At 46.5% G+C, this 99,294-nt stretch carries 86 protein-coding genes, 1 tRNA gene, 1 pseudogene and 3 riboswitches; of the genes and pseudogenes, 63 read left to right on the forward strand and 25 right to left on the reverse strand.

The genetic code is table 11. From position 1 onward, the window contains the following. A pseudogene (locus AAKU61_RS08905) lies at positions 1–95 on the forward strand (biopolymer transporter ExbD); the annotation flags it as partial. 159 nt (positions 96–254) lie between these two features. Next, a complete protein-coding gene (locus tag AAKU61_RS08910) occupies positions 255–1,508 on the forward strand; it encodes a tetratricopeptide repeat protein (RefSeq protein ID WP_354331472.1) in 1,254 nt (417 codons plus the stop codon). 150 nt (positions 1,509–1,658) lie between these two features. Here AAKU61_RS08910 and AAKU61_RS08915 read toward each other — a convergent pair whose 3' ends face one another. After that, the gene (locus AAKU61_RS08915) at positions 1,659–3,239 is read right to left on the reverse strand and encodes a transglycosylase SLT domain-containing protein (protein ID WP_354331474.1); all 1,581 of its coding nucleotides are present in this window, start codon (positions 3,237–3,239) and stop codon (positions 1,659–1,661) included. Between the two features lie 246 nt (positions 3,240–3,485). Next, positions 3,486–5,279 carry an ABC transporter transmembrane domain-containing protein gene (locus tag AAKU61_RS08920; RefSeq protein WP_354331476.1) on the reverse strand — a complete coding sequence of 598 codons (1,794 nt, stop codon included), beginning with the start codon at positions 5,277–5,279 and terminating at the stop codon, positions 3,486–3,488. Positions 5,280–5,698: 419 nt separating this feature from the next. Here AAKU61_RS08920 and AAKU61_RS08925 point away from each other — a divergent pair, with 419 nt between their 5' ends. Further along, positions 5,699–6,475, forward strand: coding sequence for a glutaminyl-peptide cyclotransferase (locus tag AAKU61_RS08925; protein ID WP_354331477.1), 777 nt, complete (start codon positions 5,699–5,701; stop codon positions 6,473–6,475). Between the two features lie 160 nt (positions 6,476–6,635). Here the strand turns inward: AAKU61_RS08925 and AAKU61_RS08930 are convergent, their stop codons facing one another. Then, entirely contained in the window at positions 6,636–8,456 is a 1,821-nt protein-coding gene (locus AAKU61_RS08930) for a DUF885 domain-containing protein (RefSeq protein WP_354331479.1), read from the reverse strand. A 434-nt stretch (positions 8,457–8,890) separates the two neighbouring features. Here AAKU61_RS08930 and AAKU61_RS08935 point away from each other — a divergent pair, with 434 nt between their 5' ends. Both AAKU61_RS08935 and AAKU61_RS08940 read left to right on the forward strand, forming a co-directional pair. Further along, on the forward strand, positions 8,891–9,487 hold the full coding sequence (locus tag AAKU61_RS08935; protein ID WP_354331481.1) for a hypothetical protein: 597 nt from the start codon (positions 8,891–8,893) through the stop codon (positions 9,485–9,487). 135 nt (positions 9,488–9,622) lie between these two features. Further along, entirely contained in the window at positions 9,623–10,276 is a 654-nt protein-coding gene (locus AAKU61_RS08940; RefSeq protein ID WP_354331483.1) for a DUF2799 domain-containing protein, read from the forward strand. Positions 10,277–10,380: 104 nt separating this feature from the next. On the opposite strand, the gene AAKU61_RS08945 is transcribed toward AAKU61_RS08940, so the two are convergent. Continuing rightward, complete coding sequence (locus AAKU61_RS08945; protein ID WP_354331485.1) at positions 10,381–13,758, reverse strand: EAL domain-containing protein; 3,378 nt, start codon at positions 13,756–13,758, stop codon at positions 10,381–10,383. 295 nt (positions 13,759–14,053) lie between these two features. Then, positions 14,054–14,163, forward strand: a riboswitch (glycine riboswitch). Positions 14,164–14,172: 9 nt separating this feature from the next. Continuing rightward, positions 14,173–14,311: riboswitch (glycine riboswitch) on the forward strand. A gap of 72 nt (positions 14,312–14,383) precedes the next feature. Here AAKU61_RS08945 and gcvT point away from each other — a divergent pair. The 3 genes from gcvT (at position 14,384) to gcvP (ending at position 19,038) form a co-directional block, all read left to right on the forward strand. Continuing rightward, a complete protein-coding gene (gcvT, locus tag AAKU61_RS08950; RefSeq protein WP_354331486.1) occupies positions 14,384–15,514 on the forward strand; it encodes a glycine cleavage system aminomethyltransferase GcvT in 1,131 nt (376 codons plus the stop codon). A gap of 135 nt (positions 15,515–15,649) precedes the next feature. Beyond that, positions 15,650–16,027 (forward strand): glycine cleavage system protein GcvH, encoded by a 378-nt coding sequence (gcvH, locus tag AAKU61_RS08955; RefSeq protein ID WP_354331488.1) that lies wholly within the window; start codon positions 15,650–15,652, stop codon positions 16,025–16,027. Between the two features lie 131 nt (positions 16,028–16,158). Beyond that, entirely contained in the window at positions 16,159–19,038 is a 2,880-nt protein-coding gene (gcvP, locus tag AAKU61_RS08960; RefSeq protein WP_354331490.1) for an aminomethyl-transferring glycine dehydrogenase, read from the forward strand. Positions 19,039–19,217: 179 nt separating this feature from the next. Here gcvP and cphA read toward each other — a convergent pair whose 3' ends face one another. Continuing rightward, on the reverse strand, positions 19,218–21,788 hold the full coding sequence (gene cphA, locus AAKU61_RS08965; RefSeq protein ID WP_354331492.1) for a cyanophycin synthetase: 2,571 nt from the start codon (positions 21,786–21,788) through the stop codon (positions 19,218–19,220). A gap of 132 nt (positions 21,789–21,920) precedes the next feature. After that, on the reverse strand, positions 21,921–24,098 hold the full coding sequence (locus AAKU61_RS08970) for a cyanophycin synthetase (protein WP_354331597.1): 2,178 nt from the start codon (positions 24,096–24,098) through the stop codon (positions 21,921–21,923). A 552-nt stretch (positions 24,099–24,650) separates the two neighbouring features. Here AAKU61_RS08970 and AAKU61_RS08975 point away from each other — a divergent pair. Both AAKU61_RS08975 and AAKU61_RS08980 read left to right on the forward strand, forming a co-directional pair. After that, positions 24,651–26,909 carry a cyanophycin metabolism-associated ABC transporter gene (locus AAKU61_RS08975; protein ID WP_416200094.1) on the forward strand — a complete coding sequence of 753 codons (2,259 nt, stop codon included), beginning with the start codon at positions 24,651–24,653 and terminating at the stop codon, positions 26,907–26,909. Between the two features lies 1 nt (position 26,910). Beyond that, complete coding sequence (locus AAKU61_RS08980; protein ID WP_354331494.1) at positions 26,911–27,390, forward strand: cyanophycin metabolism-associated DUF1854 family protein; 480 nt, start codon at positions 26,911–26,913, stop codon at positions 27,388–27,390. A gap of 84 nt (positions 27,391–27,474) precedes the next feature. On the opposite strand, the gene AAKU61_RS08985 is transcribed toward AAKU61_RS08980, so the two are convergent. Further along, entirely contained in the window at positions 27,475–27,993 is a 519-nt protein-coding gene (locus tag AAKU61_RS08985; protein ID WP_354331496.1) for a GNAT family N-acetyltransferase, read from the reverse strand. Positions 27,994–28,205: 212 nt separating this feature from the next. After that, positions 28,206–29,030: an IclR family transcriptional regulator domain-containing protein gene (locus tag AAKU61_RS08990; protein WP_322118113.1), complete on the reverse strand. Its 825-nt coding sequence runs from the start codon at positions 29,028–29,030 to the stop codon at positions 28,206–28,208. Between the two features lie 338 nt (positions 29,031–29,368). On the opposite strand from AAKU61_RS08990, the gene AAKU61_RS08995 reads away from it, so the two are divergent. The 7 genes from AAKU61_RS08995 to AAKU61_RS09025 all read left to right on the forward strand — a co-directional run bounded on the left by AAKU61_RS08995 (position 29,369) and on the right by AAKU61_RS09025 (position 35,839). Continuing rightward, the gene (locus AAKU61_RS08995; RefSeq protein ID WP_354331498.1) at positions 29,369–30,097 is read left to right on the forward strand and encodes a 3-oxoacid CoA-transferase subunit A; all 729 of its coding nucleotides are present in this window, start codon (positions 29,369–29,371) and stop codon (positions 30,095–30,097) included. After that, on the forward strand, positions 30,094–30,783 hold the full coding sequence (locus AAKU61_RS09000) for a 3-oxoacid CoA-transferase subunit B (protein ID WP_354331500.1): 690 nt from the start codon (positions 30,094–30,096) through the stop codon (positions 30,781–30,783). Before AAKU61_RS08995 ends, AAKU61_RS09000 begins: the two co-directional genes overlap by 4 nt. 100 nt (positions 30,784–30,883) lie before the next feature. Continuing rightward, the gene (pcaF, locus tag AAKU61_RS09005) at positions 30,884–32,083 is read left to right on the forward strand and encodes a 3-oxoadipyl-CoA thiolase (RefSeq protein ID WP_354331502.1); all 1,200 of its coding nucleotides are present in this window, start codon (positions 30,884–30,886) and stop codon (positions 32,081–32,083) included. Between the two features lie 355 nt (positions 32,084–32,438). After that, complete coding sequence (locus AAKU61_RS09010) at positions 32,439–33,305, forward strand: branched-chain amino acid ABC transporter permease (protein WP_354331504.1); 867 nt, start codon at positions 32,439–32,441, stop codon at positions 33,303–33,305. Next, on the forward strand, positions 33,302–34,318 hold the full coding sequence (locus tag AAKU61_RS09015) for a branched-chain amino acid ABC transporter permease (protein WP_354331506.1): 1,017 nt from the start codon (positions 33,302–33,304) through the stop codon (positions 34,316–34,318). Before AAKU61_RS09010 ends, AAKU61_RS09015 begins: the two co-directional genes overlap by 4 nt. A 41-nt stretch (positions 34,319–34,359) precedes the next feature. Beyond that, positions 34,360–35,145: an ABC transporter ATP-binding protein gene (locus AAKU61_RS09020; protein ID WP_354331599.1), complete on the forward strand. Its 786-nt coding sequence runs from the start codon at positions 34,360–34,362 to the stop codon at positions 35,143–35,145. Then, positions 35,138–35,839: an ABC transporter ATP-binding protein gene (locus AAKU61_RS09025; protein WP_354331508.1), complete on the forward strand. Its 702-nt coding sequence runs from the start codon at positions 35,138–35,140 to the stop codon at positions 35,837–35,839. The genes AAKU61_RS09020 and AAKU61_RS09025 overlap by 8 nt, the downstream gene beginning before the upstream one ends. Before the next feature lie 39 nt (positions 35,840–35,878). Here the strand turns inward: AAKU61_RS09025 and AAKU61_RS09030 are convergent, their stop codons facing one another. After that, the gene (locus AAKU61_RS09030; RefSeq protein WP_354331510.1) at positions 35,879–36,058 is read right to left on the reverse strand and encodes a hypothetical protein; all 180 of its coding nucleotides are present in this window, start codon (positions 36,056–36,058) and stop codon (positions 35,879–35,881) included. A gap of 60 nt (positions 36,059–36,118) precedes the next feature. Between AAKU61_RS09030 and AAKU61_RS09035 the strand changes: the two genes are divergently transcribed. From AAKU61_RS09035 to AAKU61_RS09045, 3 genes are all read left to right on the forward strand, one after another. After that, positions 36,119–37,105, forward strand: coding sequence for a cobalamin-binding protein (locus tag AAKU61_RS09035; protein WP_354331512.1), 987 nt, complete (start codon positions 36,119–36,121; stop codon positions 37,103–37,105). Continuing rightward, positions 37,102–37,914 (forward strand): cobalamin-binding protein, encoded by an 813-nt coding sequence (locus AAKU61_RS09040; protein WP_354331514.1) that lies wholly within the window; start codon positions 37,102–37,104, stop codon positions 37,912–37,914. Before AAKU61_RS09035 ends, AAKU61_RS09040 begins: the two co-directional genes overlap by 4 nt. Positions 37,915–38,153: 239 nt before the next feature. Continuing rightward, positions 38,154–39,560 (forward strand): hypothetical protein, encoded by a 1,407-nt coding sequence (locus AAKU61_RS09045; protein ID WP_354331515.1) that lies wholly within the window; start codon positions 38,154–38,156, stop codon positions 39,558–39,560. A gap of 24 nt (positions 39,561–39,584) precedes the next feature. Here AAKU61_RS09045 and AAKU61_RS09050 read toward each other — a convergent pair whose 3' ends face one another. Next, a complete protein-coding gene (locus AAKU61_RS09050; RefSeq protein WP_354331517.1) occupies positions 39,585–40,037 on the reverse strand; it encodes a GNAT family N-acetyltransferase in 453 nt (150 codons plus the stop codon). Positions 40,038–40,231: 194 nt separating this feature from the next. Here AAKU61_RS09050 and AAKU61_RS09055 point away from each other — a divergent pair, with 194 nt between their 5' ends. Both AAKU61_RS09055 and AAKU61_RS09060 read left to right on the forward strand, forming a co-directional pair. Continuing rightward, a complete protein-coding gene (locus AAKU61_RS09055; protein WP_354331601.1) occupies positions 40,232–41,707 on the forward strand; it encodes a cobyric acid synthase in 1,476 nt (491 codons plus the stop codon). A 263-nt stretch (positions 41,708–41,970) separates the two neighbouring features. Beyond that, positions 41,971–44,238, forward strand: coding sequence for a TonB-dependent receptor plug domain-containing protein (locus tag AAKU61_RS09060; protein WP_354331519.1), 2,268 nt, complete (start codon positions 41,971–41,973; stop codon positions 44,236–44,238). Positions 44,239–44,576: 338 nt separating this feature from the next. On the opposite strand, the gene AAKU61_RS09065 is transcribed toward AAKU61_RS09060, so the two are convergent. Then, positions 44,577–44,954 (reverse strand): nuclear transport factor 2 family protein, encoded by a 378-nt coding sequence (locus tag AAKU61_RS09065; protein ID WP_354331521.1) that lies wholly within the window; start codon positions 44,952–44,954, stop codon positions 44,577–44,579. 187 nt (positions 44,955–45,141) lie between these two features. Here AAKU61_RS09065 and pnuC point away from each other — a divergent pair, with 187 nt between their 5' ends. Both pnuC and AAKU61_RS09075 read left to right on the forward strand, forming a co-directional pair. After that, the gene (gene pnuC, locus AAKU61_RS09070) at positions 45,142–45,732 is read left to right on the forward strand and encodes a nicotinamide riboside transporter PnuC (protein ID WP_354331523.1); all 591 of its coding nucleotides are present in this window, start codon (positions 45,142–45,144) and stop codon (positions 45,730–45,732) included. Further along, positions 45,732–46,274 (forward strand): AAA family ATPase, encoded by a 543-nt coding sequence (locus AAKU61_RS09075; RefSeq protein ID WP_354331525.1) that lies wholly within the window; start codon positions 45,732–45,734, stop codon positions 46,272–46,274. The genes pnuC and AAKU61_RS09075 overlap by 1 nt, the downstream gene beginning before the upstream one ends. A 132-nt stretch (positions 46,275–46,406) precedes the next feature. Here the strand turns inward: AAKU61_RS09075 and AAKU61_RS09080 are convergent, their stop codons facing one another. Continuing rightward, positions 46,407–48,617 carry a TonB-dependent siderophore receptor gene (locus AAKU61_RS09080; protein WP_354331527.1) on the reverse strand — a complete coding sequence of 737 codons (2,211 nt, stop codon included), beginning with the start codon at positions 48,615–48,617 and terminating at the stop codon, positions 46,407–46,409. Between the two features lie 46 nt (positions 48,618–48,663). Further along, a riboswitch (TPP riboswitch) is annotated at positions 48,664–48,783 on the reverse strand. Positions 48,784–48,868: 85 nt separating this feature from the next. Beyond that, on the reverse strand, positions 48,869–49,741 hold the full coding sequence (gene rarD, locus AAKU61_RS09085) for an EamA family transporter RarD (protein WP_354331529.1): 873 nt from the start codon (positions 49,739–49,741) through the stop codon (positions 48,869–48,871). 311 nt (positions 49,742–50,052) lie between these two features. On the opposite strand from rarD, the gene AAKU61_RS09090 reads away from it, so the two are divergent. Continuing rightward, the gene (locus AAKU61_RS09090) at positions 50,053–50,877 is read left to right on the forward strand and encodes a M90 family metallopeptidase (RefSeq protein ID WP_354331531.1); all 825 of its coding nucleotides are present in this window, start codon (positions 50,053–50,055) and stop codon (positions 50,875–50,877) included. A 231-nt stretch (positions 50,878–51,108) separates the two neighbouring features. Here the strand turns inward: AAKU61_RS09090 and AAKU61_RS09095 are convergent, their stop codons facing one another. The 10 genes from AAKU61_RS09095 to AAKU61_RS09140 all read right to left on the reverse strand — a co-directional run bounded on the left by AAKU61_RS09095 (position 51,109) and on the right by AAKU61_RS09140 (position 58,116). Further along, complete coding sequence (locus tag AAKU61_RS09095; RefSeq protein ID WP_354331533.1) at positions 51,109–52,089, reverse strand: cobalamin-binding protein; 981 nt, start codon at positions 52,087–52,089, stop codon at positions 51,109–51,111. Beyond that, positions 52,089–52,928: a pantoate--beta-alanine ligase gene (gene panC, locus AAKU61_RS09100; protein ID WP_354331535.1), complete on the reverse strand. Its 840-nt coding sequence runs from the start codon at positions 52,926–52,928 to the stop codon at positions 52,089–52,091. Before panC ends, AAKU61_RS09095 begins: the two co-directional genes overlap by 1 nt. A 67-nt stretch (positions 52,929–52,995) precedes the next feature. Then, positions 52,996–53,883 (reverse strand): segregation and condensation protein A, encoded by an 888-nt coding sequence (locus tag AAKU61_RS09105; protein WP_354331603.1) that lies wholly within the window; start codon positions 53,881–53,883, stop codon positions 52,996–52,998. A gap of 21 nt (positions 53,884–53,904) precedes the next feature. After that, positions 53,905–54,114, reverse strand: a complete 210-nt coding sequence (locus AAKU61_RS09110; protein WP_322118126.1) for a DUF3460 family protein — start codon at positions 54,112–54,114, stop codon at positions 53,905–53,907. Between the two features lie 326 nt (positions 54,115–54,440). Continuing rightward, positions 54,441–55,022, reverse strand: coding sequence for an LOG family protein (locus AAKU61_RS09115; RefSeq protein WP_354331605.1), 582 nt, complete (start codon positions 55,020–55,022; stop codon positions 54,441–54,443). 49 nt (positions 55,023–55,071) lie between these two features. After that, entirely contained in the window at positions 55,072–55,740 is a 669-nt protein-coding gene (locus AAKU61_RS09120) for a TetR/AcrR family transcriptional regulator (RefSeq protein WP_322119461.1), read from the reverse strand. Positions 55,741–55,907: 167 nt separating this feature from the next. After that, positions 55,908–56,444, reverse strand: a complete 537-nt coding sequence (locus AAKU61_RS09125; protein WP_354331537.1) for an RDD family protein — start codon at positions 56,442–56,444, stop codon at positions 55,908–55,910. Positions 56,445–56,447: 3 nt separating this feature from the next. After that, positions 56,448–57,128, reverse strand: coding sequence for a DUF3106 domain-containing protein (locus AAKU61_RS09130; protein ID WP_354331539.1), 681 nt, complete (start codon positions 57,126–57,128; stop codon positions 56,448–56,450). Between the two features lie 2 nt (positions 57,129–57,130). Then, complete coding sequence (locus tag AAKU61_RS09135; RefSeq protein ID WP_322119458.1) at positions 57,131–57,547, reverse strand: DUF3619 family protein; 417 nt, start codon at positions 57,545–57,547, stop codon at positions 57,131–57,133. After that, the gene (locus AAKU61_RS09140) at positions 57,544–58,116 is read right to left on the reverse strand and encodes an RNA polymerase sigma factor (protein WP_322119457.1); all 573 of its coding nucleotides are present in this window, start codon (positions 58,114–58,116) and stop codon (positions 57,544–57,546) included. Before AAKU61_RS09140 ends, AAKU61_RS09135 begins: the two co-directional genes overlap by 4 nt. Before the next feature lie 559 nt (positions 58,117–58,675). Here AAKU61_RS09140 and AAKU61_RS09145 point away from each other — a divergent pair. The 34 genes from AAKU61_RS09145 (at position 58,676) to AAKU61_RS09310 (ending at position 93,243) form a co-directional block, all read left to right on the forward strand. Beyond that, positions 58,676–60,403 carry an acetolactate synthase 3 catalytic subunit gene (locus AAKU61_RS09145; RefSeq protein WP_354331541.1) on the forward strand — a complete coding sequence of 576 codons (1,728 nt, stop codon included), beginning with the start codon at positions 58,676–58,678 and terminating at the stop codon, positions 60,401–60,403. A gap of 1 nt (position 60,404) precedes the next feature. Continuing rightward, positions 60,405–60,896 (forward strand): acetolactate synthase small subunit, encoded by a 492-nt coding sequence (gene ilvN, locus AAKU61_RS09150; RefSeq protein ID WP_188565843.1) that lies wholly within the window; start codon positions 60,405–60,407, stop codon positions 60,894–60,896. Between the two features lie 126 nt (positions 60,897–61,022). Beyond that, positions 61,023–62,039, forward strand: a complete 1,017-nt coding sequence (ilvC, locus tag AAKU61_RS09155) for a ketol-acid reductoisomerase (protein WP_322119455.1) — start codon at positions 61,023–61,025, stop codon at positions 62,037–62,039. A 503-nt stretch (positions 62,040–62,542) separates the two neighbouring features. Further along, on the forward strand, positions 62,543–63,403 hold the full coding sequence (gene pssA / locus AAKU61_RS09160; RefSeq protein ID WP_354331544.1) for a CDP-diacylglycerol--serine O-phosphatidyltransferase: 861 nt from the start codon (positions 62,543–62,545) through the stop codon (positions 63,401–63,403). Between the two features lie 436 nt (positions 63,404–63,839). Beyond that, positions 63,840–65,378 carry a 2-isopropylmalate synthase gene (locus AAKU61_RS09165; RefSeq protein WP_322119453.1) on the forward strand — a complete coding sequence of 513 codons (1,539 nt, stop codon included), beginning with the start codon at positions 63,840–63,842 and terminating at the stop codon, positions 65,376–65,378. Between the two features lie 161 nt (positions 65,379–65,539). Next, positions 65,540–65,809 carry a 30S ribosomal protein S15 gene (gene rpsO / locus AAKU61_RS09170; protein ID WP_322119452.1) on the forward strand — a complete coding sequence of 90 codons (270 nt, stop codon included), beginning with the start codon at positions 65,540–65,542 and terminating at the stop codon, positions 65,807–65,809. Positions 65,810–66,037: 228 nt separating this feature from the next. Further along, positions 66,038–68,158 (forward strand): polyribonucleotide nucleotidyltransferase, encoded by a 2,121-nt coding sequence (gene pnp / locus AAKU61_RS09175; protein ID WP_354331547.1) that lies wholly within the window; start codon positions 66,038–66,040, stop codon positions 68,156–68,158. A 126-nt stretch (positions 68,159–68,284) separates the two neighbouring features. Continuing rightward, a complete protein-coding gene (locus AAKU61_RS09180; RefSeq protein ID WP_354331549.1) occupies positions 68,285–69,268 on the forward strand; it encodes an NAD(P)H-quinone oxidoreductase in 984 nt (327 codons plus the stop codon). Positions 69,269–69,541: 273 nt separating this feature from the next. Further along, a complete protein-coding gene (tpiA, locus tag AAKU61_RS09185; RefSeq protein ID WP_354331551.1) occupies positions 69,542–70,291 on the forward strand; it encodes a triose-phosphate isomerase in 750 nt (249 codons plus the stop codon). A 60-nt stretch (positions 70,292–70,351) separates the two neighbouring features. Further along, entirely contained in the window at positions 70,352–70,732 is a 381-nt protein-coding gene (secG, locus tag AAKU61_RS09190) for a preprotein translocase subunit SecG (RefSeq protein WP_354331553.1), read from the forward strand. An 85-nt stretch (positions 70,733–70,817) separates the two neighbouring features. Beyond that, positions 70,818–70,902, forward strand: a tRNA-Leu gene (locus tag AAKU61_RS09195). Positions 70,903–71,016: 114 nt separating this feature from the next. Further along, positions 71,017–71,376, forward strand: coding sequence for an NADH-quinone oxidoreductase subunit A (locus AAKU61_RS09200; protein WP_322119447.1), 360 nt, complete (start codon positions 71,017–71,019; stop codon positions 71,374–71,376). A gap of 6 nt (positions 71,377–71,382) precedes the next feature. Beyond that, positions 71,383–71,859, forward strand: coding sequence for a NuoB/complex I 20 kDa subunit family protein (locus AAKU61_RS09205; RefSeq protein ID WP_262835880.1), 477 nt, complete (start codon positions 71,383–71,385; stop codon positions 71,857–71,859). A 45-nt stretch (positions 71,860–71,904) separates the two neighbouring features. After that, positions 71,905–72,501, forward strand: a complete 597-nt coding sequence (locus tag AAKU61_RS09210; protein WP_354331555.1) for an NADH-quinone oxidoreductase subunit C — start codon at positions 71,905–71,907, stop codon at positions 72,499–72,501. Further along, a complete protein-coding gene (locus AAKU61_RS09215; protein WP_322119445.1) occupies positions 72,501–73,754 on the forward strand; it encodes an NADH-quinone oxidoreductase subunit D in 1,254 nt (417 codons plus the stop codon). The genes AAKU61_RS09210 and AAKU61_RS09215 overlap by 1 nt, the downstream gene beginning before the upstream one ends. A gap of 40 nt (positions 73,755–73,794) precedes the next feature. Continuing rightward, entirely contained in the window at positions 73,795–74,283 is a 489-nt protein-coding gene (gene nuoE / locus AAKU61_RS09220; protein WP_354331606.1) for an NADH-quinone oxidoreductase subunit NuoE, read from the forward strand. After that, entirely contained in the window at positions 74,283–75,578 is a 1,296-nt protein-coding gene (nuoF, locus tag AAKU61_RS09225) for an NADH-quinone oxidoreductase subunit NuoF (RefSeq protein ID WP_354331557.1), read from the forward strand. Before nuoE ends, nuoF begins: the two co-directional genes overlap by 1 nt. Before the next feature lie 32 nt (positions 75,579–75,610). Further along, positions 75,611–77,932: an NADH-quinone oxidoreductase subunit NuoG gene (gene nuoG, locus AAKU61_RS09230; protein WP_354331559.1), complete on the forward strand. Its 2,322-nt coding sequence runs from the start codon at positions 75,611–75,613 to the stop codon at positions 77,930–77,932. Continuing rightward, on the forward strand, positions 77,932–79,002 hold the full coding sequence (gene nuoH, locus AAKU61_RS09235; RefSeq protein WP_354331561.1) for an NADH-quinone oxidoreductase subunit NuoH: 1,071 nt from the start codon (positions 77,932–77,934) through the stop codon (positions 79,000–79,002). Before nuoG ends, nuoH begins: the two co-directional genes overlap by 1 nt. A 13-nt stretch (positions 79,003–79,015) precedes the next feature. Further along, positions 79,016–79,504 carry an NADH-quinone oxidoreductase subunit NuoI gene (gene nuoI, locus AAKU61_RS09240; RefSeq protein ID WP_322119441.1) on the forward strand — a complete coding sequence of 163 codons (489 nt, stop codon included), beginning with the start codon at positions 79,016–79,018 and terminating at the stop codon, positions 79,502–79,504. Positions 79,505–79,531: 27 nt separating this feature from the next. Continuing rightward, positions 79,532–80,194 carry an NADH-quinone oxidoreductase subunit J gene (locus tag AAKU61_RS09245; protein ID WP_354331563.1) on the forward strand — a complete coding sequence of 221 codons (663 nt, stop codon included), beginning with the start codon at positions 79,532–79,534 and terminating at the stop codon, positions 80,192–80,194. Next, a complete protein-coding gene (gene nuoK, locus AAKU61_RS09250) occupies positions 80,191–80,499 on the forward strand; it encodes an NADH-quinone oxidoreductase subunit NuoK (protein ID WP_354331565.1) in 309 nt (102 codons plus the stop codon). The genes AAKU61_RS09245 and nuoK overlap by 4 nt, the downstream gene beginning before the upstream one ends. 92 nt (positions 80,500–80,591) lie before the next feature. Then, on the forward strand, positions 80,592–82,658 hold the full coding sequence (gene nuoL, locus AAKU61_RS09255; protein ID WP_354331567.1) for an NADH-quinone oxidoreductase subunit L: 2,067 nt from the start codon (positions 80,592–80,594) through the stop codon (positions 82,656–82,658). A gap of 22 nt (positions 82,659–82,680) precedes the next feature. Continuing rightward, on the forward strand, positions 82,681–84,174 hold the full coding sequence (locus AAKU61_RS09260) for an NADH-quinone oxidoreductase subunit M (protein ID WP_354331569.1): 1,494 nt from the start codon (positions 82,681–82,683) through the stop codon (positions 84,172–84,174). Between the two features lie 100 nt (positions 84,175–84,274). After that, entirely contained in the window at positions 84,275–85,750 is a 1,476-nt protein-coding gene (nuoN, locus tag AAKU61_RS09265) for an NADH-quinone oxidoreductase subunit NuoN (protein WP_354331571.1), read from the forward strand. A 21-nt stretch (positions 85,751–85,771) separates the two neighbouring features. Beyond that, the gene (locus tag AAKU61_RS09270) at positions 85,772–86,080 is read left to right on the forward strand and encodes a DUF2818 family protein (RefSeq protein ID WP_354331573.1); all 309 of its coding nucleotides are present in this window, start codon (positions 85,772–85,774) and stop codon (positions 86,078–86,080) included. Then, the gene (locus AAKU61_RS09275) at positions 86,073–86,648 is read left to right on the forward strand and encodes an NUDIX domain-containing protein (protein WP_354331575.1); all 576 of its coding nucleotides are present in this window, start codon (positions 86,073–86,075) and stop codon (positions 86,646–86,648) included. The genes AAKU61_RS09270 and AAKU61_RS09275 overlap by 8 nt, the downstream gene beginning before the upstream one ends. Positions 86,649–86,924: 276 nt before the next feature. After that, a complete protein-coding gene (locus AAKU61_RS09280) occupies positions 86,925–87,362 on the forward strand; it encodes a hypothetical protein (protein WP_354331577.1) in 438 nt (145 codons plus the stop codon). 98 nt (positions 87,363–87,460) lie between these two features. Beyond that, positions 87,461–88,468, forward strand: a complete 1,008-nt coding sequence (gene dapA / locus AAKU61_RS09285) for a 4-hydroxy-tetrahydrodipicolinate synthase (protein ID WP_354331579.1) — start codon at positions 87,461–87,463, stop codon at positions 88,466–88,468. 145 nt (positions 88,469–88,613) lie between these two features. Continuing rightward, the gene (locus AAKU61_RS09290; RefSeq protein ID WP_354331581.1) at positions 88,614–89,282 is read left to right on the forward strand and encodes a nucleotide-binding protein; all 669 of its coding nucleotides are present in this window, start codon (positions 88,614–88,616) and stop codon (positions 89,280–89,282) included. A gap of 70 nt (positions 89,283–89,352) precedes the next feature. Next, positions 89,353–90,000, forward strand: coding sequence for a hypothetical protein (locus tag AAKU61_RS09295; protein ID WP_354331583.1), 648 nt, complete (start codon positions 89,353–89,355; stop codon positions 89,998–90,000). A gap of 7 nt (positions 90,001–90,007) precedes the next feature. Continuing rightward, complete coding sequence (locus tag AAKU61_RS09300) at positions 90,008–90,580, forward strand: hypothetical protein (protein WP_354331585.1); 573 nt, start codon at positions 90,008–90,010, stop codon at positions 90,578–90,580. 495 nt (positions 90,581–91,075) lie between these two features. Then, entirely contained in the window at positions 91,076–91,756 is a 681-nt protein-coding gene (locus AAKU61_RS09305) for a response regulator transcription factor (protein ID WP_354331587.1), read from the forward strand. Between the two features lie 77 nt (positions 91,757–91,833). After that, positions 91,834–93,243 (forward strand): sensor histidine kinase, encoded by a 1,410-nt coding sequence (locus tag AAKU61_RS09310; protein WP_503012596.1) that lies wholly within the window; start codon positions 91,834–91,836, stop codon positions 93,241–93,243. 66 nt (positions 93,244–93,309) lie between these two features. Here the strand turns inward: AAKU61_RS09310 and AAKU61_RS09315 are convergent, their stop codons facing one another. Next, positions 93,310–94,932 (reverse strand): electron transfer flavoprotein-ubiquinone oxidoreductase, encoded by a 1,623-nt coding sequence (locus AAKU61_RS09315; RefSeq protein WP_503012597.1) that lies wholly within the window; start codon positions 94,930–94,932, stop codon positions 93,310–93,312. A 537-nt stretch (positions 94,933–95,469) separates the two neighbouring features. Here AAKU61_RS09315 and AAKU61_RS09320 point away from each other — a divergent pair. Beyond that, positions 95,470–96,246 (forward strand): SDR family oxidoreductase, encoded by a 777-nt coding sequence (locus AAKU61_RS09320; RefSeq protein WP_322119425.1) that lies wholly within the window; start codon positions 95,470–95,472, stop codon positions 96,244–96,246. Continuing rightward, positions 96,243–96,719 (forward strand): acyl-CoA thioesterase, encoded by a 477-nt coding sequence (locus tag AAKU61_RS09325; protein ID WP_322119424.1) that lies wholly within the window; start codon positions 96,243–96,245, stop codon positions 96,717–96,719. Before AAKU61_RS09320 ends, AAKU61_RS09325 begins: the two co-directional genes overlap by 4 nt. A gap of 91 nt (positions 96,720–96,810) precedes the next feature. On the opposite strand, the gene AAKU61_RS09330 is transcribed toward AAKU61_RS09325, so the two are convergent. After that, positions 96,811–97,371: a LuxR C-terminal-related transcriptional regulator gene (locus AAKU61_RS09330; protein ID WP_354331594.1), complete on the reverse strand. Its 561-nt coding sequence runs from the start codon at positions 97,369–97,371 to the stop codon at positions 96,811–96,813. 233 nt (positions 97,372–97,604) lie between these two features. On the opposite strand from AAKU61_RS09330, the gene AAKU61_RS09335 reads away from it, so the two are divergent. Together AAKU61_RS09335 and AAKU61_RS09340 are read left to right on the forward strand one after the other, a co-directional pair. Next, positions 97,605–98,306, forward strand: a complete 702-nt coding sequence (locus tag AAKU61_RS09335) for a CoA transferase subunit A (RefSeq protein ID WP_322119422.1) — start codon at positions 97,605–97,607, stop codon at positions 98,304–98,306. A gap of 10 nt (positions 98,307–98,316) precedes the next feature. Beyond that, complete coding sequence (locus AAKU61_RS09340; RefSeq protein WP_322119421.1) at positions 98,317–98,958, forward strand: CoA transferase subunit B; 642 nt, start codon at positions 98,317–98,319, stop codon at positions 98,956–98,958. Positions 98,959–99,294: the final 336 nt, after the last annotated feature.

Consider the following 99,294-nt stretch of genomic DNA (forward strand, 5'->3'; position numbering starts at 1 on the left):
TACCGTATAAAGCGGTGGCGCATGTGATGGCGGAGGCGCAACGACTGGGCGTCAATAAGATCGGTATGGTTGGTAATGAGCAGTTCTTGAAGTGAGTTAGATACGTGAAATTCAGTATTTACTCCGCTTCTCACTGCGTGAACCAGAAAATCTAAGGTATTATTCAAAATTGGCAGGGTTACTCCTGCCTTTTTTCATTTTGATAAAGCTGCAATTTTAAAATTCATTAAATTTATTGATTGAGAGATCAAAACATGAAGCAACTTCGATTGTCACGCCTCGCTGTTTTACTTGCTGCGATTGGTTTTTGTGCTGTTCCAGAACTGACGAATATTGCCGGTAACGTAGTCTATGCTCAAGAGGCCATGCGCCCTGAAATCGGCAAAGCAGTACAAGCTGCTGGTGATTTGTTTAAGGCCAAGAAATACAAAGAAGCACTCGCTAAACTTCACGATACGGATAGCGTGAGCGGTAAAACAATGAATGAAAGTTTTACGATTGAGCGTATGCGTGCTGCGATTGCAAGTGCTGCTGGTGATAATGACACTGTGATTCGTTCTTACGAAACAATTATCGCTGCGAACAAATTGCCTGCTGGCGAACAAATTAAATACATACAAGGTCTGGCATCAGCTTATTACAAAGCAGGGAATTACGCTAAGACCGTGCAATGGGTTACTCGTTATTTTTCCGATGGCGGTAACGATCCGGCAATGCGTCCATTCCTGATCCAATCTCTATACATGAGCGGTGATTATGCCCGCACTATGAAAGAGGTTAAGGCTGATCTTGCATCCGAAGAAAAATCAGGTCGTACTCCAAGTGAAACTAGTCTGCAACTTTATGCTAATGCTGCTCTGAAGCAAAACGACAAAGCCACTTATGTTGCTGCAATTGAAAAGTTATTAGTTTTCTATCCAAAGAAAGATTACTGGCTTGATTTGCTTGGCCGTATTCAAAGTAAGCCCGGTTATTCTGAGCGTTTATCCTTGGATTTAGATCGCTTGAAACTAGCTTTGGGACAAATTACTCGTACCGGCGATTTTATGGAAATGTCTCAATTATCTTTGCAAGCAGGTTATCCTGCAGAAGCGATCAAGATTATTGATCAGGGCTACAAAGCAGGCGCACTTGGCACAGGTACTGATGCCGCACGTCATCAACGTCTGCGCGATCTGGCCAACAAAAATTTAGCAGCAAGCAAAGCAAATGCCGCAGCCAATGAGGCTGAAGCCAATCAAAGTAAGGATGGTAATGCATCGGTTACGCTTGGTTATGCATACGTTACCGCAGGCCAGTTTGATAAAGGTTTAAGCTTGATCGACCAGGGTATGACTAAAGGTAGTTTGAAGCGTCCTGATGACGCCAAACTCTTGCAAGGTATATCTTTACTGCAAGCTGGTAAAAAAGCGAATGCAATCAAGGTTTTGAAGACAGTGCAAGGTACTGACGGCACTGCTGATCTGGCGCGTTACTGGATTATCTACGCCAATCAATCTGGTAAGTAATTGATTGAACCGACCTTGTAAAATATTAAGGAATTTTCATCTAGTGATTTAGATTCCTTGGTATAAAAAAGCCCCGAGTTCAACCGGGGCTTTTTTATTTTGAACGATGTACTTTGACTGAGGTATTTTGAGTAATATCGCCAGTGAAAATTAGCTATGCTTTTTACCTGACTTTGCATGCGCAAGTATCGTTTTGGCCGCGCGTGGAGCCGCTGTCTTTGCGGTTCTGCTGTTGGTTTTAGTGTTGCGATTATTATGTGCTGATGCTACGTGGTTTGATTTTGTTCTCGCTTGCAGAACTGGCACTTGTATTTGTAGTGTCTGACCTGCACTGACGCTATCCCGCTTCAAATTGTTCCAGCTCTTGATGTCCGCCACACTAACTTTATAGCGCTTAGCAATTGAGTTCAAATTATCTGCTTTGCCGACTTTAAAATGCATCTGCCTGGTCGACGGAGTCTTTTCAATGATCAACTGCGCCTTTTCAGCAATCTCCATAGAGATATCCTGATCCGGTGTTTTGCTTGATCTCGGAATGAGCAAAGTTGATCCTGCTTTGACTAACATTTTTGGTGGAATGAAATTAACTTCACGCAGTGTTTCAGCTTTCATCCCCAAACGATTAGCCAAAGATTCTACTCGTTCAGTTTTGCCTACAGTATGAGTAGCCCAGGTAGATAGCGGACCATTCCACTTACTTAAATTTTCTCTGAACAACATCGCATTGTCAGTCGGGAGCAGAATTTTAGTTTTGCTATCGCCAGTAATGACGGGGCGATTGAATTGCGGATTTAACGCTGTAAAATCAACTACAGACATCTCTGCTAATTGTGCGGCTACCCGTACATCAATATCACGAGTTTTTTCTACTGTAACGAAGTAGGGTTGATTTTCTAACTTGGGTAGTTCTATGCCAAATTGTTCTGGATGCCCGATGATATTTTTAACTGCCTGCAATTTTGGCAGATAGTTTTTTGTCTCATTCGGCATCAACGCAGACAAACTTTCAAAGTCAATTGGCAAGCCCATTGCCTGCTGTTTTTTGATCGCCCGTTGAACCGAACCTTCGCCCCAGTTATAGGCGGCCAAGGCTAATTGCCAATCACCAAACATACCGTATAAGCGTTCCAGGTACGTCAGGGCAGCGTCAGTAGAATCTAGTACGCCGCGTCGGTCATCCTTAAACATGCTCTGTTTTAGATTGAAATCACGGCCGGTTGCCGCCATAAATTGCCACATGCCAGATGCTTTGGCAGTAGAAATTGCCTGAGGATTAAAGGCTGATTCAATAAATGGAAGTAATGCTAGTTCAGTTGGCATACCGCGCTTTTCCAGCTCCTCTACAACGTGATACAAGTAGCGTGAACCGCGCTGCACGGTTCGCTGTATGTATTCAGTACGAGTGCTGTACCAATTAAGCTGATTACTAACTAATTGATTATCCAGATCCGGGATTGCATAACCATTGCGAATCCGATTCCATAAATTGGCTTCTGGCGCTGTCAGTTCAACAGGATTCTCTGCAGCAATTTTATCGGCACTATCTTCTATCGCAACATTAATTGTCGGTGCCACCTCATTGGTACGCAAGACGCCAATCGGCTGAGTGCTTGACTCAGGTACGCTAGTTAATGCGAGTAAATCATTTTCTGCGGCGGAGCTTGAAGGCGTAAAGCAAAGCAAGATTGCTGAAGCGAGAATAGAGGAGATGCTGTGTCGGAAACGTTTCATAGGCGGTGTATTGTCTAATCGATCATGATCGACGATGTTGATGGGATCGGGAGAGTGTACGCAAGTGCCAATTCCGACGTCAAGAAAAATGTCACTCTTGTTACAAGATAATTCTGCGATAAAAGGCTTACTTTGTAGTCAGTTGCAGTTACTTAATGCAGCTGATTTATGCAGTGACTAACAATAGCTTCTTGAGCCTTAACCAAGCTCATAGAAGCTATTTAAGCTTAATAATTAAGCCAATATTTAAGTCGATGTATTGAATTGTAAAGACGCTAGGTTGGCGTAAATACCGCCTTGCGCTACCAAGCTATTATGGGTGCCAGTTTCAACAATATGTCCGTGCTCCATGACGATAATACGATCAGCTCTCTGTACGGTTGCTAGCCGATGCGCGATGATCAGGGTAGTGCGACCTTGCATTGCTGCTTCCAGCGCACCTTGAACCAGGCGCTCTGATTCTGCATCAAGCGCGCTAGTGGCCTCATCTAACAAGAGCAACGGTGGATTTTTAAGTAGCGCCCGTGCAATCGCGATGCGTTGACGTTGACCACCAGACAGGCGCACACCACGCTCACCAAGGAAGGAGTTATAGCCTTCTGGCAGACGTTCAATAAACTCATGCGCCGCCGCCATTTTAGCTGCAGCGATCACTTCTGCATCGCTGGCATCCGCTTTGCCATAGCGTATATTTTCTAATGCATTGGCAGAAAAAATCACCGTATCTTGTGGCACGATACCGATTGCATTGCGTAAATCATGTAGATCTAACTGACGTATATCCACGCCATCTAATGTGATCTTGCCTTGTTGCGGGTCATAAAAACGCAGCAACAACTGAAATAAGGTGGTTTTGCCTGCACCAGACGAGCCGACCACGGCGACTGTTTCACCCGGTTTGATATCTAAGGACATATGTCCTATCGACGCCATATTGGGCCGTGACGGATAATGAAACACGATGTCAGTCAACGATAAAGCAGCCCCATTGGCAGCGCGCGGAGGCAGCTTTAATGGATTCGGTGCAGATTGGATTGGTGATTGTGCTGCCATAAGCTCTAGCAAGCGTTCGGTAGCACCGGCGGCGCGTTGTGCTTCGCCCATTACTTCAGACAAAGCGCCGACTGCGCCAGCAACGATGGATGCATACAAGATAAATTGCCCTAGCATGCCACCGCTCATTTCACCTCGCATTACCGAGTGCGCTCCCAGCCACAGGACAAATACGATGGCACCGAAGATCAATAAAATTGCGACCATCGTCAGTAACGAACGGGCACGTATTCGACGCATTGCTGTACTAAAAGCATCTTCTACCGAGCTGGAGAAACGCCGCGCCTCAATGGGTTCGTGTGTGAATGCTTGTACAGTCGGCATCGCATTTAAAATTTCACCCGCGACAGCAGAGGCATCCGCAATCCGATCTTGAGAATCGCGGGATAATTTGCGTACTCGCCGGCCAAACAGCACGATCGGGAGCACCGTCGCTGCCAATGTGACGATGATAATGGAGGACAGTTTTGGGCTAGTAATAAATAACATTACCAGACCGCCCATAAACAATAATGCGTTGCGCAGTGCCATAGAAATACTGGTGCCAACAACTGCCTGAATCAATGTTGTGTCGGTCGTCAGGCGGGATAAAACTTCACCTGTCTGAGTTGTCTCAAAAAACTCGGGACTTTGCGTAACTACATGCGAATACACCGCATTGCGGATGTCAGCGGTAACCCGCTCCCCCAACCAGGACACCATATAAAATCGTGCTGCGGTAGCTACACCCAAGACGCAGGCGACCCCAAACAGCGCCAGAAAAGTCGCGTCCACATGTTGGATGCCACGCGTGCCAGTACCGCCAAATCCCAGATCGATCATTTGCCGGAAGGCATAAGGAATCGCCAACGTTGCACAAGCGGCAATGATTAAAGCAATACCCGCCAAAAAAAATTGACGACGATAAGGAGTTAAAAATGGCACTAAGCCTTTGAGTGTCGCAAGACTACTTTTGGATGCAGCGTCGTTACTGGCGGGAGCGGTCATAGGAGCTTTATGGTGACGAATTGGCGATATTGTGTCAGCTTTCAAGCTGGACTGTACGAATTGTTTGATCTAATTGTCTGCTCGGATTATCTGAGCAATAACCGCCATCATAGATGGGGCTGACATGCTTCTAAACAAGATTGTCGCGTAGTAAATTCTCATGCGGTAAATTAATTAGTGACCATGTTGAGCGCCGCACGCGATCGTTTAATGATGTTTATGTTTCAATCGGAGGTTTTGATATTGCAGCTTGCTCATTTATTGGCAATATTTGTAACACTTACACAAAATCGCATCAACAATCTTGCGTCCCGTCACCGCACCCGTGTATTGTTCTCGTCGACGCTTTTCAGTGCAATCCTCTGAAGCATTCGCATATAGTTAATGGCAAGCTCCAAGCCATCATATTAAAGGACTCAATGTTGAAGAATTTCGCAAAATGGCTATTAGTCAGCGCGTTTTTAACGGGAAATATGGCGCACGCTGCCATCCCTGTGTATGGCTACATCGTCAAAAATACTTACCCGCACGATCCATCCGCTTTTACTGAAGGCTTGTTTTATAAAGACGATTTTTTGTATGAAAGTACCGGATTAGCTGGACACTCATCGCTAAGAAAAGTTGATCTTGTCAGCGGTAAAATCGTACAGCAGAAAGATTTGAGTCCAGAATTTTTTGGCGAGGGATCAACCGAAATCGATGGGAAAATTATTAGTTTGACCTGGAAGTCGCAAGTCGGCTTTATCTTCGACGCTAAAACCTTTAACTTAAAAAAACGCTTTACTTACATGGGCGAGGGATGGGGGCTAACTAGCGATACGCGTCATGTGTATATGAGCGACGGCACACCTTTTATCCGCATCCTTAATCCAGTCACATTAAAAGAGGAACGCAGGATTTATGTGATGGCCGATGGTATCGCCGTAGATAGACTAAACGAGCTTGAGTGGGTGGAAGGCGAGCTATTCGCCAATATCTGGGGCACCGATGTGATTGCCCGAATTGATCCGGCAACAGGCCATGTCGTCGGCTGGATCAATCTGAAAGGCTTGCTGCCACCTGGCGAACGCGTTAGCAATTCCGCTGATGCAGTACTCAATGGTATTGCTTATGACAGTAAGCGCCATCGCCTGTTTGTCACTGGAAAATTGTGGCCGAAATTATTTGAAATCGATCTGCTGAAAATTCAAAATTAAGCGATGCGACAGACCATTAGCGGCCATCATTTGTATTAATGAATCTGTCATTAATACAATATACTCCCCCAATATTTTTTTAAATATGCCTCATTGTCCAGTGATTATATGGACAACTTAAATATACATAGGGGGAGTAATTTTTCTATCTAGTCCAGACTTAAGCTTTTTGTCGCTTGGCAATCCAATCATCAATCACCCGCTCCAGCACGACCAAAGGCAAAGCGCCGTGGGTAAGCACCTCGTTATGGAATTGCTTTAAATCGAATTTATCGCCGAGCGCCAACTTGGCCTTTTCACGCAGGGCAAGGATTTTTAGCATGCCGACTTTGTAGGCCAATGCCTGTCCCGGATCAACCATATAGCGTTCGATCTCGGTGGTGACATCGGTCAAGGCCATGCCAGTATTGTCAGCCATGTAGTCTATGGCTTGTTCGCGTGTCCAGTGTTTGTAGTGGATGCCGCTGTCAACGACCAGACGTACGGCACGCATCATTTCGTCGCGCAGGCGACCCAGGTTATCCATAGGATCTTTTTCAAATCCCATTTCCCAAGCCAGGCGTTCTGAATACAATGCCCAGCCTTCTGCATAGGCAGTAAAAGGTAAGACTTGCCGGAAAAACGGTACGTCTTTTAACTCCTGTGCAATTGATATCTGGAAGTGGTGACCAGGTATGCCCTCGTGATAAGCCAGGGTGCGCATCGTGAACTTAGGATTTTCTTTGGTATCGCGCATATTGGCGTAAAAAATCCCAGGACGAGACCCATCAAACGCACCTTCGCTGTAATACGCGCCAGGCGCGGTTGCCTCGGCAAATTGCGGTACTGCTTTGACTTCTACCCCTAACTTTGGACGGACATCAAACGCGCTACCGAGCCCTTTATTCACCTCGTCTAAAATCGCCTGATAGCCTTTGAGCATGGCTTGCTTGCCCTCTGGCGTATTGGGATACAACTGCTCAGGGTCTTGCGATAATTTTAAAACACGTACACCGATGCTACCTTCTGCCAAGCCTTTGCTTTTTAAGATGGCGTCCATTTCTTGGGTGATCCGGGCGACTTCTGCCAGACCTAAGTCATGCACCTGTTGCGGCGTCATGTCAGTCGTTGTATGCATGCGCACACACCAGGCGTAGTAGGCATCGCCATCAGGCATATGCCATGCACCAAAATTGCCTTGTGCTTTTGGTTGCAGCGCGGTGAAATAGCTGATTAATTTTTGATAAGAGGGATATACCTGCTGTGTAATCGACGTATCGACTTGCGCTAGCAAATCACTACGTGAGCTGGCATCGATTTTATCTGCGGAGATTTTATCCAGCTTCTCTTTAAAGTTGATGTACAGCGGATTTTGTTTGGCTGGTTTGGCGATAAAGCCTTGCATTTGTGCCAGTACTTTTTCCACCATAAATTGAGGTGGAATAATATTTTTACTGTCCCTGAGTCGTAAATCTTCCAGCACCTGATCAAATTTAATGGGAAATTTTTTCAGACGAGCGATATAACTTTTAGCTTCTGCTACTGAGTTGACCTGATGTACCTCGGTCATAAAGTTAGGCAAGTTCGATTGCACGCCAAACATCTGGTTTACGGGGAAACTCAGATCACGATAGCGATCACCCTCATCTTGCATGCGCAAAAAATAGTCCATCGTGTCATAAGACAATTGGCCGTCGCGATCAAATGAGTCGCGCTGATAACGGTGCAAAGTCTCTAGATCGGCTTTCACCATATCGGCCATTTTTTGCTCAGCGGCTGGCGAAGCATCGCTTAACTTGTCGCTATAAAAATCCATCCAGTCCGGCAAAATCCGCATACTCGATAACATCTCCGGCTGCTGCAATGCGAAGCTCGCCATCACGCGTCCATAAAACCAATCGATTTTTAACGGCTTGAAATACCAGACGTGTACAAAGCCAATCACGAGCAGTAATAGCAAGAATAAGACCCCTCGTCCTAACCACTTAAATAAGCGTGCCATATCGTTTTGTCCAAGAAAAATGAAAATGGATTATAGGCAGAATACTTTCTATAAAACAAACTTTTATTTTGATAGGATGATTTTTACAACAGAGCGCGAAGGGGGGGGCTGCCCAGGTTTTTCTGCGCAAATATCTCTGACCGGACTTCGCTTGGCTTGCTGATGAGGGAAAGGTGTTTCTAGTAAATTACTGAGCGATCTAATGTTGGTCACGCCACAAAGATTGATATTGTTAAAATTGATACTGGTGATAAGTATATTTTAGTTGTCCATAGATTATTTGGATAACCGACTGTTTTATAAAAAAATAATGGGGAGTATATTGAATCTGTGTTCATTCGCCCTGTCAGCAGTAGATGATTTTGACAGCACGGTCAACAAAATAGGTGTTACAAGCGTTGAAGTCACATTCTTACAATTAATTACAAATTTCTATGCTCATACTTTGTCGCAAGGCTGTCCTCTCACTCCTCCTGATTTTGCCGCTGGCGGCGTGCCAGACGACGATCAGCCAAATGCATGATTGCAAAACCGGCGATTGGAATTTCATCGGTAACAAAGATGGTGCGCAAGGATTTGATCCGCGCTTTGAAGAGCGCCGCAAATTCTGCTCTGTCGTCGATAGCGACAAAATCAAGGCAGAATCTGCCAGCAATTATCAGCTTGGCTGGGAGCAGGGCAATCAGCATTTTTGGACTGAGTTGGGTAGTAACGATGGTCGCAGCGGGCAGGCGATAAATTATTTCGACACCCAAGTAGGTTCAGAAAAAATCACCAGCAATAAAACACCATTAAATAAAACTGCTTACCAGCAAGGCTGGATCAAAGGTAACGCCGACTATTGGTATGGCCTGGGAGATCTGGATGGTAAAGCCGGTCGTACCGCCAAAGAAGAGCAAAACCGTGCCGCCAGCGGTCAGCAGATTGGCTTCAATCAAAGCAGCTATCAGCAAGGTTGGGCTAATGGTAATTATGCGTATTGGACGCAGATTGGTTTTCAAGATGCGCATGACGGAGTACCCGATACTTAGTTAAAAAGACACTCGCAGGCGGCATTAGTAAGCGGATTATTTGTCCGCGAAGACGCTTATAAAGAAGCCTGGAATAAAGAGATTATTGAGTACTGGCGCAGATTAGGCTGGAGCGATGCGACCGAAGGACGTGATGTGCATACGCGTCGTGCTGACGCCAAAACCCGTGGCTTGAAGTTTTCTGAGGCAGAGTATGTGCAGCAGTGGGAGCAAAGACTGATTCAATATTGGCGCGATGCCGGCAGCACCGATGGCTTTGGCAAGCCGAATCAAATCGAAGAACGCATGAGTAGCGCCAGAGCCAATAATGTCTTTGTGATTGCCCAAACCCGTGACACTTATAATCAGGCATGGACTACTCAAAACGTGAATTACTGTAGCCCTGACAATGCCTTCAATTTCGGCCGTGGCAATAACCGTATGGCATTTGAAGTTTGTCAGGCAAGTATGCAAAATCGAGTACGCCGCGCCTGGACCAGCGGACAAGATTATGAAGACCTCGCCAGAAAACTTGCCATTGTGGACAATGATTTGGCATCTTTGAACGACGGCAGAGTAGATGCTGCACGCAGACTGGATCGCATCGAACGAGACATTCGCCGCGACCAAGACGACAAAAATCGGGTTGTGAATAACGACACTGCCAACAACGATCGCAAACGTGAGCGTGAACGACAAGAGTTACGCGACTTTTTACAAAAATCAGCGTTTAGAATGGAGGAGTTGCGTAGCTGGAACTTTAGATATACCCAGCAGATGCAGCAGATCAAGCGGGATATTTATTTGTAAGACTTGTGCTAAACCGTTCCATCTGAGTGACAGCTCCCGCTCGTATTAATTTAGTTTGTAAAATCAAAAAATAGTCTGCAAATTAGCCGGCTATTTTTTGACTTTTAAATGATATTGATAAATTCCAGTTCATCAATTGGCGCAGGCTTATGAAGCAAATAACCCTGCGCAAAATCAATACCAATTTCCCGTAATCGCGCAAGTACATCGGGATGATCAACAAATTCAGCGACGGTTTTGACACCAATGACCTTCGCAACATCGGCAAAACATTTCACCGCTGCTTCGTCCAGAGGATCGGTCACAATATCCATCACAAATTGACCGTCGATTTTTAAATAATCGACAGGCATTTTCTTCAGATAGCCAAATGATGAGGCTCCAGCGCCAAAATCATCTAATGCAACCCGCACTCCAATGTCATGAATTTGTTCAATAAATAAAGCGGCATCAGCCAGATTGGTAACCGCTGCGGTCTCTGTAATTTCTAAACATAATCGTGCGCAAATCGCCGACCCGGCATTGGCAAGTACATCAATAGCCCATCGATGAAATGCCCTGTCACCGACTGATTGTCCTGAGAGATTAACGCTGATTTTTGCGATATGGTCGATAGAGTCTAAGCTTCTCATCCATGTAATGGTTTGTTTAAGAACCCACTTGTCGATACGAGATGCCAGATTGAAACGCTCTGCAGCAGGTAGAAAAGCACCTGGACCTATCAATGAACCATCAAAATCACGCATTCTCAGCAACACCTCTGCATACAAACCGGGTGATTGATCGTTCAGTGCAATAATTTTTTGGGCATAGAGTACAAAACGATCTTCATCAAGCGCTTGTTCAATACGTGTAGTCCATTGCATCTCACCATGACGGGCACGCATGGCAAGATCAGTGTCAAACCAAGCATGCACTCTGTTGCGACCAGCTTCTTTTGCGGCATAACAAGAGGTATCGGCCGCTTGCATAATGGCTTCGGTCAATGACCAGCGATCGTCCACCGGCACCAGTCCGATACTCGCACCGATACGGAAACGCCTGCCATCATGCATAAAACGGAAATCGTCCATCCGGTCACATATTTGCTGCGCTACTCGTTGCGCCTGATCGGTTGAGCATTGTTCTAGCAGGATCGCAAATTCGTCCCCTCCTAGTCTGGCAAGGGTATCTCGGGTGCGCGCTGTTTCTGACAATAGTTTGGAGACTTGTTGTAACAACTGATCTCCTACAGCATGGCCGCAAGCATCATTGACTAACTTGAACTGATCAAGGTCAATGTATAGCAAAGCATGCTGGCTATGATCTGCACGTGCTGAGTCTAATAATTTTTGTAATCTGACCTCAAACTCTATCCGGTTGACCAAGCCTGTAAGCACGTCATGGCTAGCTCTAAAACTCATTTCACCCGATAAGCGGCGTTGCTCTGTCACGTCGTGGAATACCAGCACAACACCGAGAATTTCGCCTAGTTCATTACGGATAGGGGCAGCAGAATCTTCGATGCCAAATTCTGAACCATTACGTGAAATCAGAACAGTTTTGTGAGCTAAGCCGACAATTTTTTCCTGCGTTAAACAGGTAGTGATAGGATTTGCCGCTGGCTTGCGAGTTTCTTCGTTGACGATATGAAAGACTTGCGTTAGCGGTCGGTTTTGTGCCTCGCTGGCGAGCCACCCCGTCATTCGTTCTGCTGCTGGATTGAGCCAGTTAATATAGCCTTCTGCGTCGGTAGTAATTACAGCGTCACCAATGGATTTTAGAGTGACGTGCAGTAACGCATGTTGCTCCGCCAATTCCATTTCCAGTTTTTTTGAGACAGATATATCTATCGCCGTACCGACCATGCGCAAGGCATTACCTTGTTCATCGTATTTAACTAGCGCAGTACTTTTGAGGTGATGCAAGCTGGAGTCTGGCCAGATTACTCTGTATTCCAGCTGAAATGGTTTTGTTCCACTAATAGCTAATTGAGTTGTCAGCGCTATTTTTTCCAGATCATCTGGATGGATTTGATTTTTCCAAAAATCAAATCTATTTATTTCAAATGTACCTGTTTCAAATGTACCTGTCTGAACGCGAGGCAGCATTCCAAATAAACGATACATCCATGCATCCCATAATACGGTGCCATTGGTGAGATCGTATTCCCAGATGCCGATCGCTCCGCTATCGGTTGCTAGCTCTATACGGTCATTCGCAATTTGTAATGCTAAGCGTTCTTCCATCCTCTCAGTAATATCTTGGAATGCACCCACTAATCGTATCGGTTTTTTGTCTGCGAATTCGACGGTACCTACGGCACGTACCCAGATCGGACGTTGATAAGCCTGGATGAAAGGTAGCTCAAGATCCCAGCCTTTACCCGTCAATATTCCACTTTGTACTGCTTCCAAAATAATCGGCTGAGCAGCAGGTGCATAAAACTGGATAGCCTGATCCATTGTCGGTTTAAAACCAACTGGAACGCCATGAATACGGCAAGTTTCGTCTGACCAGTAAATCTCGTTGGTAATAAGATCGACTTCCCAACCACCGACGCCTGCTAACTTACCTGTCCGATCTAAAAATAGCTGGCTTTTACGAAGGTTTTCCTCTTGACGTTTGCGATCAGTAATGTCGAGTAAAGTACCCAACATCCATTCTGGTTTGCCATCGGAAGTCCAGCTGATAACTTTACCGCTATCGAGTACCCATCTCCAATCGCCATTTTTATGTCGTAAGCGAATTTCAGACTCATAACGGGAACTAAGATTTGCCAAATGGATGTCTAATTCTGATTGGCATGCCATCAGGTCGCTAGGATGTATAAGATCAAGCCAGATCTGTGGGGTCAATGGTTCCAATTCCAGCAATGTTCTGCCGGTAATTTCAGCCCATCGTTCGTTATATCGTACTGCTCCGGTTTGGAAATTCCTTTCCCATGTACCCACGTGAGTACTTTCAATAAGATTAGTGATTCGCTGGCTCTTTGCAATCAAAGCACGTTTGTCGTGTTGTCCCTCAAGTATTGCAGCGGCTGCATCTGCCAGACAACGCAGAACCTCAACCTGTTTTTCATCTAGACGATTTGGACGCCGGTCGATGACACATAAGGTGCCTACACGACTCCCGTCACTTATCGTAATTGGTGCGCCTGCATAAAATCGGATATCGGGATGGTCGGTGACGAGAGGATTATTGGCGAAACGCTGATCTTGTAGTGCATCATGAATTTCGAAAATATCGTTTTCGAGAATAGCATGCGAGCAAAAAGCAATGTCTCTTGGAGTTTCAGATACGCCTGGCAACCCCAAGTTCGCTTTGAACCATTGTCTTTCTGTATCGATTAAACTGATTAGAGATATCGGTACGCCGCAGACTAAAGACGCTGCCTTCACCAAGGCATCTAGCTCTGCTTTCGGTTCAGTATCGAGAACGTCGAGAGAACGCAATGATGCTATACGTTGAGTTTCGTTGTTTGGAAAAGGCGCCGCATTCATTCTAATTCTCCCACCGAACAATTGAATTCATCGTTAAGCAATAACGATACTTGATCTCAGTGTAGTCAGATGAATAGTCGCTTGTATGAGTTTTTACGCACTTACAGCTATTTGTGACAATTGTTTTCAATCAATAATCCTGATTAATAAATTAGCATCCATATGTCGCTATCAAGAAAAATAAAACGTAAATGATCTCCAACATTGTAGAAATAGAAATTTTGAGACAATAATACAAGCTCACAAATATTTACATGTCAACGCTCTCAAGCGCTTTCCAAGCCCTTATAATCGCTAAACTTGATTAGGAGAGCGCGGCCAGCTAGATCGATGCACATAGCTGCAAGCCGCCGCCGAAGGGGCTAACACCCAAAAACTCTCAGGCAAATGGACTGATCAAGGGGCTGGGTTTTCAGCCCAAACTCTGGAGAGCGGTAGCGGCATAAGTAATATTAAATAGATTCAAGCCGAACTACCCACCGAAGGTGCGCGCGGATTGCTGTTGTTAAAACGCAGTCCGTAATCTCTCAGGTATCAGGACAGAGGGGTCTGCGATGTTGTCGCATGGATGAGCTTGCTCGCCTGTGTGATGGATCGTCCCTTCTATTTTGGTAATGAGGCTCTCATGACGCAAGCAGTGACATCTCTCAAGGCAACTCCTCTCAACGCCGCACATCGTGCTGCTGGCGCAAAAATGGTTGATTTCGGCGGCTGGGATATGCCAGTCAATTACGGCTCACAAATCGAAGAACATCACGCTGTCCGCACTGATTGCGGCATGTTTGATGTGTCGCACATGTGTGTGGTCGATCTCAAAGGCGACAACGTTCGTTCCTTTTTGCGCAGCCTGGTCGCCAACAATGTCGATAAATTACAAGTTCCTGGCAAAGCGCTGTACTCAGCGATGCTGACGCCACAAGGCACGGTCGTCGATGATCTGATTATCTATTTCTTTAGCGAGAACTGGTTCCGCCTCGTCGTCAATGCGGGTACTGCTGAAAAAGATCTCGCATGGATGTCCGCGCACAATCTTGCTACTGATAGCGGCATTACCATTACCCAGCGCCGCGATGGTGCTAACGCCTTCGCACTCGTTGCGGTACAAGGTCCCAACGCCCGCGCTAAAGCATGGGAAGTTTTGCCAGAAACCAAAGCTGCCAGTGCTGAGATCAAACCGTTTAACGCCGTTATTGTTGCTGACACCGCGTTTGGTGAGGTCATGGTGGCTCGCACGGGTTACACCGGAGAGGACGGATTTGAAATCGCAGTCGCTGCAGATAAAGTCGTCGCATTTTGGGATGCTTTGATCGCCGCAGGTGTTAAGCCAGCTGGCCTGGGAGCGCGTGACACGTTGCGTCTGGAAGCCGGTATGAATTTATACGGACAAGATATGGACGATACTGTAAATCCCTTGAATGCCGGATTAGCATGGACGATCGATCTGGTGAGCGAGCGCGATTTTGTCGGTAAAAAAGCATTGCAAGAGCAGGGACAAACAGCGCAATTCCTCGGCCTGATTTTGCGTGAAAAAGGCGGTATCTTGCGCGCACATCAAAAAGTCATCACCGCCAATGGCGAGGGTGAAATCACCAGCGGTACCTTCAGTCCTTCAATGCAGCAAGCCATTGCCTTGGCACGCCTACCGATGGATATGGCGATTGGTGATACGGTACAAGTCCTAATCCGTGACAAGCAATTGGCAGCGACCGTCGTCAAATTGCCGTTTGTTCGCAATGGCAAAATATTGGTCGCATAATAGCTAATTACACTTAAATTATGATCAGATATTTATCTGAGTCTTAAAGATCAAAGATCAAAGATCAAAGATCAAAGATCAAAAATTAATTTCAATTTTCAAATCAATCATCATCATTTCTTTTTGGAGCATGCCATGACAATTCCAGCTAATCTCAAATATACCGCCTCCCACGAATGGGTGCGTGTTGAAGCCGACGGTACGATCGCCGTAGGGATCTCTGATTTTGCACAAGATGCTTTGGGCGATATCGTGTTTGTTGACTTGCCAAAAGTCGGCAAGGCATTGACTGCGGGTAAGGATTGCGCCGTGGTCGAATCCGTTAAAGCAGCAAGCGATATTTACGCGCCGGTGTCAGGCGAAGTAGTTGAAGTAAACCAGGCAGTCGCCGATGCGCCAGAAGCAATCAACACCGATGCATTCGGTTCATGGATGTTCAAAATGAAGCCAAGTAATTCTGCTGATGTCGATGCTTTGATGGATGCTGACGCATACGCAAAAAACATCGGTTAATTTGAATTCTCTCCCTCGGTTTAGTCCTGACGGGAGAGTATTTGCCAGCCATTTGATGCTCTTGTCTTTATCGCTTTTACAGCACATCTGACGGTTTTTATTTCACGTTTTTTGAATCCTAGAATTCTATTATGACCAGAACCAGCTTAACCCAACTTGAAGCGCATGACGCCTTCATCGCCAGACATATTGGCCCCTCTGAGGCAGAACAAGCCGCCATGCTCAAAACTTTGGGTTATGCCACGCGTACTGCCTTGATCGATGCGATCGTGCCTGCCAATATCCGTCGCCATGATGTACTGCCACTGGCGCAATTTACCGAAGCCAAGTCCGAGCAAGAAGCGCTGGCGACCTTAAAGTCCTTAGCAAGCAAAAATAAAGTATTGAAATCTCTGATTGGTCAGGGTTATTACAACACGCATACACCTGGCGTTATTCTGCGTAATATTTTTGAAAATCCAGCCTGGTACACTGCCTACACGCCATATCAGCCAGAGATTTCTCAGGGACGTTTAGAAGCGATTATCAACTTCCAGCAAGTCATCACAGATATGACAGGCATGGACATCGCCAATGCATCGATGCTGGACGAAGGTACTGCTGCGGCTGAGGCGATGACCCTGATCCAGCGAGTAGGAAAATCAAATTCCAACGTGTTTTACGTCGCCCATGACGTACTGCCACAAACCCGCGAAATCATCGAAACCCGTGCCAAGCCATTGGGGATAGAGATTCGCACCTTCACTGCCAACGAGGCACTTGAAAACGACTGCTTCGGCGTACTCTTGCAGTACCCGAGTGTCGATGGTGCCATCCGTGATTACCGCGAGTTTGCTGCTGCGGTGCATGCCAAAGGTGCGATGGTGATCGCTGCTGCTGACTTGCTGGCTCTGACGCTGATCACGCCACCAGGTGAGTGGGGCGCAGACGTCGTGGTCGGTAACAGTCAGCGCTTTGGTGTTCCGCTTGGTTTCGGTGGTCCGCATGCAGGTTATATGGGCACACGCGACGCATTCAAACGTAGCATGCCAGGCCGTTTGGTTGGCGTGACGATTGATGCGCAAGGTAATCAGGCATATCGCCTGGCATTGCAGACACGGGAACAGCATATCCGTCGTGAAAAAGCCACCTCGAACATCTGTACTGCCCAAGTATTGCTGGCAGTGATTGCTTCGATGTATGCGGTTTATCATGGCCCGGCCGGACTGCGTCAGATTGCGCAACGGGTACATCGTTTCACGGGCGTACTTGCATCAGGTCTGCAACAAGTCGGTTTGACGATCGCTAATGCGACTTATTTTGATACCTTAACGATCAAAGTCAGTGATGCAGATGCCGTGCATCAGGCAGCGCAAGCAGCAGGTTATAACCTGCGTAAAATAAGCGCTACTCAAGTTGGTATCTCTTTAGATGAGACAACTACACGCGCTGATATCGATGCGTTGTGGGGTATTTTTGCTAATGGCAAAGTGATCCCTGATTTTGATGCAACTGAAGCAGCGGTGTCGGATGCCTTACCAGCCGCCTTGATTCGTACCAGCACCTACTTGACGCATCCCACTTTTAATCGCTATCACGCAGAGCATGAAATGCTGCGTTATCTGCGTAGTCTGGCGGACAAAGATCTGGCATTAGATCGCACTATGATACCGCTGGGTTCTTGCACCATGAAGTTGAATGCAACTTCAGAAATGATTCCGGTGACATGGCCAGAATTCTCTAACATTCATCCTTTTGCACCAGATGACCAGACCATTGGCTATCGCGAAATGATTGATCAGCTAGAGGCCATGCTGTGCGCTGCGACTGGCTACGATGCTGTCTCGTTACAGCCAAACGCTGGCTCACAAGGTGAGTACGCAGGTCTGCTGGTAATTCAGGCCTACCACGCCTCACGTGGCGAAGCGCATCGGAATATTTGCCTTATCCCATCCTCTGCACATGGCACCAATCCGGCATCCGCCAGCATGGTCGGGATGGAAGTGGTCGTCGTCGCCTGCGATGACAACGGTAACGTTGATCTGGTGGATCTTAAAGCCAAGGCAGAAAAACACAGCGCTAATCTGGCTGCGGCGATGGTGACTTATCCATCCACGCATGGTGTGTTTGAAGAAGGCATTCAACAACTATGCGACATTGTCCACACACACGGCGGTCAAGTGTATGTCGATGGTGCGAATATGAATGCGCTGGTTGGTGTTGCTGCACCGGGCAAGTTTGGCGGTGATGTCAGTCATCTCAATTTGCATAAAACCTTCTGTATTCCTCATGGTGGTGGTGGTCCAGGTGTTGGTCCGGTTGCCGTAGGTGCTCATCTGGCGAAGTTTTTGCCGAATCAAAAATCGACTGGCTATGTTCGCGGTGCAGATGGTATTTCCGCTGTCAGTGCAGCACCCTTTGGCTCTGCGAGTATTCTTCCAATCTCATGGATGTACATCGCTATGATGGGATCAGAAGGCCTCAAAGCGGCAACGGAAACCGCAATTCTGGCGGCCAACTATATTGCTAAACGTCTGGCGCCACATTATCCAGTTTTATATTCTGGCCATGACGGTTTGATCGCGCATGAGTGTATTTTGGATTTGCGTCCGTTGACAGATGCAACCGGCATCAGTAATGAAGATGTGGCAAAACGCTTGATCGATTTTGGTTTCCACGCACCGACTATGAGCTTCCCAGTACCTGGTACGCTGATGATTGAGCCAACCGAGAGTGAATCACAAGCAGAACTGGATCGCTTCATCGACGCCATGATTACGATCCGTGAAGAGATCGCCAAAGTTGCGAGCGGCGAATATGATGCCAAAGACAATCCACTCAAAAATGCACCACATACCGCACAGGTATTGGTTGCCAATGATTGGACGCATGCTTATGGTCGTGAAGTCGCAGCCTTCCCAGTTGCATCGTTACGCAAACAAAAATACTGGCCACCGGTAGGGCGTGCAGATAACGTCTACGGCGATCGTAATTTGTTTTGCTCTTGCGTGCCTGTGAGTGATTACGAGTAGTTGTGACAGTTGCTTGAATTAGCAAACAAAAAAGCGGATACGATGAAGGTCGTATCCGCTTTTTAATAATCTTCTATCAAATTAAAAAATATCAGAATAGAGTATCCATATAAACAAAGGCTCTTAGAAGAAAAATGGCCTGCGAGGCTTGTTTATATTGGACTCTTCTATTTTAATTTTTATCCCTCTGCGATCCGTTTAGCAATGTGTGCTAAAGCTTCTTCAACCTGATCAATTAAAATCAGACATAAATCGCCTTCTGATAAACGTGCCATCGCTGTGTCGATTGCTAGAAATTCACCGTTGATTTCGTCGATGACTTTGGTGCGGTTGGCATTGGCTAATCCTGTACGTAGCAGAGCAACGACTTCACCATCTGCGCGACCACGTTGGCATTGATCCTGATATAGCACGACGTCGTCGAAGGCATCACCCAAAATCTCGGTTTGCTGGCGAATGTCCTGATCGCGTCTGTCACCTGCGCCGCTGATGACGACCGAGCGGCGTTTAGCCGGGATGCTTTCTACTGCACGGACCAGCGCCAGAATTGCATCTGGATTGTGGCCATAATCGGCAATCAAGGTTGCACCGCGATAGTTGAACATGTTGAAGCGCCCCGGTGCATTGTCGCTCTCATTGGCGAAGGATTTTAAGCCTGCGCGAATTGCATCCCAACTAATTCCAACGCCCCATGCTGCAGCGACCGACGCCATCACGTTTTCTACCTGGAAGCCGATAGCGCCGTTGCGGGTGATAGGAATATCCGCTAACAGAACTTCGTGTTTAGTTTTGCCTTCGGCAGCGATTAGCTTATTGCCATCAACGTACACGACGCGATGCCCTTGCGCTTTATGCGTAGCCATCACTGGATGTTGGTTGTCGGCTGCAAAAAACGTGACAGAGCCAGTGCAATTGACAGCCATACTGACGACGATAGGGTCGGCTGCGTTTAACACCGCAACACCACTGTCTGCGACGTTTTGTACGATCACTCGTTTTAAAACAGCCAGATCTTCTACGGTGGTGATGTAGTTCAAACCCAGATGATCACCAGAGCCAACATTGGTGACGACAGCCACCTGGCAGCGATCAAAGGCGAGCCCCTCACGTAAGATGCCGCCACGTGCTGTTTCAAACACGGCGGCATCGACATCCGGATGCAGCAACACATTACGGGCGCTACGTGGTCCGCTGCAATCGCCGCTGTCGATACGACGGCCTTCAATATAGACGCCATCGGTATTGGTCATGCCAGTCCGCAAGCCGCTAGTAGTTAGCAAATGCGCTATGAGCCGCACGGTAGTTGTCTTGCCGTTGGTGCCAGTCACCGCGACGACAGGAATACGTCCATCATCGCCATCTTCAAACATGGCAGAAATAATCGCTTCGCCAACAGGACGACCTTTGCCGAAGGACGGGGACAGATGCATACGCAAACCCGGGGCTGCGTTGACTTCTACAATGCCACCATTTTGCTCTTCGATCGGTTTTAAGACGCTATCGCAGACTAGATCGACACCGCAGATATCCAGGCCAACCATTTGGGCTGCGACGATAGCGCGTGCTGCAACTTCTGGGTGGACATCATCAGTGACATCAGTTGCTGAGCCACCGGTCGACAAGTTCGCGTTATTACGTAAGATCACGCGCTGACCTTTAGCGGGTATGGAGTCCGCTACCAAATCCTGTTTTGCCAGACTTGCCAGTGCGATATCGTCAAAGCGTATTTTGGTCAGCGAGGTTGCGTGACCACTGCCGCGACGCGGATCTTTATTCACTTGTTCGACTAATTCACGCACTGAATGCGTACCGTCGCCGACGACATGCGGCGGATCACGGCGCGCTGCAGCGATGAGTTTGTCGCCGATCACCAACAAGCGGAAATCATGGCCCGGTAAATAACGCTCAACTAAAATATCGTCGCGGAATTCAGCCGCTGCCTGATAGCCTGCCTCTAATTGCGCACGGGTAGTGACGTTGACGGTAACGCCTTTGCCCTGATTGCCATCTTTGGGTTTAACGACGACGGGCAAGCCGATCTCGCAGGCAATTGCCCAGGCATCGTCCACATCCAGTGCTGTACGTCCTAGTGGAACCGGCACGCCTGCTGCATCAAGAAGTTTTTTAGTCAGTTCTTTATCTTGTGCAATCGCCTCTGCAATCGCGCTGGTGCCATCCATTTCGGCGGCTTGAATTTTACGCTGGCGGCTACCCCAGCCGAATAAAACCAGACTGCCGTTAGTCAGGCGACGGTAGGGAATATTCCTATCTACGGCCGCTTGCACGATCGAACCAGTGGACGGACCTAGCCTGACATCTTCATCTAAATCTCTTAGTTGTAGCAGTGCGCTACCCAGGTCGAACGGTGTATCTTCTTGCGCTGCTTTGCATAATTGTTCGGCTAATTCTAATGCCAGGCGGCCGACGGCTTCTTCCGAATATTCCACAACAACTTGAAAAATTCCGGCTTCCAGCGTCTGTGTGGTACGGCTAAAAGTGACCGGACAACCTGCTTGTGCTTGTAAGCCCAGCGCGGCCAGTTCCAGCACATGCGCCATCGGGATAGTGTCATTGTGGCCGGTCGGTTGTAGTGGACTGATTTCTGGGAAACGGGCGCGCAGTCGTACTTCAAATCCATTCAGTTCATCAATCGAGAGTTCAGCAGTGCTGCAACCCACTATGGCCTCAACCGCAGTGTGGTGGCTCCAGAGATTGGGGCCGCGTAGCGCTCGTATGCGTGATACTTCCATAAACCTTCGTCCTATCTTGATGGCGGTGCCAATATGTAATTACAGCGATTTTATTTTTTAATCTTGCGCTAATTTAGCTGCGTACTTAGTTTCTTACTTGGTTTGCACTTAGCAGCGTACTTAGTAGCCTGCTCAATAGCGTGCTTTCTTGGGACTGGAATCAAAGGTACGTAATCCCGCGACGATTAAATCTGGCGAAATTTCTAAAGCCCAGGCAGCCGCTACGGCTGCCATCACGACTTCTGGCTGGGCTGCTTTAATCGGTTTTAAAGTGCTCAATGAGAGCAAGCTAGTTTCTTCTGTACCTTCCGCCAAAATGATGTGGTTGTCACGTAAGAAAACTGCGCGTTCGTTTTTAGCACGATGCTGTACGATGGCCTCAAGCGCGTCATTCAGACCATAAAAAATCACTTTGCCATCACATAATTCAGCCAGTTCTACCACTTGCGAATCTGCTGCATTTAATACAGCCACACCATCCGGCAATACCACATCTACTTGGGTACGCATTACCTTAAACATCTGGTCTGCTTCATCGATATAAAATTCACCAAGTTCTGCATGACCATCCATATCAGTCACCACAGCGACCTGACATTTATCGTAGGCTAGGCCTTCAGCCAAAATCATACGGGCATTAGTTTCAAAGACAGCGGTTTCCAGAGAACGATTTAGCAATAGCCGCTGACTGGCTTCCCACTTAATACAATCAGTGCTAACAACTTGTCGCTGATCCAGGTACAAGCCCTGAGAGCAGGCTACACCAGTGTGCTTGCCGCTGACATGCACGACGCTGGCAATTAAGCGCGCGATCAAACTCGTGCCGCGAGTGCCTGCCACACCGATAACGGGGATACGGCCGCTTTCTTCTGCAGCAAATAAATTAGCGATAATCGCGGTCCCGACCGGACGTGCTTTGCCTTCAGCAGGTTTCAGATGTGCCAGCAATCCCGGGCTGGCATTGACTTCAATAATTGCACCGCGTTGTTCTTCCAGAGGGCGGGAAATATCTTCTGCAACCAGATCAACACCTGCAATATCCAGACCGACAATCCGGGTCGCGAGTGCGGCGGCTTCTGCGATAGAGGGATGGACTTCATCAGTCACATCAAAAGCAACATTACCGTTCGGCTGGATTAAAACTTTTTGGCCATCGAGTGGAATGGAATATGCCGTTAAACCCTGGCGTTCCAATTCCAAAATAATTTCAGCACCTTTTTCTGGTGCTAAAGCATTGAGAGGAGAGTCTTCGCCCGTGCCACGACGGGGATCGGTATTGATCTGATCATCAACCAATTGAATAATATTCGAAGTGCCATTACCAACTACCCATAAGGCTTCACCTTTGGCGGCAGCCACCAGGCGCTTACCAACGATTAACAAACGATGCTCATTCCCGGTGACGAAGCGCTCTACGATCACGCTCTCGCTGTCGCCTTTGCGTGCGGCTAAGTGATATGCCGCATGAACATCGGCCTCCGTCATTAGATTGAGTGAAACACCGCGACCATGATTGCCATCATAAGGCTTGACCACGACTGGTACACCGATATCTTCAGCAGCTTCCCATGCCTCTTCGGCACTTTTTACCAAGCTACCTTCAGGTACTGGTACACCACAAGATTGCAATAATGTTTTGGTCAAATCTTTATCGCTGGCGATGCTCTCAGCAATTGCGCTGGTACGGTCTGTTTCGGCAGTCCAGATGCGACGTTGCGCTGCGCCATAACCCAATTGCACCAAATTGCCATCGGTCAGACGTATCGATGGAATCCTGCGATCTGTTGCGGCATCTACGATATGTGCGGTGGAGGGACCTAAACACAGATCGTCCACCATTTCACGCAAGGGCACTAATTTTGCCTCAAGATCAAATTGCGTGTCTTCAATGGCAGCCATCAACAAATCCCGACCTAGTGCTAAAGCCGCACGGCCAACTTGTTCCTGGCGGGTGCGGAATGCCATTTTGTAAACACCAACTTGATTAGTCGACCGGGTTTGACCGAAACCAGTTCGCATGCCAGCCAGATTTTGCAATTCAAGCACAACGTGTTCCAGAATATGACCAGACCATGTGCCTTCGCGCAGACGCTCCAAAAAGCCACCGGTCTCACCGACGCTGCAACGATGCACAGTAAGGCCAGGCAACCAGGTTGTCAGACGCTCGTATAAGCCGGGTAAAGTATTGGAGGGGAAATCTTCTAGCGCACCAATATCTAACCACGCTTCAATTACAGGGCGATAGGTCCAGATATTAGGTCCGCGTAAATGAGTTACACGGAGAATTTCAATGTCTTTCTTCTTCGTTATCATGTATTTAATTTCTTGATAGCAGAGCTAAGTCTGCTTTTAAATCTTTCGGACGCTTTTTTTACGACGTCTTACGGTGGATAAACAGTGTTAGCGTGTATTTTTTAGTCTATTAGGACTTACGCAAAACATTCCCAACTACGTTGCAGCTTCCGTTCACACCAGGCAAGGTGTTAGGGACTAAAGTTAAAGTGCTGTCTTCGTCGCTATAACTTGCTGGCACAATCTGCCAGTAAAATTTGCCGGGATAGTTTTGCGTAAGTCCTAGGTCACTAAATTAGATGACTAAATGAAATTACAAATTAAGAACTTATCTCAAACCTTCTTGGTCTGTTTTTTTTCTTCCGATAGAATACCGTAAATTAATGCTGTAGTGATATGTTGACTTAGTCACTATTGCTACCATTTCAGGCTTCTCACCTTATTTATTCAAAGTTTTATTGAACCGTATCGAAATTTGCAGATTATCTGCATCCCGGTGGTTCAATGATCACTCAAATAATTTATCTTTTTTATATTTATTCCTGACGATAAATCGGGACCGGTCAAACGATGACAACACAACAATTAAGCTTCGACCATGTTTTTAGTGCACTGCCAGAGCATTGGCGCTCTGAAATCGCAAAACAGTTATCCACTGGGGAAAACGTTTTAAGTGCAGTCGAGGTTGACCTAGATGCCGGACTTCGCTTTGTAAAAGGTATGTTGGTCGTTACCGACCGCCGGCTACTTGCGCGGGCGCCGGGAGAAACGACGTGGCAAGAATGGTTTTATGCCAAAAATCTACGGCTCCAGCACCACGACCATGCTGGTGTCGGACATCTGGAATTATTTGATGATAACGCCCGGCTGGCTAGCTGGCGTTTTACCTTGGGTCAGAATTTATTGATGATCCGTTTGCTGGATCACTTTAAAGAGCAATTGCAAAGTCATGTGACTGGTTTGCCAGTCCAACATGAAGAAAAAAATACCTGTCCAAGCTGCAAAGCACCGCTAGAAGCAGATCAGGAAGAATGTCCGATCTGTACCAAAGTAATTTATACCCCGCCATCAACCTGGACCTTGTTCCGTCTATGGCGTTTTGCACAACCATATCGCTGGCAATTGTTAGCGGGCTTTAGCTTAATGCTGATGGGCACGGCAGCGCATATGATTCCGCGTTACCTGACAAAGCCGCTGACAGATGAAGTGTTGATTCCCTACCAGAACGGACAACATGTTGATCCCCATCTGGTGACTTTGTATATCGGTGGTTTGTTAGGTTCTGCGGTCATTGCCTGGCTACTTAGCTGGGGTAAAACCTATATTCTCGCCTTGGTATCTGAGCGTATCGGTGCGGACTTGCGCACCACGACATATCAACATTTATTGAAATTATCATTGGAGTATTTCGGCGGAAAACGTACCGGCGATCTGATGTCGCGTGTTGGTAGTGAGAGTGATCGTATTTGCGTTTACTTATCTTTACACTTACTTGATTTTGCTACAGACGTATTGATGTTTTTAATGACCGTAGTCGCCTTATTGCAAATCAATACCAAGCTGGCTTTAGTCACCTTGCTACCGTTGCCTATCATTGCCTGGATGATTCATCTGGTACGCGATAAATTACGTACCGGTTTTGAAAAAATTGACCGTGTCTGGGGCGAAGTAACTAATGTCCTGGCCGACACAATTCCGGGTATCCGTGTGGTCAAGGCCTTTGCGCAAGAGACCCGCGAGGCAACACGTTTCCGCGAGGCGAATAAACATAATTTAGCAGTCAACGATAAGCTGAATAAAGTATGGTCGCTGTTCTCTCCGACGGTCTCTTTTTTGACCGATCTGGGGATTCTTGTGGTGTGGGCTTTTGGTATCTGGCAGGTATCGCATAACGAAATTACGGTAGGCTCTCTGGTTGCCGCAGTCGCGTTTATCGGTAATTTTTATGGTCGTATTGATTCTATGAGCCGCATCGTTTCAGTGACCCAAAAATCAGCGTCGGCCGCAAAACGTATTTTCGATATTCTGGATCATGTGTCCAGCGTACCCGATCCGCAGCATCCGGTAAAAGTGAACGAAGTCAAAGGTCAGATTGAATTGCGTGAAGTCGGTTTCCGCTACGGTAACCGTGCTGTTAACCGTGGGATTAATTTAACCATCAAACCGGGCGAAATGATCGGCCTGGTTGGTCACAGCGGCTCTGGTAAGAGTACTTTGGTCAATCTGATCTGTCGTTTCTATGATGTGTCCGAAGGGGCGATTTTGCTCGATGGCGTTGATATCCGTTCTTTTGCCGTGTCCGATTACCGTCAGAATATTGGTTTGGTTTTGCAAGAACCATTCTTGTTTTTCGGCACGATTGCGGACAATATTGCTTACGGTAAGCCGGATGCTAGTCGTGCCGATATCATTGCCGCAGCTCGTGCTGCCCACGCGCATGAGTTTATTTTGCGCTTGCCTCAGGGCTATGATTCGATGGTCGGCGAGCGTGGACAAGGATTGTCCGGCGGTGAACGTCAGCGGATTTCTATCGCGCGTGCACTGTTGATTGACCCACGTATTCTGATCATGGATGAGGCCACCTCATCAGTCGATTCTGAGACAGAAAAAGAGATTCAGAAAGCCCTGGATAATCTGGTCAAAGGTCGTACCACGATTGCGATTGCCCATCGCTTATCGACCTTACATAAGGCTGACAGGCTGGTGGTGCTGGATCGCGGGCAAGTAGTAGAGGTTGGTAGTCACGACGATCTGATGGCACGCGAGGGAGCCTACTTCCGTTTGTATGAGGCGCAGGCGCGCAATGCTAATTTGGGTGGGGGAGAATAAGATGACCGCTACATTAAACCCGAGATTTCAACTGAGTCGCAATAGTTTCGGCCATCTGGTGTTGATCAATGCCAGCGGCGAGGTACACGAGCATGTCAGTCCGGTACGTGCTTTCCCTATTCAGACACCGGACGAAGGGATCTCTCTGGTACTGCAAGATGGCCAGGAGGTGGCATGGATCGATAAGCTCAGCGACCTGGCAGAGAATGAGCGCAAGCTGGTCAGTGATGAGCTGCAGGGGCGCGAATTTATGCCTGAGATAAAACGTATCGTTGGCATCACTAGCTATGCTACACCTTGCACTTGGGAAGTAAAAACAGATCGTGGCGACACCTCATTTGTCTTAAAAGGTGAAGAGGATATCCGTCGCATTGGACGCACTTCCTTGCTGATTTCAGATAATCACGGTATACATTTTTTGATCCGCGACATGTTTGAGATTGATAAACACAGCCGCAAAATTCTGGATCGGTTTTTATAAGACGAGATTGATTGTAGAGGTAAAAGCGAGTAAGAAAACGGCACATCAGTCACTAAAACTGATGTGCCGTTTTTTTTATATAGTTTACGCAAAGTCGTAAGTAAAAAATTTACTTTCTTCCGTCTTGCCATTGCGCGTCAAGGTAATGATTTTTTCATAGGTAAAGCCGATCTTTTCTAACACGCGTGAAGAGATCGCATTCTCCGGTGCAGTGATCGCCACTAGCCGAGGTAATCCTATCGTTGCGCGCGCATAGTTGACGACTGCGGTTGCGGCTTCGCTTGCTAAACCTTGGCCTGTGTAAGCAGACAAAAATCCATACCCAATATCCACATCATCCAGGCCATCGCGTTTGATTAATCCGCACATGCCGATAGCGATGTTGTCTTGTTTGGATTCCACGATATACAAGCTAAAGCCTAAGCGTTCTTGCATATCGATAGGACCTTTTTTGATCGAATCAATCGCGTCTTCTATCGTGCGTATTCCCTTATCGCCGATGTTGGCAAGGTAAGCAGGCTCGTTGACCAGTTGCAGATAAAACGCGGCGTCATCCAAAGTAATTGTCCGTAATCGTAGTCGTGTCGTATCAAGAATATGCATGATGAATAATTAGTTGAGTGGATGCTATTGAGACAGCAGATTGCACGAGGTGACTATCATAGGACTTGCATAAAAAAGAATCACGATTACTCGGCTTTCCTTAGATTTAATTCCATATACTCCCCATTTATTTTTATAAAAACCCCAAATTGTCCAGGTAATATATGGACGACTAAAATATACTCGTTATGAGTATATTTTAGTCGTTAAAGTCATGGCAGCATTGCCGACAATTCTATTGCGCCGCTTTGTAGCGTTGTTAAAAAATCTTCCCGCATGCGCTTGCTGCTGACGCGAGTGGCTTGTGCGCTGATGTTGAGCGCCGCTGTGATGTTGCCCGATGCGCCTCTGACTGGCACCGCAATTGATCGTAAGCCGACTTCCAGTTCTTCTTCCACCACCGCATAACCAGATTCGCGGATACCCGCAAAAATATCCATCAATCCGTTCTGCGATACCACCGTGTTGTCGGTAAAAGCACGCAGCGTAACGTTTTTAAAATACTGTTCCAGCGCTGCCTCTGGCATATGCGCCAGTATCACCCGACCCAAGGATGTGCAATAGGCGGGCAGGCGGCTGCCGACGTTTAGCGCCACCGACATAATGCGTGAAGTCGCGGAGCGGCAGACGTATAAAACTTCATTACTATCAAGGACCGCAAGTGAACATGACTCATTGAATTGACGGCTGATCTGATTCAGGCAAGGTTGTGCCGACGTGGCTAAAGGTGTTGACGATAAATAAGAATATCCCAGCGTCAGCGCCTTGGGTGTCAGCCGAAAATTATTACCCTCCGCATCGGCATAACCTAACATTTTTAATGTGTACAAACAACGTCTGACTGCCGCACGCGAAATACCCGTCTTGTGGCTGATTTGAGAAATCGTCAACGTCCGGTGCTGGTTGCTAAATGCGCGTAGTACCGCAATTCCGCGTGCCAGCGAAGACATAAAATTAGGGTCGCCCGTCATTTCGTCGATCTCATCCGAGATGCTGATGGTATGAGGTAGCGGGGCAGATTGCGATAGAGATGACATAGCTTTTCTACGATCGGAGTGAGTGTGGCTAAGGGCTTTTTGTGCGGCGATCGCACAGAATCAATCACGCTATGTTGACGGTCGCATAGCGCGCTGTCTACACTAAAACGGTTCTATCAACAGCCATATGTGCGATAGGCGAACAATAATCTATTTGACGCTACTGTAATTTCTAATGCGTCAGGCGTCAAATTTATTGATTTAGCTTAAATATCGTTACAGATATCGTCATGGACCTGAGTCTTAGATTCTGGCAGTTGATATAGTCGTCACACGAAAAAATATTATTCCCATAAGCGGCGATCCAACGTGGATCAAACGCAGAGAAGGAGACGTAATTGATTAACAAAATAGTCGATTCGAGCGCGCATGCCCTGGCTGGTGTCAGCGACGGCGCGACGATCATGATCGGTGGATTTGGTAATGCAGGATTGCCGGCCATTCTGGTAGACGCCTTGATCGAGCAAGGTGCACGCGACCTGACCATCGTCAGCAACAACGCAGGTAGCGGCGATCAGGGACTGGCGGCACTGTTAAAAGCGAAGCGGGTACGCAAAATTATTTGCTCTTTTCCACGTCAAGCAGATTCCTATGTCTTTGATGCCTTATACCGAGCTGGTGAAGTGGAGCTGGAACTGACGCCGCAAGGCAATCTGGCTGAGCGCATCCGTGCCGCCGGTGCCGGTATTGGCGGATTTTTTTCTCCGACGGGTTACGGCACCTTGCTGGCAGAGGGTAAAGAAACTCGCCTCATCAATGGCAAACACTATGTGCTAGAAAGTCCCATCCATGCCGACTTCGCATTGATCAAGGCCTTACGTGCGGATCGTTGGGGCAATCTGGTGTATCGCAAAACTGGCCGTAATTTTGGCCCAATCATGGCGACTGCCGCCAAATGTACCGTGGTGCAAGTGGATGAGATTGTCGCATTGGGCGAGCTTGATCCGGAGCACATCATCACGCCGGGTATTTTTGTTCAGCGGGTACTGGCAGTGAGGAAAACTACGGAATCTGCAACTAAGGAAGCTGCAATAACGGACGCTGTAAATACTGGAGCACGCGCATGAGTAGCGACATCAATCCGACAGCCGGGACTAGCGAGGCTCCGTTTAAGCCGCTGACACGTCAGCAAATCGCAGCGCGTGTCGCGCAGGATATTCCTGAAGGCGCTTATGTGAATTTGGGAATAGGTTTGCCGACCATGGTTAGCAATTATTTACCCAAAGAGCGCGAAATTATTTTACACAGCGAGAACGGTTTGCTCGGCATGGGACCTACGCCACCAGCCGGCGAAGAAGACGAGGATTTAATCAATGCCGGAAAACAGCCCGTCACTTTACTTGACGGAGGCGCTTTTTTTCATCATGCAGATTCCTTCGGGATGATGCGTGGTGGTCATCTGGATATTTGTGTCCTCGGTGGTTTTCAAGTTTCAGCAAAAGGGGATTTAGCGAACTGGCATACCGGCGCGCCTGATGCGATTCCGGCGGTGGGCGGTGCGATGGATTTAGCTGTCGGTGCCAAGCAAGTGTTTGTGATGATGGAGCATCAAACCAAAACCGGTGAGAGCAAGGTCGTTGCTGAATGTTCTTATCCGCTAACGGGCATTGCCTGCGTGGCCAGAATTTACACTGATCTGGCGGTAATGGAGGTGAGTCCGCAAGGATTATTAATTAGGGAGATGGTGCCTGGTTTATCGTTTGAGGCGTTGCAAGCCAGAACGGGTGCAACGTTGACGCTGGCATTGCTGTAGTTTCAATTGAGTTTCAATCGAGTTTCAATCGAGTTTGAGTTGAGAAAATCCGCATTAAACAAATTCTACAAAATTTAAAAAAAACGAAGAGACGAATACTATGACTGCTTACATCTGCGATGCAATCCGTACACCAATCGGTCGTTATGCCGGTGATTTAAAAGATGTCCGTGCTGATGATCTGGGCGCGATCCCGCTACGCGCACTCATGCAGCGGCAGCCGCAAGTCGATTGGGCTGCCGTGCAAGAAGTGATCTTTGGTTGCGCCAATCAGGCAGGGGAAGATAACCGCAACGTCGCACGCATGTCTGCATTATTAGCGGGTTTGCCGCTGACGGTGCCAGGCGCCACCATTAACCGCTTATGCGGTTCTGGCATGGACGCGGTGGGCACTGCAGCGCGTGGCATTAAGTCGGGCGAACTTGATCTGGTGATCGCCGGTGGTGTGGAATCGATGACCCGCGCACCGTTTGTCATGGGCAAGTCGGATAGCGCTTTCGGACGTGGCGCGACCATCTTTGATACCACGATAGGCTGGCGCTTTATCAATCCGCAAATGAAAGCGCAATACGGCGTTGATGCCATGCCAGAGACTGCAGAAAACGTTGCGACCGATTACAACATCAGCCGTGCCGATCAGGATTTATTTGCCCTAGCCAGCCAGGTAAAAGCAGCTGCAGCACAAGCCAATGGCTTGTTGGCAGAAGAAATTACGCCAGTAACAATCGCCCAGAAAAAAGGTGAGCCCGTCATCATTAGCAAGGACGAACATCCGCGCGTCACCAGCATAGAGTCGCTCAGCAAACTCAAAGGCGTCGTGCGTGCCGATGGCACCGTCACCGCAGGCAATGCTTCGGGTGTCAATGATGGTGCATGTGCTTTGCTGCTGGCATCAGCAGATGCTGCACAACGCCATGGACTTAGCCCCAAAGCTCGCATCGTCGGGATGGCGACTGCGGGCGTGGCACCGCGTGTGATGGGCATAGGACCTTTTCCCGCGGTAGAAAAACTGCTGGCTCAAACTGGATTGACCCTGGCGCAGATGGATGTGATTGAACTCAATGAGGCTTTTGCAGCGCAAGGTCTGGCTGTGATGCGGCAACTGGGTTTGCAAGACGACGACCCGCGCGTCAACCCCAACGGCGGTGCAATTGCGCTTGGTCATCCACTTGGCATGAGTGGTGCTCGTCTGGTCACTACTGCCATGTACCAACTCCATCGTACCCGTGGTCGCTATGCACTTTGTACGATGTGTATTGGTGTAGGGCAGGGTATTGCCATCATTATCGAGCGGGTTTGATCTATGCCTCTGATTATAAAAAAATGGGGAGTATAAGTAAAAATAGGTAGTATTGTCTAAGTAATGATTGGACAATAAAAAATACTTATGGGTAGTATATTAATTTTACTGAATCGAACCTTGCTTCCGTGAGCGGGAAAATCGCTGGAACTGAGCAACCGGGCGTGAGTGATTTAGGATGTTCAGTTATCTCAATCACCCTCTCCACTTAGCGGCAAAGGCGGGGGAGTTGAAGTGCAGTATTTGTAAAGTTGCCTAGGCTGTTCGTAAGAACGAGCACATAAAAAATAATTGAAAAAATTCAAGGAGACAAAATGACGCATTCCCATTTGCGCACCGGACTACGGCGGTGCCCATGCTAGGCAATCTTGCGGGTGTTTTATTTGACGGCATCGCTTACGGCGCTTTGCTATTTTTAATCAGCGTCGGTTTGTCTGTGACGATGGGATTGATGAACTTTATCAATCTCGCACATGGGGCGTTTGCGATGCTGGGCGGCTATGTCTGCGTGGTCGTGATGAACCGTCTGGGACTGCCTTTTTTATTATCGCTGCCGATTGCTTTTTTTCTCAGTGCTCTTGCCGGATTAGTGCTGGAGCGAGTTTTGTACCGTCGTCTATATAAATCCAGTCATCTGGATCAGGTCTTGTTTTCGATTGGATTAACGTTCGTGGCAGTGGCTGGTGCGACCTATATCTGGGGGCCGACGCAGCAGCCTGTGCTGTTGCCAGAGTGGCTGCGCGGGCAAATCAATTTGATGGGATTGGATGTCGGCGCCTACCGTGTATTTTTGATAGCGGTCGTGATTGTAGTTACGTCAGCCTTGGCATATTTGATAGAGCGTACTCGCTTCGGTGCACAAATCCGCGCCTCGGTAGATAACAGTCTGGCGTCGGCGGGTTTGGGGATTCATGTCAGTCGGGTATTTTCGCTGACCTTTGCACTGGGCTCTGGCTTAGCGGGTTTGGGTGGTGGTTTAGGGATCGATTTGCTGGGATTAGATCCTACTTTTCCGATCAAATATATGGTGTATTTTTTACTCGTAGTCGCGGTCGGTGGTGCAGGAAGCATCAAGGGCACTTTGATTGCTGCATTGATACTCGGCATTTTTGATGTCGCTGGAAAATATTATGTGCCTTCGGTTGGCGCATTTGTGATTTACGGTTTGATGGTCGTATTACTGATTGCGTACCCATCCGGTTTGATGGGGAAAAAGTCATGACTACGCCACGATATCAAACCAGTAAGCTCGCTAGCTTGCCCACGGGACGTTGGACTAAATTGGAAATAGTTTTTTGGATTTTGCCCGTTGCCGCATTTTTCCTTTTTCCAAATTATCTGGTATTGGGCAGCCAGATTTTGATCGTCGGTTTGTTTGCTGTTTCGCTCGATCTGATGCTGGGTTATGCGGGTATCGTCTCGCTCGGTCACGCCGCTTTTTTTGGTCTGGGTGCTTACACTGCCGGACTGTTATCTGTGCATGGTTGGTACGAACCTTTAAGTGGCTTATTGATTGCCGCCATGGTGGCTGCCGTGTTTGGTTTTTGTGCGAGCTTTTTGGTTGTGCGCGGTCAGGATTTAACGCGCTTAATGGTCACGCTGGGCATTGGTCTGATGCTGTTCGAGGCGGCGAATAAAATGGCTTTTATTACCGGCGGTGTAGATGGTTTGTCCGGCATGATGGTCGGCAATGTGTTTGGTTTTGAATTTGATTTGTATGGAAAAACGGCGTACTGGTATAGCTTGATTATCCTGTTTATTTTATTTGTGATTTTGCGTCGGCTGGTGAATTCTCCGTTTGGTCTGAGCTTGCGTGGTATCCGGGAAGGTGGCAAGCGTATGCCTGCAATCGGTGCCAATGTGCAACGTCAACTGATCACTATTTTCACCATTAGCGCAGCTGTCGCCGGTGTTGCTGGCGCCTTGCTGGCGCAGACGACGCAGTTTGTCGGACTGGATAGTTTGGGTTTTCCGCGCTCGGCAGAGATTTTAATTTTGCTGGTATTGGGCGGGACAGGGCGCTTGTATGGCGGCTTGATCGGTGCAGCGGTGTACATGCTGGCGCAAGATTTTATCTCTGCACAAAATCCGGCTTATTGGCAATTCTGGATAGGATTATTGCTGATATTTATTGTTCTGTTTGCGCGTGGTGGATTGCTCGGCGGGCTCGATAAAATGCGAGATTATCTGATGTCAAAATTGAGATCAGCCAAATCAAAAGGGGAGAGCTTATGAGCGCTACTCATTTGATGGTTGATCGCAACAGCGCTGATGCTATGCCTGATCCAAAGTCTAATATTAAGCCAGAAAGTAATCAGATTGCATTGCGTACCCAAGGCTTGTCCAAGGCCTGGGGCGCTTTTAAAGCGAACACCGATATTTCGCTATCATTTACTAAAGGTAGCAGGCACGCCTTAATTGGTCCGAATGGCGCTGGCAAAACAACCTTCATCAATTTGCTCACGGGGAGTATCGCGCCCTCTGGTGGACAAGTATTTTTAGACGGACAAGATATCACTAGCTTGCCGCAACATCAGCGCGTCAAGCGCGGTATGACACGGACTTTTCAGATCAATACCTTGTTTGCGGGATTGACCGTGCTGGAATCCGTCGTGCTTGTCATTTGCGAGCGTCAGGGGAATAGTCGGGTCTGGTATAAAACCGTTTCGCAACAAACCTTGGCGATAGAAGAGGCGATGGCGTTACTCAGTTCGCTCAAACTGGAGCAAGAGGCGCAGCGATTGACGGGCAGTTTGCCCTACGGGAAACAACGTTTAGTCGAGATCGCTTTAGCACTGGCCACCCAACCCAAAGTATTGTTACTGGATGAGCCGGCAGCTGGCATCCCTTCCGCAGAAAGTGCAGAGCTATTTGAAGTAATCGCTGGTTTGCCGCGCGAGGTGACGATACTTTTTATTGAGCACGATATGGGCCTTGTATTTCAATTTGCAGAACGGATTACCGTCCTGGTTGGCGGCAAAGTATTGGTTGAAGGCACTCCAGCCGAGATCGCCTCAGACCTAAGGGTAAAAGAAGTCTATCTGGGAGAAGCGCATGACTGACTTACTCACCGTAGATAAACTCACCGCTGGTTATGGCGAGTCAGTCGTGCTGGAAGATATTTCTTTCAGCCTGAAACAAGGCGATAGCCTGGCACTGCTTGGGCGTAATGGTGCAGGTAAAACCACCTTGCTTGTCAGCCTGATGGGGATCACACAACGACACGGCGGCAGCATACGGTGGCGCGGCAACGATATCAATCCTATGGCGACGCATAAGCGTGCTAATGCAGGTCTGGGCTGGGTGCCACAAGAGCGGTATATGTTTCCGTCCTTGACGGTAGAAGAGCACTTAAGTGTTGTTGCTCGTCCGGGGCCATGGAATATCAAAAAAATTTATGACATCTTTCCGCGATTGGAAGAGCGCCGTAGCAATATGGGCAATCAACTCTCTGGCGGCGAGCAGCAAATGGTCGCCATTGCCCGTGCGCTGATGACGAATCCCAGCCTGTTATTGCTGGATGAGCCGATGGAGGGATTAGCGCCGATCATCGTGCAAGATCTGGCACAAGTGATCCGCAAGCTGATCAGCGAAGAAGGCATGGCAGTCATCGTGGTAGAGCAACACGCCAAACTGGCTTTATCAATGACACAAAATGCGATGGTGTTGGAGCGTGGACGTATCGTGCATCAATCGGCTAGTGTGAGTTTGATGGCTGATACGGCTACCCTGAGTCGCTTGGTCGCGGTGTCATAAAGTAGTCGCATAAAGTAAGGGAAGATGAGGACACGAAGTCTAGATATCTGGACTTGCAAAAGATGACCTAACAGCTTGTTCAGCAGCTTGTTCAGCAGCTTGTTCAGCAGCTTGTTCAGCAGCTTGTTCAGCATCTTCTCCAATAGCGTATTCTATCGCGCTAATTTGATAGCCAAATAACCTCGGAGTGGCGGGACAGCATAGAATGCGGGTTGGCATGCTTACATCAGATTAGTGATGCCGCCAATTCGTCTATTTTATTTATATCCTGACCATTCCGTGAAAAAAAACACTACTCTGTCTTCTCTGTCGATTGCCGCATGCTTATGCGGCGCATTGATATCCATACTGGCAACGCCCATCGCGCGAGCCGCAATTAGTGTGACGGACGATCTGGGGACGACGATTACTCTGGCGCGTCCGGCGCAAAAAATCATCAGTTTGTCGCCGCATGTGACCGAGTTAGTGTTTGCTGCCGGTGCAGGTGATCATCTGATCGGCACCGTTAAATACAGCGACTATCCTGAAGCGGCAAAAGCCATCCCGCGAGTTGGCGATAATCGTCAACTCGACATCGAGCGCATCATTGCGATGAAGCCCGATTTACTCGTGGTCTGGATGCATGGTGCGTTTGAGCGTCAGTTAGAGCCGTTACGTAAATCAGGCATACCGTATTATTTTAGTGATCCGCATAAGCTGGAAGATGTTCCCGCTACCTTGCTCAAGTTGGGGACTTTATTTGGTACGGAAAAACAGGCTCAAATAGCGGCAGCGGAGTTTAGCCAGCAACTCAACCAGCTTATTGCCCACTACCAGAATAAACCGAAAGTCAGAACGTTTTACCAGGTCTGGAGTAAACCTATCTACACTCTCAATGACAAGAATATCGTCAGTGATGCGATCAGGATTTGTGGTGGCGAGAATATTTTTGGACACCTATCTGCTGCTGCCCCAGTGGTGGGATTAGAGTCAGTGATACAAGAAAACCCCGAGGTGATTTTGACGGGTGACAGCAAACTACAAGCCACTAGCGGACTGGAGCAATGGAAGGATATCAAGAACTTACTGGCAGTCAAAAACAATAATCTGATCGTGGTGGATGGCGATTTATTAAACCGTGCCGGACCAAGAATTATTGAGGGTGCCAAAGCGGTATGTGCAGCATTAGATCAGGCACGCAATCGACGCGGTACTAAGCTTGACAACAAGATTGACGATAAAGCTGACAGTAAGACAGCCCTAGTCAAGTCATCCTCCACACCATGACCGTGATGACTATGACTAAATCCTCCTACCAACGTATCGCCTGTTTATCCACCGAGGCGGTAGAAACCTTATACGCACTTGGCGCAGAAGAGTTGATCGTCGGGATTTCTGGCTATACCACCCGTCCTGCCAAAGCCAGACAAGAGAAGCCAAAAATTAGCGGATTCTCTTCTGCCAAAATAGATCGTATTCTAGCCGTGCAGCCAGATCTGGTGATTGCGTATTCCAATATGCAGGCGGATATTTGTCGGGACCTGATCGCTGCCGGGATTGAGGTACACGTCTTTAATCAACATACGGTTGCTGGGATTTTGCGCATGATTGCGGCACTTGCCAGCTTGGTTGGTAAGCAACAGCAAGGTGCAGAATTGATCGCTGATTTGCAAACACAGCTAGCGCATATTCAACAGCAAGCCGCGCACTGGACGCGCCGGCCCAAAGTGTATTTTGAAGAATGGAATGAGCCTTTAATGTCCGGTATAGGCTGGGTTTCAGAACTGATTCAGATCGCTGGTGGCGAAGATATTTTTTCTGAGTTTGCGCAACATCACAGCGCCAAACAACGCATCATTGCTGACCCCAGCGAGGTAGTGCGACGCGCGCCTGATATCATCATCGGATCGTGGTGCGGTAAAAAATTCATAGCAAAAAGTGTGACAGAGCGCGATGGCTGGCAGCAGATTCCAGCGGTACAAAATGATTTAGTAGCCGAGATAAAATCGGCCGATATCTTGTCACCGGGACCATCCGCGATTTTGTATGGCTTGCCACAGTTGCATGCGTTAATCTCTCGCTGGCAAGAAATTTGATCCATAAAAATTGAGAGTTGAGAGTTGAGAGTTGAGAGTTGAGAGTTGCGAGTTGCGAGTTGCGAGTTGAGAGTTGCGCAAAATTACGCTCATGAATCGGCTGAGAATTTACCCAAAGGTTTGACTAAAAATTTTGCTAAGCAAGCAGAAATCTAAGCTTGTACATTGTTAACTACCAAAAACGCGTATGTGTGAGTTAGCGTACAGAGCAGGCCGTATGCTTAGCGCATGATTCAGATATGGACACCAATATCATTAATCCAGTAGCGGCTTTAGCGACGACGCCAGTTGTTGCGTTGCCAATAGCGATTCAGCCTATAGACAGCACGCCCGTAAGTGCTGCGAATGTAAGCGAGGTGAATCCAGTAAAGTCGCCTGATGCTATTAGTAGCACTCAAACTGTCATTGCCCCGACGACTAATGTAGTGTCGCAGGCTGACGCTGCCGTTATTGTTGACATTTCTCCACCTGCACAATTACTGGCAGCAGCATCAACTTTGCAGCAATTAGCCGATGTGCCAGGCAATCCTAGTTTTACTGATTTACTCGCTGGTACCCAGAATTTTGTGGATAGCTTCAACAATTTGCAAATCACTGCGCCAGATGCCGGGCTAAATGCTGCCTTAGATGTACTAACAAATGCAGCAACAAATACAGCAACAAATACAGCAATAAATGCAACCCTAAACATAGCGCCCAGCACCACATCAAATGCAATTATCAACGGTGGAAATGCTCTGTCGGATTTGGCGCAGCTGGGGGTTAATTTTTCTGCCACCACGACCTCCAACACCAATGAATCACTGACCATCAATCCAGACACGCTACAAACTGCATACAACGCCAATCCTGCGGTGACATCGGATTTAGTCGCCCAGACGGCACAATCTCTGGCTAGTGCATTAACTGCTGCTACAGCAACTGCTGCTAGCGATCCCGGTACTTTTGCTGCTGGAATCAGTGCGACTCAAGTCGACACAAATACAAGTATCAATTTAAATGCCAATACAAACACGCAAAATCTTTCTAACCTTAGCCTGAATACAGGCTTGGATGCTCAATCGCTGAGTAGTTTGGCAGACGCTGCATTAAGCGCCGCCTTGCTGGAAACATCCTCTGCGGTTATCTCGACTCAGCTTACTTCGCTAGCAGAGCAGGCTGGTTTAGCGACAAATCAAACTTTGAACCCAACTTTAAATCCATCACAATCACAACTTCAATTGCAGTTTAATGCAGATATTGAGTCGCTTACCGTTCCGCCAAATTCGGCCACTGCTAACCCTGCGAATCTAACCTCGGCGAGCAGTAGTTCTGTTACTAATCCAATCGCTACTCCAATTACTAATCCAGTAGTTTTGCTGCAGCAAGCACCGTTAGCAAGCACGACTAATGCTGCTTTGACTGAGGATGTGAATGCCACGCCCTTGACTACTCAATCGCAATTAAATCTGTTGTTTCAAAATCCAGCGCTACTACCGCAAAACAATCCCGCATTAGCTGCGGCAATTGCTGCTTACCATGTCAAAGATAGCGTCACCGGATCTATCATCGACATTGATACGGCGAAAGAAGAAGATATCGTCAACGATGTAGAGCCAGTCACAAAGGTAGATCCCATCACGGATGATTTACACCGACGCACTTAAACTTCTTCATTTCATTTAAATTCACTAAGCTTCTTTTTTAGTTCGCTTCAACGCCATACCCACAGAACGCGGTGCGGTCTGTACAAAGCCAAATTGCGCATACAACTCTTGTGCTTTGCCGTCAGCAATTAAGCTGATGTAAGCACTGTCAGGCGCGTTCATTTCTAAATAGGCGACAATCCCCTGCATGATGCGCTTACCTAAACCTTTGCCTTGATGCGAGGGCAGCACGGCGATATCAACTATCTGATAAAAACAACCGCCATCACCAATGACACGTCCCATGCCAACCGCTTGATCGTTAAACATAATTTGAACCGCAAATAAGCTATTCGGCAAACCTCTGCTGGCGGCCTCGGTCGTTTTTCCGCTTAATCCTGCACCTGATCGCAAGGCTTGATAGACCTCAATCGAAGGGATCAGATTGCTGATCGTGTACGCGCTTGCGTGCTGATCAAGCTGATTTGTTTTGTTCATGACGTTAAATACTTTCTCAAAATGAAGGGCAATAAACTATACAGACAAGCCTAAAGCATATAAAAAATCAATATACTCCCCGATATATTTTAAGTTTTACGCTCATTGACCAGTGAATGATTGGACGTCTAATATATACTAATCCCAGTATATTATTATCTCTCATAACACATTCTATGAAAATCACCACCTTAATGGTGCAAGGCACCACCTCGGACGCGGGTAAAAGCACCGTAGTCGCCGCCTTATGTCGTCTGCTGAAAAGACAAGGTGTAGCAGTCGTACCGATGAAGCCGCAGAACATGGCCTTAAATAGTGCTGTGACAATTGACGGTGGCGAGATCGGTCGGGCGCAGGCATTGCAAGCGATCGCCGCGGGCTTGCCGGCACACACAGACATGAACCCTGTTTTGCTCAAGCCGTCTTCCGATACCGGAGCACAAATTATCATCCACGGCAAAGTACGCGCCGACATGAATGCACGTGATTACGATCAGTATAAAACTATCGCCATGCAAGCCGTGCTGCAATCCTATGGCCGGCTGCAACAGCAATACGACAACATCATTGTGGAAGGCGCAGGCAGTCCGGCGGAAATCAATTTACGTGCGCGTGACATCGCCAATATGGGGTTTGCTGAAGCAGTTGACTGTCCTGTGATTTTGGTGGCTGACATTGATCGTGGCGGCGTGTTTGCCCACTTCCTCGGCACGCTGGCCTGTTTGTCAGAGTCAGAGCAAAACCGTATCGTTGGCTTTGTGATTAATCGTTTTCGCGGCGATATCAGTCTGTTGGAACCGGGCTTGACATGGCTGGAAGAAAAAACCGGCAAGCCTGTGCTGGCAGTGCTGCCGTATTTGCACGGACTAATGCTGGATGCAGAAGATGCGATCCAGTCTAGCCAGCAAGGTGCAGGCAAATTCCGCATTATCGTACCGGCGATACCGCGTATTTCTAACCATACCGATTTTGATGCACTGCGCGCGCATCCCGAGGTTGATTTGCAATTTATCGGCCCCGGCATGGCGATCCCGCCTGCCGATCTGATTATTCTGCCAGGCAGTAAAAATACCCGCGCTGATCTGGCTTTTTTGCTAGAGCAAGGCTGGCAGCCTGTGTTGGAAAAACACTTGCGCTATGGCGGCAAAATTATCGGCATTTGCGGCGGTTATCAAATGTTAGGTCATGTCGTCAGCGATCCGCATGGGGTAGAAGGCATCGCTGGGGATTCTGACGGTTTAGGCCTGCTCGATATCAGCACCGAACTGACCAAAGACAAACGTCTGCAACAAGTTACTGGTCGCTGCTTGTTTGGTAACCAGAATGGAAATTCGATTGAAAACCAGGCAGCCAAAGTCAGCGGTTATGAAATCCATATGGGCATCACCTACGCCAGCAATGATACCCAGCCGGTGTTCGTATTAGATAACGACAGCGCAGAATTAGAGGGCAGCCGCTCACCAGATGATCAGATTCTGGGTTCTTATCTGCACGGCTTATTCGATCACCCAGAAGCTTGCGCTGCATTACTTGCGTGGGCAGGATTAAAGACCGAAGTCACGGTCGATCTGGCCGCATTGCGCGAACAAAGCATCGACCGCGTCGCTGATGCTTGCGTGCCGTTGTTGGCGGCTTTGCAAGCGTTACCAACACGCCTTAGCCAAAACTAAGAAAAGCTATCCATATCGATTGGAACTTCATTGGCCTGGTGCGGTCATATCGCAGTTATATTCGCTTACAAGTTTTAAGATGAAATTTTCTTGTTATATTTGGCTGATATAGTCCAGCCGCTTGATTGAGACTTCATTTTGTCTCTTTTAGCCGGTATCTGATTTTGTGCTCGTTGCCCATTATTGGTTGAACTTGCTTCGACAGAGAACGCATTACCAGCTTAAATCAGCCCTATCAAAAATTACATTCACTACTAACCACTATGTCCTTTAATCTGCTGCCGTTCCGCCTCGCCTTACTTCCTTTCGCGATTTTGCTTGCCTATAATTCTGGCGCTCAAGCGCAGCAATTAACGCCGCTGCAATCAGCTCCGCTACAAGCTGACCCGCAAAAGCCGTCAAGTCCGCCATCGGTATCACCTGCGCCAGCAGTCGTACCAACCACCCCCGGCAAAGAACAAATCCAAAAAGTCGAAGTCAGCGGTGCCAAAGGTTACGACGAGCGTCGCCAGGATACTGCAACCAAAATCGTGGTCACACAGGAGGACATTATTCGCTACGGTGATTCAACCGTGGCTGATGTGCTGAAGCGTCTGCCCGGTATTACGATCGGTGGTGTGCAGGGACGTGGAGGCGAGATACGCATGCGTGGTCTGGGTTCTGGCTACAACCAAATTTTGCTGAATGGTGAACCTAGCCCGCCGGGATTTTCTTTAGATTCAATCTCACCTGACCTGATCGAACGGATAGAAATAATCCGTGCCGCCACTGCCGAGTACAGCACGCAAGCCATTGCTGGTGCGATCAATATCGTATTGAAGCGCAGCGTACAAACTGCACAGAGTGAACTCAAAATAGGCGGGCAGGAAGATGGGGGTAAGTACGGTGTCAACGCCAACTGGCAAGTGTCGGACAAAGCGGGAAAAATGTCGTACTCGATTTCAGGATCGTTCAATCACGGCCAATATGACAGGCCATCCTGGATGGATGAACTTGGTACAGACGCGAGCGGAAATATCAATTTACGGCGTCGCACGTATAGCGACAATTCGGGTACCTACAACGGTATAGGCTTGTCACCACGGGTTAATTTTAATCTGGAGAATGGCGATACCGTGACGACACAAAGTTTCGTCAACGCTAACCGTTTTTCTGGAAATAGCACCGACAGTTCGGTAACGAGTTTGGGCGTTTTGCCGAATTACGTCAGTGATCGAACTCAGATCCAATCTGAGTTCGCGATGCTTAGAACCAATCTGAACTGGATACACAAAATGGCGGATAGCGCCAAGCTGGATTTTAAGCTTGGCTTTAACTATAACAAGCGTAGTTCGGATGTGAACACGCAAGGCTATGACATCAATCAGTCAGAAATACTAGATAGAAAAAATCAAACTAGCGCAAGCGACAAAGGTTTGACTTGGGGCGGTAAATATACCGCGCCTTTTATGACTGATCATGCCTTAGCTATTGGTTGGGATGGCGCCTATAGCAAGCGAAACGAAGCTCGGACGATACATGACATCACTACCAATGGAGTGACGCCACTTAACTTGAATGAAGTGTTTGATGCCAGCGTTAACCGCATCGCCGTATTTGCGCAAGATGAGTGGAATGTCACCAAACGCTGGTCAGTCTATGCAGGCCTGCGCTGGGAAGGGATCGATACCAAGAGCACGGGCAACACCTATGCCGAAGTCAATAATCGTTCCAGCGTTTTTAGCCCGATTCTGCAAACATTATGGAAACTGCCTGACAGCAAAAATGACCAGGTACGCCTTGGTCTGACACGCACTTACAAAGCGCAGGATACCAGCAGTCTGATTCCGCGCCGTTATATTTCAGAAAACAATAGTCCAACCAGTCCTGACAGCATCGGCAACCCTAATCTAAAACCAGAATTGGCGTGGGGACTGGATGCTGCGTTTGAGCATTATCTGACCGACGGTGGCTTGATGAGTGTGAGTGTATTTATGCGCAGAATTGACGACATCACCCGCACCCAACTATCTAACGTCAACGGTATCTGGACCAATATGCCTATCAATGATGGGCAAGCCACTACCCGTGGCATTGAGATGGAAGCCAAGTTCCCATTACGTTCAGTGATGAAGGACGCGCCTGCAATCGACTTTCGTTCCAACCTATCGTTTAACTGGTCTAATCTGGAAACAGTGCCCGGTCCAAACAATCGTCTCGATTCGCAAACACCGATCAGCGCCAACGTCGGCTTAGATTACAAGCTGGATAAAATACCGTTGACCATCGGCGGCAATCTAAGTTTTCAAGACGGCGGCCCAGTACGTTTGTCTGCCAACAAAACCAGCTACTCAGTACCAAAGCGCGGTTTAGATTTATACGGATTATGGAAATTTAATCCAAAAACCAATCTGCGCGTCTCGCTAGCAAATGCGCTACATCAAGACAATATTAATGCTTCAAGTTACGCAGACACCTTTGGTTCTTTGACACAAACTACGACGACACCGACAACGGTAGCAGTGCGTGCTTTGTTGGAAATGAAGATGTGAGATTGATATGGGCTACACATTTTAATAACTTAGCGCAGGCAAGATATTTCGATAGGATGTCTTGCCATTTAGTCAGCGTAGGGTGCATTCCACGCACCACATTGAAAAAATACTCCTAATGGGTATATATTAGATGTCCATGTATTACTTGATTCAGAGCGCAATTTCAATCATTAATATGGGGAGTATATGCATAAGTGCAAGTATTCTGAGGTGAGCATACTTGGGTTTTGTCGCTGTTGCGGTGCGTTAAACGTACCCTGCATGTATTGAAAATGCGAAAATCACACTGCCTTTTTCGCACATTTATTTTGCTGACCCCAGTCCGCTAAGTCTATTTAAGACCCAGTTACATCCAGTCGTTTCTCGCCAAACACAAACGAGCCAGATTGGATTTTCCCGTTCTTTACTTCATAAATAGCGACCAGCCTGATCGTGCCTGTGCCCTCTGGAAAAGTACGTGTCACTTCTTCATGGTCGATCACTATATTTTCCATCACCGTGCGGTTTAGCAGTTTGGCGTGCAAATTGGGTTCTTGAAATCGGATGGTGGCGCGCGCTTTGATTTCTGCTTTGCCACTGGCGACCAAGGTCGCAGGATGTTCAAACTGTTTGCCGTCATCTGCATAGGTTGCTACCCAGGCATCCAGGTCGCGGGCGTTATAGGCATCTAATTGTTGCTGTACTACGGCTTCGGGCGAGAGGATATTTGTCATTACTTTTCCTTATCGGTTTTTTGCTGCATTAGCTTGTTGCGAAAATACCTGGCTTGTCGAATAAATTTGATTTGATTTGTTCCGTCAATTTCCAGGCTATCTGGATTAGTGCTTTATGTCACCGCTACGATCATAGATAATGCTGTGCAATGACGCAATTCGCCTTTTGAGAAATGTCCCTATGAACATGAACGACCCTATCCCGTTATTGGGTTTTAGTACCACCGCATTGGAGTTGATTTCCTTTGCGTTGTCGGTGCTGACTGTTGCATTGAATATCAAGCAAATTCATTGGGCATGGTTGTTTTCTATTCTGGCTTCTGGATTATATGGCCTAGTCTTTTTTGACGCTAAATTGTATGGCGATATGGGTTTGCAGCTGGTATTTATTCTTGTGTCTTTGTGGGGGTGGTGGCTATGGTTACGCGGTAGTTCGGCAGGCGATACGTCGACGACTTTGGTCGTATCTGGGCTATCGTCAATGCAGCGTATGTGGTCGATCTTGGCGTGGCTGATCGGCTTCGGTGTATTAGCGTGGTTTTTAAAATCATTTACTGATACCGATGTGCCGTATGCCGATGGCTTTTTGACGGCGGGTAGTCTATTGGGACAATTGTTGTTATCGCGTAAAAAACGCGAAAACTGGCACGTCTGGATCATCGTCGATATTTTGTATGTCGGCCTTTACGTGCATAAGGGGTTGATGTTGACTGCGATTTTGTATTCTATTTTTGTAGTGATGGCGGTCGCTGGCTTACGCGCCTGGAGTAAAAAATAATGACGAGTCAGACGGACAAAAATTCAATCAATCGAGTTGCGATATTAGGCGCCGAGTCTTCGGGTAAATCAGCGCTTGCTGAGGCATTGGCGGCGCATTACAAAACGGTATGGGTTCCAGAATATTTACGCGAGTTTGTCGAGACGCAGCAACGCGTGCCGAAAGAAGCAGAACAAATTCTGATCGCTCGTACTCAGGTCGAGCGCGAGAATAAACTCGCTCAACAAGCCCATCAGTGGTTATTTTGCGATACCTCGCCGCTGATGACCGCTTTGTATAGTCGCCATTATTTTGGTGAAGCTGACGCTGATCTGGCCGCTTTAGAAGCGCAGCATCAATATGATTTTACGATAGTGACTGCACCGGATTTTCCGTGGACTGCCGATGGCTTGCAGCGCGAATCAGCGGCAGTAAGGCAGCGAGTGCATGAAGAATTGCTGGACTTATTGGATGAGCGGGAAATGCCGTTCTTGCTGGTAGGCGGGAGTTTGAAAGAACGGGTAGAACAAGTCAGTTTCGCGTTGTCATTCCTGATGAGTTGATAGTTGAAAAGTGTATCCGTCATCAATTCAAATCTAAATGGAAAATATCGGTTGAAAAAAGAGCGACTCATTTAAAAATGAGCCGCTCTTTTTTATTTTAAACAGCTTGTATGCTGTATTTAAAATCAAATTTTAAAAATCAAATTGTGCAGATACTTTATACGTTCTTGGTGCGCCTGGCAGTAAGTAGCCACCTAAGGATTGCGTCACGTCACGCCAGTAAAATTTATCGCCGACGTTGTCGACATTGAACCGTAAAGTCGTCACGACAGTAGCCACTTTGGTGACATAACGTGCACCCAGATTAAAGACTTGATAGCCTGGAACGATGACGCTGTTATCCGGTTGAAACACCTTGTTACCAGAATAATCCCAACTGCCGTTGATGTTGAGTCCAGGTATGCTGGCAATCGCATAGTCTGCATACACCACAGATTTTAACTCTGGTACATTGGTGACACGCTTATCATCTAATCCTGCAATGCCGGTATCGTATTGGTGCGCCGCCAATGCAGTGACGCTGGCACCTAACATCAAGGCTGGAGTGATACGACCTTGGGCGGATACTTCCAGTCCATTATGGATTGCGTGGCCGTTACTGACGTAGACATTATCCGAGTTGGTATATTCCAGCGATTTAGTGATGTGGAAGACGGCGGCAGTGATACTAATATCTTGTGCCACATCTGCTTTAAGACCAAATTCAACTTGCTTAGATTTACTCGGATTAAGCATCTGGTTGACGTTGTTGGTACCGAACGGGGCGATGCCGCCATGCTCTAAACCTTCTGTGTACGATCCGTACAGCGTCCAGGATTTTTGTGGTTTAAAAAGTAGCGCAACGCTTGGCAATTCGTAGTTACGATCGTAACCCGGCGCATCGATTTGCTGACGCTTGATCGCTACGTGACGTATACCGATATCCAATTTGACGGTATCGGTCAGATCAATAATATCCTGCGCAAACAGGGACCATTCTTTATCCGTTCTGCGCAACAGAACCGGGCCGGTTGTGTTGGTCGTTTGCGGTACGACGATAGGTTGAAACACATTGCTAGTGCCCACTAAATCGTAGACATAGTCACCAAAGCGATCACGGCGCTGGAAGGTCGAAAATCCCACTGCGACTGTGTTTTGCAAACCGCCTAACCGGAATTTGCCATTTAAAATTCCCTGCGTTGCCACTGGCGATTTTGATTCTCCTACGCTTTGATAGTCATAGACATCGTAGTCACCATTCGCGCAATAACCTGGGAATAAGTTTGCGGACGAACAGCCGTAAGGGAATGCGGTGTAATCATCGCGTTTGAATTCATGACGGTTGGCTGAGAACGAGGCGCGCCAGTCGTCATTGAATTGATATTCGAACCGTAAGCCGATATTGCTATCACGGGTACTGACCGGCTTTGCCCATGGTTGATTGTTCAGCATTGTGTCTGCGCTGACATTGCGAGGCAGATCTGTTCCATTAAATAGTTGAAATCCTGGGACAGTTAACTGGGATTTTTTCTGATAATCCATATCCAGCTGCAATAATGCTTTTGGTGTGATGTGCCAGTCAAAAGCACCGGAGATAAATTGTCTGTCTCCATCTGCACCTTTTACATAGGAGCGTAATTTTTCTGTCGCAGCATTAATGCGATAACCAAATTGCTGATCATCGGATTGACCGCCTAAATCTAGCGAACCGTATAGCGTGCCGCGCTCACTGGCGGCGACCGTCACTGAACGTAATGGCGTAGTGGTTGGGCGCTTTGTGACATAGTTCACGATACCGCCGGGGGTAGCAAAGCCTGCCTGAAATCCGGCTAATCCTTTGAGTATTTCTATGCGCTCTTTATTTTCCAAAGGGATAGATGCATCGCCTGGTATGGCTAATCCATCTTTGCGGTAACTGCTGGTGTTATCCAGCGCAAAACCACGGATAGAAAATTGTTCAGAGTAGCCAACCGCGTTATAAGCGTCGTTGACACTGGCATCAAATTTCATCGCATCGCTACTGGTACGGATGCTTAAATCTTGTAATTGTTGTTGAGTGAAGACGGTAATCGATGCTGGCGTATCTGATAATTTTGCATCGGCAAAGCCGCCGATTTTTGCCACATCATTTTTATTGCTATCCGTTTTATTAGCGCGAATGACGACTTCTGGCAGCGCTTTATCTGCGCTCTGCGCGTGGGCAGCAGAGATCGTAAAAGCCTGAGCAATTGCCAAGACCATCGTCAGCGGAATCAAGCGGCTTTGAACACCTGATAACGAATGAGCTGATGACTTGCGTGAAGTCGCTTGTGAAGTAACTTTTGAAACACGTTGTGTAATACAGATGGGTGGTGCGATTGTCATAGTTTGCTCTTTTTTTATCGCAAGCGCGGGAGCAAACAAAGAGACTGATAGAGACTTTGCGCTTCCCTACGCTGGCATTATCCAGATCAGGTTCAAGGGTATTTCTCACCTGCAGACAAGAATAAAAACAAACTTTATCTTTGACGCAGGACCCCTAGCGAAGCGCGTACTTTACCATAAACTACGATTGGCCTATTTCTTTGGGCTCCTTTAGCCTTCTTTAGCAACTCTATTGGTAATTAAAACCTGGATTATTGGCGTCTGAAGGAGTGACGTATTCCCTCTGCAGAATACACCGCTAGCGCAGCCCAGATCGCCATAAATCCGATTAGTCTTTCGCCGCTAAATGGCTCATGATACAAAATGACGCCTAATATCAGTTGGATTGATGGCGCAATATATTGCAGCAATCCCAGCGTCGCCATAGGGATCAGGCGAGCACCGGCAGCAAACATTAGTAAGGGAATTGCAGTGATCGGGCCAGCTGCCAGCAGTAATAATTGGGTTGTGCCAGATCCGCTGATGAAGGCATTATGACCTTGCACTGTTAAGTAAGTCAGATAAGCAAAAGCAAACGGGAACAGCAAAAAGGTTTCTAGCGACAAGCCCTCTAGCGCGCCAAGCGCGGCTGTTTTACGCAATAAACCATACACGCCAAAGCTGATGGCGAGAGACAATCCAATGATGGGAGGATGACCGGTTTGCCAGGTCAGCCAGATCACACCGCAGGCTGCCAGGCCTATGGCAAACCATTGTGCTGACCGCAAGCGCTCACGCAAGATAGCGTAACCGAGCAGGACATTGACCAGCGGCGTCATAAAATATCCCAAACTGGCATCGACGATATGATCGTTATTGATCGCCCAGATGTAGATCAGCCAATTGACTGACAACAGGGTCGCGCTGGCGACAAATCCGACGATCAGCTTTGGTTGACGCAGCACATCGCGTACCCAAGACCATTGACTACGCCATGCCAGTACCACCATCAAAAATAGCAGTGACCACAACATGCGATGTAACAAAATTTCTAGTGCAGGTATCCCGTGCAGAGCTTTGAAATAAATTGGAAATAAGCCCCAGACGATATAAGCGGAAGCTGCGTAGAGTATGCCTTTGCGCATGGGAGGACAATCAAAAAATAGAATACGGGATTGGATGCCTTATTTTTAGAATGATATTGATGGCATCGGTGAGGGCGCATTATCGCAGCAATCGATTATTCGTGTTGCCTTGCGGGCACTTCATTCAATAGCTATGGTTAATAGCTATTGTTTTTTCTGAAGACTGTCCCATCTGAAGGTATGAGTTGATTCCAGCTCGTACTTATGTTTGCTATCAAGCTGCATAGATTTTATCAAGATGGCAACGGTCTAAATAACCAGAGATAACACGGTATCGTTACTGTGTTTTCATTCAGAATTGCAGGTAATCAATGTCCTCCGCTTTACCACTAATGCTTGTATTATCCAGCATCGTAATCACGGTCGGACTGATTGTGTGGTTGCCTGATGTGCTGTTGAAGCGCGCTTTGCAAAAGCCATTCCCTGGTCACTACTCCAAAATACTGCGTAAAAATATCCCGGTGTATTCCAGAATGCCAGCGGAGCTGCAATTACAGTTAAAGCGATTGATCAAACAGTTTTTATATCAAAAGAAATTTATTGCTTGCGATGATTTACAGATGACGGATGAGATCAAAGTCACGATCGCTGCCAGAGCGTGCATGTTGCTCCTTAATCGTCCAAGCACAGTTTACCCAGCCTTAAAAACCATCCTGGTTTATCCCAGTGCTTTTATGAAGCCGCATATCCAAACTAGCCTAGGTGGTGTAGTCACTCATGCTAACCAAACTTTGTCGGGAGAATCCTGGAGTGATGGCAGGGTGATCCTGGCATGGGATCATGTGCAGCGCAGCGATGGTACGCAAATCGCAGGGCACGATGTAGTCTTGCATGAGTTTGCGCATCAGCTCGATAGCGAAACCGGCAGCACCAACGGTGCACCGGCCTTGATGAGTAAGGCGCGTTATCAACGTTGGTCTAGTATCTTGTCCCAAGAGTTTGATGTATTGCAGCGCGCAGCGGAGCTAGGTGAAGAAACGGTGATGGATCATTATGGCGCGACCAATCCGGCAGAATTTTTTGCGGTCGGGACAGAGACGTTTTTTGAGAAAACCTGGGAGATGGCGAGATATCATCCCGCGCTATTTGAGCAATTCCGCGCGTATTATCAGGTTGATCCACGCGACTGGAATTAATAGCTTAATTTTATGCTGAGTGTTGTAATCCGTTCTAGCTTCTGATTCGATCAAAAGGGCGTATTTTTATATACTCCCCTTCATTTTTAATTAAAAATCCGAATTGTCCAGACATTATATGGACGACTAAAATATACACTACCTGAGTATATTTATTTGAATGTGACGTGAGGTAGCAGCAATATCCACTTTCAACTCGCAAAGCTAGCAAAATGAGATCAGATTTGAATCTTATTTCAGTGTTGCTCTGGCAGTCGCCAGATGTTTGCAGAGCATCTCAGTGCCATCTAAAATTCTCGGCCCTGCACGATTCATCCAGTCACCTTTTACGGTAAATAAATTACCTTTGCTGACGGCATTGAGCGTAGTGAATTGCCGCCAGTCGGCGAAGACATCTTGCTGCTCGCCGCCAGTGGTAATAATCGCATCCGGGTTGGCCGCTAGCACTGCTTCGGTATTGACTGTGGGACTGATTTCTTTTAAGCCGCCAAATATGTTTTTACCACCACACAAACGGATTGCTGCCGATACCAGATGCTGATCATTTAAGGTCATCAAAGGTTTGCGCCAAATTTGATAAAACACGCTGACGATTCTTTGTTTTTCTGCTGTGTTTGTAGTACTGACTTGTAAGCCGGACGACAGGCTGGACGACAAGCCGGGCTGATAAGTTTGGCGCAATTTTTCTAAACGATTTCTGAAACGTTGGGCGGCCGCATTGCCGGTCGCTTGCTTGTCAGTCAAAACTGCCAGACGTTCTATTGAACTGGCAATATCTTCAAAACTGCGTGGCTCGCTCTCGAATATCGGGATATGGGTATCGCGCAATTTACTCGCTAGGGTTTTGCCGTTGCCAGTACCCCAGATCACGATCAGGTCGGGTTTGAGCGCAATGATGCGTTCTACATCTAATGCGAATACATTGCCAATCGAAGGGATTTTTTTAGCGGCTTCCGGAAAGTCGCTGTATTCGCTGACGCCGACAATTTGGCTACCGGCACCGGCCTCAAACAACAACTCAGTCGCATGCGGCGCGAGGCTGATAATGCGCTGTGCTGGCTTCGCCAGCGTCACCACATGTTGTGCATCATCAGTCACGCTGATGGCGGCGTGGCCCACGACACTGTGCAAGCTGATCGCTGCCAGTGCCATGAAAGCAGACAGTTTTTTGATGAGACAAAAGTGCTCTCTGCTTTTTGCAAGCTGTGTCATCAGACTTCCAGATTGTCGATCAGGCGGGTGTTGCCAAGCTTGGCGGCGGCGACTACCACCAGCTCCGCCTTCTGCGCAATATCGCCAGCAGACGGTGGTTGCAAGTCGGAGCGCTTGCGTACAGAAATATAATCTGGCTTCCAATGACGATTTGCTAGTTTCGCCATGGCTTTCTTTTCCAGCTCAAAAACATCCAGGTGCCCCGAACGGATTTCTTGCGCAACCTCATTCAGTGTCTGATATAAAACAGGTGCTTCTACGCGTTCAGCCTCAGACAAATAACCATTGCGTGATGACAGTGCGAGTCCATCATCAGCGCGCCAGGTATCGGCAGCGATAATTTCAGTTGGTAAGGCAAACTGCTTTGCCATATTCCGGATGATCATTAATTGCTGGTAATCTTTTTTACCAAACACCGCAACACGGGGCTGGACGCAAGAAAATAATTTCAGCACAACAGTACTAACGCCGGTAAAAAAGCCAGGGCGGAATTCGCCTTCTAAGATATTCCCCAGATCGTCGGGTGGACGCACCCGGTATTCTTGTGGTTCTGGGTAGAGGTCTTTTTCTGTCGGGGCGAACAATACATACACACCTTCCTTCTCCAGCTTTTCTACGTCAGCCTGAAAAGTACGCGGATATTTATCAAAATCTTCGTTTGGGCCAAACTGTAATCGATTGACGAAAATCGAAGCCACAATCGGATCGCCATGTTTTTTTGCCAGACGCATCAAGGACAAATGACCTTCATGTAAATTGCCCATTGTCGGTACAAATGCAGTACGTAATTGACCGCGTAGTTGATCGCGCAATTCTTCGATAGAGGAAATAATTTTCATGAGGATAAGAGTGAGTGAATGTGACGACTATGATTTGATTCGTAGCGAGAGTTTGCTGGCTTAGCGATTAATTAGGGGAGTGCGTTAGTGAGTACGTTGATGAGTGCGTTGGCAAATAAGCGAGTCTCACATAAATCGGTGCAAAAGCTTCTGCCTGAGTAATTTCTATTAAAGTTTCTTTTGCCAGTTCAAGCAAGGCAACAAAATTAACCACCAGCACTGGTGCACCTTTACTAGGATCAAATAGATCTGAAAACTCGATAAATTTAGCGGACTGCAATTTGCGCAAAATACCTGTCATGTGCTCGCGCACCGATAATTCTTCACGACTGATTTTGTGGTGGGCGACAAGTGTGGCTCGTTTTAGCACGTCGGCCCAGGCTGCTTGTAAATCTTGCACGTCGACCTGCGGCCAATGCAATACCGTATTTTGCTCAACAAAGACTTGCGCATGCAAAAAATCACGTCCTAGCTGAGGAACCGCATTGAGGTCGTAGGCAGCTAGTTTCATTTGCTCATATTCCAGTAGACGACGCACTAATTCTGCACGCGGATCGCCTGCTTCGCCATCATCCAGACTTTTGGTGCTGGGCAAGAGCATGCGTGATTTGATTTCAATCAGCATCGCTGCCATCAACAAATATTCTGCGGCCAGCTCCAGATTATGTTTGCGGATTTGCTCAACATAGTCCAGATATTGCAACGTGACTTGCGCCATCGGGATATCGAGAATATTGAAATTTTGCTTGCGGATCAGGTAGAGCAGCAAATCCAGCGGGCCTTCAAACGCTTCTAAAAAAATTTCCAGCGCATCAGGCGGGATGTAGAGATCGTTGGGTAGTTTGAACAGCGGCTCGCCATATAGTTTGGCGAACGCCAGTCCATCAACAACGTTGGGCGTGCTGTCGCTACTGCCAACCAGAGGCAAATCTGTCGCTGACAAAGTAGTGCTGATTGCTGTCACAGCAGTCTTGGCTTAGGCTTTGTTTTGGTACACGTAAGCTTGTTGATCGATATTGGACTCAATCGTGTCTTTTTGCGTCGCAAGATCAATCGGTGCTTTATCCCATAACAAAGCACGACCATCACGCTGGCTTTGCTCTAATTGCGGATTAGCTTTTTTCAGACTTTGAATAAACTGAGTTGCTTCGGATTGGTAAAGCTGAAATTGTTTGGTGAACTTCATAATGATCGCGATCAACAGGTAAAAAAACAATCGAACCCGCATTTTACCCTGTAATGCAGCAGTAATTAAGAGGGATTTGCTTTGTGGCGAGGGAATCGCCCAGATCATGTCAGTTGGTGACAGTACAGCGGTTTTTGGATCGGATACTGAAGGATGTTTCTATATACTCCCTAGCAATCCAATCAAATTATGCCTGATTGTCCAATAAGTATATGGACGATTAAAATATACTAATGGGTAGTATGTAATGAATGGTAGTGTATTAATTAGATGGATACTCAACGATGATTGATGTTTAATAATACAAAGGCGCGGTTGAATATGAGTTAAAGATCGTTTTGTTTAACCCATTTATGCAAGGCCAGGGGTTTGGCTTGCTGCAGATCCAGAATTAGTTTAGCTGGATCTTCTTGCTGATATAGCAGCGCCAAGTGTTCTGCTTTCAAAAATTTGGCATTGACAGTGTGCTGCAGAAAATCGAGCAGGCTATTGTAAAAACCAGCGATATTCAATAAGCCCAATGGCTTTTGATGAAAACCCAGTTGCGACCAGGTGAACATCTCAAACAGTTCTTCCAAAGTGCCAACACCGCCCGGCATGGCGATAAAGCCGTCTGACAATTCCGCCATCATGGCTTTGCGTTCATGCATATTTTTGACGATGTGTAGCTGGCTTAAACCTGTATGGCCAACTTCTTTATCCATCAGGGCTTGCGGGATAACTCCAGTGACTTGACCACCGAGCCGTAAGACTTCATCCGCGATCACTCCCATCAGGCCTACATTGCCACCGCCATAGACGAGGGAGATGCTGTTCGACACCATTTCAGCAGCGAGCTGGCGGGCGCCTTGCGCGTAGGCGTCGTCGTCACCGATGGATGAGCCGCAGTAAACGCAAAGCGATTTTATGGTGGACATGGGATTCCTGAAGCGCGGGTGTTGAGCTTACTGGTTAATTTTATGGGTTAATTTTTTTCAGATATTCTTGCGATAGTTTTTCGAAGACGTTTTTAGTTTCGCCGCGCAAGTAAGGGCTGATTAGCACGATCACCTGATAGCAGCCACGCGCCAGGGATTCGGACATGGTTTGTAGCTCGGTGTATTTGCGAGGATTGCGAACATATTCGTAGGACAACCAATACGTGGCGACCACCACCATGTTGGTCGCAAGGGCGTCAATCTCGATGTCGTTGCCTTCAAACTCACCATCGGTACGCAGGCCATAGCAAAGCTCGGTGGCGACTTTGATTTTGTGCGACAGAATTTGTTTAAAATGCAGTTCCAGATTGCGATTTCTAGACAGCAGATCGTTTAAATCACGATAAAAAAAGCGATAGCGCCAGACCAGTTCAAAGGTCAGGTGCAGATAAGTCCAGATATCTTGAATGTTCGCTTTACGACCTTCCGGGAACGCGAGCTTTTTATTAATTTCTTCTTCAAATTGAGTGAAGATAGAATTAACAATATCGTCTTTATTACGGAAGTGATAGTAAAGATTGCCCGGAGAGATGTGCATCTCTTCAGCAATGACAGTGGTTGTGATATTGGGTTCGCCAAATTCGTTAAATAGGCGAAGTGATAAGTCCAGTATACGTTCCCTGGTACGACGAGGCGTTTTGTGTTGCATGCCGACTCTCTAGAATTATTTTTTCAATAGAATAACATTGAACTGGCAAAGCACAAAAATTGGATAGGGATTTTCCCAAGAGAATTCGTTGTGTTTATAGTGAAACATAAAAATTATTCGCTATAAATGAATATTTGACTGGATTGTAGTTGGCGTTGGAATCAGTCTTAATCTACGAATCTGGTGTCATTGCTTAATTTAACTTCCGCGTGCACCAAGCGAGTTTTCGCTAATTTATCATGCAAAAATTGACCATCTTTATCAAGCTTGTATGTTAGCGCCCAAAGGATAATGTTTGCGGTGACGGCCACAATAGCGAGCCATCCTTTTAATTCGAATTGGTAGGCAATCGCCAGGCCTGGAATAAACCACATCCATGCCAGGCAGTAGCGAACTACTGCTTTAATGATGGGTAATTTTTGTCTCTCGCCATCAATTAGTTTGATATTCCAGGTTTTCATTGCCAAAGTTTGACCACTCCGGCACCAAAAAAACACAAAATATATTCCGAGTATGGCGAAGAGCCAGGCCTCACGAGCGTGGCGAAGGGTCAGTGCGTGCCTACTCTGGGTCCAAACGTCGAATATCATGTCTGCCGTAAAAATGACACCGAACAAAAGCATCGCTTCATAAACCATGCAAATAAGCCGACGTTTTAAGGCTGGTGCTACAGGTGATGGGATAGCAGTATTTGTTGTAGCCACTTGTTACTTTGCCGGAGTTTGAGATACCGACGTGTTTGGTACAGGCAACGCGCTTGCTGGCAAACTTGCCGATTGCGGTGTAGTTACAGCGGCCGGCTTGTTTACCTGTGCTGCCAACGCTGCCTTAGGTGCGCCTTTAATAGGAGCCAGAGGCACTGCTTTGCGTTGAGCTTCTGAGGGAAGGTTTGTTACGCTTTTTTTCTTCACCGCTTCACTTGCGAGTTTTTTCTTTTCTTCTTCACTTAATTTTTGATACTGCTGCCACTGCTCAGATTTTTTTTCTGAGTTTATTTGAGTTGTACGAGCAAAATTTTCTCGTGCTTGCATGCGTTGTTCAGGCGTTAATTTAACCCAGGCGCGCATACGTTCTTGCACCCGAACTTGCTCGTCTGGCTTCATTACTGCATATTTATTTGCAATTTCTAGCCATTTCTTTTTATTTTGCTCACTCATCCGTTGCCATTCAGGCGCGAGTGGGGCAAGTGCGATTTTTTGTGTCGCACTTAATTCCTGCCAGCTTGGTCTAGTCAATGGCGTTGCTGGTAACGCGGTAGCTTTTTGCGCAACAGTTGGCGTCACGTCAGCAGCGGTAGCTGACATGACGTAAGTTACCGACGCTACCACTGCCATGATTAAGGCAAGGACTTCAGTTCTGTTGACCACGAGCAAAGTGGATAAGCGCACGCCTATTCCTCCGCTTTATTCAAATAAGCGCTAAAGCCAGTATCAAGGTAAGCATCAGGTGGCAATTCATCGACTAAAACTGCCGCATCAATTTCTGCTAAATCGCTAATTCTTCTTTGTTGCTCGTATTCGTAAATGCCTGTCAAGCCCATTACCAGTACCAGCAAAGGCAAGATAACGCCCAGCTTACCTAGCCAAGATTGTGGTCCTTGGAAAGAAAACCCCGCATTGCCAGCCAAAACGCCACCAAATGCAAAAACCGCACTTGGCGAAGCTTGCTTTTTGCGTGACATTGCAATTTTGCGCGCATTAGCGAGCCTGTCCAGCGCCGGTGCGGGAATGTTTTCAGCGGATTCGTTTAATGCATGCCGTACTTTGTAGGCAAAGTCGAGGTCTTGCGCTTCTCGTGAGTAATTCATAATGTTATTCCTTTTGCCTTAAGCGATACTGCGAGCGCATGTGTCGCGCGGGAACAATGCGTTTTTACGCTGCCTTCTGAGCAGCCCATTGCGGCGGCAGTCTCTGCTACGTCCATGTCTTCCCAATAACGCATGAGGAAGGCTTCCCGTTGACGCGCTGGAAGTTTTTGTACTTCCTCATCGATAATATTCAGAACTTGTTCACGTTCTATCTTGTCCGCGCTTGATTCCGATGCTTCTGTGCCATCTTCTGCGGCATAACTTTCCAATAAATCAAAATTATCATCGCCTTGATTATTGTTTGGAGTGATACTTGAAAATAAGCTAACCCAAGTATTGCGCACTTTTTCTCTACGAAAAAAATCTAGAATCGTGTTTTGCAAAATTCTCTGAAATAGCATCGGCAATTCTGCCGCAGGCTTATCGCCATATTTTTCAGAAAGCTTGATCATGGATTCTTGCACAATATCCAACGCAGACTCTTGGTTGCGTACGGTATAGACGGCATGTTTGAAGGCGCGACGTTCTACGCCTTCAAGAAAATTGGATAATTCTTTGTCTGTGGCCATCTGTTGGCGTAGCTAATCAATAACTTAGTAATTTTGTTTATCTGTCGCAAAAAGCTATTCTTGCATATTTTTTTGCAGCTATTGGGTTGGCGCACGAGTTACGTGATTGTCTTTCCCTTTAAAAGTGCGCCCATGCTAGCAAAATTCCTTTTCTATGTCCCGTTTTTTGTACAAAGTACCTGATTTGGAAGGGATTTTGTGCTTTAAAAGGTGGAATTTGTCTTGACCAAAATGGTGCAACACAGTACCGTATGAATCCGCCTTGAAATCTCGAGGCAATAAATACTTGCTGGAATCGGCTCACAATGCTGTCCTCTGCAGGTTCGCTCTAATGAAGCAGTTTGTTCTAACCCATGCCACAAGCGTGAGAAGTTGTCTTAGCAAAGCCCAAAATACTGATTGAACGAGTGTTCTAAGCCTTATCTGGAAATATATCCAACGGATGTACCAAGGGTAATGTGACCGCACAAAAAGGAATATCAGCAGACCGCCTCGCTTCGTAATTTCGTCAGGAAAGAACATCCGATCAATCTCCTATGGACCTTGAAAGGAAACGTAAATGAGTTCAGATACAAATACAGAAATAACCGGCGCAGAGATCTTAGTTAAATGTCTGGCCGAAGAGGGTGTTGAGCATGTGTTCGGATATCCGGGCGGTGCCGTACTCTATATCTACGATGCAATTTTTAATCAGGACAAGTTTCAACATATTCTTGTTCGTCATGAGCAGGCCGCGATACACGCAGCTGATGCTTATTCCCGATCCTCACAAAAAGTGGGTGTTGCGCTAGTGACATCTGGCCCTGGCGTTACCAATGCGGTAACTGGCCTGGCAACCGCTTACATGGATTCGATCCCGATGGTGATCATTTCCGGCCAAGTTCCAAGTCACGCAATTGGTCAGGATGCTTTCCAGGAATGCGATACCGTCGGTATTACACGTCCTTGCGTCAAGCATAACTTTTTGGTGAAAGACGTCAGAGATTTAGCGACGACCATTAAAAAGGCTTTTTTTATCGCTACAACGGGTCGTCCCGGTCCTGTGTTAGTTGACATCCCTAAAGATATCAGCATGCACAAGACTACCTATTTCTACCCAAAAGAAATTGAAATGCGCTCTTACAAGCCAGTGGATAAAGGTCATTCTGGCCAGATCCGTAAGGCGGTGCAACTATTGCTGCAAGCAGAGCGCCCGATGATTTATACCGGTGGCGGTGTGATTCTGGCGAATGCGTCGCCAGAGTTGAATAAACTGGTCGATCAGTTAGGCTTTCCATGCACTAACACCTTGATGGGATTAGGCGCATATCCAGCCTCTAGCGATAAATTTGTCGGTATGCCCGGCATGCACGGTACTTACGAAGCTAACATGGCAATGCAGCACTGCGACGTGTTGATTGCGATTGGCGCACGTTTTGATGACCGCGTTATCGGCAACCCCAAACATTTTGCGTCTAGTCCGCGCAAAATTATTCATATCGATATTGATCCATCGTCGATTTCTAAGCGGGTAAAAGTTGATATTCCTATCGTCGGTAATGTTAAAGACGTATTGCAAGAATTTTTGTCGCAATTGAGTGTCGCTGAAACCAAATCTAATCCCAAAGCTCTGGCAGACTGGTGGAAGCAAGTCAATGAGTGGCGCAAACGCGATTGTCTGAAGTTCCCGACATCGACTGAAGTGATTAAACCTCAGTCAGTTGTTCAGAAAGTTTGGGAAATCACCAAGGGCGACGCCTTCGTCACCTCTGACGTTGGTCAGCATCAAATGTGGGCGGCGCAGTATTACGGCTTTGATAAACCACGTCGCTGGATTAATTCTGGCGGCTTGGGCACGATGGGCGTGGGCTTGCCTTATGCGATGGGTGTGCAGATGGCCAATCCCGGTGCGACTGTCGCCTGTATTACAGGCGAAGCGTCTATACAAATGTGTATTCAAGAGCTCGCTACCTGCAAGCAATATCATTTGACCCCGAAAATTATTTTGCTTAATAACCGTTTCCTCGGCATGGTCAGGCAATGGCAGCAAATTGATTATGGTTCACGTTATTCCGAGTCGTACATGGACTCTTTGCCGGACTTTACCAAGTTAGTAGAGGCCTACGGCCATGTCGGCATGAAGATCGAAAACCCAGCTGATATTGATGGCGCTTTAAAAGACGCCTTCGCCATGAAAGATCGTCTGGTGTTTATGAACTTCATCACAGATCAAACCGAAAACGTCTGGCCTATGGTCAAGGCGGGTGCTGGTTTGACTGAAATGCTGCTCGGCTCGGAGGATTTATAACATGAGACATATCATTTCTGTTTTGCTGGAAAATGAAGCGGGTGCTTTGTCACGTGTAGTGGGTTTATTTTCTGCCCGTGGTTATAACATCGAAACCTTAACCGTAGCGCCGACCGAAGATGCCACGCTATCACGCATGACCATTGTGACCTCGGGTTCGGATGACATCATCGAGCAAATCACCAAGCACTTAAATCGTCTGATTGAAGTCGTGAAGGTCGTGGATCTGACCGAGGGTGCGCATATCGAGCGTGAGCTGATGTTGATCAAAGTCAGGGCCGTGGGTAAAGAGCGTGAGGAGATGAAGCGTACAGCGGATATTTTCCGTGGACGTATCATTGATGTCACCGAAAAAACGTACACCATCGAACTGACTGGTAACAAAGGCAAGCTTGATGCCTTCATTGACTCCATCGACCGCACAGCGATTTTAGAAACTGTGCGTACTGGTGGTTCTGGCATCGGTCGCGGCGAGCGTATTCTCAAAGTGTAAACAAACAATTAAAGATTTTTAGTCGGAATTATTGGTAGTCATTAAACGTGCCAATTAAAGACAATATCAAGTTCTAAAATTCTATTTACAAAATTATTAAACTAATTAAATTACGAAGGAATAAAAATGAAAGTTTTCTACGATAAAGATTGCGATTTGTCCCTCATCAAAGGCAAAAACGTTACGATCATTGGTTACGGTTCCCAAGGTCATGCCCACGCACAAAATTTGAATGATTCTGGCTGTAAAGTTACCGTTGCTCTGCGCAAAGGTGGCGCGTCATGGGACAAGGCAAAAAACGCCGGTCTGAATGTAGCGGAAGTGAATGATGCAGTGAAAGCAGCTGACGTCATTATGATCTTGTTGCCAGATGAAAACATCGCCCAAGTGTATGCTGAAAACGTAGCGCCACATGCCAAGCAAGGTGCTGTATTAGCGTTCGCACATGGCTTTAATGTTCATTACGGCCAAGTCGTACCACGCGCCGATCTGGACGTAATCATGATCGCCCCAAAAGCGCCAGGCCACACAGTTCGCGGCACGTATTCTCAAGGTGGTGGTGTTCCTCACTTGATCGCTGTATATCAAGATAAGTCAGGCTCTGCACGTGATATCGCTTTGTCCTATGCGATGGCCAACGGTGGTGGTCGTGCCGGTATCATCGAAACTAACTTCCGTGAAGAAACTGAGACCGATTTGTTCGGCGAACAAGCAGTATTGTGCGGTGGCGCAGTTGAACTGATCAAAGCTGGTTTCGAGACCTTGGTCGAAGCTGGTTATGCACCAGAAATGGCGTATTTTGAATGTCTGCACGAATTAAAATTGATCGTCGATTTGATCTATGAAGGCGGTATCGCCAACATGAATTACTCGATCTCGAACAATGCAGAATATGGCGAATATGTGACCGGCCCTAAAGTCGTCACGTCCGCGACCAAAGATGCAATGCGTCAATGCCTCAAAGATATTCAAACTGGCGAATACGCGAAGAGTTTTATCCTTGAAAATAAAGCAGGTGCACCTACTTTGATTTCCCGTCGCCGTTTGACATCTGAGCATCAGATAGAAGAGGTCGGTGCTAAGTTGCGCGCAATGATGCCTTGGATTGCTAAGAATAAATTAGTCGATCAATCGAAAAATTAATCTGGACAATTACAGATTATCTTCTGGTGCTGACTTTTAGTCTGCGCAAGTTGAAAACAAAAAAGTCGCCTGCCAGGGCGACTTTTTTATTGAAATTTCCTTATTGATTTTAATATACTCCCCGAATTTTTTATAAAAAATAACATATCGTCCAATTAATATATGGACACTCAATATATACATACCAGGAGTATAAATTTATATGAGTGTAAAGTTTACGTAAAATCTGTCATTTATACGGGCTTATGATGTGTTAATCATGCACACCGCTATCTTGCTAATTTATGCTAATCATATATAGCGATTATTTAGATTTCCATATTGAATACACGACGTAAATCATACAGTTTGGTAGGGTCGAATAGCAAAGCCAGGCTGTTTGCCGATAAAGCAATAACGTCTTTCTATCAATACCGCGTTAGACAAAGGTGATGGAATTGATTTTTACTGCCGTGTAATAGACGTTATACTTTCGCCTTACTTTCAATTCATTCATTACACGCATGCCATCTTTCAAACGACGCAAGCCCAAAGGTAGTCTTAAGCTTTTTCCTCGTGGCGCACGTAAAAATCAAGCAAACACATTCAGCGAGAACGGGCAGATGCTTCCTGCCAAACGTCGGCGTGGGATTTATTTGTTGCCCAATGCATTTACTACTGCAGCTTTGTTTTGTGGCTTCTATGCGATCGTGATGGCGATGAACCAACGTTTTGATCAATCGGCATTCGCTATTTTTGCAGCGATGGTGCTGGATAGTCTGGATGGTCGTGTGGCGCGGATGACAAATACGCAAAGCGAATTTGGTGCTCAATACGATAGTTTGTCTGACATGATTTCTTTCGGCGCGGCACCAGCTTTGGTCGCGTATGAATGGTCGCTTCGTGGGATGGATAAACTCGGCTGGTTAGCTGCCTTTATCTACTGTGCTGGAGCCGCATTGCGATTAGCACGTTTTAATACCAATATCGCTGTAGTTGATAAGCGTTATTTTCAAGGTTTGCCAAGTCCGGCCGCGGCGGCGTTGGTCGCAGGATTTGTGCTGCTTATGACCGATCTGAATTTTAAAGGTAGTGAACTTAGTTGGAGTACTTGGTGCATTACTTTATTTGCTGGATTGACGATGGTGACGAATGTTCCTTTTTACAGTTTTAAAGATGTAAATTTTCGTCGCTCGGTTCCGTTTGTTGCACCACTTTTGATCGTGCTTGGATACGTCGCTGTGGTTAAAGACCCACCTAAAGTATTGTTTGGATTATTTGTCTTGTATGGCTTGTCTGGTTACGTTGTTTTACTGTGGCGCTGGCGCAAAGGTCGCCCCATCAGTATTGTTCAAACAACGGTGGAGCCACACGAAGATAAATAGCAATCTGTGTGATAATAAGTATATAGCCGCGCCGCAGAAATGTGACGCGGCTTTTTGTTTTTTGATAATCCAAAAACATAGAAAATTCTAGATTAATTCTGCTATAAATTCTTGCACTTAGAGATAATCACGCTTATAGTCGTTTTCAAGAATTTTATGCCTAAATTTTTAGCAATTTGCCAGTGAATGGTCTTATGAAAACCCACCAGGTTTTCTAGTGACCTTAGCAGCTCCTAAGATATCGACCAGATATCGCGCTATCAATTTACGTTAGCTATAACCGGCTACTTCTCTTTTTTTATCTTCGATGAAGAGAATTAAAAGCACGCAATAGAGTACACAATTAAGCACGCTTCAAAAGTATGTTGCTTATGCTGGTTACTTACACCGATTACCTACGCCAATATTTTAATTTTTATAAAATCAGGATTAGATTATGAGTGATAAATTAATCATATTTGATACCACCTTACGTGACGGCGAGCAGTCGCCCGGAGCGTCTATGACCAAGGATGAAAAAATCCGGATTGCACGTCAGTTAGAACGCCTAAAAGTGGACGTGATCGAAGCAGGTTTTGCTGCCGCATCGCAAGGAGATTTTGAGGCAATCCAAGCGATTGCTACATCGGTAAGAGAACCGATTATCTGCTCATTATCGCGCGCCAATGACCGGGATATTTCTCGTGCAGCTGAGGCACTGAAATCTGCCCAAAGAAAACGTATTCACACCTTCATTGCGACCTCACCATTGCATATGGAAAAGAAGCTGCGGATGACACCGGACCAAGTATTTGAGCAAGCGAAGCAAGCAGTGCGTTTTGCGCGGCAGTTTACCGATGATGTTGAATTTAGTCCTGAGGACGGCAGTCGTTCAGATATGGACTTTTTATGCCGGGTGATCGAGGCCGTCATTGCTGAGGGCGCAACCACAATCAATTTTGCCGATACGGTAGGTTATGGCGTACCAGAGTTGTACGGCACGATGCTAAAAAATTTACGCGAGCGTATTCCTAATTCGGATAAAGCGATATGGTCAGTTCATTGCCACAACGATCTGGGTATGGCAGTGGCAAATTCGTTAGCTGGTGTGATGATCGGCGGGGCGCGTCAGGTGGAATGTACGATCAATGGTTTGGGTGAGCGTGCTGGTAATACTGCGCTAGAAGAAATCGTGATGGCAGTACGGACTCGTCGTGATCACTTCAATTTAGACTGTAATATTGATACGACTCAGATCGTTGCGACTTCAAAATTGGTCTCTCAAATTACTGGCTTTGCAGTACAGCCAAACAAGGCAGTGGTTGGTGCGAATGCGTTTGCGCATGCCTCTGGGATTCATCAAGATGGTGTGTTGAAAGCGCGTGACACCTATGAAATTATGCGAGCTGAAGATGTCGGCTGGAGTGCAAATAAAATCGTTCTGGGTAAATTATCTGGTAGAAACGCATTCAAACAACGTCTTGAGGAGCTGGGCATCGCCTTGGAGTCAGAGGCGGATGTGAATGCGGCATTTACGCGGTTTAAAGAGCTGGCAGATCGTAAATCAGAAATCTTTGACGAAGATATTATGTCCTTGGTCTCCGATGAAGAACATGCACACGGTAATGAATACTATCGGTTTGTTTCTTTGGCACAGCATTCCGAGACAGGTGAAAGGCCAGCAGCAAAAATTGTGTTTTCAATTGATACGAAAGAAGTTACTTGCAACGGCCACGGCAACGGTCCTGTCGATGCGATTGTGAATGCGATTGAATCGACGACGCAAAGTGGCGCTGAGTTATTGCTATTTTCAGTGAATGCGATCACCACTGGTACGCAATCTCAGGGAGAAGTTACGATGCGTCTATCTAAAGCGGGTCGTATCGTAAATGGTGTCGGGGCCGATCCTGATATTGTGGTTGCCTCAGCTAAAGCGTATTTGTCGGCTTTGAATAAATTGCATTCAAAAGTAGAGAAGCTTAATCCTCAGCTGTGATCTAGCTTTAATACAGTCATTACTTAGGTCCGGATGGCATAAACCTACTTTGATCGGGTAAAGAATTCATGTTATAGTCACTCGTCTTACCGTTTTGGTGAGATTATTGTTATCACGATGATAAGGGTTCATTCTCTTGCCATCGCATGTTAAGGAAAATCATGACTTTTGAAAAAAGTACTAAAGCCGCCATCGTTGCGGACAATGCCCGCGGTGTAAATGACACCGGCTCCCCAGAAGTGCAAGTTGCTTTATTGACTGCACGCATCAATGACTTAAACGGTCACTTCAAAGCACATGCTAAAGATCACCACTCACGTCGTGGTCTGATTATGATGGTTAACCGTCGTAAAAGCCTGTTGTCTTACCTCAAAGGTAAAGATTTGAACCGTTATCGTTCACTGATCGAAAAACTCGGCTTGCGTAAGTAATTCATTGCTATATATTTATTACATAGCAAAAATGTTGTAGCAGAAAGCCTGCCTCAGTTCGCTGTCGCAGGCTTTTTGTTGTTTATGGTTTGTAGTTGGTGGTTGGTAATTAGTATCTTGTAATTGAGTCTGTAATTAGTTAATGCAGGAAAGCGAATCCAAGATTCGCTCGCGGTGAGGTGGACGACAGCGCCTGAAAATCTGTCGGCAAAATAGAAAGGACACATTGTGTTTAATAAAGTTACGAAAACTTTCCAGTACGGTCAACATCAAGTGACGTTGGAAACAGGCGAGATCGCTCGTCAAGCCTCTGGTGCAGTCTTGGTATCAATTGAAGATACCGTTGTATTAGCAACCGTTGTTGCAAAAAAAGACGCTAAGCCAGGTCAAGATTTTTTCCCTCTGACGGTTGATTACCTTGAGAAAACTTATGCTGCTGGTCGTATTCCAGGCGGTTTTTTCAAGCGTGAAGGTCGTCCATCTGAAAAAGAAACACTGACATCCCGTCTGATCGATCGTCCAATTCGCCCTCTGTTTCCAGAAGGCTATTTGAATGAAGTGCAGGTGATCATTCATGTCTTATCCGTCAACCCTGAAATCGATCCCGATATCGCCGCTATGATCGGCGCTTCTGCCGCGATCTGCGTTTCTGGAATTCCATTCAGTGGCCCAGTCGGCGCCGCACGCGTGGGTTATATCGATGGTCAATATGTATTGAATCCAACCGCGACTCAGTTAAAAACATCCGCTATGGATCTGGTTGTTGCCGGTACTGAGCAAGCAGTTTTGATGGTTGAGTCTGAAGCGCAACAATTATCTGAAGAAGTTATGCTGGGTGCCGTGGTGTACGGTCACGAGCAAATGAAGGCAGTGATTGATGCGATTCATGATTTAGTTCGCGATGGCGGCAAACCAGAAGTTGAATGGGCACCAGCACCAAAGAACGAGCCATTGATCGCGGCTGTTTCAGCAGTAGCAGAGCCTTTATTGCGCGCTGCTTATCAAACACGTGAAAAGCAAGCTCGTACGCAATTGCTTAAAGATGCAAGTGCGAAAGTCAGCGCTGCATTGACTGAGCAAGCTGCAGCGTCAGGCACATCGGTACCGGATTCTTCCGATGTAGGCAATATCATGTTTGATTTGGAATCGAAAATTGTTCGCTCCCAAATTCTGGATGGTGAGCCACGTATTGACGGTCGTGATACTCGTACAGTGCGCCCGATTACGATTCGTACTGGCGTGTTGCCACGTACGCATGGTACGGCTTTGTTTACTCGTGGTGAGACGCAGGCTTTGGTGATTGCGACTTTGGGTACAGCGCGTGATGAGCAAAAAATTGATGCATTGATGGGCGAGTACACAGATCGCTTCATGCTGCATTACAACATGCCCCCGTTTGCTACTGGTGAAACTGGTCGCGTTGGTACGCCTAAGCGCCGCGAAATCGGTCACGGTCGTTTGGCTAAACGTGCTTTGTTAGCGGCTTTACCGTCGCCAGAAGATTTTAGCTACTCAGTGCGTTTGGTATCAGAAATTACTGAATCCAACGGATCTTCTTCAATGGCGTCGGTTTGCGGTGGCTGTTTAGCACTGCTGGATGCTGGTGTGCCGATGAAGGCTCACGTAGCCGGTATCGCCATGGGCTTGATTAAAGATGGTAATAAGTTTGCCGTTTTGACCGACATTTTGGGTGATGAAGATCATTTGGGCGATATGGACTTTAAAGTCGCTGGTACTGCTGAAGGTATTACTGCCTTGCAAATGGATATCAAAATCCAAGGCATTACAAAAGAAATCATGCAAGTCGCTTTGGCGCAAGCTAAGGAAGGTCGCGTTCATATTCTTGCCAAAATGCAAGAGGCTGTACCCCATGGTAAAGCAGAATTGTCCGACTTCGCACCACGTCTGATTACCGTCAAAATTAATCCAGAAAAAATCCGTGATGTCATCGGTAAGGGCGGCGCTGTGATCCGCGCTTTAACTGAAGAAACTGGTACCCAAATCGATATTAGCGATGAAGGCATAGTGACAATTGCTTCGGTAGATGCAGCTGCGGGTCAGGAAGCTAAACGTCGTATTCAGGAGCTGACTGCAGAAGTTGAAGTCGGTAAAGTTTATGATGGCACAGTACTGAAGTTGCTAGACTTTGGTGCGATCGTCCAAATCATGCCAGGTAAGGATGGCTTGTTGCACATCAGTCAGATCGCTAATGAGCGCGTCAATGCAGTTGCTGATTACCTTAAAGAAGGTCAGCAAGTACGTGTCAAAGTATTAGAAACTGACGATCGCGGTCGCTTTAAATTGTCAATGAAAGCAGCAGCTCCAGAAGTTGAAGCTCAGCCTCAGTAATCTTGACTACCTAAATATTTGCTATGCATGGCTATAGCAAATTCGCTTTTCTCAAAAACGCCTGTGCTTACGCGCAGGCGTTTTTTTATCGCCGTACAATAGTACTTTTTTAAACAGGACAAGATCATGCGCGCAATTGAAATTACACAGTACGGTAAGCCAGAAGTTTTGCAATTGTGCGAGCGTCCAATTCCCGAGGCTAAAGCGGGCGAAGTATTGATTAAGGTGCATGCGGCAGGTATTAACCGCCCTGACGTTTTTCAGCGTCTTGGTCAGTATCCTGTTCCTCCGGGGGCGTCTGATTTGCCGGGCTTAGAAGTCGCAGGCGAGATTGTTGGCGGTGATTTGGGCGACTCTGGATTTAAAAAAGGTGATTTGGTCTGCGCTCTTGTACAGGGTGGTGGCTATGCGGAATATTGTGTAGCTCCGGCGCAGCAATGCCTGCTTTTGCCGGAAGGACTCTCTTTAATGGAGGCGGCCTCGTTGCCGGAAACCTATTTTACGGTCTGGAGTAATGTTTTTGATCGTGCCAGATTAACCCAAGGAGAAACTTTTCTAGTGCAGGGCGGTACCTCGGGTATCGGCGTAACCGCCATCCAAATCGCTGCGGCTCTTGGGCATCGTGTGTTTGCCACTGCTGGCTCGGATGATAAGTGCCGTGCGACCGAGAGCCTAGGGGCTGAGCGTGGTATCAATTATCGGAATGAAGATTTTGTAGAGATCATCAAATCGCTTACTGACAATAAAGGGGTCAATGTGATTTTGGATATGGTTGCCGGAGACTATATCCCGCGTGAAATCAATTGCCTAGCAGATGATGGACGTCTTGCGATCATCGCTTTGCTGGGTGGTGCTCGGGCGGAGCTGGATCTGGGGCAGGTATTGCGCAGAAGATTGACAATTACCGGTTCAACTTTGAGGCCGCGTTCGGTTGCGTTTAAAGGGGCGGTTGCGCAGCAATTGAAGGCGCATGTCTGGCCTTTGCTTGTATCTGGAAAAATAAAGCCCGTGATACATCAAATTTTTCCATTAGGGCAGGCTGCTCAAGCACACAGTTTGATGGAGTCCAGCTTGCATGTGGGTAAGATTATGTTACAGGTTTGTGAGTAATAAAATAAATTAAGAATAGATCATAAATATACTCCCCTTACTTTTTGTATAAATAGTCTTATTGCCCATTAAATCATTGGACATATTTAATATACTAACTGGGAGTATACTTATGTCTTTTGACTTCCAAAGCGATATTGCCGATGCTTTTGGTTAATTGATTGACTCAAATATTTATTTGAGTTGCAGTGCATTCACTTTTTTTGGCATCGTGAATTTGACCCCTCTTGCTCAGGCGGCTACAATAGACGGTTAATTAAATTTTAGGCTGCTATGCGACGCAAACTGATAGCTGGTAACTGGAAAATGAACGGCAGTTTTGCTGCCAATAAAGCACTTTTATCAGGGTTGCGTGCGGGTTTAAACCCAAATGCGGCTTGTGATGTTCTGGTCTGTGCTCCCGCACCATATTTGGCGCAATGTGCGGATGATTTGACTGGTAGTGGTATTTTCTCTGGCGCTCAAGATGTTTCTATGCACGGCTCGGGCGCTTATACGGGTGAAGTATCTGCTGGAATGCTGGTGGATTGCGGATGTTCTTATGTGATTGTTGGGCATTCTGAGCGTCGCGCCTATCATCATGAGTCTAATGATCTGGTAGCGCAAAAAGCTTTGCAGGCATTGAACGCAGGTTTGCATCCAATTGTTTGTGTCGGTGAGACTCTGGAGCAGCGCGAGTCGGGACAAACTAATGCGGTTGTTTCAAGTCAATTACAGGCGGTATTGGATTTGATTGGTGTTGATGCACTGGCAAATATTGTGATTGCTTATGAGCCAGTTTGGGCGATAGGGACAGGTAAAACTGCGACTCCGCAAATGGCGCAAGATGTTCATGCAGTGCTTCGTCAGCAATTGATTGGTAAGGATGTTAACCTGGCTGCTGGCATGCAAATATTGTATGGCGGAAGTATGAAGCCCGATAACGCAAAAGAGCTATTGGTGATGGCTGATATCGATGGCGGTCTTATCGGTGGTGCTGCCTTGAAAGCGGCTGATTTTCTCGCAATTGTCGACGCCGTCTAATTTTTTAGGGTGTTGAGAGATTGTTCTTTGTTTTACGATTAATTTAATTAGGTGTTTTGAATGCATACTTTGTTTACGGTGGTAGTGATTGTTCAGGTTTTGTCTGCGCTGGCAATTATCGGTCTGGTTCTTTTGCAGCACGGCAAGGGCGCGGATATGGGGGCATCATTTGGCTCCGGTGCTTCAGGTAGCTTGTTTGGCGCCACTGGATCCTCTAATTTTTTATCTAAGTCCACAGGTCTTGCTGCCGCGATTTTCTTTGGCGCGACTTTGGCGTTAGCTTACATCGGCACTAATCGTTCAGTGTCAGGTGGCGTCATGGATAATTTGCCTGCATCCAAGTCTGCTCCGGCTTCTACTAGTGCTGCTGCCTCTGCTTCTGCTCCCGTCGTTGCTGCTCCTGCAAGTACTGCGGGTCAGGTAAATCAGATTCCTAAGTAAGCCAGTTTTTGTACCGTAAAAAGATTGAATAACTGCAATTGTGCGTTGAACAATTGCAGTTGGTATAGTAGAATGCTGGGCTTAAGCCGACGTGGTGAAATTGGTAGACACGCTATCTTGAGGGGGTAGTGGCGAAAGCTGTACGAGTTCGAGTCTCGTCGTCGGCACCAATAAAATACGGTCAGATTTACATGCTGACTTGGTCGAGGAAGTTAGTCATTTTTAGTTTGTTATGCTTTGGTATGATTTGCTTTAATGTGACGTTTAAATACAGGTAGCCTAACGTGAACCTCGAAAATTATTTCCCTGTTCTTCTCTTTATTCTGGTTGGTATTGCGGTCGGTATCGTTCCGCAAATTTTAGGGCGCATACTTGCCCCCTTCAAGCCAGATAGTCAAAAAACATCTCCCTATGAATGTGGCTTTGAGGCCTTCGAAGATGCGCGCATGAAGTTTGATGTGCGCTACTACCTCGTTGCTATTTTGTTTATTTTGTTTGATTTGGAAACTGCTTTTTTCTTCCCTTGGGCCGTAGCAATGCGCGATTTGGGTTGGTCGGGTTTTCTGATTATGCTTGGATTTATTTTGGAATTTGCCGTGGGCTTTTGGTACATCTGGAAAAAGGGCGCCCTCGATTGGGAGTAATGGATTATGGCTATTGAAGGTGTATTAAGCGAAGGTTTCGTCACGACCACGGCGGATAAGCTCATCAATTGGACGCGCACAGGTTCAATGTGGCCGATGACATTTGGTTTGGCGTGTTGCGCGGTTGAGATGATGCATGCCGGTGCTTCGCGTTATGATCTTGACCGTTTTGGCGTCGTCTTCCGACCATCTCCACGTCAATCCGATGTCATGATTGTGGCAGGTACTTTGTGTAATAAAATGGCTCCCGCTTTGCGTAAGGTTTATGATCAGATGGCAGAGCCGCGCTGGGTTATCTCTATGGGTTCTTGTGCTAATGGCGGTGGTTATTATCATTATTCATACTCAGTAGTTCGCGGTTGTGACCGGATTGTTCCTGTGGATATTTACGTGCCCGGCTGCCCTCCGACCGCTGAAGCTCTTTTGTACGGCATTATTCAGTTGCAAAATAAGATTAAACGTACCAATACGATTGCGCGCTAATCCAGCCAATTCAAGTGAATCAAGCGATTTAGGGCGGCACTTACTATGACTACAAAATTAGAAATCCTCGATACTGCTGTAAAAGATGTGTTGGGCGACAGATTGTTGCGATCTACCCTTGCTTTGGGGGAGTTGACGATAGTCGTAGCGCCGACAGCGTATTTGCAGGTTATGAGGGATTTGCGCGATCACGCGTCTACTCAGTTCGAAGAGTTGATTGATTTGTGCGGTGTCGATTACTCTACATACGGCGATGGTGCTTGGGACGGTGCTCGTTTTGCGGTTGTTTCGCACTTGCTGTCAGTTCATCATAACTGGCGTTTGCGAGTCAGAGTATTTGCTGCAGATGACGAGATGCCAGTCGTGCCTTCCCTGATAGATGTGTGGAATGCGGCTAATTGGTACGAGCGAGAAGCATTCGACTTTTTTGGTATTTTGTTTGATGGTCACAATGATTTGCGTCGGATTCTTACTGACTATGGTTTCATCGGTCATCCTTTCCGTAAAGATTTCCCAGTCTCGGGTTATGTGGAAATGCGCTATGACCCTGAGCAAAAGCGAGTTGTTTATCAGCCAGTAACGATAGATCCGCGTGAGAACATACCGCGCATTATTCGTGAAGAACACTATGGGATCAAATAATGGCTGAAATTAAAAATTACACATTAAATTTTGGTCCGCAACATCCTGCTGCGCATGGTGTGTTACGTCTTGTGCTTGAGTTGGATGGTGAGGTAATTCAGCGAGCTGACCCTCATATTGGATTGTTGCATCGCGGTACTGAGAAGTTGGCAGAGCAAAAAACCTATTTGCAATCTGTGCCATATATGGATCGACTCGATTATGTGTCGATGATGGCCAACGAGCATGCATATGTGATGGCGATAGAAAAAATGCTTGGTTTGGAAGTGCCATTAAGAGCCCAATATATTCGCGTAATGTTTGACGAAATTACTCGTCTTCTAAATCACTTATTGTGGATAGGTGCGCATGCGCTTGACGTTGGTGCGATGGCCGTATTTCTGTACGCTTTCCGTGAGCGCGAAGATTTGATGGACTGCTACGAGGCTGTCTCAGGCGCTCGTTTGCATGCTGCGTACTATCGTCCTGGTGGCGTGTATCGCGATTTACCTGAGCAGATGCCAAAGTTCACTACTTCACAGCTGAAGAATGACAAGGCGATGCGTGCATTGAATGAAAATCGTCAAGGATCTTTGCTCGATTTTATTGAAGATTTTACTAATCGCTTCCCAACCTATGTTGATGAATACGAAACCTTGTTGACTGATAATCGAATTTGGAAGCAGCGGTTGGTAGGGATTGGAGTTGTTTCTCCTGAGCGTGCTAAGGCGATGGGCTTTACTGGCCCAATGTTGCGTGGCTCTGGTATTGAGTGGGATCTCCGTAAAAAACAGCCCTATGAAGTTTACGACTTGTTAGATTTTGATATTCCTGTCGGTGTTAACGGGGATAGTTATGATCGCTACCTCGTTCGCGTTGAGGAAATGCGCCAATCAAACCGCATTATCAAGCAATGCGTTGAATGGCTGCGCAATAATTCCGGCCCCGTGATTAGTGCAAATCATAAAGTTGCGCCTCCTTCACGTGTGAATATGAAGTCCAACATGGAAGAATTGATCCATCACTTCAAATTATTTACTGAAGGTTTTCATGTTCCTGCTGGTGAGGCTTATGCTGCAGTTGAGCATCCAAAGGGTGAGTTTGGTATTTATCTGATGTCTGATGGTGCTAATAAGCCTTATCGTCTAAAAATTCGTGCACCCGGATTTGCGCATTTGCAGGGTTTGGATGAGATGGCAAAAGGTCATATGATTGCTGATGCGGTGACGATTATCGGTACGCAAGATATTGTGTTTGGTGAAATTGACCGCTAGATTATTTAATCACGGCGTGTCAACAATAGAGGCAAAAGCTATGGTGTTATCAGAGCAGGCATTTAAAAAAATTGATCGTGAACTTGCAAAGTTCCCTGCCGATCAGCGTCAATCTGCTGTTATGGCTGCATTGGCTATTGCGCAGGACGAGACTGGCTGGGTTTCCCCTGCAGTGATGCAGACTTTAGCCGACTACATCGGTATGCCTGCTGTTGCTGTTCAGGAGGTTGCTACGTTTTATAACATGTACAACACGAAGCCAGTTGGTAAATTCAAGATTTCAGTTTGTACTAATTTGCCCTGCGCTCTGTCTGGTGGCGAACGAGCTGCGAATCATTTAAAAGCTAAGCTTGGATTGGGCTATAAAGAGTCTAGTGCAGATGGCTTATTTACTTTAGTTGAGGGTGAGTGCATGGGAGCTTGTGGGGATGCGCCAGTCATGCTGGTAAATAACAAACGCATGTGCAGCTTTATGACGAATGAAAAAATTGACTCGCTGGTTTCCGAACTCACAGAGGCGGGTAAATAATGACGAGTCTGCATAATCGTCATATTAATCCTTTGATTCTTGCGGGTTTAGACGGCAAAAATTGGCATCTACAAGATTATGTGGCACGTGGTGGCTACCAATCTTTAAAGCGTATTCTTGATGAGAAAATCCCACCAGAGCAAGTAATTGCTGAGCTAAAAGCATCATCGTTGCGTGGTCGCGGCGGTGCCGGTTTTCCTACTGGCTTGAAGTGGAGCTTTATGCCACGTCAATATCCTGGGCAAAAGTATTTGGTTTGCAATACAGATGAGGGTGAGCCAGGTACATTTAAAGATCGGGACATAATTCGTTATAACCCGCACTCTTTAATAGAGGGTATGGCGATTGGTGCCTATGCTATGGGTATCACTGTCGGCTATAACTATATCCATGGTGAAATTTTTGCTGATTATGATCGCTTTGAAGAGGCTCTCGAAGAGGCTCGTGCGGCAGGAATGCTGGGCGATAAAATTCATGGATCTGAGTTCTCTTTCCAGTTACATGCTTTCCATGGTTATGGCGCATATATATGTGGTGAAGAAACGGCCTTGCTAGAGTCTTTGGAGGGCAAAAAGGGACAACCACGCTTTAAGCCACCATTCCCCGCCAGCTTTGGTTTGTATGGCAAGCCAACTACGATTAACAACACGGAGACTTTTGCCGCGGTTCCGTTTGTTTTCTCAATGGGCGGTGAGAAATATGCAGCTTTAGGCAAGCCAAATAATGGCGGTACTAAGATTTTTTCAATTTCTGGCGACGTGGAAAGGCCCGGTAATTACGAAATTCCATTGGGTACGCCATTCGCTACCTTGTTAGAACTCGCTGGCGGTATGCGTGGTGGTAAGAAAATTAAGGCCGTGATCCCTGGCGGATCATCAGCTCCAGTAATTACAGGTGACGTAATGATGTCTACCGACTTGGATTATGATTCAATTGCCAAGGCGGGTTCAATGTTGGGTTCTGGTGCCGTGATTGTGATGGACGAAACCCGTTGCATGGTTAAATCTTTATTACGTTTGTCCTATTTCTATTTTGAAGAATCCTGTGGTCAATGTACTCCTTGTCGCGAGGGTACAGGTTGGATGTATCGTATGGTTCATCGTATCGAGAACGGGCAGGGCAGGCTAGATGATCTGGATATGCTGAACTCGATCGCTGACAACATTCAAGGCCGAACAATTTGCGCGTTGGGTGATGCTGCAGCGATGCCAGTCCGCGCATTCATTAAGAATTTCCGCGAAGAATTTGAATATCACATCGAGCATAAACATTGCTTGGTTCCTGCTTACATTTAAGCCAGCTCAGATAGAGTACTTCAGAGTAAACCATGGTTGAAATCGAAATAGACGGCAAAAAAGTCGAAGTGCAAGAAGGCAGCATGGTAATGGATGCTGCAAATAAACTTGGCACCTACATTCCTCACTTTTGCTATCACAAAAAATTGTCTATTGCGGCTAATTGCCGCATGTGTCTGGTTGAAGTAGAAAAAGCCCCTAAGCCTTTACCAGCTTGTGCTACGCCGGTGACCGCTGGCATGATTGTGCGTTCCAATAGCGATAAAGCGATTAAGGCACAAAAGGGAGTAATGGAATTTCTCCTGATTAATCATCCACTTGATTGTCCAATTTGTGACCAAGGCGGCGAGTGTCAACTTCAAGATTTAGCTGTAGGTTATGGCGCAGGTAGTTCACGCTACGACGAAGAAAAACGTGTGGTTTTTCATAAAAATGTCGGTCCGCTTATTTCTATGGAAGAAATGAGCCGCTGTATTCACTGTACCCGTTGTGTTCGTTTTGGTCAGGAAATCGCTGGCGTAATGGAACTAGGAATGCTTGGTCGTGGTGAGCATGCAGAGATTACTTCGTTTGTTGGTAAGACGGTGGACTCCGAATTGTCCGGAAACATGATTGATCTGTGCCCGGTAGGAGCGTTAACATCTAAACCGTTTCGCTACTCTGCCCGAACTTGGGAGCTGTCTCGCCGTAAATCGATTAGCGCACATGATGGTTTAGGCTCCAACTTGATTATTCAGGTAAAGAATAACAAAGTGATGCGGGTTGTTCCGCTGGAAAATGAAGCAGTCAACGAATGCTGGATTTCTGATAAAGATCGCTTTGCCTATGAAGGTTTAAATAGCACGGAGCGCTTGACTAAACCTATGATTAAACAAGGTGGTCAGTGGCAAGAAACCGATTGGCAGACTGCGTTAGAGTATGTCGCACATGGATTACGGAATATCAAGCATGAGCATGGTGCTGCAGCGATTGCAGCAGCAGCTACTGCTAATTCAACTTTAGAAGAATTGACGTTGTTACAGCGTTTAGTTCGCGGCCTTGGTTCAGATAATGTCGACTTCCGCTTACGTCAGTCAGATTTTTCTATTGATGACAAGGTTAAACCATGGTTGGGTATGTCCATTGTTGACTTCTCTCAATTGAAAAATATTTTTGTAATCGGTTCTTTTCTGCGTAAGGATCATCCATTGTTAGCCGCACGTTTGCGCCAAGCGGTAAAAATGGGTGCAAAGTTAAATGTATTACATGCAACGGATGATGAGTTACTAATCAGTTTGGCAAATAATGCTGTTATTGCGCCATCAGCTTGGTTGAATTTTTTAGCAGAAGTAGCGGTTGTAATTGCGACTAAAAAAGAGATTCCTAAACCTTCCGGTTTTGAACATGTACAAGCATCTGCAGTAGCAGTAGCAATTGCAGAGAGTCTGTTGAAAAATAACTCTGGAGTGTTTTTGGGTAATGCGGCCGCCCAGCATCCTGAGGCTTGTCAATTACATGTTTTGGCACAATGGATAGCGCAAAATGTTAATGCTGGTTTTGGTTATTTAACGGAGGCAGCAAATACGGTCGGTGGATATTTGGCTGGAGCAATACCAAACATTGCTACCAACGCTCAATCTCTATTTGCGAAACCTAAAAAAGCTTATATTTTATTACATGCTGAGCCTGAGCTTGATTGCGCTAATCCTCAACAGGCAAAGTTCGCCCTAGATCAAGCAGAAATGGTTGTTTCTTTATCGGCTTATAAGCATGGACTTGATTATGCTGACGTCTTACTACCTGTTTCCCCATTTACAGAAACCGCCGGTACATTCGTTAATTGTGAGGGACGTCCTCAAAGTTTTCATGGCGTTGTCAAACCGCTAAGTGATACCCGTCCAGCTTGGAAAGTGTTGCGCGTGTTAGGTAATCTATTAGACTTGCCAAATTTCGAATTTGAAACTTCAGAATCTGTTCGTGATTCTGTGTTGGGTGAAAATTTAACCGCATTATCTAGTCGGTTGAACAACATCAGCGCGCAAGTTCCGGTATTCTCGTCATCAGTATCTGCTGGTTTGGAGCGAGTCTCGGATGTGGCAATTTACAGTACTGATGCGATAGTAAGAAGATCAGAATCTTTGCAAAAAACTGTGGATGCAAAAGCACCAGAAGTATTTTTGAGTGCAGCACAATTTGCTCAGTTAAGTTTAAAAGAAGGCGATTACGTCAAAGTGTCACAAGGCCAAGGTTCGGCTACCTTGCCAGCTATGTTGGGTAAAAATTTGCCTGATAACGTCGTGCGAATTGCTGCAGGTCATATAGCTACTAAGTCTTTAGGGCCGATGTTTGGTCCTATTACAGTGGAGCGTGCGTAATGAGTTTGCTGCTCACCATAGAAGGCTATGGCCAACAATATTTAGGTGCTCTTTGGCCACTGGTTTGGACCTTAGTTAAAATTGTGTGCATTACTTTGCCAGTAATGGGGTGCGTTGCTTACTTGACCCTATGGGAACGTAAGATGATAGGCTGGATGCACATTCGCCTTGGCCCTAACCGAGTTGGCCCGGCTGGTTTATTACAGCCAATTGCAGATGCCCTCAAATTGCTTTTAAAAGAAATTATTGTTCCCGCTAAAGCGAATAAAGTACTGTTCATTTTGGCGCCAATTATGACAATTATGCCGGCACTCGCTGCATGGTCTGTCATTCCATTCGGACCAGAAACTGTGTTGGCGAATGTAAACGCCGGTTTGCTTTTGGTTATGGCGATTACATCAATGGAAGTTTACGGAATTATCATTGCAGGCTGGGCATCTAATTCCAAATATGCTTTCTTGGGCGCTATGCGTGCCTCTGCGCAGATGGTTTCTTATGAAATTGCAATGGGTTTTGTGTTAGTTATTGTACTGATGGTATCTGGCAGTCTGAATTTAACTGACATTGTAAATAGTCAAACACATGGTTTTGCTGCAAGTTACGGACTGAATATCTTTTCATGGAATTGGTTACCTTTGTTGCCAGTATTCGTCGTGTATGTTATCTCGGGTATTGCAGAAACTAATCGACATCCTTTCGACGTAGTTGAAGGGGAGTCTGAAATCGTTGCTGGTCACATGGTTGAATATTCAGGTATGTCTTTTGCGATGTTCTTCTTGGCAGAATACGCCAATATGATTTTAATTTCTGCAATGGCATCCCTTATGTTTCTGGGGGGATGGTCCTCCCCACTTGAAATCGCACCTTTAACCTGGTTACCAGGCTGGATATGGCTAGGTTTGAAAACGTTTGTTGTCGTATCGATGTTTATATGGGCGCGCGCTTCTTTCCCACGCTACCGCTATGATCAAATCATGCGTTTAGGTTGGAAAGTGTTTATTCCATTGACTTTAGTCTACCTAGTTATCGTGGCTGCATGGATGCAAACATCCTGGAATATTTGGAAGTAAGAGGCTCAAAAAAATGGAAGCAATTAAAGACTTTTTCGGCAGCTTGATGTTGCGCGAATTGATTAAGGGTTTAGCTCTCACGGGACGCTATATGTTTGCCCGCAAGATTACCGTACAGTTTCCTGAAGAAAAAACACCTCAGTCTCCACGCTTTCGCGGTTTACATGCATTGCGTCGGTATCCAAATGGTGAGGAACGTTGTATTGCTTGTAAATTATGTGAGGCGGTTTGTCCTGCAATGGCAATTACGATTGAGTCAGATTTACGTGAAGATGGTACGCGTAGGACAACTCGTTACGATATTGATCTGACTAAATGTATCTTTTGTGGTTTTTGCGAAGAGTCTTGTCCAGTTGATTCGATTGTTGAAACGCATGTACTTGAATATCACGGCGAAAAACGCGGTGATTTGTACTTCACTAAAGAAATGCTATTGGCCGTAGGTGATCGCTACGAAACTGAAATTGCAGCAGCACGTAGTGTTGATGCAGCTTATCGTTAATCAGGGATAACCAGGATTTAGCTCAATATGGAATTTACAACCATTTTATTTTATGTATTTGCGGCGATATTGGTTTTTGCCGCAGTTCAAGTGATTACCGCACGTAGTCCTGTACATGCAGCATTGTTTTTAGTACTTGCCTTTTTTACTGCTGCTGGTATTTGGTTACTTCTGAAAGCAGAGTTTTTAGCTATTGTTTTAGTATTGGTTTATGTTGGTGCTGTCATGGTACTGTTTTTATTCGTTGTCATGATGCTTGACATTAATATGGATAAGCTACGCCAGGGATTTTGGAGTCATTTTCCTTTAGCCGCCAGTGTTGGTGTATTGATTGTATTAGAAATGTCAGCGGTGTTATGGCGTGGATTTTTGCGGCCGGATAATCGCATTCCAGCATCTGCTGAGAATATAGGAAATACCAAAGCGCTAGGCATAGCGATCTTTACAGAGTACGCTTTTGCTTTTGAAGTAGCAGCGGCAATATTATTAGTAGCCATTGTCGCAGCCGTAGCATTAACTTTGCGTCGTCGTAAAGACAGTAAATATTTTGATCCATCCAAAGCCGTCAAGGTTAAAAGTAAAGACCGAATCCGTATCGTCAATATGGTTGCTGATTCTGAGCGTGCGAGGGATAGAGCAGGTAATGGTTTTAATGCCGCCATTGCTACAGAGAAAACGGAGGCGAAATGACTTTGACATTGACGCACTACCTGATATTGGGAGCAATTCTGTTTGCAATATCTATTGTAGGTATTTTTCTTAATCGCAAAAATATTATAGTTTTGCTGATGGCAATTGAGCTAATGCTCTTAGCTGTAAACATGAATTTCATCGCTTTCTCACATTATTTGGATGATGCGGCTGGACAGATTTTTGTATTCTTTATCTTGACTGTGGCTGCGGCTGAATCTGCAATTGGCCTGGCGATTCTGGTAGTAATGTTCCGTAATTTGGATACCATCAACGTAGAAGATTTAGATGCACTTAAGGGGTAAGTAAATTCTATTAATTTGTATGTTCTAAGATAAGTGCAAATTATGAAATTCACTGGCAGTTTAAAAAAGCAATAAGCTCACAAAGGGTCATTATGGCGGGGCAACTTAACCCACATTTACTACTAGCAGTACCTCTAGCGCCTTTGGCGGGTTCTGCTATTGCAGGTTTGTTAGGCACTAAATTTTTTGGTAACTTAGTTGGTCGTAAGGTTTCTCACACGGTTACTATTTTAGGAGTATTGATAGCTTTCATTATCTCTTGTATGACGCTGTCATCGGTGATTGATGGCGCTACTTACAATGGAACTCTCTACCAGTGGATGCAAGTAGCAGGACTTAAACTCGAAGTCGGTTTTCTAGTGGATAGTCTGACCGCTATGATGATGTGTGTTGTGACTTTTGTGTCGTTGATGGTGCACGTTTATACCATTGGATATATGAAGGACGATGAAGGTTATAACCGATTCTTTTCCTACATATCATTATTCACGTTTTCGATGCTAATGCTCGTAATGAGCAATAACTTCCTACAACTCTTTTTCGGTTGGGAAGCAGTAGGCTTGGTATCTTATCTTTTGATTGGCTTTTGGTATACAAAACCAACTGCTATCTACGCAAATATGAAAGCTTTCTTAGTCAATCGTGTAGGTGACTTTGGCTTCATTTTAGGCATTGGTTTGCTGTTGGCTTACGCTGGTTCTATGAACTACGCAGAAGTTTTCGCTAAAAAAGAAGAGTTGGCTAAATTCTTATTACCGGGCACTAACTGGATGTTGATAACGGTTGCTTGTATTTGTTTGTTCATTGGTGCAATGGGCAAGTCGGCACAATTTCCTTTACATGTATGGCTGCCGGATTCAATGGAAGGCCCGACACCGATTTCTGCGTTGATTCACGCGGCGACGATGGTTACTGCAGGTATCTTCATGGTAGCGCGCATGTCGCCTCTGTTTGAACTGTCAGACACTGCATTGTCTTTCATTCTGGTGATAGGTTCTATTACTGCTTTGTTCATGGGATTCTTAGGCATCATACAAAATGATATTAAACGTGTAGTTGCTTACTCAACCTTGTCGCAATTAGGTTATATGACCGTGGCCTTGGGTGCGTCTGCGTATTCGGTTGCTGTATTCCATTTAATGACACATGCGTTCTTTAAAGCCTTGTTATTCCTTGCTGCTGGTTCCGTGATTATCGGTATGCATCATGACCAAGATATTCGGAACATGGGCGGTTTGCGTAAATACATGCCGATTACATGGATTACATCTTTGTTAGGTTCTTTAGCTTTAATTGGTACTCCATTCTTTTCAGGTTTTTATTCAAAAGATAGCATTATTGATGCGGTGCAAGCGAGCCATATCGTTGGTTCAGGTTTCGCACAATTTGCTGTTCTGGCTGGCGTATTTGTTACTGCATTTTATTCCTTCCGTATGTACTTCTTGGTATTCCACGGGAAAGAGAATTTTGGACATGCGCATGGTCATCAGGATGCGCACGACGACCATCATGCCGACGCACACGATGATCACGACGAACATCATCACGGCTTGGCTCCCGGGCAAAAGCCACACGAATCGCCGATGGTAGTTTGGCTGCCATTAGTGTTACTCGCAATTCCCTCGGTAGTGATTGGTTTCTTTGCGATAGAGCCAATGTTGTTCGGTAATTTTTTCAAGGGCGTTATTTTCGTAGATGAAGCGCACCATTCAATGGAGGAGCTTACCCAGGAATTTCATGGTCCTCTAGCAATGGCTATTCATGCTCTGACATCATTGCCATTTTGGTTGGCCTTAGCAGGTGTTGTTACGTCCTATGTTTTTTATATGCTTAAGCCTGAAATTCCAACGGCGATCAAGAAACATGCGCATGCTATCTATACCTTGCTCGATAATAAATACTACATGGACAGATTCAACGAAATCGTTTTTGCTGGCGGCGCACGTATGCTTGGAAACGGCCTGTGGAACGTTGGTGATAAAGGCCTGATTGATGGTCTGATCGTAAACGGTAGTGCTAAATTTGTTGGCTGGCTGTCTAGAGGCGTCCGCTTGTTCCAAACTGGCTATTTGTACCACTATGCGTTTGTAATGATACTTGGAGTGTTAGGTTTCTTGACCTACTTCATGTTTCCGTTCATGTTTCCTCTCGCTAAATAAGCAATTCATATAAAAAGAACTCATGATGCAGTCAACTTCTTACTTATTAAGCCTGGCAATCTGGTGTCCAATCGCTTTTGGATTATTTGTCCTCGCCTTTGGTAGTGATACAAATCCTGGCTTGACCCGTGGTATTTCGCTGGTAGGTTCACTAGCCAGTTTGTTGGTTACATTTCCTTTAATTCAACGCTTCGATAACACTGTGCATGGAATGCAATTTATTGAAAAAAGTGCGTGGATAGAGCGGTTTAACGTATTTTATGCCCTGGGTATCGATGGTATTTCACTCTGGCTAGTACCCTTGACAGCATTTGTTACGGTGATTGTTGTGATAGCCGCGTGGGAAGTAGTAGAAAAGCAAGTTGCCCAATATATGGGCGCATTTTTGATACTCTCCGGCTTAATGATAGGTGTGTTTTGCGCTACTGATGGTTTGTTGTTCTATGTGTTTTTTGAAGCGACTTTGATACCAATGTTTATTATTGTTGGTGTTTGGGGTGGGCCGAATCGTGTATATGCAGCCTTCAAGTTTTTTCTGTACACCTTGATGGGGTCTTTACTAACCTTGGTTGCGATTATCTATCTGTACTTCAAAGCAGGTAATACATTCGATATCATGGCTTGGCATCAATTGCCTTTGCCATTGTCAACTCAAATCATGATTTTCCTAGCTTTCTTGATGGCATTTGCGGTCAAAGTGCCAATGTGGCCAGTACACACCTGGTTGCCGGATGCTCACGTGGAAGCACCTACCGGTGGTTCAGTTGTGTTGGCTGCGATTATGTTGAAGCTTGGCGCTTATGGATTCTTGCGTTTTTCCTTACCTATCGCGCCAGATGCTAGTCATTACTTGTCTGGCTTTATGATTGCCTTGTCTCTGATTGCTGTGATCTACATTGGTCTGGTGGCATTAGTGCAAGCAGACATGAAAAAATTGGTAGCTTATTCATCGATTGCTCACATGGGTTTCGTCACTCTTGGTTTCTTCATGTTTAATAACATGTCAGTACAAGGTGGCATTGTTCAAATGATCTCTCACGGATTTATTTCTGCAGCGATGTTCTTATGCATCGGTGTCTTGTATGACCGAGTGCATTCACGTCAAATTGTTGATTACGGCGGTGTAGTAAATACTATGCCAAAGTTTGCTGCACTATTCGTTTTATTTTCCATGGCAAACTGCGGCTTGCCAGCAACCTCTGGTTTTGTTGGCGAATTCATGGTGATTTTGGGAGCTGTTCAATTTAATTTCTGGATTGGAATGTTAGCAGCGACAGCATTGATTTTTGGCGCTGCCTATTCACTTTGGATGGTGAAGCGAGTCGTATTCGGAGCGATTGTCCACGAACATGTTGCCAAATTAGCTGACATCAATAAACGTGAATTTTTTATGCTCGGTATTTTAGCGATTGCTGTGATCTGGATGGGTTTGTATCCAGCACCTTTTACAGATGCAATGCAGGTTTCTGTGGCTGATTTATTGAAGCATGTCGCAACATCAAAAATAGCGCCTTGATTGAGCATTCAATATAAATTAAAAGACTGAAAGCAGGCTAACGTTTTTGCAGCCTGCTTAGATCCAGATCAATGCTAGTACCTAGTACAAACGAAACTATATGAACCTGATACCACTTTATCCTGAAATTTTCTTGCTCTCAGCAATCTGCGTTATTTTGCTGATTGACATGTTTCTTGCAGACGATAAGCGCAATGTGACATATGTGTTGAGCATATTGAGTTTGGTCATATGCGGCGTTTTGACTTTGATCAACCCTAGTGGTGACGGCTCAATTTATTTTAGTAATAAGATGTTCGTATCGGATCCGATGTCGAATCTTCTTAAAATATTTTCATACATCGCAGTTGGTTTGACTCTAATTTACGGACGTCAATATGCTTCTGATCGTGGCATGACAAACGGAAAATTGGGCGGTGAGTTTTATGTACTGGCCTTGTTCTCTTTATTGGGACAAATGGTAATGATCTCTGGGAATAATTTTCTGGTGATTTACCTCGGTCTAGAACTCATGTCTTTGTCTTTGTATGCCCTAGTTGCTTTGCGTCGCGATCATACAATTTCTACTGAAGCCGCGATGAAATACTTCATTCTGGGCGCATTAGCTTCTGGCTTCCTTTTGTATGGTATTTCTATGTTGTATGGGGCTACAGGTTCTTTGGATTTGGCCGAAGTTGCTAAAGCTTCTGCTTCACCAGCGGCAAACAAATTAATTTTGGTATTTGGTATTGTCTTTCTGGTTGCTGGTTTGGCCTTCAAATTGGGTGCGGTTCCTTTCCATATGTGGGTGCCCGACGTATATCAAGGCTCCCCAACGGTTGTAACTTTATTGCTGGGCGGTGCACCTAAGTTGGCTGCGTTTGCAATATGTTTCCGTTTGTTGGTTGAAGGTCTGTTCCCAATGGCGGTGGATTGGCAGCAAATGTTGATCGTATTGGCAGTGATGTCGATGGCGATCGGTAATATCACTGCGATTGCACAGACTAATCTAAAGCGTATGCTTGCTTACTCGACTATTTCACAAATGGGTTTTATGTTGCTTGGTCTGTTGTCAGGTGTAGTCGATGGCAATACGAGTTTTGCGGCTGAAGCCTACAGTGCTTCGATGTTTTATAGCATTACCTATGTATTAACTACTTTAGGTACATTCGGCGTCATCATGCTGCTGTCGCGCTCGGGTTTTGAAGCTGAAAATCTCGATGATTTAAAGGGGTTGAATAAACGTAGTCCTTGGTTTGCTTTAGTGATGTTACTGTTGATGTTCTCCTTGGCAGGTATTCCTCCAATGATGGGTTTCTACGCTAAGTTGTCCGTACTTAAAGCTGTTCTGGCTACAGGGCACGTATGGTTGGCTGTTGCAGCTGTCTTGTTCTCCCTGATTGGTGCCTTCTACTACATACGCATTGTCAAATTGATGTACTTTGATCTGCCTGCAGATAATAGTCCTATCATCGCAAGCACCGATATGCGTATTGTCTTAAGTATTAATGGTATCGTGGTATTAGCCATGGGTTTGATGCCTGGGGCATTGATGGCAGCATGCAGTAACGCGATCATCAAGACACTGGCCTCCTGATGTACTTGGTAGGAATCTAAAGTGGATGTATCCGCTTCTAGTTGGCTGGTGATTATTTTATCCATAATCGCCGCCAATTCGCCTTTTTTTAATGAGCGTTTGTTTTCTTTTATCTCTGTGAAAACCTGGCTTGTTAAACCTCTCTGGTGTCGTTTGCTAGAACTGATTGTTCTCTACTTTGTGGTCGGTAGCTTAGCTGGTTTATTAGAAGCTCAAGCGGGTAATCGATTTACACAAACGTGGGAGTTCTACTCAATCACGGCATGTTTATTCTTGGTTCTCGCTTTTCCTGGATTTGTTTATCGTTATTTGAGAAAACAATATGGATAAATTGACTTTGGATGCAGCGACAAATCCACATTTGGCAGAAACTAAAGTCAGCGGTGAGTTGGCCTACTCCGGTAGTTTTCTTAAAGTAGAAAAAGATACGGTGAGCTTACCCGACGGTAAGCATGTAACACGCGAGTACATCAAACATCCCGGCGCAGTTGTTATCTTGCCTGTATTTGATGACGGTACTGTACTAATGGAACGCCAGTTCCGTTATCCGTTGAATCAAGTCTTTATTGAATTCCCAGCCGGTAAGATCGATCTTGATGAGGATGCTTTAGTATGCGCTCAGCGTGAATTACGCGAAGAGACAGGCTATACAGCGACTGACTGGCGCTATCTATGCACCATTCATAATGCGATTGCTTATTCTGACGAACACCTGGATATTTTTCTTGCACGCGGCCTGATTGCGGGTGAAGCGAAGTTGGATGAAGAAGAGTTTTTAGAAACTTTTCATGCCACTTTGCCCGAGTTACTCGATTGGGTTAAAACAGGGAAAATTACGGATGTAAAAACAGTGATCGGTAGTTTCTGGCTACAAAAAGTACTCTCTGAAAATTGGTGAGTATCTAAAAATCACAAAAAAATTGATCAGATAGATTAAACCCAGATTTTCCATTAGACCGCTACCACTTGTCGCTGTTCCAATGGAAAATCTGGGTTAAACGCATAACTGAAGACCAAGTCAGCCACTTTGAAAAAAAGTGGCTTTTTTGTTGGCAGAGTAAAAAGCCGATAAATCATTTTTATGTAATGTTTATATCTTCAGCGGACCTTTTTAGAGAATCTTTACTGCGCCGGTGCTATCTTGGAATCACCACAACAACCCGTGCAAATCTCCATGAATCGCATTACTTCTATTAGCAGTTCTCCGCGTTTTTCTCTGGTCTCTGCATTGACCTCGATGAGCACAACAGCATCTGACGTCAATAACAATAGTAACTCTTCTCTGGCAAGACAAAAATATGCGTCACCGACAGTCACTTTGCTTCCCAAAGTTTCTTATCGCATTCAACGTCAAGCTGTTACGCCAGATTTTATGATGCGTATTACGGTAGATAGCGATTGTGCCACTGAGTTAAGACATTTGATTTTGAATCGTTGCGGCAAGATGGTGACTTATATCCGCATGCAGCCTGTGGATCATGCGAGTCGTATGATCGTTTGGTTGTGCCTCGCTAAGCCAGCGGTTGAAACCATTATCCATGCCGTGATGACTGCCTTGCCTAGCGCTGAGTTCGGCAAAATCACCCCAATTTCTCCAACGCCTGCCCGCTAGATTTTATGTTCGCTCAAGTTTGCTTAAGTTTCATCAGCGCGAAGAGCGTTACAAATTTTGAGAAGTCAAACCATTTGTCCTTATATAAGAAGCTGATCATGACTACTTTTGATGGTATTTGGGTGCCTTTGGTCACGCCACTCCGACAACAAAAAATTGATTTGAGAGCCGCTCAACAACTTGCTCTGCAAATGACTGATGCAGGCGTCAAAGGTCTGGTTGTTTGTGGCACTACCGGTGAGGCCGCGACCCTTGATGATACAGAACAAGCACGATTGCTCGCTGCGATTCAAGAAGCGGTTCCTGCCAATTGTCCTGTCGCATTAGGTTTAAGTGGTAGCGGTACGCATGCGATGGTAGAGCGCTTGAAACGTTTTGGTACTGCGCCAGCCGCTTACCTGATTTCTGCACCCGCTTATGTTCGTCCATCGCAAGAAGGTATTCGCTTGCATTTTGAAGCCTTGGCCGCGGCGAGTGAGCGTCCCATTATTTTATATAACATTCCCTCCAGAACTGGCGTAAATATTGATGTGGAAACGATCGCGGCGCTTGCCGCTAATCCTAAGTTTGTCGCAATTAAAGATTGCGGCGGTCAATTATATCAAACCAGCGCACTACTTAGCCAGAGCGGACTCAATGTTTTATGCGGTGACGACGCATTGATGTTTGATGTATTTGCCATGGGTGCGCAGGGCGCTATTTCTGCATCCGCACACATACGCCCAGATTTATTTGTCCATTTATTGTACTTAATACGGCACTCAAAAACGCGAGAAGCCTTAGCCTTATTTAGTCAATTATTACCATTGATTAAAGTCTTATTTTCGGAACCAAATCCAGCGCCCGTCAAAGCTGCTTTATCCATGTTGTGGGGCATGGAAGACAGCGTGCGCTTACCGATGACACCCATGTCCAATAAGGGAAAACTCCAGTTAGCAAAAGTCTTGGAGCAAGTAATGGCGATACCTAGTCCCAGCGTATTAAATTTTAACTCACCGAAAATATCACAGAGTGAATTGCAATTGCAGTTAATCACCGAGACGACATTTTGTCCTAAATGTTCTGCTGAGCTGGCTTCAGAACAAAGTGCAGAACTGGTTCATTGAACACCATAGTACTTACGCAAAACTGCTCCAGCTGCGTTACAGCTCCTAGCCGTACTAAAGTAATGTCGTCGTCGCTGCGCCTTACTGGGACAATTTTGCGGAAGTCCTAACCGATTAAAACAGAGTCAGTATAAGAAAAGAAACTATGATAATTACGATTGCAAACCAGACTGGCGGCACCGAAAAATCAATGCTGGCGGATAGTCTTGCGGCCTTACGTACCCAGACCGGGCGCAGAGTTTTGTTGCTTGATAACGACCCCAAACAATCCTCTATAGGTTGGTGCGCTGAACGCAATGCCAGTGGTATCAGTCCTGCCGTAATGGCGCGTGCTATTAGTGGCAAAGGCATGCAGCCAGAGTTAGAAAATTTAGGTTGTCGCTTTCAAGACATCGTAATTGATACCGAGGCTCGTGATTCTCTTGGCAGCAGATCGGCACTGATCGCTGCAGGTTTGGTGATCGTTGCCTTGGACTCCGATCAATTTAATGTAGGTATGCTTGATGCTGTAGATTCAAATTGCTTTAGCGAAGACAAACTCACCGCAAGAATCGCCACCGCACGTGAACTCAATCCCAGTCTTCGTATTCTCGTTGTCATCACTTACCGGTCCACCTATCCCACATTCGCCTGCTTAGACGCTGTCAGACAATTTGTCGCCAACATTCCCTGTGCAGAATTCTTTGCCCGACCGATACACGCTGATGCAGTGTTGCATCAAGCCTACCAAGAGGGACTGGCAATCAGCGAATGTGCAGATCAGCAAACAGCACAAGAAATACAAGATTTATACAGCGAAGTTTTTGGTGATTAAGTGATCTTTTAGCGCCGCTATGTCATTTACCTTCTCATTTTTTATTGTGCTACTTTTGGTACTGAATCCCATGTTAAGCATATCGCCTAAGTTGATCGTAAAGTCTCAGTCCGATTTGCTAATGACGACGGGAGTGAGCTCAGGACTAGCGCCTTCACCAAGCAATCGCCAGATTCTCGTCGCGTGTACTGGCTTGTTGTTGATATTGCTTTTACTCTCCTTATTCGGGCAATCGTTTCGATATTGGATTCCAATATCGGTAGCCAATACGGCGAGCCTGCAAGTGAGTGCTGGATTGATTTTGTTACTGGCTGCGCTGGGTATGGTATTTTTTTCTAAGACGACGAAAGTGTCTCCTCGTACCAATCAACAGATTAATGATTTAGCTAATCACAAAGCTAATCGTGCAGCTAATCAAACCCCCGATCCGTTCGATGAGAAGCGCTGGTCTTTGCTACGGCTTTTTAGCCCGACCGCAATGATGACTGTCTTGTTGTTAAGCGCGATACAGCCAGAGCATGCGCGGCAAATTGTGGCTGCGTTGGCCGCCGCCATGCTGGTGCTGACCATTCTTCTTATCGCGCTAAAAAATGTACAAAACTATCGTAGATTCGCATTAGTTGCTAATGGCTTTCAGACCTTGTTAGGTTTGATTCTGGCAGTGATTGCAATCGATAGAATGTTGACTGGTCTTCACCTGTATTTTCAACATGGATAGGACACAGATGATTTTGACCATGGTAGCTGATCCCTCGCTGCATTCAATGCGCGTAAGTGCCACGCTGGCGAAAGCCCTTGCACAGCAGCGGGCAGATGCCGGCAGAAATGTGCTGCTGGTTTCTCAGCAGTCCGACGCGGAGCTTGGTTGGAATGCGATCGAGCTAAAAGCTGGCGCGGCATTGCATTCAATTTGCGCCGGTAGTCTGGCAGCCAAGTTGGAAACGACTTACTGCGCTTATCACACCACCTTGATTCATTTATATCAGGATCAAGACCGGCAGCAGCATCTGGAACATCATGCCTTGATGGCGTCTTGCGATATGGCGGTATTCCATTTGCACGCAGCACATTTTGATGTCCAGGCGCAGCAGCGCTTGCTAACGCAGATCGCCGCGGTACGCTGCCATCATTGGGAGCGTCCGATACTATTAGCGATTGAAACTGCCGCAGCCAGCCTTGAGCAAATTGCCAGCCTCAGCGCGCTGGAGAAAAATCTACAGGTCAAAATCGTTTTGCTACCAGCCGGAACCGACAGCACCGACAGATGCAAGAGTCTGTACAGAGCGCTGTTCCTTTAAAACACATCGCTTTAATCTATATCGCTTTAATACTTGTTGAGATTAGCGGATTATTGCGCGGCAGATTAATTGGGGAAAAGCTGGATTTCGGTTCACTGTAAAGTCACATCTCAGGGTTTCTGTAGTAGCTTGATTGAAATATACTCCCCATTTATTTTTCTAAAAATGCCAATTTTCCAATCTTTCTATGGACACTCCATATATACAGGATGGGAGTATATATTTTGACTCTATCATCTAACAACGATCAATCATTATCAAGTACCTGCTAGTAGGACTTAAAGCGTGGTGCTCGTCTCCCAAGTATTTCCAGCATACGTATTGATAGATGTATTGACTTCGGTTAGGCCGCGTTTCAGACATACGCTGAATTTCTATTCAGATGCAGCGCGAGTATTGGTCACGAGTATTAGTCACGAGTAAAATGACGCTCAATGCTGAATGCTCAACATTCAATACAAGCAATAAGACCACAACAGAAAATGGCTGCATCCAATGCGAATATTATTAGTTGAAGACGACCGCAAAGCAGCGCGCCTGTTGGCCCGAGGCTTTCAGGAAGAAGGCTTTATTATCGACATCGCTCATACGGCGGAAGAGGGCGAGGAAGAAGCCTTCATCACCGACTATGATCTGATTATTTTAGACTGGATGCTGCCAGGTAAAGACGGCATAGATCTATGCCGCGATCTGCGGGCGCGCGGCAGCCAGACACCTATCATGATGCTGACAGCGCGTGACGCTTTAACTGACAGGATTACTGGCCTCAACACCGGTGCTGATGATTACCTGACCAAGCCCTTTGCATTTGAAGAATTACTGGCGCGTGTCCGAGCCCTGTTACGACGTTCTGAGATCAGTCGTCCCTTGATTTTGGCTGCGTATGATTTGACACTGGATCCAGTCAGCCACCGCGTCATGCGGGCAAATGTTTTATTAGACTTAACGCCCAAGGAATATGCCATCTTAGAAATCTTGTTGCGTCATCCGGGCGAGGTAATCAGTCGCGCGCGTTTGGCGGAACAAGTGTGGAAAGCTGACACCATTTCGCTGGATAATCTGATCGACGCGCATATCAGTAATTTGCGTAAAAAGGTAGACAGTAATAGCGACACGCCTTTGATACAAACCATACGTGGTCGCGGTTTTTGTATCAAGGCTGGCGCGCCAATCTAGCTTAGCGAACTTCGCCCCATCGTCATTAATTTTTTAACGCTGATCCATACAAGATGCCACCAAAAACTACCACCAGTCTGCTCAACTTCAGAACCCGATTGGTGCTGGTACATTTGGCTGTCATCATCACCGTATTAACGGTCGCCGCCTTTGCTGCACATCTGAGTTTGTCCCGCGCAGTCCACGGTCAGTTAGACGCAGCATTGCTAGCGCTGGCAGAAACTGAGATTTCTATGCTGGCTGAAAAAGGCCCGGTCAAAGTACACGACACGACGGCCGGACCTGCGCCGCCGTCCTTAATGCGCTTAGATCGCTTAGTACAAATCATTGATGCTAACGGACAGGTATTGGCACGCAGCGTCAACCTTGGTGCGGCAAAATTGCCGGTGCCCCCCGAGTTGTTATCGCGTTTGGCCGAAGGCAATACCGTGTTTGAAACCTTACCTAAATTTGGTGAGGAACCAGTGCGCATGGTCTCTATGCCGATCCGGGTCGATAACCGTTTAATGGCGATACAGGTCGCTGGCTCGCTCGATGACACCAGTCATGTAGTCGACTCCGCCAGCATCTTATTTATCATCATGGCGCTGACCCTGATCGTCGCCGTTGGCGTTGCAGGTGTGTTGCTGACCCGCCGTGTATTTAACGCGATTGATAATATTGTGCGAGAGGCGCACCACATCGGCGAAGCAAATTTCGCCGAACGACTGCCACATCCTGGTACCTCTGACGAGATCGGGCGCTTGGTCGATACCTTGAATGAAATGCTGGATCGTTTACAACAAAGTTTTGAGGTACAGCGACGATTTACTGCCGATGCTTCACATGAATTACGTTCACCTTTATCCCGCTTAAGAATGGAACTGGAAGTCACCTTGCGACGACCGCGCGAACCTGCTGATTATATTCAGGCGCTGCATTCTTGTATGGAAGAAGTAGAGCGTTTGAGTTTGCTGGTAGAAGAATTATTAACCCTGGCGCGGATCGACGCCGGTCAGGAGCGTAATACCTCGGAAGTCGTCTGCCTCAATCAACTGGTGGATGAGGCGGCAAGCCGTATGGAGGCCATAGCCTCGGAGCGCGCAATACGGATTAGGATTACGCCTTCGCCAGAGGTCATGGCACGAGTAGCGCGTGGTTCTGCCAGCTTGGTGATTGCCAATTTACTAGACAACGCGGTCAAGTTTTCTCGCCACGGCGGGAATGTGGTGGTGACGCTTGCAGACGAGGGAGGAATGGTCAGTATCAGTGTATCCGACACAGGGCCAGGGATTAACCGCGAAGAATTACCGCACTTGTTTGAGCGGTTTTATCGCGGTACCAGCACCCGCGCGGAAGAAACACCAGGGGTTGGCCTTGGTCTCGCATTATCGCAATCTATTGCCCACGTATATGGCGGATGTATTGAGGTTGCCAGTTCTTCTCAGCCCTCACAATCAGGTACGCAATTTACGTTTAAGCTGCCCAAGCCTGCTGACTTGCTGTGAAATCGATAGCGAACAAAAAAGCCACGATGATTCGTGGCTTTTTGCTTTCTTTGCGTAAGTCCAGTATTACATGCTTGGATAGTTTGGCCCGCCGCCACCTTCAGGCGTAACCCAGACGATATTTTGCGTCGGATCTTTGATATCGCAAGTTTTGCAATGTACGCAGTTTTGCGCATTGATTTGCAAGCGATCTGCACCCTGATCAGTTTTGACAAACTCATATACGCCAGCCGGGCAGTAGCGCGCTTCTGGTCCTGCATACTTGGCTAAGTTGATGCCAACCGGCACGCTCGCATCTTTCAACGTCAGATGAATTGGCTGATCTTCTGCGTGATTGGTGTTAGAGATAAACACCGACGATAAGCGATCAAAGGTGAGCTTGCCATCTGGCTTTGGATACACAATCGGCTCGAACTCGGACGCAGGGCGTAGACATTCATGATCGGCTTTGGAATGATGCAAAGTCCAAGGTGCTTTGCCGCGTAAGACCATTTGATCCAGCCAGACCAGCGGTGAACCGTAAGTTCCTTTTTTCAGCAAAGGTTTGACGTTACGTGCTGTGTGCAGTTCTTCATGCAACCAGGATTGTTCAAAGGCCGTAGAGTAGGCGGTCAATTCGTCATGCTGACGTTGTGCTCCCAGCGCGTCAAACGCGGCAATCGCTGCCAGCATGCCGGTTTTGATCGCAGCGTGACTACCTTTAATGCGACTCATATTCAAAAAGCCAGCATCGCAACCAATCAATGCGCCACCTGGGAACACCAGTTTAGGCAGAGATTGTAAACCGCCCGCGGTGATTGCTCGTGCACCATAAGAGATGCGCTTACCGCCTTCAAAGAAACCACAAATTGCCGGATGCGTTTTAAAACGTTGAAATTCCTCGTAAGGCGACAGGTAAGGATTTTCATAGGCCAAACCAACGACATAGCCGACGGCAACTTGGTTATTTTCAAGGTGATACAGGAAGGAGCCACTGTATTGATCCATCAGCGGCCAACCTGTGGTGTGGACGACCAGACCAGGTTTATGTTGCTTAGGATCGATTTCCCATAATTCTTTAATACCGATGCCGTAGGATTGCGGATCTTTACCTTTATTTAAGTCATATTTAGCCATGACCTGTTTACCCAAATGACCGCGCGCACCTTCTGCAAACAAGGTGTATTTGGCATGTAGTTCCATTCCTAACTGGAATGCTGGAGACGCTTCGCCGTGGCGATCAACACCCATATTGCCGGTAGCTACCCCTTTGACAGAACCATCATCGTTGTATAGTACTTCTGCAGCGGCAAAACCCGGGAATACCTCCACACCCAGGGTCTCAGCTTGCTGCGCCAGCCAGCGGGTGACATTGGCTAAAGAGACGATGTAATTACCATGATTCTCGAAACAGGCGGGCAACATCCAGTTCGGCGTTTTAAATGCTTTTTTCTCCGTCAATACCAAGACGCGATCTTCAGCCACTTCGGTATTCAGCGGCGCGCCCATTTCTTTCCAGTTGGGGAAGAGTTCCGTTAAAGCTTTTGGGTCCATCACTGCGCCAGACAAAATATGCGCGCCGGGCTCGCCACCTTTTTCCAGAACGCAGACAGAGACTTCGTTGCCTTTTTCTGCTGCGAGTTGTTTGAGCTTGATCGCAGCGGACAATCCGGCAGGGCCGCCGCCGACAATAACGACGTCATATTCCATCGCATCGCGCGGACCGAACTGCTCTATTAGACTTTGTGTCATGGCTATAATCGCTTTCAGAAAATTTACGAACGAACGTGCTTATTTGTTGTCGGTATGGTATAGCTTAGGGATGTAATGCGCAAGCTGAGCAATTCTTCTAATTAATCGTTGTCAATGCGGTTGTAAATACGCTTACCAGTGCGCTTACCAACGGATTGGTAAATAAATTCAGTCTTGCTCCGGCAATTCTCCGACAACCATGAATTGCTTATTTTTGTTGTGCATGGATTATCGCAGAGGGTGAAATAAGATGCAGCACTTTCATGATTTTGATCGATAAAATGGAAGTTTTAAAACACAAGCATATTGTCTATGTCATCATAGCGGCACATTCAAAATGATATGGTTCCAGGATTTACGCAAAACTGTTCCGGCGAGCTGGCGCCTGTTAAGGTTCCAGTAGGTAAAAGGTGAGTAATTTTGCATAAGTCTTGGCATATCGAACAATGTACAAAACACGTAGCACTTTCAGCAAATTTTTAGTCGGAGAATCTGATGGGTATTGAAGTTAATTTCGAAGGAAAAATCGCTCTGGTGACAGGCGCCTCCAGTGGTCTTGGTGCTCGCTTTGCAAAAATTCTTGCACAAGCCGGGGCACAAGTCGTGCTGGCTTCGCGCCGGATTGATCGCTTGAAAGAGCTGCGGGCAGAAATCGAGGCTGAAGGTGGTGCTGCACATGTTGTGACATTGGACGTCACCGACTATGCCAGTATTAAATCAGCGATTGCCCATGCGGAAACCGAAGCCGGTCCTATCGATATCCTGATCAATAATTCTGGTGTCTCAACCACACAGCGTTTGATCGACGTCACGCCAGAAGATTATGCCTACGTAATGGACACCAATCAGCGCGGCGCTTTTTTTGTTGCGCAAGAGACGGCCAAGCGCATGATTGCCCGCTACAAGGGCGATCCTAAAAAACAGCACAGGATTATCAATATTGCTTCTGTCGCAGGTTTGCGTGTATTGCCACAAATCGGTATTTATTGCGTCAGTAAAGCCGCAGTGGTACACATGACAAAATCCATGGCGGTCGAGTGGGGCAAGTTCGGTATTAATGTGAATGCGATTTGCCCAGGCTATATTGAGACAGAAATTAACCAGGATCATTTTAAAAGTGAACAGGGTCAAAAGCTGATTGATATGCTGCCAAGAAAACGGGTCGGTATGCCAGAAGATTTGGACGGTTTGTTGCTGTTGCTGGCCGCAGAAGAATCACGCTTTTTGAATGGAGCGATAGTAACGGCAGACGATGGAATGAGCGCGCAATGATAGGCGAGAAAGTACTTGATAAAAAGTTGGTGTACACCGTGACAATTCCAATTCGCTGGGGCGATATGGATGCATTGGGACATGTCAATAATACTGTGTACTTTCGCTATATGGAGCAGGCCAGGCTGGAGTGGCTGACGATGCTGGGTTGTTTGCCCGATGAAAACGGCAACGGTCCGGTCATCATCAATGCCCACTGCACATTTAAAAAACCCTTGAAATATCCTGATCAGGTTGAAGTCTGTACCTACATCGGCGGTGCAGGCCGTAGCAGTTTTGAAACCATCCAAGAAATGCGCAGTGTCAGCGATGGTTACACGCTGTATGCAGAAGGTGGAGCCAAGGTCGTGTGGGTCGATGCGCAAACGCAAAAGTCCACCGTACTTCCAGAATCGATTAAGGAAAAACTGACTGAGCTGAAAACCGCAGTGAAGTCGGCAAATAAGCCAGCACGACGTGTGAAGGCGGTATAAATGAACGTTGAATACACCTGAATCTAATAGTCAGCTGACTACTTCAACACACATGAAGCTGAGTTGTAATCTGTCTCCAGGGATAAGCAACTCAGCTGACGATTCGTAATAATTTATGTACTAGTTCGCTGGATGTTGCCGCCGTAAATTTACGCATCAGCTTTGCTCTGTGCATCTCCACCGTTCTTGGACTAAGCCCAATTTGCCGCGCAATCAGCTTGCTGGTTTTGCCTTCTACCAGCAGGGCGGCGATTTCTCTCTCGCGCGGCGTTAATTCTGCTGTGACTGAGCGTTTAGAACTCAGATCTTCAAATGTCCAGATTCCCTCCGCGTGAGCATCTTCTTTATGTAACCCCCGGCCTGAGACATGGCACCAGAATAATTCTTGATTGGCTCGTTTCATGATGCGCTCGTCTGAGTAAGAGCCTTTGGCATTCATGATCGGCGTGATACGCGCACCGGTACGTTCAAACTCATCTGGCGACGGGTATAAAATTAAAAATGATTGTCCCAGTAATTGTTCTTTTTGGTAGCCAAACATCTGCGCCAGATCATCATTGCAAGCGCGGATAATGCGATTTTGTGAGACGCATAGTCCGACCGGCGCGTACTGAAAAATCGTTTCAAAATTAATGAGCTGCGCTTCGGTCATGGAGTTTGAGCTGCTTATTTGGGGTAATTTGCGATAACTTAAGCTGACTAATTATTCGGTATTTGTCAGGTATTTTTACGGTATTGCGCTGTATAGAGTAGCATCATATGCTTGGCGATAAAACAAAACTTCAGTATAAAGCGCGGGTAGCAAAAAACTCACGCCAGTATCGTGTCGGACGCTGTATTTCAATAAGAGTTTCAACAAGAGTTTTAATATAAGAAAGGGACAACATGAACAAAGTTTATCCTGACGCTGCCAGTGCCTTGGCAGATATCGTCAAAGACGGACAAACCGTGGCGGTAGGCGGTTTTGGTCTGTGCGGTATCCCCGAGGCGCTGATCGCTGCCTTGCGCGATTCCGGCGTACAGAATTTGACGGCAATCTCCAACAACGCCGGTGTGGATGGCTTTGGTTTAGGGCAGTTATTGACTACGCGCCAGATCAAAAAAATGATCGCCTCTTATGTCGGTGAGAACAAAGAATTTGAACGTCAATATCTGGCCGGTGAGTTGGAATTAGAATTTACACCACAAGGTACTCTGGCCGAAAAACTACGTGCCGGCGGCGCAGGTATTCCAGCATTTTTCACCAAGACGGGCGTCGGCACCATCGTCGCTGACGGCAAAGAAATCCGTGAGTTTGATGGCGCACAATATGTCATGGAGCGTTCTTTAGTTGCCGACGTATCACTGGTCAAGGCCTACAAGGCAGATAAATCAGGCAATCTGGTCTATCGCAAAACGGCACGCAACTTCAATCCCAATGTGGCAATGGCAGGCAAAATCACCGTGGTTGAAGTGGAAGTCCTGGTCGAAATCGGTGAGATTGATCCTGATGATGTTCATACGCCAGGTATTTTTGTCCAACGCATCGTCGTCAACGCGACCCCGGAAAAACGCATAGAACAGCGCACTGTTCGCCCAGCAGAATAAGGAGAACAAAATGGCATGGACTCGTGATGAGATGGCTGCTCGTGCAGCAAAAGAATTACAAGATGGTTATTACGTCAATCTGGGCATAGGCTTGCCGACACTGGTTGCCAATCATGTGCCACAAGGCATGGAAGTATGGCTGCAGTCAGAGAATGGTTTGCTAGGTATCGGCCCTTTCCCGACGGAGGATGAAGTTGATCCTGACATGATTAATGCAGGTAAACAAACCGTAACGACCTTGCCAGGTTCGTCGATTTTTAGTTCTGCCGACTCGTTTGCGATGATACGTGGCGGCAAAATCAATCTGGCGATTTTGGGCGCAATGCAAGTCAGTGAAACCGGCGATCTGGCCAACTGGATGATCCCAGGCAAAATGGTTAAGGGCATGGGCGGTGCGATGGATCTGGTGGCAGGTGTTGGTCATGTAGTGGTGTTGATGGAGCATGTCGCCAAAGGCGATGCGCATAAAATCCTGAAAAAATGTAATTTGCCATTGACCGGTGTAGGCGTCGTCAATCGTATCATCACCGACCTGGGTGTGATTGATGTCACACCCAGCGGTTTGAAATTAATCGAATTAGCCAGCGGCGTGACTAAGGAGGAAGTGATTGCAAAAACCGAAGCGTCATTGGATGTCAGTGCGCTTGCTTAATCAGAACTAGTTTGTATGATTTGGTGATTTTTCGGTTCGGTAAAGTCGCTAGTCTACGTTGCCATACAAACTCAGTACATGAAAAAAATGCCAGCACTTCTGCTGGCATTTTTATTGCATCATTGATTGTTAGAAATTATATACTGGTGCTATGTATATTAATATTCAACGATGTTGTCCATATTTTAATTGGACAATAGAAGGCCTGTTTAAGATACTCCCTTTGTTATTTGTTATTTGTTGAGACCTTTGCATGACAGCCTTAATCAGAGCCGTTTCAGCAAAGGTTGAATTTTTAAAAAATAAAATGATGCTTTTTTAGTGATTTTGTCTTCA

Source organism: Undibacterium sp. GrIS 1.2, from assembly GCF_040544435.1.
Lineage (GTDB): Bacteria > Pseudomonadota > Gammaproteobacteria > Burkholderiales > Burkholderiaceae_D > Undibacterium.

Coding starts and splice junctions, on each gene's coding strand:
- AAKU61_RS09280 (WP_354331577.1), top strand. CDS start 86,925: ATGAATCGCATTACTTCTATTAGCAGTTCTCCGCGTTTTTCTCTGGTC.
- gcvT (WP_354331486.1), top strand. CDS start 14,384: ATGACGCAAGCAGTGACATCTCTCAAGGCAACTCCTCTCAACGCCGCA.
- gcvP (WP_354331490.1), top strand. CDS start 16,159: ATGACCAGAACCAGCTTAACCCAACTTGAAGCGCATGACGCCTTCATC.
- AAKU61_RS09320 (WP_322119425.1), top strand. CDS start 95,470: ATGGGTATTGAAGTTAATTTCGAAGGAAAAATCGCTCTGGTGACAGGC.
- AAKU61_RS09330 (WP_354331594.1), bottom strand. CDS start 97,371: ATGACCGAAGCGCAGCTCATTAATTTTGAAACGATTTTTCAGTACGCG.
- AAKU61_RS09135 (WP_322119458.1), bottom strand. CDS start 57,547: ATGAATTACTCACGAGAAGCGCAAGACCTCGACTTTGCCTACAAAGTA.
- AAKU61_RS09145 (WP_354331541.1), top strand. CDS start 58,676: ATGAGTTCAGATACAAATACAGAAATAACCGGCGCAGAGATCTTAGTT.
- AAKU61_RS09210 (WP_354331555.1), top strand. CDS start 71,905: ATGACTACAAAATTAGAAATCCTCGATACTGCTGTAAAAGATGTGTTG.
- AAKU61_RS08930 (WP_354331479.1), bottom strand. CDS start 8,456: ATGGCACGCTTATTTAAGTGGTTAGGACGAGGGGTCTTATTCTTGCTA.
- AAKU61_RS08990 (WP_322118113.1), bottom strand. CDS start 29,030: ATGTCATCTCTATCGCAATCTGCCCCGCTACCTCATACCATCAGCATC.
- pssA (WP_354331544.1), top strand. CDS start 62,543: ATGCCATCTTTCAAACGACGCAAGCCCAAAGGTAGTCTTAAGCTTTTT.
- AAKU61_RS09090 (WP_354331531.1), top strand. CDS start 50,053: ATGTCCTCCGCTTTACCACTAATGCTTGTATTATCCAGCATCGTAATC.
- AAKU61_RS09335 (WP_322119422.1), top strand. CDS start 97,605: ATGAACAAAGTTTATCCTGACGCTGCCAGTGCCTTGGCAGATATCGTC.
- AAKU61_RS09050 (WP_354331517.1), bottom strand. CDS start 40,037: ATGAACAAAACAAATCAGCTTGATCAGCACGCAAGCGCGTACACGATC.
- AAKU61_RS09010 (WP_354331504.1), top strand. CDS start 32,439: ATGCTAGGCAATCTTGCGGGTGTTTTATTTGACGGCATCGCTTACGGC.
- AAKU61_RS08935 (WP_354331481.1), top strand. CDS start 8,891: ATGCTCATACTTTGTCGCAAGGCTGTCCTCTCACTCCTCCTGATTTTG.
- AAKU61_RS09275 (WP_354331575.1), top strand. CDS start 86,073: ATGGATAAATTGACTTTGGATGCAGCGACAAATCCACATTTGGCAGAA.
- AAKU61_RS09260 (WP_354331569.1), top strand. CDS start 82,681: ATGATGCAGTCAACTTCTTACTTATTAAGCCTGGCAATCTGGTGTCCA.
- AAKU61_RS08975 (WP_416200094.1), top strand. CDS start 24,651: ATGACAACACAACAATTAAGCTTCGACCATGTTTTTAGTGCACTGCCA.
- secG (WP_354331553.1), top strand. CDS start 70,352: ATGCATACTTTGTTTACGGTGGTAGTGATTGTTCAGGTTTTGTCTGCG.
- AAKU61_RS09340 (WP_322119421.1), top strand. CDS start 98,317: ATGGCATGGACTCGTGATGAGATGGCTGCTCGTGCAGCAAAAGAATTA.
- tpiA (WP_354331551.1), top strand. CDS start 69,542: ATGCGACGCAAACTGATAGCTGGTAACTGGAAAATGAACGGCAGTTTT.
- AAKU61_RS09110 (WP_322118126.1), bottom strand. CDS start 54,114: ATGAAGTTCACCAAACAATTTCAGCTTTACCAATCCGAAGCAACTCAG.
- nuoG (WP_354331559.1), top strand. CDS start 75,611: ATGGTTGAAATCGAAATAGACGGCAAAAAAGTCGAAGTGCAAGAAGGC.
- AAKU61_RS09040 (WP_354331514.1), top strand. CDS start 37,102: ATGACCGTGATGACTATGACTAAATCCTCCTACCAACGTATCGCCTGT.
- AAKU61_RS09180 (WP_354331549.1), top strand. CDS start 68,285: ATGCGCGCAATTGAAATTACACAGTACGGTAAGCCAGAAGTTTTGCAA.
- AAKU61_RS09075 (WP_354331525.1), top strand. CDS start 45,732: ATGACGAGTCAGACGGACAAAAATTCAATCAATCGAGTTGCGATATTA.
- AAKU61_RS09315 (WP_503012597.1), bottom strand. CDS start 94,932: ATGGAATATGACGTCGTTATTGTCGGCGGCGGCCCTGCCGGATTGTCC.
- AAKU61_RS09095 (WP_354331533.1), bottom strand. CDS start 52,089: ATGACACAGCTTGCAAAAAGCAGAGAGCACTTTTGTCTCATCAAAAAA.
- AAKU61_RS09165 (WP_322119453.1), top strand. CDS start 63,840: ATGAGTGATAAATTAATCATATTTGATACCACCTTACGTGACGGCGAG.
- AAKU61_RS08920 (WP_354331476.1), bottom strand. CDS start 5,279: ATGACCGCTCCCGCCAGTAACGACGCTGCATCCAAAAGTAGTCTTGCG.
- gcvH (WP_354331488.1), top strand. CDS start 15,650: ATGACAATTCCAGCTAATCTCAAATATACCGCCTCCCACGAATGGGTG.
- nuoE (WP_354331606.1), top strand. CDS start 73,795: ATGGTGTTATCAGAGCAGGCATTTAAAAAAATTGATCGTGAACTTGCA.
- pcaF (WP_354331502.1), top strand. CDS start 30,884: ATGACTGCTTACATCTGCGATGCAATCCGTACACCAATCGGTCGTTAT.
- AAKU61_RS08945 (WP_354331485.1), bottom strand. CDS start 13,758: ATGAATGCGGCGCCTTTTCCAAACAACGAAACTCAACGTATAGCATCA.
- AAKU61_RS08985 (WP_354331496.1), bottom strand. CDS start 27,993: ATGCATATTCTTGATACGACACGACTACGATTACGGACAATTACTTTG.
- AAKU61_RS09080 (WP_354331527.1), bottom strand. CDS start 48,617: ATGACAATCGCACCACCCATCTGTATTACACAACGTGTTTCAAAAGTT.
- rarD (WP_354331529.1), bottom strand. CDS start 49,741: ATGCGCAAAGGCATACTCTACGCAGCTTCCGCTTATATCGTCTGGGGC.
- AAKU61_RS08980 (WP_354331494.1), top strand. CDS start 26,911: ATGACCGCTACATTAAACCCGAGATTTCAACTGAGTCGCAATAGTTTC.
- nuoN (WP_354331571.1), top strand. CDS start 84,275: ATGAACCTGATACCACTTTATCCTGAAATTTTCTTGCTCTCAGCAATC.
- AAKU61_RS09325 (WP_322119424.1), top strand. CDS start 96,243: ATGATAGGCGAGAAAGTACTTGATAAAAAGTTGGTGTACACCGTGACA.
- AAKU61_RS09060 (WP_354331519.1), top strand. CDS start 41,971: ATGTCCTTTAATCTGCTGCCGTTCCGCCTCGCCTTACTTCCTTTCGCG.
- AAKU61_RS09215 (WP_322119445.1), top strand. CDS start 72,501: ATGGCTGAAATTAAAAATTACACATTAAATTTTGGTCCGCAACATCCT.
- AAKU61_RS09020 (WP_354331599.1), top strand. CDS start 34,360: ATGCCTGATCCAAAGTCTAATATTAAGCCAGAAAGTAATCAGATTGCA.
- AAKU61_RS09030 (WP_354331510.1), bottom strand. CDS start 36,058: ATGCCAACCCGCATTCTATGCTGTCCCGCCACTCCGAGGTTATTTGGC.
- nuoH (WP_354331561.1), top strand. CDS start 77,932: ATGAGTTTGCTGCTCACCATAGAAGGCTATGGCCAACAATATTTAGGT.
- nuoI (WP_322119441.1), top strand. CDS start 79,016: ATGGAAGCAATTAAAGACTTTTTCGGCAGCTTGATGTTGCGCGAATTG.
- nuoK (WP_354331565.1), top strand. CDS start 80,191: ATGACTTTGACATTGACGCACTACCTGATATTGGGAGCAATTCTGTTT.
- AAKU61_RS09205 (WP_262835880.1), top strand. CDS start 71,383: ATGGCTATTGAAGGTGTATTAAGCGAAGGTTTCGTCACGACCACGGCG.
- dapA (WP_354331579.1), top strand. CDS start 87,461: ATGACTACTTTTGATGGTATTTGGGTGCCTTTGGTCACGCCACTCCGA.
- AAKU61_RS09055 (WP_354331601.1), top strand. CDS start 40,232: ATGGTGCAAGGCACCACCTCGGACGCGGGTAAAAGCACCGTAGTCGCC.
- AAKU61_RS09295 (WP_354331583.1), top strand. CDS start 89,353: ATGTTAAGCATATCGCCTAAGTTGATCGTAAAGTCTCAGTCCGATTTG.
- AAKU61_RS08925 (WP_354331477.1), top strand. CDS start 5,699: ATGTTGAAGAATTTCGCAAAATGGCTATTAGTCAGCGCGTTTTTAACG.
- AAKU61_RS09120 (WP_322119461.1), bottom strand. CDS start 55,740: ATGCAACACAAAACGCCTCGTCGTACCAGGGAACGTATACTGGACTTA.
- AAKU61_RS09245 (WP_354331563.1), top strand. CDS start 79,532: ATGGAATTTACAACCATTTTATTTTATGTATTTGCGGCGATATTGGTT.
- nuoL (WP_354331567.1), top strand. CDS start 80,592: ATGGCGGGGCAACTTAACCCACATTTACTACTAGCAGTACCTCTAGCG.
- AAKU61_RS09140 (WP_322119457.1), bottom strand. CDS start 58,116: ATGGCCACAGACAAAGAATTATCCAATTTTCTTGAAGGCGTAGAACGT.
- ilvC (WP_322119455.1), top strand. CDS start 61,023: ATGAAAGTTTTCTACGATAAAGATTGCGATTTGTCCCTCATCAAAGGC.
- panC (WP_354331535.1), bottom strand. CDS start 52,928: ATGAAAATTATTTCCTCTATCGAAGAATTGCGCGATCAACTACGCGGT.
- AAKU61_RS09025 (WP_354331508.1), top strand. CDS start 35,138: ATGACTGACTTACTCACCGTAGATAAACTCACCGCTGGTTATGGCGAG.
- AAKU61_RS08915 (WP_354331474.1), bottom strand. CDS start 3,239: ATGAAACGTTTCCGACACAGCATCTCCTCTATTCTCGCTTCAGCAATC.
- pnuC (WP_354331523.1), top strand. CDS start 45,142: ATGAACGACCCTATCCCGTTATTGGGTTTTAGTACCACCGCATTGGAG.
- nuoF (WP_354331557.1), top strand. CDS start 74,283: ATGACGAGTCTGCATAATCGTCATATTAATCCTTTGATTCTTGCGGGT.
- AAKU61_RS09305 (WP_354331587.1), top strand. CDS start 91,076: ATGCGAATATTATTAGTTGAAGACGACCGCAAAGCAGCGCGCCTGTTG.
- ilvN (WP_188565843.1), top strand. CDS start 60,405: ATGAGACATATCATTTCTGTTTTGCTGGAAAATGAAGCGGGTGCTTTG.
- AAKU61_RS09045 (WP_354331515.1), top strand. CDS start 38,154: ATGGACACCAATATCATTAATCCAGTAGCGGCTTTAGCGACGACGCCA.
- cphA (WP_354331492.1), bottom strand. CDS start 21,788: ATGGAAGTATCACGCATACGAGCGCTACGCGGCCCCAATCTCTGGAGC.
- rpsO (WP_322119452.1), top strand. CDS start 65,540: ATGACTTTTGAAAAAAGTACTAAAGCCGCCATCGTTGCGGACAATGCC.
- AAKU61_RS09015 (WP_354331506.1), top strand. CDS start 33,302: ATGACTACGCCACGATATCAAACCAGTAAGCTCGCTAGCTTGCCCACG.
- AAKU61_RS09290 (WP_354331581.1), top strand. CDS start 88,614: ATGATAATTACGATTGCAAACCAGACTGGCGGCACCGAAAAATCAATG.
- AAKU61_RS09000 (WP_354331500.1), top strand. CDS start 30,094: ATGAGTAGCGACATCAATCCGACAGCCGGGACTAGCGAGGCTCCGTTT.
- AAKU61_RS08910 (WP_354331472.1), top strand. CDS start 255: ATGAAGCAACTTCGATTGTCACGCCTCGCTGTTTTACTTGCTGCGATT.
- AAKU61_RS09300 (WP_354331585.1), top strand. CDS start 90,008: ATGATTTTGACCATGGTAGCTGATCCCTCGCTGCATTCAATGCGCGTA.
- AAKU61_RS09065 (WP_354331521.1), bottom strand. CDS start 44,954: ATGACAAATATCCTCTCGCCCGAAGCCGTAGTACAGCAACAATTAGAT.